Source organism: Duganella sp. Root336D2, from assembly GCF_001425005.1.
In the GTDB taxonomy this organism is placed as follows: domain Bacteria; phylum Pseudomonadota; class Gammaproteobacteria; order Burkholderiales; family Burkholderiaceae_D; genus Rugamonas.
The window spans coordinates 226944-340380 of the sequence record NZ_LMDB01000002.1; the positions used below are offsets into that span (position 1 = coordinate 226944).

Here is a 113437-nt window from a genome sequence, read left to right on the forward strand (position 1 = left end):
GGCAACGGCAAGTCCGTGACTGCCAGCGGGCTGGCATTGTCCGGCGCCGATGCCGGCAATTATGTCCTGGCTTCGAACAGCGTTGGCACCACGGCCGATATCACGCCGCGCGTGCTGAATGTCAGTGTGCAAGGCAATAAGGTGTATGACGGAGGTACTGCGGTTTCGGCAAGCTTCAACGATGACCGCGTGGCGGGCGACGTGCTGTCCGTCAGCGGCACCGGCAGCTTCAACAACAGGAATGCCGGCAATGGCAAGGTGCTGACGGCAACCGGCCTGGCCCTGTCCGGCGGCGACGCGGGTAATTACCAGCTGTCGTCGACGACGGTGGCGGGTTCCGGCGCCATTGCGGCGCGCGCCCTGACTGCCACCGTCGCCGCCGTCGACAGGGTTTATGACGGCACGAACAGCACTTCGGTCGTGCTGCTTGGCGACGACCGTGTGGCGGGCGACCAGCTCTTGCTTACCGGCGGCACCGGCAGCTTCGCCGACAAGAATGCCGGCAACAACAAGGCAGTCTCCCTGTCCGGCCTCACTGTAGGCGGCGCGGATGCCGGCAATTACGACGTTTCCTTCGTTGCCAACTCGACGGCCAGCATCACCCAGCGCGCATTGCAGGTAAGCGCAGGCGGCGTGGACAAGGTGTATGACGGATTGCTGGCTGCCGGCGTGGCGTACGGCGACAACCGCCTTGCCGGCGACCAGCTGGAGGTGGGCGGCAATGCCAGTTTCGCCGACAAGAACGTCGGCAATGGCAAGGCCGTTTCCGTTTCCGGCATTTTCCTGAGCGGCGCCGATGCAGGCAATTACGCCGTGAGCAACGGCACTGCAAGCACCACGGCATCCATCACACCGAAGGCGCTGGCGGCTGGCGCGAACGGGGTGGTGGGCAAAGTGTATGACGGGGGCACGTCGGCGCAGGTGGCGGCGGGCCAGGTCGCCTTGACCGGTTTCGTCGCTGGCGAAGGTGCATCCGTCGGTGCGTTGCAAGGCCGGTACAACAGCGCCGAAGTCGTGGGTGCTGGCAGTGTCAAGGCGACGCTGGACGTCGCTGCAGTGAATGCCGATGCCGGCACCGCGCTGTCGAACTATGTACTGCCGGCCGATGTTGCGCTGGCCGGCAGCATCAGTGCGCGCCAGCTGGCGATCGACGGCGTCAGCGTCGCGAGCAAGACCTACGACGGCAATACCAAGGCCAGCCTGTCGAATACCGGCAGCCTGTCCGGCCTGGTCTTTGGCGAAAGCCTGGTGCTGCAAGGCCCTGCCAGCGTGCAGTTCGATAACCGCAACGCGGGCAGCGGCAAGCAGGTCGTGGCCAGCGGCTACAGCCTGGCCGACGGCAGCGGCCTGGCGTCGAACTATGTACTGGCCGGCAACAGCGTCACCGCCAGCGGTACCATCAACCAGGCGAAGCTGGTCGTGAAGGCTGGCGACCAGTCGCGTGCCTATGGTGCCAGCAACCCGCCACTGAGCTGGAATGCCAGCGGCTTTGTCGGCGGCGATACTTCGGCGCTGCTGAACGATGTGCATACGTTCACCACTGCTGCCCGCGACGCGGCTCCCGGCAGCTATGCCATCGTCATCGACGGCAGCCAATTGGCCAACTACGCGATCGATTACGTCAACGGCGTGATGACCGTGGCGCGCGCGCCGCGGCAGTTCGAAAACGTCATCGGCAACGCTGTGAATCCGGCGTTGCCGGGACAGCAGGACGCGATTGGGCGGGGTACGAACGTGTGGCTGCAACTGGCCAGCGACGGCGGTCGCCTGGTCGGCGTGCCTGCGGATGTTGCCGCGGTCAACGGCGGTGCCGGTCCGGCCACCTTGAACGGGTGGGGATGGCTGATCGACCTGGTGCAGCGCGCCAAGTCGCCGAGCACAGGCAACGCGGCTGACACCACGCCGCAGCAACGCATCGGTGAAACGCGCGAATACACCATTGGCGGCGGCAGCCGCGTGAAAGTACGCGACGGCGGCGTGAACGGCGCCGTCGCACCTAACTGATAAGAAGCAGGGAAAAAGAAGTGCAGAAACATACCAAAAACAGCCTGGCGCTTGCCATCCTGGGCGGACCGGCGTTCGCGCTGGCGCAGGCCTTGCCGGACGCCGGCCGCATCCTCGAACAGAACCGCCCGCCGGCTCTTGTGCGCCAGCCGGCAGCGACCGGGAAAGTGCTGCCTGACGCGGGCCCCGTGCCCGGCCTGGCGCTGGAAGGCGCCCAGAAGGTGATGGTGCGCCGCTTCACGCTGCAAGGCGTGGGCGTATTCGATACATCCGAATTGCAGGTCGTCCTGGCGCCATTTTCCGGCCGTGAGCTGACGTTTGCGGAACTGCAGCAGGCCTGCAATGCGGTGACGAACTACTACCGTGCCCGCGGCTATTTCGTGGCAAGCGCAGTATTGCCGGCGCAGGAAATCGGCGACGGCGAGGTGACGATCCAGGTGCTGGAAGGACGCATCTCCCAGTTGCGGATGGTACCGGATGGCGAGGTGCGCCTGCGTCCCGAGATCGCGCGGCGCTACCTCGATGCACTGGTGCGGCAGGGGCAACCGGTGCAGGAGGACCGCCTGGAGCGCGCGCTGTTGTTGACGCAGGATTTGCCTGGGATGGGTGCGCGCGCAGAATTGAGCCAGGGGCAGGGCATCGGCGAGTCCGAACTGGCGGTGCAAGTAAGCGAGAGCCGCATGGCCAGCGGTTCGCTGAGCCTGGACAATTCCAGCAACCGCTATACAGGCGCCACCCGCTTGTCGGGCAATCTTGTACTGAACGACCTGGGCGGCTACGGCGGCCAGTTGTCGCTGCTCGCATCCAGCGCCGGCGACGGCTTCACTTATGGCCGTGCGGGCTATGTTGCGCCGATGGGATTCAAGGGCCTGAAGGCCGGCGCCGCGTTCTCGCGCCTGCGCTACAAGCTGGGCGAGGAATTCAAGTCGCTGGACGCGCACGGCACGGCGTCGGTGTCGCAAATGATCGTCACGTATCCGCTGCTGCGCACGCGCAGCACCAACATCCAGCTGCGCACCGGCTACGACGATAAGCGCTACGAAAACTTTGCCAACGGCGCCCAGACCAGCGACAAGCATGTCAAGGTATTGCCAATGGCGGTGAGTTTCAGCCGCCAGGAACAGGACGCGATGACCCAGGCCAGCCTGGAGTTGAGCCTCGGCCACCTGGACCTCGGCGGCAACCCGGCGTCGGCGGCTGCGGATGCTGCCGGCGCGCGCAGCGACGGCCGCTTCTCCCACCTGGCCTACACGCTGGGGCGTTTCCAGCGCCTGGCCGGTAACCTTGGATTGCTGCTCAATGCCAGCGGCCAGTTCGCGTCGCGCAACCTGGAGTCCGGCGAAAAATTCTCGCTTGGCGGCGCGGGGCGCGTGCGCGCCTATCCGGCCGGCGAGGCCAGCGGCGACGAGGGGCATGTACTGAGTACCGAACTGCACTACGAATTGCAGGACCTGCGCACCGACTTGTCGGCGTTCGTGGACGTGGGCCGCGTGCGCCTGAATAAGGGCTTGTACGCGGGCGCCCTGGCCGAAAACGGCCCAGGCAACAGCTATACCCTGAAAGGTGCGGGCCTGGGCGCGGCGTGGCGCGGCGCAAGCGGCGCCATGCTGCAGGTGCAGGTGGCGCGCAAGCTCGGCGACAATCCGGCACCGGGGGCCAGGGGTGAAGATGGGGATGGCAAGACCTCCAAAGTACGCGCCTGGTTCACGGCAAGCGTGCCGTTCTGAGGCTGCCACCTAGCCAATTGATAGCTCGCCGCCCCTGCCGTTAAGGGCTTTCCTGCCTATGTTGCTGAATTTTCGGGCAACCGGGATACTGGAATGCTCCATTAACGGGCAGGGATGGCCATGAGCAAATTTCATCATATTACGCACTACGGCGAACTCGTCATGCCGGGCACGACGGCACGCGGCGAACTGCCTGACGACTTCACCATGAACTCCCCGGTCGGCATTGCGCGCGACCATTACGATCATGTCTGGGTGTGCGACACCGGCAACAGCCGCCTGCTGGTATTCACGGCCGACCTGAACACGCTGCTGCACGTGATCGATACGCCGGGCGAGGGAACCGAACAGGCGCGCCGCCTGCTGATGCCATTCCACCTCTGCCCGCATCCGGAACAGGACCTGATGTACTGCACCGACATGGGCAATGGCCGCATCGTGGTGTTCGAGTACGACGAGCACTCGGTCGACTTCCAGTTCGCTTTTGGCGACGCGGCCGATGGCATCAACGGTAAAGGGTTCGTGCCACTGAGCGACCCGAATGGCATCACCATCGTGAAGGAAGCCAGCGGCGAGCACTTTGTCTACGTGTGCGATGAATTCTTCCATACCGAAGGCGATGACCGCAGCCGCTGCGTGAAGTTCACGCCCGACGGCAAGTTCGTGCTGCAGTTCCGTACCATCGACGATGCCAACAGCGTACATGACCTGCTGTGGCCGCAGGGCCTGGCGTCGGACTCGCACGGCAACCTGTACCTGGCCAATACCGGCCGCTACGAAGTGCTGAAGATCGATACCGCCTGGCCGATCAAGAACGAACGCGTGCAGTGCCCGGGCGAGACTTCGCTGCTGCACAGCTTCGGCAATCCGGCCGGCATCGGCAAGTTCAATGTCATGCGCTCCGTGTGCGTGATCAATGACCGCATCTTCGTGCCAGGACAGGTGGAGGATTCGATCACGGTCTACGATACCGACGGCAAGCTGTTGACGGTGGTGGAGGGCATGCTGCCGCTGTGGAACCACAAGCCGCAAGCCATACATTCGATTTCCGACCTGGTGTACGGGTCGCTGGAAGATGCCGTCTTCGTCGGCCCTTACCAGATCTGTGCCGCAGCCGACGCCAACGTCTATTACGTGACCGAGCCGTTCGCATCCACGGTGCTGAAGATGCGCATTGCACCGGACCGCGACGGTGGCGACCAGGATGCGATCCTGCTCGATGCCGTCGGCCACCGGCGCGACAACCAGGCGGCAAAGGCTGTTACCTCGCAGTTCAACTGCATGACGTCGGTGATCGGCGTCGACCCCAAGCGCGAAGGCAGCGGAACCTTGCCGCAGTCGAACTGGATCGATAGCTGGGCCAGCGCCACGGCCAATATCTACAAGTACTGGTACGACCAGCTGAAGCACCACGCGCGCCTGGATCCTTTGGCGGGGGCTGCCACTTCGTCCTATAACATCGATTCCGGCAACTGGTGCATGAAGACCTTTAACACCTCGGCCGATCCGATCGCGCAGTTGCAGGACATGATGCGCGGTTTCTTCATGCCCGGCGGGCTGGCGATGGCGGTGTACTATCCGTCGCAGCCGCTGCTTGGCCAAATCTGTCCCGGCACACCGCTGGTGTTTGTCACCAACTTCAACGCCTGCACGGTGTCGATGTTCCAGTTCGGGCCGAACGGACACCTGTTGAACTATGGCCTGCCATTCGCGCGCGAAGGCCTGGGCGGCAACGGCACGCTGAAGGCGCCGCAAGGGCTGGAAGTGAACAGCCACGGCGAAATCTACATCGCCGACTCGCTGAACAACCGTATCTCGATGTGGCAGTTGCAGCCTACCGGCCTGGTGTCCTTCGTCAGGAATTTCCAATGGATGGAGAACGGTCAACCGTTGGCCAGCTTTGCACCTTGCGACGTGACGATCGATGCCCAGGACCGCGTCTTCGTGTGCGACCAGTTCAACAACTGCATCCGGGTCTTCGACCGCGAGGGCAACAGCCTGTGGAGCTACGGCCGTGCGGGCTATTGCGACGACCTGGAAAAGGATGCCGACAAGTTCTACCTGCCGGCCAGCCTGTGCGTAGACCAGGAGGGTCACCTGATTGTCAACGATTTGGTAAACCGAGCGCTGAAGATCTTCCGCATCGGCGAGGACACGCTAGAATACGTAACGGGAGAGCTTGTATTTAAAAAGTATCCCGAAGTTGGCGGCGTCTGGATGCCGTTCTTCATCTACGCGCGCGACCGGCGCGTGTACGTGCCCGACACCACTTTCAACGTCGTCAACATTTACGCCTACCAGCTTGAATGACAGGGGTGCGTCATGTGGAGAGGTTTGTTGGCCGGATTGCTGGTGACAGGCGCCGTGCAGGCGGCCGACAAAAAAACCTTCTCCGTAGGCGTTGAGGATTACAGGAACTGGCTGCCGTACTCCGAAGTGAGGAACGGGGTGTACGCTGGCCTGGGCAGGGACATCCTTGATGCTTTTGCCCGCCAGATGGGCTACACCTTCACGTACGAATCCTATCCCCTGAAGCGGCGCGATCGCCTGTTTGTCGACGGGCAGGTCGACCTGTCATTTCCGGACAACCCGAACTGGGTGGTGGAGATGAAGAAGGAACTGAAAATCAGCTACGCCCCGGTACTGGAATTTACCGACGGTGTGCTGGTCCGGCCGGAGAACATGGGCAAAGGCGTGGGGCGCCTGAAAACCCTCGGCATCCCGCTTGGCTTCACGCCTTACCCGTACCAGCAACTGATGTCGGCCGGTTCCCTGCGCATCGAGGAGACGGCCGACTACGATGCCCTGTACGAAAAGCTGATCATGCGGCGCGTCGACGGCGCCTACATGAACACGCGTATCGCCCGCCATTACTGGACCCAGATCCGCAAGCTGCCGCAGGTGCCGGTAACGTACGACCCGGACCTGCCGCATGCATCCGGCCAGTGGTACCTGTCCTCGCACAAATACCCGAAGTTGGTGGAGGAGTTCCGCCGTTTCATGCAGAGCAATAAGGCGGAAGTGGAGGAGTTGAAGAAGAAGTACAATTTCGTCTCCTCCGACGACCAGTGATTACGCGGCTTTCAGGCCCAGCACCTCGATCGGCTCGATGCTTGGCGGCGCGGCGAACAGTTCAGGCGCCTGGGCCATCAAGGCTTGCGCAATCGGGCCGTTCAAGTGGCCCTGGCGCGCCTCCTCGGTTTCGAAAGCGTCGAACACGCCGAACACACGTTCCGACAGGCGCAGGGCGAACCAGTATTTGGTGCCCGGTTCCTGCTTGGCCAGCGCCAGGCCGGTGTGGAGGAAGTCGGCAACGGCGGCTTCCTTGCCCGGTTTGGCTTCGAAACGGGCGAACAGTGCGTACTTGATCATGGCTATCTCCTTGTTGGATTGATCGCGAAACTGCGATGGAGGTACTTTACCGGCGGCGGGCCTGCGGTTAAATTGGCGAGATTGACATCTTTGGTATCGATCGCGCCATGAACATTACCGTGCTTGCCCTCGACAGCGTGTTCGACACCGGCCTGTCGGCCGTGCTGGACGCCTTCACTACAGCCAATGAACTGGCGCCCATGCTGGCGGCGCCGCAGCCGGTCTTCAACGTCACGCTGGCCGGGCTGCGCCCCACAGTGCGCAGTGCGCAGGGAATGCAGGTGCCGGTCGCGCCTTTGGCTTCGGCGCCCGCTGCCGACCTTCTTATCCTGCCAGCCATTGGCCACAAGATGCCGGTGCCTCTGGAGGCAGCGCTGGCCTCGGCCGAAGTGGCGGATGCTGGCGATGCGCTGCGCGAACTGGCCGGACAGGGCGTGCGCATTGCGGCCGCCTGTATCGGCACCTTCGTGCTGGCCGAAAGCGGTTTGCTGGATGGCGAGGAGGCGACGACGACCTGGTGGCTGACGCCCATGTTCCGCCAGCGCTATCCCTTGGTGCGGCTGGATGCGCAGCGCATGGTGTTGGCCTCGGGCCAGTTCATCACGGCGGGTGCGGCGCTCAGTCACCTCGATATGTCGCTGTCGCTGATCCGGCAAGCCAGCCCTGAACTGGCGGCGATGGTGGCGCGCTACCTGGTGGTGGATGCGCTGCCGGCGCAATCGGCGTATGTGATTTCAGACCACCTGGCCCATGCCGATCCACTGGTGGCGGCTTTCGACCGCTGGGTGAGGCAGCACCTGGCCGAAGGCTTCAACCTGGAGGCCGCTGCTGCGGCACTGGCCACCAGCAAGCGTACGCTGGCGCGGCGCCTGCAGGAGGTGCTGGGCAAGACGCCGGTGAATTATGTGCAGGATTTGCGCATTGAACGCGCGGTCCACCTGCTCAAGACCAGCGACCAGAACGTCGACCGCATCGCCGAGCAGGTGGGTTATCGCGACGGCGTGACATTGCGCACGCTGTTGCGGCGCAAGCTTGGCAAGGGCTTGCGCGAGATACGCAACTGAGCAAAATTACTGCACGTTCAGCGTAACGTCATCCAGGATGAAGGAGGTGGCGACGGCGGAGCCTTCCACGCCTTCGAAGTAGACGCGCACGGTCTGGCCTTTGTATGCGCTCATATCGAAGGTGCGCTGCACATAGCTGGAACCCTTGTTCAGGTTCGAGTAGGTGGCCAGCGTTGCCAGCACGGCGCCGCTGCTGCTGCGCACCTGGACTTTCAGCGTGTCGTAAGCCTGGGTCGTGGTGGTTTCGTCCGAAGTAATCTTCAGCCAGAAGCCCAGGGTCGCGCTGGTGGCGGTCGACGGGATGCTCACCTGCTGGTAGATGGTGTCGGTATGCGCGCTGCCGTAGCCGTTCATCCATGCCTTCCAGGTGCCGCCGTGGGCCAATACGGACGAGTCGCTGGTGATCACGCCGCTGGATGCGCTCCAGCTGGTGCTGCCGGATTCAAAGCCGCTGTTCAACATCAGCTGCTGCGAGGTGGTCGTGTTATTCACGCTGAAGTTGACGCCGGAGGACAGCGCGCTGTTGCCGGCGGCGTCGAAGGCCTTTGCAGTCAGCACGTGGCTGCCGTTGCTCACGCCGGTGGAGTTGAAGGCATAGGACCATAGCGCGGCGGTGTCGCTGCCTTTCAGTGCGCCGTCCACGTAGAACTCGACCTTGGTCACGCCCACATTGTCGGTAGCGTTGGCGTTGAGGGTGATGGTGCCGCTGCTGCCGGTGCTCGAAGCGCTTACGGTCGGCGCCACGGTGTCGCCACCGGCGGAGCCCTGCTGCGTCACCCAGACCGGGGCCGACCACAGGATATTGCCGTCGTCCTGGGTGACCTTGGCATAGTAGAAGTGCGCACCGTCGGCCGGTGTGATGGTGGTGTTGGCGCTGGCGGCGAGCAGGGTCACGGTACCGTTGCGGCCCGGGACGCCTTCATAGAATTCCGAGGTCGACACGGTTTTGCCGGAGCTGCTGGTGAAGTTGGCCACCAGGTTCAGCGTGCCGCTGTTGGTGAAGCGCTCGCCCATGATATGGCCGTTGGCGGTCAGCACCAGTTGCGAAGTCTTGTCCATGGTCGCGAAGACGCGGCGGGCGCGGATCGCGTCCATGAAGCTGGCCGTGGACAGCGCGGTGCCGTTCGGGATCAGTACGCCGGTACGGTTGGTGTAGGAGGCCCCCCAGTTGGCGCAGTGGTTGTCCTGGTCGGTGGTGAAGGCGACGTGGAAGCCGGCTTCCAGCGCCTTCTTGCAAGCGCCTTCGTAATTGCTGCGGCCCGTTTCGGTTTCGGTGGTGTTGACGGAGAAGGCGGAGGTGTTCATCACTTCGCACAGCGCCATGGCTTCGTCACCGTCTGCCGTATAGCCCAGGGCCACGCCGTTGACCAGGAACTGGCCGCTGGTCGACGGGTGGTTGAACTGGCCCAGCCAGCCGCGCTGGCGCATCAGGGTGTACAGGTTGGCGTAGTCGTTCTTCGCGGTATAGGTGTCGGCAAGCAACTGGCCCGAACTGTTGCTCTCCCAACCAAGCAACTCGTTGGAGTTGAGGATGTTCATGTGGCCGCCGTTGTTGATGACGCCCCATTCCATGCCGTAGATTGCCAGGAAGTTCGGGTTGGCGGCATTGAAGCTGGCCGCTTCCGACAAGCCGGACTGATACAGCGCCTTGGCGGTGGCCGGGTTGGCGGAGGTGTTGGTGGAGTCCGAACCGTCATACATGTGGTTATGTTCGGACGCCATCAGGAAGTCCAGCCCCCTGTTCTTGGCGTAGTTGAACGCGTCGGTCGGGCCGTAAGCAGCCGACTGCGGGTTTTGCGCGCCGGTGCATGCCCCCAGGTCGCCGCCGCCGTCGCTGTGGTTGGTCTGGCTGTGCATATTGCCGAAGTAGACCGTGTAGGGCAGCGAGGATGGTGCTGGTGCGACGGCCATCAGCGATGGCGCCGCAGCGGCTTTGGCCTGCGCCTGCTGGCCGATGGCAATCTCCCATTCCTGGTCGTGGATTTCGCCGTCGTGGCTGGCGATGCGGCGCTGTACCGCGTCGGCGCCCGAAGCCAGGCCGCGCTGTGCGTCGTCGGAAATGGCGCGCAGGCGTGCCTTGTAGATGCCGTTCGGCAGGGCGTTACGGCGATTGCGGCCGGCCCATTCAACGTTGACGGTGACAGGCTTGTCTTGCAGGCGCTCGACGCCGGTCCAGCGTTCCACCACGCTGCCGTTCGGCGCAACAACTTCCAGCACCCAGCTCACGGACTGGGCGTTTTTGGCGTAAGGGTAGCTGAATTCGAGCTTGAAGCTGCGCGCCTCATTGGTGCCGGCGACAGCGCGGTAAGGCGCATGCAGCGTGGCTTCGAATTCGTGGTGGTCGGCGGTGGAGGCCTGGGCGGTGCCGATGGCTGCCAGTGCGGCGGCCATCGCTAGCTTGCGAAATGCGAAAGTCATGGTTTTCCCCGTGCTGTGATAATGCGCGAGAATGCGGCAGCACGGGAGCGGCGACAAATACGGAAAAGCTTTGCGATTAAGACGCAGGCCTTATATACCGGTTTGAATTGTCTTGGATTGAACAGATTTGTTGTTTTGTCCAATTTTGAAAGAGTTATGTGACGAGGGCGTCATAAATCTCTTGGCAACTTGTGGTGTATTTGCGTCATGTTTACTGGGGCCGGAACACCAATACCGGCACCGGAGTGTTGAGCAGCACGCGATGCGTCTCGCTCCCAAGCAGCATTCCCTTCACACCTTTGTAGCCATGTGTCGCCATCGCGATCATGTCGCAGCCGTAATCGATAGCGGTGGCAACAATGGTTTCGTAAGGCTGGTCGGAACGGCGCTGCACCACGTCGCAAGGCACGTTGTAATCGCTGGCCACCTTGGCCACTTCATCGAGCACCGACGCCGAATGGACTTCGCTGTCCTTCAGGTAGACGCCGCGCGTGTCCTCCAGCATGTCCGGGTGGTAGGTGAAGATGTGGAATTCCGGGATCACGTGCAGCGCCGTGACGCGCGCCCCGGCTTCCTGCGCGAACTTGATGGCCGAATGTAGGGCCGCGCCGGATGCTGGCGAACCGTCGGTAGGGAAGAGGATGTGCTTGAACATGGCTTGCTCCAGGGGGGATTGATGCTTCCAGTCTGGTCGCCGCAGCGATTAGCAGCCATGACCTGCGTCAATTTTTGGCCGATGCTAGAATCGTCGACATGCTGAAACTACTCGGAAAACCCACCTCCATCAATGTCCGCAAAGTATTGTGGACGCTGTCCGAAACCGGTCTGTCTTATGAGCGCGAAGACTGGGGCGACGGCTACCGCCCAACCAATGTGCCGGAGTTCCTGGCATTGAACCCAAACGCGATGGTGCCCGTGCTGGTCGACGGCGACTTCGTGTTGTGGGAGTCGAACAGTATTTGCCGCTACCTGTGCGGCAAAGCAGGGCGCCAGGACTTGCTGCCTGCCGACCCGCAAACCCGCGCCCGTGTAGAGCAATGGATGGATTGGCAGGCGACTGAATTGAATCCGTCCTGGCGCTACGCCTTCATGGCACTGGTGCGCAAAAGCCCAGCCTTTACCGATCCCGCACAAATCGCCGCCAGCGCCGCGGCCTGGAACCGCAACGTCGGCATCCTTGACCGTCACTTGGCAACTGGCGGCCCGTTCGCGGCCGGCGGTCAGTTCACGTTAGCTGATATTGTCCTCGGCTTGTCGTTGAACCGCTGGCTGATGACACCAATTGAGCGTCCAGAATTCCCCGCTATCGCAGCCTACATCGAGCGTCTTGTCGAACGCCCGGCATACCGCGAGTTCGGCTGCAACGGCACTCCGTAATGGGCTTTGAAATCTCGTTCGTAGATCGCGCACAAAACGAGTTCCTCGAACGGGTCTTGCTGGCTGGCGATTACAGGGCGGCGGTGGTCGGTCGGATGGGAATCACGGATGGCATCCGGAATCATATTCGCTTGACGGCTTTGCCCTGCTGGTCGGTTCCGCCTCTGAACTCCTTGCTCTTGATCTTAACGGCGAGTGGGATCCCCCAGGTGGATGGCGACCATTTGAGTTGTCATCGCGCACGGGCGAACTAATACGGACATATATGTCGAAAAGATTTCCCCATCACTGAACCCAATATATGCACATTCGCAGAAAATTTGCCGCATTTTGCGCTGGTTTGTTCGGCTTGCAATCGGCATACGCCGCCACCATTACTAGTCACCATCTTGATCGCTCGGAAGGGATTCGCCATTTCTACGTCATGCAACCGGAAGGCTTGTCTTCGACGTTGAGGCCTGTTGTTATCCTCCTGCATGGCCACGGCGCCAGCGCGGCGTGGATGCTTGGTCAAGACTCCTTTGGCGGCTATCGTTCGCTAGACTGGGCAAAGCTGGCCGCCAGCAAGAAGGTAATGCTGATCGCCCCCGACGGCATTAAAGCGAGTGACGGCAAGCGAGCCTGGAATGACTGCCGCAGCGACGCCACCACGAACGCGTCAGCGGATGACGTTGGTTTTCTGTCTGCCCTAATCGACCGCGCCATTTCCGAATTTGGCGCGGATCCGAGCCGCATCTATATTTTTGGCACGTCCAATGGCGGAGGAATGGCCTACAGAGCAGGGATTGAACTGGGCCCTCGATTGGCGGCCATCGGCGTGCAAAGCAGCCTTATGGCAGCACGCAGCCATTGCAAACCACCGACACATCCGCTGCCGGTGTTTTTTACCCACGGAACTGCCGACAAAATTGCACCGTATGATGGCGGTGCAGTAACTGCCTTCGGACTCACGGGCCGCGGCAGCGGTCTCTCGGTTGATGAATCTGTGGCCATTTGGCGGGCGCTCGGTGGTCTGGCCGACACTCCGGTGACCTACCGCTTTCCGCATCTGCAGGCTAACGATCCAACAAGCGCTACCCGTTTGACTTGGGGTGACGATCCCGCACAGCTGCAAGTCGAACTTCTGCGCATTGATGGTGGTGGACATACCGGCTCGTCACGTACGGAAAACCTTACCTGGATTCTGCGCAAACTAATGGGAGAAATGAATCACGACGAAGACACGCCCGAGGCCGTATGGCGCTTCTTCGACCAAAAGCGTGCTCGGGCCGTGAAATCTTTGTAATTGAGTCGTTGCCAAGGCATCCCTTCGCAAACTGACGGGGAAAAAATGGGATACTGCTCAGCACTAACTGATGCCGGCAGGGTTGATAGACCGGCAATTTCGTAATGGTAATATATAAGTCTAAACATCTATTACGCTTTGCGCGGCACTTGCCAATTTAATGATTACAGACCAAACCCACGCCCATCCCGTCGACAACGCCTTTGACGCTTTTGTTACGCGAATCAATGATCACTTCAGTGCGCTGACCGGGCCGATCTTCGAGACCAATGCCGCTGGAATGTTCGACGCATACCTCGATGCCTGCGAAGATCCGGCCGAGCGCCAGAAGCGAACCTGCAGCTGCTGCAGGCAGTTTATCGAGCGCTTCGGAGGTTTGGTGACGGTGGGCGACGACGGCCAACTGGTGCCTGCATTGTGGGATATTGAGGACGCGCCTGATCCATACCGTGGAGCGCTCGGCGCGCTGCAGCGCAAGGTGCGGCGGGCGAGCATCACCAAGCCGTTCCTGTCGAGTGAAGCGGTGTTCGGCAAGCCGGAAAAAGGCGGTTGGCACCATTTCGCTGTGAAGTCGGGAAAAATCTTTGCGGGCAATGGGCTCGATAATGCATTCCAGGCTGCCTGTGCCAGGCGGGAAGCGTTCGATTCGGTGCTTCGTGCGTTGGACGAATACACGCCTTCCACCTGCGCCACGGCATTGCGCCTGCTGAAAGACGATTCGCTGGCCAATTCAGAAGCCGCTTTGGGCCAGGCGCAATTCCTGGTCGACCTGCACGCAGCGCGTGACGCGGTCGACGGCCAGCAGGCTAAGGACAATATCGTCTACCGCATGGTGGCTACCGCGCCGACAGGTTTTTGCCATCCACGTTCGAGCATGATCGCGACGCTGTTGGACGATATTGCGGCCGGCAAGTCGTTCGAGGAAGCGGCCGCCAGCTGGGCCGCCAAGATGCATCCGCTGCGCTATCTGCGGCCCCAGGCGGCTCCGACCGAAGGTGCCATCAAGGCCGCCGAAGCGGCTTTCGAAAAGCTGGGTGCTGGAACGGCGCTCCAACGTCGTTATGGGACGATGGCGGATATCCTGGAAACGATCTGGCAGCCTGGTATCCAAGAGAAGCAGGAAGCGAAAGGCGGCCTGTTCTCCAGCATTATTCCCAAGGGAGTAGGCGCGCATGCAGCATCCATGATGGCGCCGGCGACGGTCATGACACTCGAAAAATTCCGTCGTACCGTGTTGCCGACCGCGGACAAGATCGAGATGGCGGCGCCGGCTGGGCGTACCTCATTCGTTGCTCTGACATCGGCGGTGCATGCCGATGCCCGCCCAATCCTGCAGTGGGACCATGATCAGAAGCGTAACCCGGTTGCCTGGTACATCTACCACGGCGGATCATCGGCCAGCGATTTCAATTTGTCCGGCAGCTTTTACGACGTAACGGCGATCACGGCGCCGCCGCACGCATGGTTGGGGCAGGTTCATCCCCAACATGGCGACGGCATTGTGTTATTGCTCAAGAACGCGCGCGACTTGAACAAGTGCGGAGGACATTCGGCAATATTCCCGTCTTGCCTGAAAGGCGAGTTCCACGGCTTCAGGTCGACCATCGAGGCATACAGTAAGACGAATAGCCTGGGTGGTTTTGGCGAAGACAATGTGGCTGGCTTGCTATTGTCGAAGGGCGATCAGTACCAGGTAACGCTGCGGGTCACGTCAGGCGACCAGGTCAGCGAATACCGGTTAGACCGCTGGGATTAAGCTTCACGGCATCGGTAACGAAAACAGTCTGAAGATTGGATCTCGGAACGGTGAATGAGTTCACTTTAGACGTTCGGGCCAAAAACGTGGAGAGTTGGACTTCTCCCCCTAGCCTTCGCGGAGCAGCAAGCGGTACTCGCTTGGTGTCACACCGACGGTGGCGCGGAACTGGCGGGTGAATGCGCTGTGGTCGGCGTAGCCGCAGGCTTGGGCGATTTCTGACACGCTGGACTCGCCGGCCAGCATGCGCGAGGCGGCCTCCAGGCGCGTCTTGATGATCATCTGGCGCGGTGTGAGGTGGAAGATGCGTTCGAAGTAGCGTTCGATCTGCGCTACCGACATATTGGCCGTGCGAGCCAACTGCGGCAGCGTCAGCGTTTCACCATATTTGTCATGGATTAACCTGACCGCATCGGCGACCTTATGGTAGGCGGGGTTTTTATGATCGGCCATCGCCAGGTCGCGCGATACGCCGGCCAGGCCGACGATAGAGCCGTGCGCGTCGCGCAAGGGCCGCTTTTGCGTCAGGCACCAGCCGGGATCGCGGTTGGGATAGAGGTGTAGCTCCAGCTGGTCTTCGATCTGCACGCCTTCGTCCAGCACTGACTGGTCTTGCGCCTGGAAGCGCTGGCCCAGCGGCGCTGCGAACACCTCGTTGGCGGTCTTGCCCAGCAGCCCTGTCTTGTCTTTCATCCCGCAGCGTCGGGCCAGTGTCTGGTTCACCACCACATAACGCCCGGCGCGGTCCTTGACGAAGAACACCACGTCCGGCAGGGCGTCGAACAACGGCTCGGAAAAGAAGACATCGCCGATCCTGGCGCCCAGGTCGCTGCGCGCCGAACTGTGCAAAATATTCACTGACATGGTGTTCTCCCGCTGATTTTGTTCATTTTTACACGATTGTGCGGATTTCGTCATCTTCGGCGGTCGGGCGATGCAAGACGGCGGCCCCGGGAAGGCATAAGATGGCAAGCATGAAAACCATAGCCATTATCGATTCCCACACCGGCGGCGAACCGACCCGCCTGGTGATTGACGGCGGCCCTGACCTGGGCACCGGTCCCCTCAGCGAACGCCTGGTGCGCTTCCGTAATGAACATGACGGCTTCCGTTCCGGCGTAGTGTGCGAACCACGCGGTTCGGACGTGCTGGTGGGTGCGCTGCTGTGCGAACCGCATGCGCCGGATTGTGCAGCAGGCGTCATCTTCTTCAATAACGTCGGCTACCTTGGCATGTGCGGTCACGGCACCATCGGGCTGGTGGCATCGCTGGCTTTCATGGGCCGCTTGAGCGCGGGCGTGCACCGCATCGATACGCCGGTGGGCGTAGTCGAAGCCCAGTTGCATGAAGATGGCAGCGTGACCGTGAATAATGTGCCATCGTGGCGCAAGGCGAGCGATGTGCCGGTCGACGTGCCTGGATATGGCGTAGTGCGCGGTGATATCGCCTGGGGCGGCAACTGGTTTTTCCTGGTGGCCGATCATGGACAGCAGCTCGAACTCGGCAATGTGCGCGAGCTGTCGACTTACACCACCGCGATCAAGGATGCGCTGGAAGCGCAAGGCATCACCGGCGACAAAGGCGCACTGATCGACCATATCGAACTGTTTGCCGATTCCAGCAGCGGCTTGGGCGACAGCCAGAACTTCGTGCTGTGCCCGGGCAACGCTTACGACCGTTCGCCTTGCGGCACCGGCACCAGCGCGAAACTGGCCTGCCTGGCTGCGGACGGCAAGCTTGCCGAAGGCGAAGTCTGGCGCCAGGAGAGCATCGTCGGCAGCGTGTTCGAAGGTTCGTATCGCCGCGATGGCGACCGCGTGCTGCCTAGCATTCGCGGCAAGGCCTGGGTGAATGCGAAGTCGACCCTGGTGCTGGACCCGAGCGATCCATTTGTCTGGGGTATTCGTTGAGCATGAAACCGGACGTCCTGATTGTCGGCGCTGGGATTATCGGCGCGGCTTGCGCTGATGCCCTGTCGGCGCAGGGCTTGCGTGTGACGCTGGTCGAGCGCGATGTGGTGGGTAGCGGCGCTACTGCCGCCGGAATGGGCCACCTGGTGGCCATGGACGATAACGCGGCCGAACTGGCCCTGAGCTCCCATTCGCTCGAGCTGTGGAGCGAGCTGGTGGAAGGCCAGGCGCAGCGTCACGAATACAGCCGTTGCGGCACCATCTGGGTCGCCGCGGACGACGAAGAACTGGAAGCAGCGCGTGCCAAGGCTGCCACCATGAAGGCCCATGGACTGGAGTGCGATGTGGTTGGCGCGCAGGAGCTGTACCGGCTCGAACCGAATTTGCGGCCGCACCTGGCCGGTGGCTTGCTGGTGCAGGACGACGGGCTGGTGTATCCCCCCAAGAGCGCGCGCATCCTGCTGTCGCGCGCGGTGGCGCGCGGCGCATCGCTAGTGACGGGTGAAGTCGTAGCGCTTGAAGATGGTGGCGTCGTGCTGGCCGATGGCTCGCGCCTGTCGGCAGGGCAGGTAGTACTTGCGGCGGGCACGCGCTGCCTGGCGCTGGCGCCGGAGCTGCCGCTGCGCCCCAAGAAGGGGCACGTCATGATTACCGACCGCTATCCAGGATTTATCCACCATCAGCTGGTGGAACTCGGGTACATCAAGAGTGCCCACGCATCGGAGGGGGAATCGGTGGCGTTCAACCTGCAGCCACGGCCTACCGGGCAGGTATTGATTGGCTCCTCGCGGCAGTTCGATACCGTCGACCTGGCAGCGGAGCCGTCGATGATGGCGCGCATGCTGGCCAGGGCCGTTGAGTACACGCCAGCGCTGGCTGGCCTGAACGTACTGCGTTGCTGGACGGGCTTGCGCGCGGCAACGCCGGATGGTTTGCCGCTGATCGGCCCTGACCCGACGCGCCGCAACCTTTGGCTGGCGACGGGGCACGAAGGACTTGGCATTACAACTTCGCTCGCTACTGCGGAATTGCTGGCGGCGCAGATGTCCGGCAGGCAGGCCGGGATTGATACGCGCCCGTACTTGCCGAGCCGCTTTAATGCGCAGGGGAGGGCGTATGGCTGATTCGATCACTCTGGCTATTGACGGCCATGGCATGACGGTTGCCGCCGGCACCACCGTCGCTGCGGCCATTGCAGGCGTGACGCGCCGCTCGGTCAGCGGTCAGTTGCGTGCACCCTTGTGCGGCATGGGCGTGTGCCAGGAATGCCGGGTGACGATCGACGGCCGGGCGCATGTGCTGTCCTGCCAAACGCTTTGCCGCCCGGGTATGGACGTGCAGACGGGAGCTGCTGCATGACGCAATTCTTTGACATCCTGATCGTCGGCGCCGGTCCGGCCGGCCTGGCTGCGGCGCACGCTGCGGCCAGTAACGGCAACGCCCGCCGCATCGCCATCGTCGACGACAACCCGCTGGCCGGCGGCCAGATCTGGCGCGGCGGGCCGGCGAAGCAGCAGGACCAGCGGGCACGCCAGCTCTGGCAGGCGCTGGAAGCGGCCAGCAATGTGACCATATTTCCCGGTACCCGCGTGCTGATGCAAACCCAGCCCGGCGAATTGCTGGTGCAGGACGCCGAACAGGCCCGCGGCATCCGCTACAACCAATTAATCCTGGCCACCGGTGCACGCGAATTGCTGCTGCCGTTCCCCGGCTGGACGTTGCCGGGCGTGACTGGCGCAGGCGGCTTGCAGGCGCTGGCAAAAGGCGGCTATCCCGTGCAAGGCAAACGCGTGGTCGTTGCCGGCAGCGGCCCGCTGCTGCTGGCCGTCGCGGCAACCCTGAAAGACAGTGGTGCGATCGTCAGCGCCATCGTCGAGCAGGCGGGCATGCCCGTGTTGGCACGCTTTGCCGCCGGCCTGGCGCTGACGCCATCGAAGGCAGTGCAAGCGGCCAAGCTTGGCGTCGCCCTGCGCGGAATTCCCTACCTCGCCAACAGTTATGTAACGACCGCCCGTGGCGACGTGCAACTCACATCCGTGCAGGTACAGCGCAAGGGCGGGAAGGTCGATATCGATTGCGACTACCTCGCCTGTGGCTACGGCCTGCTGCCAAACACCGAACTGGCGCGTGCGCTTGGCTGCGACATCGAGCAGGGTGCGGTGAAGACCGACCTTTGGCAGCGCACCTCCGTGCCGAATGTCCTTTGCGCAGGCGAGGGCACCGGCGTCGGCGGCGTCGACCTGGCCCTGGTTGAAGGCAGGATCGCCGGCCTGGCGGCTTGCGGCGAAGGTATGTCGCAGGAGCTGTTCACCGAGCGCGCCAAATGGCAAGGCTTTGGCGCCCGGCTCGCCCGCGCCTTCTCCCTGCGCCAGGATCTGCGCAAGCTGGCGCAAGCCGACACCATCGTTTGCCGCTGCGAAGACGTCTGCCACGACGAACTGCGCGAGCACGCGAGCTGGCGCAGTGCCAAGCTGCACACCCGCTGCGGCATGGGGCCCTGCCAGGGCCGCATCTGCGGCAACGCAACTGATTTCCTGTACGGATGGCGTCCGGACGCCGTGCGTACACCGATCTCGCCGGCACGTGCCGGCAGCATTATCACCCTCGAACCTCACAAGGAGACTTGAAATGGCAGCAATCAAATGGGAAGGCGTATTCCCTGCAGTAACCACCAAATTCCACGCGAATGAGGAGCTGGACCACGCAGAAATGGAGAAGCACTTCTCCTTCATGATCGACAGCGGCTGCCACGGCCTGGTGACCTGCGGTTCCCTGGGCGAAGCAAGCACCCTGTCCTTTGAAGAGAAGCTGGCCGTCGCCAAGACCGCCGTCAAGGTAGCGAACGGCCGCGTGCCGGTGCTGGCCAACGTCAGCGAAACCCGCACCGCCAATGCCGAGCGCTATGTGCAGGAAGCGCGCGACCTGGGCGTGGACGGCTTCATGGTAATGCCTTCCGTGCTGTACGCAGCCGACGCTTTCGAAGCCAAGGCCAACCTGCGCGTGATCGCCAAGGCCGCCAAGCTGCCGATCATGGTGTACAACAACCCTGTGACCTACAAGGTCGACCTGACCCCGGCCGACTTCAAGGAATTGTCGGATTGCGAAGAACTGGAATCGATCAAGGAATCGACCGACAATATCCGTCGCGTGACCGACCTGCGTAACGTCGTGGGCGACCGCTACGCCATCTTCATGGGGGTGGACGACCTGGCCTTCGAAGGCCTGGCACTCGGCGCCGACGGCCTGCTGGCCGGCCTGGTGGTCGCATTCCCGAAAGAGACCGTGGCCCTGTACAACCTGGTGAAAGCCGGCCGCCTGGCCGAAGCCCTGAAACTGTACCAGTGGTTCATGCCGCTGCTGCACCTCGACGTTTCGACCAAGCTGGTGCAGAATCTGAAACTGGTGGAAGCACTGGTCGGTGTCGGCAATGAAAACGTTCGCCGCCCACGCCAGCCACTGCGCGGCGCTGACCGCGAGTTCGTGGTGCAGGTGGTGCAGCAGGCACTGGCAACCCGTCCCGACGTCAGCGCTTACCTCTGAGGTCAAGCCATGCCGGGGACGAATGCCGATCAATTATGTAAGAAGCCTGACAGGGCGGCAGCGCGCCGCCCAGGCTAATCGCCACCTCGGCATCGCCCTGGCCTTCGTGGCCGGGGCAGCCAACGCCGGCGGCTTCCTCGCCGTCAAGCAGTACACCTCGCACATGACAGGCATCCTGTCATCGGCTGCCGACGACATGGCACTGGGCGCCATTGATGCTGCCCTGGACTGTGCCGGCGCCTTGCTGGCATTTGTCGCCGGCGCAGCCTGTTGCGCCATCCTGGTCAATTTTGCCCGCCGCCGCCAGCTTCACAGCGAGTTCGCCCTGCCGCTGCTGGTGGAAGCAATCCTGCTACTGGCGTTTGGGGTGATGGGGGCGCGCTTGCAGGCGATCGACGTGATCGTTTTGCCGGCCACTGTGATGCTGCTGTGCTTCATGATGGGCTTGCAGAATGCCGTGATCACCAAACTGTCCAACTCCGAAATTCGGACCACCCATATGACCGGCATTGTGACCGATCTGGGCATCGAGGCCGGGAAGGCGCTTTACTGGAATCGCGACGACCAGGCTGTGCCGCGCGTGGGCGCCGACTGGCGGCGGGTGAAGATCCTCGCTTCGCTGGTGTCTTCCTTTTTCATTGGCGCGCTGGCCGGGGCGTTCGGCTTCAAGGCCGTGGGCTTCGGCGCGGTGCTGCCGCTGGCCTTCGTGCTGCTGGCCATGGCGGCAGTGCCGATCTACGACGACCTGGTTGCGGTCCGACGCTAGCCTTCGCGGAACACCAGTACCGGGATCTTGCTGTGCGTGAGCACTTTTTGCGTCTGGCTGCCCAGCATCAGGCTGGCCAGGCCGCTGCGCCCGCGCGATGCCATGGCAATCAGGTCGCAGTTGCGCTGCAGGGCGGTGGAAACGATGGCCGAATGCGGCTGCTCGGCGTGCACTTCGAGCGTGGTGCAATCCACGTTCAAAGTATGGGCCTGGCGCGCGATATCGGCCAGGATCGTGTTCTCGGTCGGCGCGGCGGCTACGCTGGCCAGTGCCGGTTCTTCCGGAAGCACGTGAACCGCCGTGACGCGCGCGCCGCTTTCGCGGGCCATGCGCAGGGCGGCATTCACTGCCAGTTGCGAAGCGGCGGAGCCGTCGCTTGGAATCAGTATGTGGCGAAACATCTCTTGAACTCTCCTTCAGGTGCCGCAGTCTAAAGTGTTCCGCCACATCCCTGCAACTTCTCAAGCGGTGCGCAGTGTACCTGGGGTGCGGCGGGCATCGATGCTCAGGCTACCGGCGCCGAAGGCAGCAATCTGCAGCAGGCCTCCAGCCATCGCCAGGTTCTTCATCAGGTGGATCATCTGGTTCTGGTCAGCGATTGCGCTGTGGAAGATCAGGCCAGTCACGATCGAGAATGCGGCCAGCGCCAGTGCCACAGGGCGGGTGTACAAGCCGGCAATCAGCAACAGGCCGCCGACTAGTTCGATGCCGATGGCGCCAGCCAGCGCGAGTTCAGGGAACGGCAGGCCCATGGCATTGATGTAGCCGAGGGTGGCGCCCGGATTGGCGATCTTTCCTATGCCGCTCATGACGAAGATGGCAGCCATCAGGATACGGCCGGCGAGTGGCAGGATGGAGGTGTTGGTCTGGTTGTTCATGGTGTGGCTCCTTCAGGGAATGTGTTGTTGATGGAGTCATCTTATGTCGCGCAGACATATTCCGGAAGCCAATATATTTAGATGAGATGTATCGTTAATTCAGATTGATTGTTCTTGCAGCAATTGCGCCAACTGTTGCCTTAGTTTGGCATTGGAGGGCTGGCTATGCGGATGGCCGGCGTTTTCCACGGCGACCGCCAGTGGCAGGTCCATGGCGCCCAGGTGGCCGAGGAACCAGCGCGGCAGGCGTTCGAGCAGGGTGCGGGCACCGGTCGGGTCGGCTTGTGCAACGGGCAGCGCGTGCTGCAAGGCAGCCAGCGCCCGGCGGTGGGCGGCGCGGTGTTCGTGCTCGGCGGGGTAGTAAAGCTGGTCCATCAAGGCTTCCTCTTCGGCGAAGTCGAGGGACAGGGCGCTCAGCAGCTCGGCGATGCGGCTGGGCAGCGAACTATTTTCAGAGTCGATGGTTGCGTGAATCGCTTGCAGCAGGGCGCGGTGGGAAGCATCCATCTCGGCCACGCCAGTTTCCAGCAGCGGGCTCCATTCGAGGCGTTGCATGGCGGTCTCCTTGTCTATTTCGCCAGTTTCGCCCGGCGGAGACAGGGATTCCATGACACAGATCAATCGGCACCTCGTTCACTTTCCCCACCAGGAAGTCGTTCTCCCTGTTTTCTTGTTGATGGAAACGTACAGTTCCGAGCCGGGCCTGGGTGGTTCAATGGCGTCTTCGACGACGAAGATCCACTCTTGCTTGTTTTGGCGTATGAGATCAACAGAAACCCTTGTCGCTGTGCTCCGAGCGCTTCCGGTATTCGCTGATCGCGACATTCTCAGCTTCGGGCACAGTCAGTTTGGCTTCCTGCACCCGTGGAGGACTTGCTGCCGACGATGCAATACATGAACTCGCAAGCAGAAGCCCGGCCAGCTGCCGCATGAATATAGTTCCAGTTTCGATCATGTCCCCCGTGCTTTTAGCAGTGATTGATAGCGCGCAATGAGTTCGGCGCTAACTTCTCCGAGCGGAACTTTGGAAAGGAAGTCGCTTTCCAACGCAACATCGAAGGCCCCTGGTGGCAGCTGATAACCGACAAGCATCTCCAGCGCCTGCTCAACGGCTTGATAGTTCGCCATTTTGAGGCAGATGCGGATTTTCACGCCCAGTACCTGGCGGACCAGGTCACTTGAATCCATTGCCACTACCAGCGCCTTCTCGATATGGTTAAAAGCCTTCTCGAGATTTTCATCGTAGTAATGGAAGTGTTCGGCCAGACCGAGCCATCCCTCAACACGTGACTCGTCTATGGCGATTTGCGCGCGCCGCGCCGCCTCGGCCTTGACCAGATCATTTTGGAATGCATACAGTGAGGCGAAGTCGCCCTGAACCCCGAAAATCTCGTCTCGAGTGGTAGCGAGAAGGCGAAGCTCCTGTAAGTCCCGTTCGACTTCCTGGAATCGCTCCCCAATAAGGGCAGTCATCCATTTCTGCCGTAATGCGCAAGCTTTTTCTTCAAAGTCGGATGTCATTGTTCTAGTGCGCTAATTACAATACGGCAGAATATTAGCTCTCTCCCTAAGAACATGGAAAAAATACTGATCGTAACAGGCGCCAGCCGCGGCATTGGCGCTGCCATTGCGCGCCGGGCGGCGGTGGATGGCTGGGTGGTGGCCGTCAATTACCAGCGCGATGCTGCTGCGGCGGCGCGGGTAGTGGCGGCCATTGAGGCGGCCGGTGGCCGCGCGCTGGCGGTGCAGGCGGATGTGGCGCGCGATGAGGATATCGAGCGGCTTTTTGCCACCGTTGAACGTGAACTGGGACCGGTCTCGGGGCTGGTGAATAATGCCGGCATCACCGGCGGGCTGGGCACGTTTGCGGATGCCAATCCGGCGACTGTGGAGCAGGTGTTCCGCACCAATGTACTGGGCCTGATGCAGGCCAGTCGCCGTGCGCTGGCCACTTTCCGCCAGCATGGGCAGGGCGGGGTGATCGTCAATATCAGTTCGACCGCGGCCACCGCAGGCAGTCCGAACGAGTACGTAACCTACGCAGCCAGCAAAGCGGCAGTCGATACCTTCACCATGGGCCTCGGCAAAGAGCTTGCGCCCGAGGGCATCCGCGTGTGCGGCGTGGCGCCGGGGACCACGCACACTGATATCCACGCTACCTCCGGCGACGCGGGACGTCCGGCGCGGGTGGCAAGCCGCATCCCGATGGGGCGCGTGGGCGAGCCGGAGGAAATCGCGGAAGTGGCGGTGTGGCTGTTGTCGCCTGCGGCGCGCTACGTCACGGGCACGACCATCCGCGTTTCGGGTGGCGCCTGAGTTTTGCTAGTACCAGTCGGCAGGCAATAGCTGGCCAGTGGTGACATCCAGGTGTTTGTACGGCGGTACGCCGGTCCAGTCGGTCAGGTTAAAGACGGTATTCGAGTCGTTCAGTTTTCTTACTTCGACGGTGGAGACGGTCAGCGGTGTCTTTGGCTTGCACACGCTTGGCGGCACTGAGGGACGGACGAAATAGACTGCGCTTTCAGTCGTTGTCGAAGCGTTGCTGACTCGCGTCGCAGTGACAGGATTGCCGTCGCCATTTCCCTGGACTAATAATGCGGTCTCGACGCTGATGCCGATGCCACGGGCGGTCTTCATCCCGCTGGCGGAAGCTGGCAGTACGCCACCGCTGCATCCCAAGGTTCCGCCAGGGATGCTTGTTGGCGCGACGATTCTGGAAATGAAGGAGATGAAGCGACCCATGCGATCGCGGCTGTCGAAGTGAGAGTCAAAAATCAAACTCTCCAATGCCGGCGGTGCGAGAAACCCGCCTTGCAGGCTCAAAGGAGACGGGTCGAACGTGATGTCCTTATAGTAAGGATCAAGCATCGCTTCTTCCGACGTCGCAGATTTATACAGCGCGGAATAGTCGAATTGACCAAGTACCGCCAAGCCGGCGCTTGTACCACCGATGGGAACGTTCTTCTTCATCAGTGCTATTAAAGTCTGCTCGAGCGCAGTACCTTTCCAGAAGCGGATGTAGTGGCTCTGGTCGCCGCCTGCGATAAAGACGACGTTGGCCTTGGCGACAATGGCATTGACAGCTTCGTTATTGGCGGCCTTGACACTCGGAATCACCAGCGTTTCCACTGATGTCAGGCCCAAAGCGGCACCGCCCACCCACATCTCAGCGATGTTGCCGGAAGTCGACAGGGCTTCATCACTGTAATAGACGTATGGGTTGTAGCCATCTGAGCCGGTTGCCCGGATGACGACGAATCGTCCTCCGCTGCCGGGTTCAATCCCGGCCCGCTTGATCAGCCAACGAAAGGCCGGGTCTACGTCGGGCCCGCCCCCCATCAATACGAAGGACGGCGTTGGGCGGGACGACGGCGCAGTTACCGGGGCATTGACGTTTCCTGTAGCGAAATAGGAATAGAGCGGGATCGGTTTCGCCGGTTCAAATACGGGCTCCGCAAAAGCCGAACTGGATGAAAGGAGCGACATTAAAGCCAGCACGATTCCGCTTGTCGCTTTTGGGCTGACTGCGCGCCGCCGCGTGGCACCGATAGAGAGTATGAGCAAACCGCCGAGCATCAAGGCGCTGGTTGGCGGCTCAGGCACCGCCGTAACGCCGAAGGTCAGCGTGCCGAAATTCCAGATACCTTCAGGCTCGTCAAATCCAAGATCCTTGAAGCCATCGTGAAACTCAAGGCGCAGGATGCCATCGAGAGCAAGTTGAAAAATCAAGCCCAGGTTGCCCAGGCCCTGGAATCCAGCGTAGTCCATCGTGCCGTCAAAATCGTCGCCGCTGCCAGGGGTAAAAGTAACCCCGTTGCCGGCTGAGTCGCTGAACGTGAGCTGCATTTCGGAGAGGTAGCTTCCAGCAAAACTTGTGAGGTTAATGTCCCACTTGACGCTCGTAATTGACGCACCGGGCCCAACATAAAGATCCCGAACGATATTGCTGGCTGCACCTCTCTCATCATTATCCAGGACACCTGCAACGTTCACTGGCAGGCTCAACGGCTTTGCGTGTGCCAAGCCAAGACCCATTGTTGTAGAAACCACAATCAAAACCAGCAAGCGTTGCAAGCACTTTACGTTCATCATGATTTCTTCCCTGGATGGATAGACCTCGATGAGGCAACGTTACCATATATTAAATTTTTGATGTCAAATTAATAAAAATCTATCGGGGCGGGGCGGATCTATCGGGATGTTTTACCAGTCAATCGATAGCAACCGCGACGCCATGCGCGGCCAGCACAAGGAGCTCAGTTCATCGCGCGAAGCCCAGCGGAAGCCGTCGGCTTCCGGTGTTGGTTCGCCGGTACGCTGGTGGGGGAAGAAGCTGGTGCAGCGCAGGTGATCGAGGCTGCATAACTGGTCGCCGACCTCCACCTTAAACAGGTGCAGGCGCTTGTCTGGGCGGTAATCGAATTCTCCCAGGTCTTCAAACAGGCCGGCATCGAAGTCCAGTCCCGCCTCTTCGAACAGTTCGCGCCGCGCCGATTGTAATGGCGTTTCGCCGCGGTCTTGCAGTCCTTTGGGAATGTCCCAGCTGGCGGTGCCGGTGACATGGCAAAGCAATACTTGGCGGGCTGAATTGAGCACCAGGGTGCCACATGAAATTTGCTGCATGTCCTTGTTTCCTTTGCTTTTTCACCACATTTTACTATTCCGTAACCGCTAGTAAAGGTACTCTAGGGAAACTTCTCGACAGTCACAAAGCACTGTTATAAAGTGTGAGAATTCAGAAGGCGTGCCCCCAACGCCCGGTCTCATTACCCAACCCCAAAACAATCGCGCACGCATGCCGACAAGGCAGGCGGCGCTGTTTTATTGCCGACGTTTCTTGCCAAGAGGGCCATTATGCCAAAGCTGCACCAGTCGCCTGTCCTGATCGCTGTCGCCGGAGTACTGCTCGCGCAGTCCGCCGCGCATGCCGGCCATACGGAGGGACAGGACGGCAGCTGGACTTTTGGCGGCTTCGGCACCCTGAGCGCGGTCCATTCGAGCGAAAAGCAGGCCGACTATGCGGCCAATCCGTTGAATCCCGGCGAGGCCGGCGCGACGCGCGACTGGAGCTATGCGGTGGATAGCCGCCTTGGCACGCAGCTTACGTACAACGGCGGCCACTGGTCGGCTGTACTGCAGGTAGTGGCCGAGCGTAACCTCACGCATTCGTGGACGCCAAAGGTCGAGTGGGCGAATGTGCAATACCAGGTATCGCCGGAACTGAGCCTGCGCGTCGGCCGTATTGCGCTGCCGCTGTTCCTGTCGGGCGATTACCGCAAGGCCAGCTACGCGCTGACTTCCGTACGCACGCCGGTCGAACTGTACGCCGCGCTCCCGATCAGCAATAGCGATGGCATCGACGCCAGCTACCGTTGGACGTTCGGCAATGTGAAGAACACGACACAAGTGCTGTTCGGCGGTACCAGCGTGCCCTTGTCGGACGACACCCGCGTCAAGGCGCACAGGCTGGCCGGTATTTCCAACACCAGCACCGCCGGTGCGCTGACGGTGCGCGCCACCGCCATCCAGGGCGAACTGGAAACGCCGCTGCTGCAGGAACTGTTCTCCGCCATCCGCCAGTTTGGACCGCAAGGCGAAGTGCTGGCACGCCGCTACGAACCGGACCGCAAACGTACCACGGTACTGAGCATTGGCGCCTCCTATGATCCCGGCAACTGGTTTGTGATGGGCGAAATAGGGCGCATCAACGCCCGCTCCATGCTGGGCGATAAAACCGCAGGCTATGCCAGCGGAGGTTACCGCCTGGGCAGCTTCACGCCTTTCGCCACTGTCAGCAAGGTGGTTGCGAACACGCCGAACCGCGTCGCGGGCCTGGACCTGTCGATGCTGCCCCCGCCATATGCTGCGCCTGGCCAGCGCCTGAATATGGAACTGAATGGCTTGCTTAGCATGATTGCGGAACAGGACAGCACCAGCCTTGGCCTGCGCTGGGACGCCACCGGCAACACTGCCCTCAAGCTGCAATTTGACCATGTGCGCCCGCGCAGCGGCACCAGCGGCACGCTGTCGAACATCCAGCCGGGCTACCGTTATGGCCGCAGCTTCGGCGTGGTCAGCGCCTCGCTGGACTTCGTGTTCTGACAGGGAGTTCGCCATGATCAGGAAACTCCTTTGCTGCGTGCTACTGGTGCTGCTTGCCGGCGCCGCCGCCGCCGCCGAACTGGTGGTGGTGGTGTCGGCGCGCAGCCCGATTACGACCCTGCGCGTGGAGCAGGTGGCCGATATCTTCCTTTCCGAGGCAACGCGCTTTCCCGATGGCGGCGAAGTGGTAGCACTCGACCAGCCGATCGGCTCCCCGCTGCGCGACGACTTTTACCTGAAGGTTGCCAACCGCAGCCCGGCGCTGATGAAGGCTTACTGGACCAAGAAGATCTTCACCGGCCGCGGCCAGCCGCCACGCGAATTGCCCAACAGCCAGGCGGTGCGCAAACTGGTGGCGGATAATCCAACCCTGATCGGCTACATCGACCGCAACTCGCTCGATGCCAGCGTTCGTCCTGTCCTGGTGTTGCATTGAATATGAAACGCTGGTTGCGCATGTGCCTTGAGACGCAAGTCTCGCTGCCCCTGTTCACTATCGTCCTGTTGGCCGTGGTATGGGGCACCACGCTGCACTTCATCGACAGCGAAGCCGCGGCTTCGCGCGAACTGGCCGCCGAATCGGCCAGTGAACTGATCGCTACTTACGAAGCGCAGGTGGCGCGCAGCATCAACGGCATCGAACAGACCTTGCAGCTTTTGAAATACAGTGCCGAGAGCCAGGGCGCGAACGGTGCCTTGCCGGAACTGCAGGCGCACGGCCTGCTGCCGTCCGGCCTGGTATTCGTTGTAAGCATTGTCGATGCCGAGGGGAATACCGTTGCCAGCAACCCGGCCGCGCGGCCAATCAATGTCGCCCGGCAGGAGTACTTCAGCTTCCACCAGCAGCACCGCAGTAACTACACCTTTATTTCGCACGCGATGCGCGATGAGGCGAACCAGGATTGGCACCTGCATTTCACGCGCCGCCTTGACGACAAGCTCGGCGAATTTGCCGGCGTAGTGATCGTGGGGGTCGATCCGGCCTATTTCACCAGCGGCTATGAACGAAGCCGCCTGGGCGAGCAAGGCATGCTCGGCCTGGTTGGCGACGACGGCGTGGTGCGTGCACGGCGCGTCGGCGACAAACAGTCTTTCGGACAGCAACTGGACTTGTCGGCGCTGCAGTCACACCGCGGCGTGCCGGTCGCCAGCAAGATCGATGGCATCAAGCGCTATACCGCGGTGCGCCAACTGGCCGGCCTGCGCCTTAGCGCCATGGTGGGCTTGGCGGAACAGGAGCAAATGGCCGGCTTCGTGGCCCAGCGCCGTCAGCTGCTGTGGGAGGCGGGCGTTGCCAGCGCGGTGCTGATCATCCTGGCGGCACTGGTCTGGGCCTGCGTATGGCAGGGTGCCAAGGCGCGCCGCCGCATCCGCCGCGCGCAGGAAACCTATGCCGCTGCTTCCGAATCGAATATGGACGCTTTCTTCGTGCTGCGAGCCATCCGCAACAAGGACGGCGTGGTGGTCGACTTCAAGTTCGCCGCAGTCAATTCGCGCGCCGAGCAACTGACCGGCCGCAGCCGCAGCGAACTGCGCGCGCAAACGCTGTGCGGCTGGATGCCCGCAGCGCGCCACAACGGCATGTTCGAGCGGCTGGCGCAGGTGACGCGCGATGGCGGCGTGCACCAGGAAGAGGGGCCGAACATGGTGCCGCAGTTGCAGGCCGAGTGGCTGCACTGGCAGGTGGTGGGCGTGGAAGGCGGCGTGGTCGCGATCGTGCGCGATATCACGGAGCGCAAGCGCGCCGAAGAGCGCATCTACCACATGGCCCACCACGACACCCTGACCGGCCTGCCGAACCGCAGCCTTGTGTGCGACCGCCTGCAACAAGCGATCGCACACGCCGAGCGCAACAACGAGTCGGTGCTGGTGGCCTTTATCGACCTCGATAGCTTCAAACTGGTCAACGACACCCTTGGCCACAATGCCGGCGATGAGCTGCTGAAGGAAGTGGCTGGCCGCATGGTAGGCTGCGTGCGGCGTGAAGACACCGTGGGCCGTTTCGGCGGCGACGAGTTCGTGCTGGTGCTGCCGCACGTGAACGACAACCCCCAGGTGCTGGTGCCGCTGCTGAACAAGATCCTGGAATCGGTGGTGCAGCCGATCATGCTGGAAGGGCAGAAGATGCAGGTCAGCTGCTCGATCGGCGTGGCCGTTTACCCGCGCGACGGCCAGGCTGCCGACACCCTGATGATGCATGCCGACGCCGCCATGTACCGCGCCAAGGACAGCGGCAAGAATAACTGCCAGTTCTACACCCATGAGATGAACGCCGGCCTGGAAGAAAAGCTGGTGCTGACGGAAGGCTTGCGCAAGGCGCTTGAAGAGCAGCAGCTGTCGCTGGCCTACCAGCCCAAGGTGAACCTGGAATCGGGACGCATGTTCGGCGTCGAAGCCTTGCTGCGCTGGCAGCACCCGCAGCGCGGCGCCGTGTCGCCCGCCCAGTTCATCCCCTTGGCGGAAGAGCACGGCCTGATCATCCCGATCGGCGAATGGGCCCTGCGCGAGGCTTGCCGCCAGGCCCGCGCCTGGCAAGACGCCGGCTTGCCGCCGCTGGTGGTTTCGGTCAATGTGTCGGCGCGCCAGTTCGACGACCCGCGCCTGGTCGAGCGTGTGGCGGCGGCCCTGGAATGGAGTGGCCTGGACTCGCGCTGGCTGGAGCTGGAAGTCACCGAGAGCATGATCATGCGCGACACCGCGCAGTCGGTAGCCAAGATGCGCCAGCTGGAAGCGATGGGCATCGCGCTCGCGATCGACGATTTCGGCACCGGCTATTCCAGCCTGGCTGCTTTGAAGTCGTTCCCGATCAGCCGCCTGAAGATCGACCAGAGCTTCGTGCGCGACCTGGTGGCCAACCCGGACGACCAGGCCATCACCTGCGCCATCATCTCGCTGTCGCACCAGCTCGACATGCGCGTGATCGCGGAGGGCGTGGAGACGGAGCAGCAGCGCAGCTTCCTGAAACAGCATGGCTGCGACGAGATGCAGGGCTACCTGTTCAGCCGTCCGGTGCCGCCGCAGGAAATCGCTGCGATGATGCTCGGCGAAGAAAGCGGTGCCGAGGTTACAATGCTTGCTCCCTGATTAATGAGCAAGCATTCAATGAGCGAATACAGCAACGACATCTATACCGAACCTTCCAACGTCGACATGGACACGCTGGCCAACCTTGGCCCGCTGAGCGCCATGGCCGGCATCTGGGAAGGGCAGCGCGGCCTCGATATCAAGCCGAAGGCGGATGGCCCGCGCAAGCAGGCTTACGTCGAACGCATCGAACTGCAGCCGATCGACCCTGTCACCAACGGCCCGCAACTGTTCTACGGCCTGCGCTACGTCCTGATCATCAACAAGCCTGACAACGTCAAGACCTACCACGAGCAGGTCGGCTACTGGCTGTGGGAACCAGCCACCAATACCGTGATCCAGACCCTGGCGATCCCGCGCGGCCAGATCGCCATGGCATCCGGTACCGCAGCGCCGGATGCCAGGACGTTCGAGCTGGTGGCGCAGCGCGAGCAGAATTCCTACGGCATCTGCTCCAATCCTTTCCTGGAGTTCGGTTTCAAGACCACCGAGTACCGCATCAAGGTCACCATCAACGACGATGGCACCTGGGGCTACGAGGAAGATACCGTGATGCTCCTGCGCGGCAAGGAGTCGGAGCCATTCCACCACGTCGACCGCAACCTGCTGCACAAGGTGGCGGAACCGACCCCGAATCCGCTGGCACGCAAATAATCAGGTGCGTTCCGCGGCCTGGTTTGACAAGGCAGGCAGCTGCCACACGCACCAGGCGGCGGCGATGCCGATCGAGGCCACTACCAGGCCGACGCCGGTGACCACCTGGTCGTTCAGGCTGTAGGCGTTGCACAGGCGCTGTGCCATGTCCTGGTACAGCATGCCGGCGATAGCCATCATGGCGCAGAAGTTTCCGAGGAAGAAAAGCTGGATGACCGGCGCCGCCCGCGACAGTGCGCCCGGCAGCAGGAAACCGAGCATGAACAGGCTGGCGAACTTGCCGGCTTCGGCCAGCGGCATCGTCAGCGGCTGCTCAAGCGCGCGCGGCACCATCCAGTAGGCGCTGGCCAGCAGCAGCCACACCAGGCCGGCCAGCCCGTATGCATCCCATTGCGCCGCGGCGCGCGCGAATCGCTCCGACCTGCCCGCAAGCGCGCGCCCGGCCAATGCGCCGCCGACGGCGATCATTGGCAGCTGGACCACCATATGCAGGGCCATCGAAGCTTCGAGCGGCGCGCGCAGCAGCAGCGCCGCCGCCGCCAGCGCCATCCCTGCCAGGGTATGCCTGCCCGTGCTGTGCGCAGCCGCGTTCATCGTGCCAACTCCAGCGCCGCAGCCAACGCGATTTCGGGCTGCTCGTAGTCGATCACCTGCGCCAGCCGTCCATCGGGCCTGACGATGTGGAAGGCTGCGTTGTGCTGGAATTCTCCCAGCTCCGCTGGAAGGACGATGATCCCGACTTGCTCCAGCAGGTCCAGCCGCTGGCCGGCATCCGGCACCGATGCGAACTGCCAAACCGCCGCCTCGGCCCGCATGCGCGATGCATAATGTGCCAGGTCGTCCAATGAGTCGCGCGGGTCGAAGGAGATCGTCAACAATCGCAGCTTGTGCTGCAGTCCGCGCGCCAGGATTTCGCGCTGCATCTGCTGCAGCTCGGTGCCCTGGACTGAACAAACTGCGCTGCAGCGGGCGTAGAAGAATGTCACGATCGCCGGCCGCCGGTCGTTGGCCAGCAAGGCCGGCAGCGGCACCGCTGCGCCGCCCGGCAGGGCAAGATCGACGCGGGGCAGGGCCAGCGGCGCCTCAGCGATGGCCAGGCGCCGCCCTTCTTCGGTGGATATCACCCGGAAGCCCATGGTGGCCTGCCACAGCGCCGCGCCCGCGATAGCGGCCATGCAGGCGACCAGCGCCAAGGTGCGCGCCAGATCTCCTTTAATTGGCAGGTGTGGCGAGTTTGGCGAGATCGTCGTCTCCATTGAAAGGGTCCTTGCGCGCGGCAGTCGCATCACGCGCCGCCTTGACCGAATCGGGCGCCACCTTGGCCGCGCTATTGCCGAAGCTGCCGCGGATATGGCTCAACACCGCCGCAATCTCCGTATCGCTCAACTTATCCTTAAACGCCGGCATCTGTCCGTTATATGCCGAACCTTTCACGGTCAGCTTGCCGCTCACCCCATGCAGCAGGATGGATGCGGCAACGTTCTCCGCGCCCGTCACCCATTCCGAACCGGCCAGCGGTGGAAAGACGCCCGGCAGTCCGGCGCCCGTCGCTTGGTGGCAAGCCACGCACTGCGCCGCATACACCTGGGCGCCATCGACGGCGCCGCCGGCGCCGGCCGCGCCGCCAGCCCTGGCCTGCAGCGTCGAAATGGTGCGCCGGTCGCCAAGCGCAGGGTCGTCGTCGCGCACGGTGAGGATATAACTGATTGCCCAGGCCAGCGCCACGCCGACGCCAAGCAGGACATACCAGGGAATCGGCCGGTCTTTCTCGGTCGGATCCGGATTTTCGCGCTGCTGCGCACCAAAATCATTTTGCGGCATTGGGCGCTCCTTCCTTCTTCGCTTGCGGCGCGGGCAGCACGGGATAGGTATGGTCCAGCGACTGCAGGTAAGCCACCAGGTCCAGCACTTCCGGCTTGGCCACCACTACCTTGCCCAAGGGCTTGAACCCAGGCGGCAGGTTCACCACGCGGTCGCCCGGTTCGGCCGCCTCCTTGTAGTCGAACAGGTAAGGGTAGGAGGGCATGATCGAGCCCGGCACGTAGGCGCGCGGCTGGAACATGTGCCCGAGGTGCCAGTCCGCGCTCGGCTGGCGCGCGCCGATATTGAACAGGTCCGGCCCGGTGCGCATGGTGCCCAGCAAGTGCGGCGTATCGTAGTGATAATCCGCGGCCACCGAGGCACGTCCCCAGCCGCGCTGGTCATCCGGCGCCTGCGCCTTGTCGCGCGGCTGCTGCGAGTGGCAGTACACGCAGCCATTCCTGATATACACCTCGCGCCCGCGCAATTGCTGCGCAGTGTAGGGTTTCAAGCCGGCCGGCGCTTCACTGGCGCTCAACTGCACATGCGGCACGATCACCAGTGCGGAGGTGGCAAGGGCCAGCGTGACCATGGCGCCGCCCAGGAGTTTGAGTTCGTCCTGCATGTCAGGCTCCCGCGAGGTTGCTGGCTGGTGCGGATGAATCGCCGCGCGTGTGCAGCAGCGCCGCCCCGACGCGGCGCGGACCATAGCGCAGGGCCATGGCGGCGAAATGCCAGGCGAAGACCAGGTGGCCGATGGCCATGACCGCGCCGCCCACCGTACGGCTCTTCAGCCAGGGAATCGTCACGTTGACCGAGTCCATGAACGGCCGCCCGGCATCGAGCATTGCCAGACCTTGCAGCCAGCCCCCAATCGACAGGCCGACGAAATAGATGCCGAAGCCGACTACCACCAGCCAGAAATGCGCAGCAATCAGCTTGGGGTAGGGCCACTCCCACGCCATCACGCGCGGCATGACGAAGTAGATCGCCCCGAACATGACCATCGAGAAGAAGCCATACAGCCCGAGGTGGGCGTGCGCCACCGTGAAGTGCGTGAAGTGCGCCACCGTGTTCACGCTGCGCAGGGCTTCGATCGAACCCTGGATCGAGCTGAGGGTGTACATCATGCCGCCGAGGACGATGAAGCGCAGCGTCGGCGAATACACCAGCTTCGAGAAATGCCCGCGCATGGTCATGTGCTGGTTGATCGAGAAGGAAATCACCGGAATCACCATCATCACGCTCTGCACGATGGACAGCGTGATCAGCCAGCCCGGCACAGGACCGCCGATCAGGTGATGGCCGCCAACCTGGCCGTAGAAGAAGGCCAGCGTCCAGAAGCCCAGCAGCGACAGGTTATACGATTGCACCGGCCGCCCGATGATCTTGGGCAGGAAGTAATACACCGATGCCACCGCCATCGGCGTGTAGAACAGTCCCAGCACGTTATGGCCGAACCACCAGTTCATCGCCGCCTGCTGCACGCCAAAGTGCACCGCCGGCAGGTTCCCGACCAGGAACAGGATGGGGAACCAGAACAGGGCAGCGCCCATGTACCAGATCGACACGTACAGGTGGTGCACCTTGCGGCTTTGCAGGGTGTACACCAGCGGCAGCCCCACCAGGGCGCCGCCGGCCACCAGCAGCAGGTCGACCTGCCAAGGAATCTCCAGCCATTCCAGGCCGTCGCTGAGGCCCGCCGCAATGCAGCCCAGGCCTGCGATCAGACCCGCATTCCACAGCATGGCCCCGAAAATGGCAAAACGCCCGCCGACCAGGTGGGTCTTCAGCAGGCGTGGAAGGAGCCAGATCGCGATCCCCAGGGCCGCCATCGGCGCCCAGCCATAAGCGACTGCATTGAGGTGGATGGTGCGGATGCGGCCGAACGTCAGCCAGGGATACTGCACCAGCCAGTCCGGCTCATGCAGCTTGATGGAGCTGGTAAGTCCTGCCGCCGTGGCCACCAGCAGCCACACCACGGAGCAGGCGAGAAAAACAAAAGTGACAAAGGCACTGGACCGATCCGCCTCCACACGTTCCGCCAGCTCCTGTTCCATCGCAGCCTGCTCGGCGGCGCTGGGCGTTCGCCGGTCCTGCCCCTGCACCGGCAGCGCCAGTCCGGCGCGTTGCTGCGGGCTGGCCGCCGGCTCTTCGCCCTGGCCGATCTCGCCCGGCGAGAAGATCACATTGGCTGCTGCCGACGTGGCATTGAACAAGCGGTGGCGCAGCGACCAGATGAACACCAGCAGGCCGGTGACCGAGAGAATGAAGGAAGACAGGAGTATGGTGACGGTGTCCAATTTAACCTTCCCGCCCGTCAATGCGGGCCCGGATTAAGTAAGGCGCATACACGATCAGGTAGATAAGGAAGGCGACCGACCAGGCCAGTGCCGAGCCCAGTAGCAGGAAGTCACGAATTCCAGCGGGAACTATATTGGCACACAAACGGGCCACAGCGCCAGCTTGCAGCAAGAGATACATTGCGCTTTCAGCCCGGCCGGCGCGCAGCATGCGGCCGGTGTGGCCAAGCGCAGTGCGGGTGATCATGCCGAGGATCAGGCCGGACATGCCGCCCACAGCCAGCGCGTGGAAGGCGCTGCTGGAAGAGCCGATGCCCAGCGCCGCAAAACCCAGCAGCAGCAGGCCGGCTACGATCCAGGCGTAGGCCAGGTGCAGGATCCACAGCAAAGGCACACGAAGGGCGGCAAGCGGCGCCCAGCCAACCAGGCGGATGGCATTGACCGCCGCTGCTGCAAAGGCCACGGCGGCCAGCACGAAACCCGGCCAGCCGGTCACCCATGCCAGCGCCGTTGCCAGCAGCAGGGCAATGCTGGCTTTTTCACGCCAGGACACGGTAAGCGGCTGGCTGCCCGGCGCGCCGTTACGGGTGAACATCGGGATCACGCGGCCGCCGATCACCGCTTCCAGCACGGTGATCACCAGGATCGCACCATGCACGGGAGTCAGCGGCGACAAGGCGATCCAGCCGTTGGCCGCCGCGTGGAACAGCAGGTTGGCTACCGACAGCAAAGCCAGGATGCCGCAGACGGGGTAGTTGCGCTTGCTCTGCGCCTGGTAAAGCACGCGGCCGAATGCCACGGCGCACAGCGGCAGGAACAGCCCATCGATCACCAGGGCCGGAACGCCCGGCGCCAGCAGCATGGCGACGCGGCCGGCAATCCACAGCAGGGCCAGCGCAGCAAGCTGCCCGCCGGCCGGCGTTTGCAGGTTGGTCCAGTTGCGGCCCGCCGTAAACAGGAAACCGACGATCACCGCGCCGCCAAAGCCGAACACCATTTCATGCATATGCCACAGCATATTGGCCGTCGGCAGGGCGGGCAGCATGCCCTTGTAGGCAGCCAGCCACAGCGGCACCGACAGCACCGCCAGCGCCGCCGCCAGCAGGTAGAAAGGGCGGAAACCCAGCCGCAGCAAGGGATGCGGTTGCCCGGCTGGCGTGGGTTCAGTGGGAATATGGATGCTGCGCATGGCGGGCCTCATGTTCTTAAGATGTATAATGAATGCTACATTACGGCTACGGCCAAAGCAATATTTCGAATGCATCTTTATATGACGTAGATCATGAGACTGACATCCTTCACCGACTACACCCTGCGTTCGCTGATGCACCTGGGCATGAACCGCGACAAGCTGGTCACGATCCAGGAGATCGCCGACCTGCATGACATCTCGAAGAACCACCTGACCAAAGTGATCCACCAGTTGGGCGCCAGCGGCCTGGTGGAAACCGTGCGGGGGCGGCATGGCGGCCTGCGCCTGAACCGTGAGCCGGAAGACATCAATATTGGCGAAGTGGTACGCGACAGCGAGTCCGATTTCCATATCGCCGAATGCTTCGAAGCCGAACCTGGCCACTGTGCGTTCCTGCGCGATTGCGCCCTCAAACGCAAGCTGGGCGAAGCGACGGAAGCCTTCCTGCATGTACTCGACGGCATGACCCTGGCCGATATCCTGCCGGGTCCGCATGGCAGCAAAAACGGCAAAGGCGGGGTGCAAACGGTGATTCTGCAGAAAATGCGCATTTGATCTGCATCTTTATTGACGCAGTTTAAGGTAAACATGTATTATGGGTGCATGTTTATCCGAGAAGGAGCCATACCCATGCTGTCCGCAGAACACCGTGCCATTGTCACCGCCACCGTCCCGATCCTGGAACAAGGCGGCGAAGCCCTGACCCGCCACTTCTACCAGACCCTGTTCACCGACTTCCCCCAGGTGAAACCGTTCTTCAACCAGGCCCACCAGCACAGCGGCGAGCAGCAGCGCGCCCTGGCCAACGGTATCCTGATGTATGCCAAGCATATCGAGCGCCTGGAAGCGCTGGGCCCGCTGGTCAACACCATCGTCACCAAGCACGTCGCGCTGCAGATCCTGCCGGAACACTATCCGATGGTCGGCGCCAGCCTGCTGAAAGCGATTCGCGAAGTGCTCGGCGCGGAAACCGCCACCGACGCGGTGCTGGAAGCGTGGGGCGCAGCCTATGGCCAGCTGGCCGAGATCCTGATCGGCGCCGAAGGCAAGACCTATCAAGCCGCAGCGGCCGCGCCGGGCGGCTGGATGGGGGCGCGCCAGTTCGTCGTGGCCGCCAAGCGTGTCGAGAGCGACGAGATCACCAGCTTTGTCTTCCGTCCGGTCGACGGCCAGCCGGTGCTCGGCTTCACGCCGGGCCAATATATCGGCATCCGCGTGGTAGTGGACGGCCAGGAGCAGCGCCGCCAGTACTCGCTGTCGGCAGCCCCCAACGGCCAGACCTACCAGATCAGCGTCAAGCGCGAAGAGGGCGGCAAGGTATCGGGCTTCCTGCACGCGAACCTGGACGAAGGCGATACGGTCGACCTGTTCCCGCCGACCGGCGCCTTCACGCTGGCGCAAGGCAGCCGCCCGATCGTACTGATCTCCGGCGGGGTCGGCATCACGCCGACCCTGGCCATGCTGGACCAGGCGCTGGAAACCGGCCGCGAGATCCGCTTCATCCACGCCGCCCGCCATGGCGGTGTGCACGCCTTCCGCGACCATGTCGACGGCCTGGCCGAACGCCACCCGCAACTGAAGCGCCATTACATCTACGCTGAAGACCGTGCGGGCGATGTGCAAGCCGACGCGGTCGGCCTGCTGGGCAACAAGGAACTGGGAGAATGGCTGCCGCAGTCGCGCGACGTCGACGCCTACTTCCTGGGGCCGGTGCCGTTCATGCAGGCCGTGAAACGCAGCCTGCGCGAACTGGGCGTGCCGGAAGCGCAGACCTACTTCGAGTTCTTCGGCCCGGCCAAAGCCCTCGATTAAACCAGCAGTGCAGCAGCCATGGCGGAAGCATCGGCTTCCGCTTCTTCCAGCATCTGCTCGCGCTTCTCGGCGTCGATGAACAGGTCCATCACGGAATCTTCGTGCGGCGGTTCTTGCTCGTCCGGCGCCAGCGGCGAGGCGACCGGCGCGAAATGGTTCGCCAGCAGCAGGGTGTCGAGCAGGGTTTCAGGCGGGATTTGCAGCATGCCGCTACGCAGGCTTTCAATCGCTTCCGCCACTTCGGCAGGAATGCCCAGCTTCTTCAGCACCTCACGCGTGATGATTTCCTCGCTCGCGGTTTGCCAGTTTTCAGGGTCGGGTTCCAGCAAGCCTGGGAATTCATCGGCGCGCGACAGCAAGTAAAAGCTGCCCACTTCATGCACGATGGCTGCGAACAGGGCGGTATCCGGATTCACGCCGGTGACTTCCCGCGCGATGATGCGCGCCAGGCAGGCGACGTGGATGGTGTGCTGCCACAGTTGCTCGGCTTTCGCGCGCAGCCCGGGGTCGGTGATCTTGCTGCCGAAGGCGCGTACCACCATGGCCGCGGCCAGCGCGTACAGGTTGTGGTAGCCGACGCGCATGATGGCGTTGCGCACGTTGGTGATGTCCGGCCCGCCAGTGCGGTTGAACATGGCGGAGTTGGACAGCGAGACGGTGCGCGCAGCCAGTTGCGGCTCGGCCAGCACCAGCTTGATGGCATCGTCCATCGGGCAGTCCGGATCGTCCAGTGCCAGCTGGACTCGCAGGGCGGCATTAACGCTGGTAGGAAACACGAGGTCTCCGCGGATCGCCAGCGCGGCGACGTGTCCGAATGCTTCCAGTTTATTCATGCCGAAAATTATAAGGCCCCGGACGCAATACTGCCAAATGAGCAGCAATGATGAAAGTCGGGGTCAGGTCTGGCAATCGGACAAATTGCGGAGCAATTTGTCCGATTGCCAGACCTGACCCCGACTTTTAACTTAGGCGCCGGCCAGTTGCGGTTGGCGGGCTGGGCGCTCTGGGCTGTAACGTGCTACCGACAAGTCATCGGCGAAGATGGCCGGGCGCTTGGCGGACATGATGTCGGCCAGCAGTTGCGCCGAACCGCAGCTCATGGTCCAGCCCAGCGTGCCGTGGCCGGTGTTGGTGAACAGGTTGCGGATGCCGGTGCGGCCTACGACTGGCGTGCCATCCGGGGTCATCGGGCGCAGGCCGGTCCAGAAGGTGGCTTCGGCGGTGTTGCCGGCGCCTGGGAACAGGTCGTTCACCACCATTTCCAGCGTTTCGCGGCGACGCGGGTTGAGCCTGGTGTTGTAGCCGGCGATTTCTGCCATGCCGCCGACGCGGATGCGGTCGTCGAAGCGGGTCACTGCGATCTTGTAAGTCTCGTCCAGGATGGTCGAGGTCGGGGCCTTGCCGCCGTCCATGATCGGCACAGTGATCGAATAGCCTTTCAGCGGGTAGACCGGGATTTCGAACAGCTCTTTCAGGAACGGGGTCGAATAGGCGCCCAGCGCCACCACGAAAGAGTCGCCTTCCACCAGCTCGGCGCCGCATTGCACGCCTTTGACCTTGTCGCCTTCGGTCACCAGCTTGTCGATCGAGACGCCGTAACGGAACTTGACGCCCAGTTCTTTCGCCATTGCTTCCAGGCGCGTGGTGAACATCTGGCAGTCGCCGGTTTCATCGTTCGGCAGGCGCAGGCCGCCCACCAGCTTGTGCTGCGATGCGGCCAAGCCTGGCTCGGCCTTCATCAGGTCGGCGCCAGTCAGCAGCTCGTAGGGCACGCCGGTTTCTTTGAGGACTTCGATATCCTTGGCCGCCCCATCCAGCTGGGCCTGGGTGCGGAACAACTGGGTGGTGCCTTGCTGGCGGCCTTCGTATTCGATGCCGGTGGCGGCGCGCAGCACTTTAAAGCAGTCGCGGCTGTATTCGGCCAGGCGTACCATGCGTTCCTTGTTGGTCGCATAGGACTCGGCATTGCAGTTGCGCAGCATCTGCCACATCCACTTCAGCTGGAAGGTGGTGCCGTCGGGCGTGATGGAGAGCGGCGCGTGGCGCTGCAGCATCCATTTCATGGCTTTCAGCGGAATGCCCGGGGCTGCCCATGGCGAAGCGTAGCCCGGCGAAATCTGGCCGGCGTTGGCGAAGCTGGTTTCCAGGGCAGGGCCCGGCTGGCGGTCCAGTACGGTGACATCGTGGCCGGCCTGGGCCAGGTAATAGGCACTGGTGACGCCAATAACGCCGCTGCCAAGGATAACTACGCGCATGAATTGCCTCCGGAATATTTGTGACGGATTATTTTGCTATGATAAGTAAGATTTCCTAGTATTTGTTACTATATGGAGAGCCTAAAACAGCAAAAAATCATGCGAATCCAAAAAGAATCAGCCCGGGGACTGGACAAGATTGACCGGAAAATACTGCGCATCCTGCAGGAGGACGCGCGTATCGCGATGAAGGACTTGAGCGAGCAGGTCGGGCTGTCGATTACGCCGACCATCGAGCGCGTCAAGCGCATGGAGCGCGATGGGGTGATTGCCGGCTATCACGCGCGGCTCAATCCGCGCGCCCTGGGCGCCAGCTTGCTGGTGTTCGTGGAGATCACGTTGAACCAGAAATCGGCCAGCCATTTCGAACAGTTCCGCCGCGAAGTGCTGCGCATTCCGGAGGTGCAGGAGTGCCACCTGGTATCGGGAGATTTCGACTACCTGATCAAGGCCCGCATCCATGAGATGGCGGAGTACCGCAAGCTGCTGGGCGATATGCTGTTGAACCTTCCGGGGGCTGCGCAATCGAAGTCATATGTCGTCATGGAGGAAATCAAGGAAACCTTGATTTTGCCCACGGAGCCTGCACCATAGCCGCGCGACAATGACGCCTTGCGGCCAAGGAGCGTACCATGTCTTCGAACAAACCCGATCCGGTGGTCATATGTCCGGCCTCATCGAACTGAAGCAGAAACTCTTGCTCGAGACTGCAAAGGTTCGCGCGCAGATCCAGTGCTGGATGCTGGCGCAGACACTGACTCTTATCGGCGCCATGGCTGCACTCAAACTGTTTGGGTGATGAGCTCGCATGGTCTAGAATGCCATTAACCTGGACCGAGCGAACGGAGAATTTGTGCAAAGCACTTATGGAGCCGCGAGCGTCACCACACCAGCCGCCTCCGCGCCGGCTGCACCCGAGCATGCTGTCTTTTTGCGTGGCCTCGACGAACATCTTTCTTCCGACCAAAGTTTTACCTCCAACCTGGCCCGCACGGTCGGCGCCATCGCCAGTACCGACGGCGCGCTGACCCTGGCCCAGTTTGCCGCCGTGACGGACCTGGCCGGCGATGGCCGCGCCTCCGCCGTCTTCACCGCCATCGTGCTGAACGCCATCGAATGCAGCATCAACGTCGATTGGGCGCTGCAAGCCCTGGCCCGTTCCAGCCCCACCGTCGCCGAGCCGGCGCGGCATAAGGCCTTTAACCTGATGAAGCCGCTGCTGGCGCTGCAAGGCACTGCCGCCCGGCCCCTGGCGCACAAGATTGCCAAAGCGCTGCACATCAAGCTGACCCCGGAACAGCTGTTTGGCCTGCCGCCGGAAGAAGAGCGCCGCCTGCTCAGCAACCTGGGCAACCAGGCGCGCAAATTGGTCAAGGGCAGGGGGCTGGCCGACGCCGTCGCCGATTTCGGCCGCGCGATGGGCCACTCCGAGCTGTTGAACCATGCGCGCGGCTACAACGGCGGCCTGATGAGCCAAGACGAATTGCATACCGGCGTCGAGCGCGCCGTGGCCACCATCTGCCATGGTATTGACAGTTACCGCGAACACGAGAGTTCTCCGCTGGCCTGCGAGGCCAGCGCGGCAGGGCTGCTGGCGACGGCCCAGCAGCTGCGCCAGCAAGTGCAGCAGCGCCTGGCACTGGTCGATGCCCGCATCGCCTATGAACGCCGGATGCTGAACCAGGATATCGACGATGCCGTGCATGATGCCGGCAACGCCATCGAACTGGCCTTGGCCTGCCATCCGGAAGCCAATGAACGCGCCAGCGGCGAGCAATTCGGCAAGGAAATGGAATCCCGCCTGGACCGCGTGGTGCGGCGCAAGGAAGAAGCGCTGGACTTGCTGCAGCACGACCTGTCCCTGTTCCAGTCCGATATCCGGCTGACCCAGAGCACCGTCTTTGAACGCCAGCACCACGCCGCGCTGGCGCACCTGATGCCGCGCATGCGCGTCGGCACCCGCCTGGCGCAGACGGTCGACACTGCGGCCAATTTCACCCTGATGGGCAGTGCCGTTGCCGCTGCCGGCACCGGCACTGCCGCCTATCTGTTTGGGGTTGCCGTGGTGCTGCCGGTGGTGGCGCCTGCTGCCCCCTTCGTGGGCGGCGCCGTGTTGCTGGCCGGCGCCTTCAAGTGGTTTGCCGATGCCGGCCGCCGCAAGCGTTCGGAAATCCAGGACCGGCGCCGCGCTTTCGAGGAGGAATTGCGCAAACGCCTGCAAGACGTACAGGCCGCCTTCGGCCGCCAGTTGGATCGCATCGCCTCCAGTTTCCACGAATCGGCAACCCAATTACTGACGCCGCTGATGCTCGAGGCGGAAGCTGCCGGCCGCGTGCAGGCGGTGCGCAAACGTATTGCCGACAAAGTTATCGGGCAGGCCCAGCACGCCATCTCCCAGCTGCGCAGGGCAATGACAGTGCATGCCTGATTTGTTGCTGTATAGCAACCAACTACGTTACCGTACGAAAGTTACTCCCTTGCTTTGGTACAATAACTGGCAAGCAACGCACTTTTTCAACAACTTATATAATCACGACCATGAAGACCCAGCTCTTAGCCGCCGCCATGCTGGCACTCAGCACTTCAGCCATCGCCCAGGACGTGGGCGTTTCCGTCACCGTCGGCCAGCCAGGCTTTTTCGGCCGCATTGACATTGGCAATATGGCACCGCCGCCTGTGCTGTACCCGCAGCCGGTGATCATCCAGCGCCCGGCACGCATCATCGCCGAACCGCTGTACCTGCGCGTTCCGCCGGGCCATGCGAAAGACTGGGGCAAACATTGCGGCAAATACAATGCTTGCGGCCGCAATGTCTACTTCGTGCGCGATGAGTGGTACACCAACGAATACGCACCACGCTATCGCGACGACCACCGTGGCGGTCAGCGTGACCGTGACTACGACCGCGATGAGCGCGGCGATCGCGATGAAGACCACGGCCATGGCCACGGCAAGGGCCATGGCAAAGGCCACGGCAAGCATTAATCCGGTAGCGTAAACGGGCCCGGCCCGCTCGCTGCCGACATTTAGGAGAACTGTTTGCAGAGCAAATATGTGATCGTAGGTGGAGGGGCGGGCGGCCTTGAGCTGGCCTGCAAGCTGGGCCGCAAACTCGGCCCGCAACAGGTAATGCTGGTCGATAGCCGGCTTTACCACATCTGGAAGCCTTCGCTGCACGAGGTGGCGGCCGGCACCCTGGACATCCACCAGGAAGGCCTGTCCTACCAGATGCTGGCGCACGACAATGGCTTCACCTATGTCTACGGCGCCATGACGGCGCTGGACAGCTCCAGTCAGCAAATCACCGTGGCGGCAATTACCAGCGAAGGCGGCGAAGCTGTCCTGCCCGAGCGCAGCATCGGCTACGAATCGCTGGTGATGGCTGTCGGCAGCACTTCCAATTATTTCGGCGTGCCAGGCGCAGCCGAGAACACGATTTCCCTCAACGCGACCGAAGATGCGGAACGCTTCCGCCTGACTTTGCTCAAGCTGCTGACGCGCGCCGCGCTGCAAAAAGGCGCGCAGCAGGGCGCTTCCGGCGTCGATGTCGTGATCATCGGCGGCGGCGCTACCGGCGTCGAACTGGCGGCCGAATTGCGCGAAGCCAGCGGGGTCTACACGTCTTACGGCTTCGGCCACCTCGACCCGGTGCGCGACGTGCGCATTACACTGCTGGAAGGCGCGCCGCGCATCCTGGCGCCGCTGCCTGAGCGCGTATCGAATGCGGCACTGAAGCTGCTCAATGAGCGCGGTATCAAGGTCGTGACCGATTGCCGCGTGACTGCGATTGCGCAAGACCATGTGTCCGTCGGCGAGCAGGATTATCCGTCGGATATCGTGGTATGGGCGGCCGGCATCAAGGCGCCGGCTTTCCTGGCCTCGCTTGGCTTGCCGACTGCCAAAGGCGGCCAGATCGAAGTGACCGGCGAGCTGCAGGTCAGGGGCGTGCCGGGCGTCTATGCCTTGGGCGATTGCGCGCAGTGCATGGGCGCCGATGGCAAGCCGGTTCCGCCGCGCGCTCAGGCCGCGCACCAGCAGGCGGATTACCTGCTGCAGGCTTTCATGCGCCGGGCGAAGGGTCAGGCGCCGCAAGGCAGGCCTTATGAGTACCGCGATTACGGCTCGCTGGTGTCGTTCGGCCAGTCGACCTCGGTCGGCAGCCTGATGGGTTCGCTGCGTGGCTTCAGCTGGTTCGTCGAAGGCTTCTTTGCGCGCATGATGTATGTCAGCCTGCACCTGCTGCACCACCAGGCCGTGCTGGGCACCATCCGCACCGGTGTGCTGGCGGTGGCGCGCTTCCTCGTCAAACGCGCCACGCCGCTGGTCAAGCTGCATTGAGGGCGCTGCTGGCCGCTGCGGCCGCCGCTGCCTTGCTTGGCGGCTGCTATAACCGCGCCACCGAGCTGGCCGAGCTGTCGCGCCACCATGCTACTGCGGCCGGCCACGTCGCCGTGCTCGAATGCCATAACGACGGCCAGTGGTGGTACGAGTTCGAACTGGAAGGCAAGCGCCGCCGCGGCCCGGTGCGTGAGCCTGCCGGCTGCGCCCAGCGCAAACTCGGCGATAGCGTCACGGTGTACTACAACCCCTCAGCGCCCGAGGTGCATCGCGCCGTCGCGCCTGCAGCGGCGTATCAGCAGGAACATGGCTTCCACGTGCCGCTGTGGCTCTGGTTCGGAATTGGTGCGCTGGCGCTGCCGCTGTCGGCCTGGGTGGCCTTGAAGCGTAGCAGCAAGCGCTAAGGATTCAGCTTATCGGCGGCTTGGGCAGGGTGACGCTCAGGACAGCGCCTTGCTTGCCATTGGCGGCCAGCGACAACCAGCCGCCGAGGAAAATGGCGCGCTCGCGTATCATGCGCAAGCCGTGGTGCTGGTGCCAGTCGCCATCCGCAACGGCGGTCTGGCCCAGGCCGACGCCGTCATCCTTTACTGTCAGGACGATGCTGTCGTCCATATCGTCGACGATCACGTCGACCTTGCTGGCGCGTGCATGCGTGGCCACGTTGCGCAAGCCTTCTTCCGCGGCGCGCAGCAGCACCACGCGGTGCGCGCGCGGGCAGGCCGGTTCGTCTTCCGGCAGGCTGCACTGGGCTTTCATCAGCTGTTCCGCGCCGAACTGGGCCACCAGTTCACCCAGCGCCACACGCAAGCCGAGGAATTCCAGCTTGTCGTTCCACAGCTTGTGCTGCATGCCGCGGTTGGTTTCGATGATGTTGTGCAGCAGGTTTTTCATCTGCGCGGCGCGGTCGAGCAAGGCGGGCTCCGGCGGCAGCTTGGAGGTGAGCAGGCCGAGATGCATGGTCAGGGCCGTCAGCGAGGAACCGAGGCTGTCGTGCATCTGGCGCGACAGGGCGCGCCGTTCATCGTCCCAGCAATTGTTGACGTAACCCAGCAGCTCCCGCAGTTCGGCGGCGTCCGTGTTAGCAGACATATGTTTGGCAGTCCATGTTTATTGCCTTGATCATACATGAGGATGGTCGTGGGGTGGCGCACATACAGCCAGCAGTGCGCCTGTCAATCTGGCAGCTCACCAGAGGAGACGCAAAATGAAAGACGCTATTGCTTTGTTGAAACAAGACCATGCCAACGTCAAAGCCATGTTCAAGGAGTTCGAGGGCCTGGGCGACCGCGCCTTTACCAGCAAAAAGAAGCTGGCCGACAGGATTTGCCTCGAACTGACCAAGCACGCCACGGCGGAAGAAGAAATCTTTTATCCGGCGGTGCGGGCGGCATCGAAAGAAGCTGACGACCTGGTCGATGAGGCGACGGTCGAACACTCCAGCGCCAAGGACCTGATCGCCCAGATCGGCGAAATGGACCCGCACGACGAGCTGTTCGACGCCAAGGTCAAGGTGCTGGGCGAATACATCAATCACCACGTCAAGGAAGAAGAGGGTGAGATGTTCCCGCTGGCGAAGAAGGCCGGACTCGACCTGCAAACCATGGCGCGCGAGATCGAAGCGCGCAAGGACGAAATCGAGTTCGTGCCGCCGCGCATGCCGCAGGCGAGCGCCGGCCAGGCCGGACGCATGCGGGTCTGATCAGGAGCGCATGGTGGCCGGCGTGCGCGCCAGGCATTGGTCGATGGCGCGCAGCAGCTGGTCGACGTCGACCGGCTTCACCAGGTGCATGTCGAAGCCGGCATCCATCACGCGCCGCTGGTCGTCTGCCAGGCCGTAGCCGGTCAGGGCGATCAGCTTGATGTGGTGGGTCTCCGGGTTGGCCCGCATGCGGCGTGCCACTTCATAGCCGTCGATGCCCGGCAGGCCGATGTCGACCAGGGCAATGTCGGGCCGGTCGGCAGCAGCCTTGGCCAGGCCCTGGAAGCCGTCGGCCGAATGCTGCACCGGGTAGCCGTAGCAGCCCAGCATCATGGCCATCATTTCGCGGCCGTCGTCGTTATCCTCCACCAGCAGCACGGCTGGCTTCGGCTGTTCGCTTGTTTCCATGGGTATCGCCTTCGGTTCAATCACATGCTCGATGCAGGGCAAGTGCAGGGTGAAGGTGCTGCCTTCGCCTGGGCCATCGCTTTCAGCATACACATTGCCGCCATGGAGTTCCACCAAGCGGCGCACCAGCGACAGCCCGATGCCGAGGCCGCCTTGCGCGCGGTCCAGCGTGCTGGCGCCTTGTACGAAAACGTCGAACACTTGCGGCAGCAGGTCGGCCGAAATGCCGACGCCGCTGTCGTGCACGCTGATCGTTACTTCGCCATCGTCCACATCGCTCAGCAGCTCGATGCGTCCGCCGGCCGCTGTGTATTTCAATGCGTTGTCCAGCAGGTTGCTGATGACCTGTTCCAGGCGGGTGGCGTCGCCATTGACCCAGCACGGGGCGATCTCGACTGACAGGTGGTAGTCTTCCAGCCGGCCGGTGGCGCGGAACGTTTCCAGCGTGGTCTTGAGCAGGGCCGACATATCGAGCGGCAGCCGGTTGAGCAAGATCTTTCCTGACATGGCGCGGCTCAGGTCAAGCAAGTCGTCCACGATACGGCCCAGGTGCCGGCTCTGGCGCTGGATGATTTTTTTTGCATGGCTCACGCTGTCGGCGTTCACGCCCGGCAAACCGATCAGCGAGGCGGCACTGCTGATGGCCGACAAGGGGTTGCGCAACTCGTGGCCCAGCATGGCCAGGAATTCATCCTTGGCGTGGCTGGCGCGCTCGGCGGTCTTGCGTTCTTCGATCTCGCGCAACAGGCGCTGGTTGCTGGCGATCAGGTCGGTGGTGCGCTGGCTCAGCTGGCGCGCCTGGCGCCGTAACTCTTCGTTTTTGGTGGCGAGTGACACGAAGACGCTGATCTTCGCGTGCAGCACTTGCGGAATCACCGGCGTGAACAGGAAATCGACCGCGCCTTTCTGGTAAGCCTTGAGGCGGTCCAGTTCATCCGCCACGAAGGCGGTGATGAAGATGATGGGAATGTCCGATGAGCGCGGGCGCTGGTGGATAGCTTCCGCCGTTTCAAAGCCGTCCATGCCCGGCATATTGACATCGAGCAGGAGCACGGCGAAGTCGTGCGTGAGCACTTCGCGCAAGGCTTCCTCGCCAGAGCGCGCGGCGACGACTTCATAATTCTCCTGCGCTGCCCACTGCTCGAGCAGGTTCGTCAGTGCGAAGAGGCTGTTGGCGTCGTCATTGACGACGAGGATCTTAGGCTTGTCCACCAGTCTGATCATAGCTGCGCCTATTTACTGTGTCAAAGAACCCATGCCAATCGAACACGCGTTGTGTACGCACGCGCACAGTCAGCCGGCAGCCCTGCTGCCATAGTGAAAACTCGTCCAATGGAGGAGTGACCATGAATATCGACACCATCGTTGACAAAGAGTATGTGGGCAAGAGTTTCCGCGAATTGGCCGATGCACCAGTAAGCGCCTTGCGCGGCTTGAGCCAGAAGGATGCCAAGGCCCTGCAAGCTGCGTTCGGCGTGAGCACGGTGCGCGAATTCGCGCAGCTCAATTTCGTGCGCTGGGCTTGCGCCATTTCAATCCTGGCCGACGAAGAGCAGCTTGCGCCAGCTGAAAAAGCCAAGGAAGAATTGCTGGATGATGCGGTTGAAATGACGTTCCCCGCCAGCGATCCGATCTCGGTTGACGCCGGTATTACGCGCATCGAAGTGGCTCCGGAAAAAGTCGACGCACAGCAAGACCACCAGCATGCCGGCAAGGTCGAGGAGTCGACGGAAATCGGGCGCGAGGCTGAAACCACTTCATGACCTGCATGGCGGCCTGTCGTATCAGGCTGCCGGCTCAGGCTGCAGTAACGTGGACTTGCGGCGACGGCACCGCGTCCGTATGCGCTGCAGCGCAATAACGGTTCTTGCCGGTACGCTTGGCTTCGTAGAGCGCGGCGTCGGCAACATGCATCAGGTTGTCGACCGTGCCGGCATCGTCAGGGTAGAGCGCGATGCCAAGGCTGGTCGACAGCTGCAGCGTCAGGCCATTGACCTGGTAGGGCTGGGCCACCACTTCCACCAGCTTGCTGGCAGGTTCCTGCGCATCGGCCAGGGTGCCGACTTCGCCCAGCACAATCACGAATTCATCGCCGCCGATGCGCGCCACGGTATCTTCCTTGCGCGCTGAATTGACCAGGCGCTGTGCGACCTGCTTGAGGATTTCGTCGCCGTAGGCATGGCCGTGGGTATCGTTGATGGCCTTGAAGCCATCGAGGTCGAGGTACATGACGGCTGCGCGGCGCTGCTGGCGCGCGGCGTGCTGCAAGGCGTTGGCAATACGGTCTTCCAGCAGGCGCCGATTGGGCAGGCCGGTCAACGGGTCGTGCAGTGCCAGTTCCTGCTGCTGCTTGCTGTAGGAGGCCAGTTCCTTGTACAGCAGGCGCACCTCCAGCATATTATGGATGCGCTTGTGTACTTCGAGCAGGTCGAACGGCTTGCTGATAAAGTCGCGCGCGCCGGCTTCCAGCGCGGCGATCTTGAAGCTGGGCTGGGCCGTCAGGGCCAGCACCGGCAGGTAGCCTTCCTGCTCGATCTCCTTCAGGCCTTTCATGACCTGGAAACCATTCAGTTCCGGCATTTGCAGGTCGAGCAGGATCAGATCATAGCGATGCTGGCGGTGCAGGGGGCAAACCTGCTCCGGTAGCATAGTGGCCGTCACATTGGTGTAACCGGCATCGCGCAGAATCTCCAACATCAGGTCGATATTGTCTGCACAATCGTCAACTACCAAGATCTTGGCATTCAGGATCTCATCAGGGCTTGGCATGGCGGTCTCGGGAACTGGACTCTCAGTGTATCTTGCGACAGTTTGCCGTGGCGCACGTGTCATTAACCAGTCTAGCAAAGATTTCGCAAGTTTCTTGTAGGACATTTTCCCGTGCTTGGGTAGGCCTCAGCCACTCTTGCTGGCGTGGCAAACCCGTTCAATCGTGGCTACCAATTCAGAAGGCTCTATGGGTTTTGGCACGTGATCGAGGAAGCCTGATTCGAGCGCATGCAGGCGGTCTTCGGGGCGGGCAAAGGCGGTCAGCGCGATGGCAGGCAAGGCGCCGCCGCGCGCCGGCCCGAGGGCCCGGATCCTTGACAATAATTCAAATCCGTCAACATCGGGCATGCCGATATCGCTCACCAGCAAGTCATAGTGGCTGCCGCGCGCCAGGGCAATCGCTTCGGCGGCATTGGCGGCGCACTGCACTTCGCAGTTGCAATCACGCAAGATTCGCCCGACCAGCTCGCGCGCATCGGCCTCGTCGTCCACCAGCAACACTTTGAGGCCAGCCAGGTCGCGCAAGCCCAGCTCGGGCAAGGGCGCGCGCTCGCTGCGTGCCGGGCTGTGCATGCGCGCGGCGCGGATTTCCCCGCTTGCCAGCGGCAGCCGTACGCTGAAACTGGAGCCCATGCCTTCGCCTTCGCTGCTTGCCGCTACCGTGCCGCCGTGCTGTTCCACCAGGTGCTTGACGATGGACAGGCCGAGCCCAAGGCCGCCATGCCGGCGCGTGGTGGAAGCGTCGGCCTGGCGGAAGCGCTCGAACACATGGGGCAGGAATTCGTGGCGGATGCCAAGGCCGTTGTCGCTGACGGTGATGTCGACGTGCCCCTCGTGGGCCCAGATCGAAGCGCGCACGGTCCCGCCGCGCGGCGTGAACTTGAGCGCGTTGGTGAGCAGGTTCCACACCACTTGCTGCAAGCGGTTGGCGTCGCCTGCCACGTGGCCGGTGGCCGAGAAGTCGCGTTCCAGCCGGATGCCCTTGGCCTCGGCGGCCGGGCGCACTGCTTCCAGGGCGGCATCGACTACCACGGCCGGCATCAGCAGCTTCATATCAAGCAACACCTTGCCGGAGGTGATGCGGCCCATGTCCAGCAAGTCTTCGATCAGCTGCGCCTGGGCGCGGGCGTTGCGCTCGATGGTTTCCAGGCCGCGCAGCTGCTCTTCCTGCGTGCGGTTGCCGCGCCGCAGTACCTGCGCCCAGCCGAGGATGGCGGTCAGCGGCGTGCGCAGTTCGTGCGACAGCGTGGCCAGGAATTCGTCCTTCATCTGGCTGCTGCGCTCGGCTTCGGCGCGCGCACTGCGTTCGCGGTCCAGCAGTACCTTGCGCTCTTCCGCGGCGCGCTGGGCGGCGTCGACCATGCGCGCATTGTCGATGGCGATGCCGGCCTGGGCCGCCACGCCGCTGACGATCCGTTCGGTGCGCTCGTTGAACATATCCGGTTCGGGGTGGCCGAAGAACAGCGTACCCACCACTTCGCCGGCCCGCGCCAGTACCGGCACGGCCAGGCCGCTGCGTACATGGGGATGCGGCAGGCCCTGGAAATCGTCCGGCGGTGCGCCCGACAAGGTATGCATGGCCTGCTTGCCGCCGTCGCCGTCGGCGCCGTGATAGAAGAAGGCGCCAAAGCGCGCGCCGGATATGCTGGTGGCGGCATCGGTGACGTCCTGCAGCAGCGAATGCAGGTCGCGGTTCTGCACCAGCGCCGTGCCGGTGCTGTTCAGCAGTTCGAGGATATTGGTTTCATCGCGCAGCTGTTCCTGCACGCGCTTGACCTGGTCGACGTCGGTGCTGGTGCCGAACCAGCGCAGGATGCGGCCACTGGCATCGCGCATGGCGTTGGCGCGCGTCAGGAACCAGCGGTACTGGCCGTCGCGCGCGCGGATCGGGAACTCCATTTCGAAAGGTCGCCCGGTTTCCACCGAAATGCGCCAGTGCGCCAGCATGGCGGGAATGGCTTCCGGCGCATACACCTGGCGCCAGCCTTCGCCCAGCATGTTCCAGTCGTCCATGCCGGTGTATTCCTGCCAGCGCTCGTTGTACCACATCATGGCGCCATCGCTGCTGGCGATCCAGGCCAGTTGCGGCATGCTGTTGGCCAGTGCCCGCAGTTCTTCTTCGCTGTTGCGCAAGGCGTCTTCGGTGGATTTGCGCGCGGTGATGTCCTGCATCATGCCTATCACGCCGCGCAATTCGCCGGCGTCGCTGAAGTCGCCGTGTCCGATGACGGACAGCCAGCAGATAGCGCCGTCGCGGTGCCGGATGCGGCATTCGACATTGAAATCGCGCCGCAATTGCACCGCGTCGGAGAAGGCCTGCTCGACCACCTCGAAGTCTTCCGCCGCGATGCGGTCGCGCAGCACCGGCCAGGTGATCGGGATTTCTGCCGGCAGCTCGAAGATCTCCGCAGCGCGGCGCCCCAGGCGCACCTGGTTGGTGGCGGCACTCCATTCCCAATCGCCGAGCCGCCCGGCGGCCAGCGCCACTTGCAGGCGGTTGGTGCTTTCGCGCAGGCCGCGCTCATGCAGCTTGCGCTGGTGGATGTCGAGCAGCAGGCAGGTCATGCCCAACGGCGAAGGCCAGGCGCGCACTTCCATCCAGCGCTGGCTGGGCTGGTAAAACAGTTCGCAGGCGGCCGGCAGGCCTTGCTCGAGCGTGCGGCGCAGCGGCGCTTCCAGCGCGCCGCCGGCCAGGGCGGGAAAGGCGTGCCATAAGTTCTGGCCGCGCGGATCGTGCAAGGAGGTCACCGGCGGCAACAGCATGTCCGCCGCCCTGGGGTTCAGGTATTGGACGGTCCAGTCCCGGGCAATGACGGCGAAGCCGTCACCCATGCTATCCAGTACATTGTGCGTGCGGGGATCGGGACTCATAACGTTCGATTGTAGCCTTGACAAGCAACTTGCCGCCGCACCATTGCCTAATGCAAACCTTGCAACACCTGCTGTAGTTGTTCGATGTCGTAGGGTTTTTGCATGGAAACGGCGGGAAAGTCGAGGTGGCTGGTCAAAGACTGGCTGTAGCCGGAGGCAAAGACGATGCGCAGGCGCGGCTGGCGCTGGAGGGCGGTGCGGCCCAGTTCGACGCCGCTCATGCCAGGCAGGCTGACGTCGCTGAACAGCACGTCAAATTCCGCTTCGGCCAGCTGTGCGAGCGCCGCTTCGCCGTTGGCTGCGGCGCTGACCTCGTGGCCGAAGGCGCGCAGCATTTCGCAGACCAGGTACCGGGCGTCCTGGTTGTCTTCCACCACCAGGATGCGCAAGTGGCCATCGTTGGCCGCGGCGGAGGGTAGGGCGGCGGCGCTGGCCGGGGCCAGGGTGCACAGGATGCCGGCGACTTCGCCGTCGGTGCCGCGTACCGGGGTGTAATGCAGGTCGAAGCTGGTTTCCGTCATGTGGCCGTCGCGCCACAGCTTCAGAGGCTGGCGCAGGAAGACCAGGCTTTGCCCGCTCCAGGCTTGTTCGATGGCTTGCGGGTTCCAACTCCACGCCGAAGGTGGCACGGCCGGCACAGTGCCGCCGGGCGGAACTGTGCTGGCAGTGCCGACATTGCTGGCATAGGCCTGGTTGTAGAGCATGATTTGCCGGCGGCTCCACAGCAGCAGCATCGGCAGCGGGGTGTTGAGCATGATGTCCAGCGCCAGGCGCAAGGCCTGGGGCCAGGCCTCCTGCGGGCCGAGGTCGGCGCGCGACCAGTCCTGGGTTGCCATGCTTTCACCTGCGATTTGCGCCATGTTTATATCAGTGCCGGGATGTCAATATGGGCAATGCTACACCAAGGGCGACAAAAAAAAAGGCCCGCTAGCTGCGGGCCCGAATTCTATTTTCTTGGAGGAGAATAGAGGAGACAGGTGAATGATGCTGCATCGCGGAATAAAGATCCAATTTCGATTCATGATGAGAGAAATGCGTTTCATGAATGAAGTAATAATGTCCATAAGGCAATAAAAGAAATTGTTTCGCAGTGCTGGACAATCGGAAAACCCCCACATATAATGCTGCCTCCTTGCACAGGATACTGCGCAGGAAAGAGCCGGAAACGCCGGTTTCGCCTTGGAAAGTTGAGTAGAACGTAAGCTTTCCAAAACGAAATTCATGCGATATAATCCTGCTTCTTAAGCGGCTGTAGCTCAGCTGGATAGAGTACTTGGCTACGAACCAAGGGGTCGTGGGTTCGATTCCTGCCAGCCGCACCAGAATTTGCAGCAAATGTTTGAGCCCTTCGCTGTCGAGCGAGGGGAGTAGCAGGAAGTTGGTAGTATGCATAACTGACTGTTATAATTTAGTTTTTGCGGCTGTAGCTCAGCTGGATAGAGTACTTGGCTACGAACCAAGGGGTCGTGGGTTCGATTCCTGCCAGCCGCACCAGTTTTTGTAAGTGTTGTAGCCGTCGCTGTCGAGCGGCGAGGAAAAAGCAAGTTTTGCGGCTGTAGCTCAGCTGGATAGAGTACTTGGCTACGAACCAAGGGGTCGTGGGTTCGATTCCTGCCAGCCGCACCAAATTGAAAGGGTCCATACCGGGAGGTGTGGACCCTTTTTCCTTTTTGCCGTTTGCGGCCTATACTTCAGGCATGAACAAGCTCATTCATGCTGCCTTGCTGGTGGCCGTGTCCAGCAGCGCCTTTGCCGGCGCGACCGTCACGTTTGTCGATATCGGCAAGATGACCGACGTGCCGCGCGATTACCAGAAGCGGGATGACATGCAGTTCCTGTTGCGCGAACATCTCAGTCTTCTGTCGGAAAAACTGCCGGCAGGGCAGGCGCTGAAAGTCGAATTCCTGGATATAGACCTGGCCGGCGATGAATTTCCCCGCGTCGCGCTGCGCGATATCCGCGTGCTCAGGGGGCAGGCCGACTGGCCGCGCATCCATTTGCGCTACCTTATCGAGCAAGATGGCAAGGTAATCAGCAGCGGCGACAGCAAATTGTCCGATCCCGGCTATATGATGGGCGTGAACCGCTACGATCGCGACCTGTACGGCCACGAAAAGCAAATGCTCGACGACTGGTTCCGCAAAGACGTCCTCCATCAGCACTAAAAGATTTCATACACCCGGTAGTCAGCAATGCTGATGATTGAGCGGCAATTCCTGCGCTAATATGCGGGAATGACACTCATCACTTGCATCGAAGACCTGCGCCGCCTGGCCAAGCGCCGCGTGCCGCGCATGTTCTATGACTATGCCGATTCCGGCGCCTGGACCGAATCCACCTATCGCGCCAATGAAGAGGACTTCCAGCGGCTGAAGTTCCGCCAGCGCGTGGCGGTAGACCTGAACAACCGCAGCCTGCGCAGCACCATGGCTGGGCAGGAAGTGGCGATGCCGGTAGCGATCGCGCCGACCGGGCTGACCGGCATGCAGCGCGCCGACGGCGAAATCCTGGCAGCCCGCGCGGCGGAAAAATTCGGCATCCCGTTCACGCTGTCGACCATGAGCATCTGCTCGATCGAGGATGTGGCGGCGCATACGACAAAGCCGTTCTGGTTCCAGCTATATGTGATGAAGGACCGCGATTTCATCAATCGCCTGATCGACCGCGCCAAGGCGGCGAACTGCTCGGCGCTGGTGCTGACGCTGGATTTGCAGGTGCTGGGCCAGCGCCACAAGGACTTGCGCAACGGCTTGTCGGCGCCGCCGCGCCTGACTATCGCCAATATGCTGAACATGGCCAGCAAGCCGCGCTGGTGCGCCGGCATGCTGGGCACCACGCGGCGCCAGTTCGGCAACATCGTCGGCCACGCGCAATCGGTGTCGGACATGTCTTCGCTGTCCTCGTGGACCAGCCAGCAGTTCGATCCCAGCCTGTCCTGGAACGACGTCGAATGGATCAAGAATCGCTGGGGCGGCAAGCTGATTATCAAGGGCATCATGGATGCCGAGGATGCGCGCCTGGCGGCCGATAGCGGCGCCGATGCGCTGATTGTTTCCAACCATGGCGGGCGCCAGCTCGATGGCGCGCCATCCTCGATCGCGGCGCTGCCGGGCATTGTGGAAGCGGTCGGCAAACAGATCGAAGTCCATATGGATGGCGGCGTGCGTTCCGGCCAGGACGTGCTGCGCGCCGTAGCGCTGGGTGCGCGCGGCGTCTATATCGGGCGCCCCTTCCTGTACGGGCTGGGGGCGATGGGCGAGGCCGGCGTCACACGCTGCCTCGAAATCATCCGCAACGAACTGGATATCTCGATGGCCTTCTGCGGCAAACGCGATATCCAGCAGGTCAGCAGGGAGATCCTCCTGCCCTGAAAACCAGGCCGGCCAGGAGCTTGCATAATTCATCAAACAGGGTGGGTTCAGTGTTGTTCATTTGCGTTTCCTTTCTGCTAAAGGTCGAAGTAAGCGCATTGTGAACTGTTTCATTGTTGGGATAAATGCTTATAATCGAATTGAATATCCCAAAAATGGAGCAATGAATGGACCGGCTGCACCATATGCGCCTGTTCGTCGAAGTGGCCAAGCGCAAGAGCTTCCGCGCCGCCGCCGACGCACTGGACATGTCGAATTCCACCCTGTCGCGCAATATCGCCGAACTGGAGAAATCCATCGGCCTGCGCCTGTTGCACCGCTCCACCCGCAAGGTGGAATTGACCGGGGCCGGCGAAGCCTATTTCAAGCGCTGCCAGGGCATCGTGGAAGAAGCGATGAGCGCCCACGAAGCGCTGCTGGACTGGTCGGAAAAACCTGCCGGCATCCTGCGCGTGACCATGACTTCCAGTTTCGGCGTCGGCTACCTGGCGCCGGTGCTGACCGAGTTCGCCGACATGTACCCGGACATCAAGATGGAATTCGATATTTCATCGCGCGCCGTGGATTTGCAGTCGGAGCCTTTCGATGTGGCGGTCCGCATGGGCCAGCCGCCCACCGCGCCGTCCACGCTGGTTGTGCGGCGCATTGCCATGATGCCGCGCTACCTGTACGCCTCGCCGGTCTACCTGGCCAAGATGCCGCCGCTGGAACATGCCTGCGACCTGGTGCAGCACACCATGTGCGGTCGCTCGTTTTCCAGCCGTCTGCCCGATATCTGGCGCAAACTGTATCGCGGCGAGGAAGTGGTGGAGGTGATGGCGCACTCGCGCTACGCCACCAACAGCGCGGCGCTCAGCATGTCGTTTGCGGCCAATGGCCTGTGTATTTCGGCGCTGGACCCGCTGCTGGCCAAGCAGGAAGTGCAGGCCGGGCGCCTGCGGCGCGTGCTGCCGGACTGGCACATGGAGCCGATCATGGTGCATGCGCTGACCGAAACGCGCCATCTGCCGGCGCGCACGCGGCTGTTCATCGACTTCCTGCGCCAGCGCCTGGGCGCGGGCTAGCGTTAGCCGCCGCCGATGCCCTCGATGACGCGGCCGGAGCCGCCGCAGTTGGGGCAACTTTGGCCGTCCGGCGTTTTGCCGCAACCGCTGCAGAGCGGGCAGATGCCTTCGCCGCTGCCTGGCGTGCCGGGCGCCGCCTGGTCGCCGGGATTGAGCGGTTGCTGGGTGGCTGATGCGTTCATGGTGCGGTCCTCCTCGATGAAGCTTGCCACGCGCAACGCTTTTCAACCGTTAGTTGGTTAACGGAGAACAATCGGCATTACAATGCACCATCACCCGATAGGAGAACGCGCCATGGCCACGCTGATCCGACACCGAAAGACCCGCATCATCACACTCGATGTGGGAGATGACTTGCACGAGCATTGCAAGCCCAAAGACATCGCCCTGGTTCCCGACCCGGCAGGTTGGTGGACCTATTTCATCGGCGAAGACGGTTCTGTCGAACGCTACGATATTCCCTTTGCTACCTATAATGAGGCGCTGTGGTCGGCCAAGGCCGCCGCCGAATTCGATGCGCAATAGAACCTGAGAACTTATGCCCGACACCTCCATCCTGGTAATTGAAGACGACGAACATATTGGCCAAATCCTGACTTTCATCCTGCAGCGGCAAGGTTACCAGACCACTCTCGCTGCCGATGGCCTGGCGGCTCGCAAGGCCATTGTCTCCGCCGCCACGCCGCCATCGCTGGTGCTGCTGGACGTAATGCTCCCCTATATAGATGGTTTCGAACTGGTGCACATCATCCGCCAGCGCGAGGGCTGGCAGGAGGTGCCGATCGTGATGCTGACCGCCAAGCACACGGAAAAAGACATCGTGCGCGCGCTCGACGAAGGCGCCAACGATTATGTGGTCAAGCCATTCCAGCCCAATGAACTGCTGGCGCGCGTGCGGCGCCACCTGAAGGAGCCGGTATGAAGGCCGCCACCCTGGCCGCACTTGCCTGCAGTGCCTTGCCGGCGGCCGCGCAAACGACGATTGGCATCAACCACGGCATCGATCACCTGAGCGGACCGGCCGCGAACTGGCATGAAACGTCGCTCAGCGTACGCCACCAGGCGGCGCCGCGGCTGGGATTTGGCGCCGGCGTCACGCGCATCGAGCGTTTCGGTATCGGGGAAACCCAGTTCAGCGCCGGCGCCGACATGCCGTTGTCCGGGCGGCTGACCGCTTCCGTCGATGGCAAATTCAGCAGCGAGCACCAGATCCTGGCGCGCCACGCGCTGGGCGCGACCTTGCAGTATGAATTCGCCAAAGGCTGGCTGGTGCATGGAGGAGGGCGCAGCAGCAGCTACAACGACGTCCACGTCAACCAAAGCCTGCTGATGCTGGAGCGCTATGTCGGCAGCTACAGTTTTTCCGGCGCCTGGCGCGCGGCGCGCGCTTTCGGCACGACCGCGCATAGCGCAGAGCTGCGCGGCAGTTATTACTATAACGACCGCAGCGCGGTCGGTTTGTCCGTCGCCGTGGGCAAGGAAGCAGCAAATATCGCCGGCACCACGCGCCTGACCAGCGTGCAGTCGGCCGCCCTGGTTGGGCGGCACTGGTTTGACCAGCGTTGGGCCGTCACTTATGCCCTGGCGTCTACCCGCCAGGGCGATTTTTACGTGCGCAACGGGGTCAATCTTGGACTACAAGCTGCCTTCTGACGTCTACCTCCAGATCGCATTCTGGACCGGTGCTGGTGCGCTGGCGCTGACCGCGCTGGTCGGACTGCAGATCATCTGGCTGCGCCTGTCGATGCGCCGCATGCAGCGCCGCGAACAGGAACTGACCCTGAAATGGCGACCGCTGCTGAATGCCGCCATTGCAGGAGAGCCGGTGGGCAACCTGCCGGAACTGGCGCGGCGCGACGGCCTGCTGTTCATCAAGCTGTGGCTGCACCTGCAGCAGGCGGTGCGCGGCGAGGCAAGCGAAGGCCTGAACGGCATCGCGCGCCGCCTCGGCTGCGACGAGCAGGTCAGGGGGCTGCTGGCGGGCGGCAACCGCGCCGAAAGGCTGCTGGCGATCCTGGCGCTTGGCCATATGCGCGACAAGGATTCCTGGGCCGCCCTGGCCCGTACCGCCCACAGTGCCGACAGTGCATCGTCCGTGCACGCCTTGTGGGCGCTGGTGCAAACCGACGCAGCGCGTGCGGCGCATGAAATGGCGCCTTTGCTGCTGCGGCGCGGCGATTGGCCGCTGTCGCAGCTGGCCAATATCCTGCAGAACGCGCGCGCGGAATGGCAGCCGGTGCTGGCGGATGCACTGGCGCGCGTAACGCCGGCCGAACTGCCGCAAGCGCTGCGGCTGGTGGCGGCCTTGCGCATGGATTTGCCGCTGGCCCAGCTGCGCGGCTACCTTGCCAGCAGGGAGCAGGAAGTGCTGCTGGCCGCCTTGCGCATGTCGCATGTCCCCGGGGTAGTGGATGAAGTGCGCCGCCACCTTGCCAGCGAGGACTGGCGCGTGCGCCTGCAGGCCGTGCGGGCGCTGGGCGAGATGGGGGACCGCAGCGACGTGGCCCGCCTGCGCGCCTTGCTGTCGGATCCGCAATGGTGGGTACGCTATCGCGCGGCGCAAGCCTTGCTGGCATTGCCCTTCCTGACCAATGAAGAACTGGCCCAATTGCGCAACGCCGGCGATCGCTACGCGGCCGACATGATTGCGCAGGTGACGGCGGAACAGGAGGCCGCATGACGCCCAATCCGCATCTGATCCAGATCATCTCGATCAGCGTGCTGGTGTATTTTGTGCTGCTCAATGGCGGCTACCTGATGTTGAACTTCCTGGCCATGTATGCGCTGCGCCGGCGCTCGCAGGAGGCGATCCTGGACGACCTGCCGCAAGTGTATTCGGCGCTGGAGCCGCCGATCAGCGTGGTCGTGCCGGCTTATAACGAGGAAGCGACCATCGTCACCTCGATCCGCTCGATGCTGCAGCTTTCCTATTCGGAGATGGAAGTCATCGTCATCAATGACGGCTCCACCGACCGCACGCTGCAGGTAATGATCGATGAGTTTGCGCTGGTGCCTTTCCCCGAGGCTTACCGCATCCAGCTCGAGACCAGGCCGGTGCATGCCATCTACCGCTCGACGCGTTTTCCGAACCTGCGCATTGTGGACAAGGTCAACGGCGGCAAGGCCGATTCGACCAATGCCGGCATCAATGCGGCGCGCTATCCGCTGTTCTGCTGTGTCGATGCCGACTCGATCCTGCAGCGCGACAGCCTGCAGCGGCTGGTGCGGCCATTCCTGGGCGATCCGCTGATGGTGGCCACCGGCGGCACGGTGCGTATTGCCAACGGCTGCGAAGTGCGCGGCGGCTTCCTGACCCGGGTCGGCATGCCGACCAATCCCTGGGCCCTGTTCCAGGTGGTTGAATACCTGCGCGCCTTCATGTTCGGCCGCATGGGCTGGTCGGTGATCAACGGCATGCTGATCATCTCCGGGGCGTTTGGCCTGTTCCGCAAAGACACCGTGGTGGCCGTCGGCGGCTACAACCCGAAGGCAATCGGCGAAGACATGGAGCTGGTGGTGCGCATGCACCGCAAGCTGCGCGCCCGCGGCGTGCCATACAGGATCGAATTCGTACCGGACCCGGTGTGCTGGACGGAGGCGCCGGAAGACCGCAAGCAGTTGCGCAACCAGCGCATCCGCTGGTCGCGCGGCCTGTCCGAGAGCATTACCACCAACTGGGGCCTGATGTTCAGCCGCCATGGCGGCGTTGCGGGCTGGATGGCTTTCCCGTTCTTCGTGCTGTTCGAGTGGCTGGGGCCCTTCATCGAGCTGTTCGGCTATATTTTCATGGCGCTGGCCTGGTGGCAGGGCTGGGTGTCATGGGAGTCGTTTGGGGTCTTCCTGTTCCTGGCGATCGGGCTGGGCATCCTGCTGTCGGCCTTCGGTTTGCTGCTGGAGGAAATTTCCTTCCACCTGTATCCGCGGCCAAGCCAATTGCTGATCCTGGCGGCGGTTGTCGTCCTTGAGAACTTCGGCTATCGGCAGATCAACAGCTGGTGGCGCCTGATCGGCCTGTACAAGTGGGCCATCCGCGAAGAGGCCAAGTGGGGCGTGATGACCCGCAAGGCCGACTGGCAGCAGGACATGAATTAAAGCGCGGGCAAGGTCACGTGGAAGGTCGTGCCGCGGCCTTCTTCCGTATCGAAACCGATGATGCCGCCGTGCTGTTCGGCGATGGCGCGGCAAATTGCCAGCCCCAGGCCGGTGCCGCCTTTCAGGCGCGTATCCGAACTGTCGGCCTGGGCGAATTTGGCAAAGACGCGCGCCTGGAACGCCTCCGGAATTCCCGGGCCATTGTCGCTGACCGATAGCCGGATGCCTGCCGCTACCACGCGGCAGTCGAGCGTCACCGAATTGTATTGCGGCGAGTGTTTGATGGCGTTCGACAACAGGTTCACCAGCAATTGCACCAGGCGATCGTGGTCGCCGCGCACGCGCAAGCCGCGCCCGCTGCCGCTGCGCTCCAGCGCCACCGGGCGCTGCGCCGCGCTGCCGCGCACCGCGTCGACGGCTTCGTCGAGCAGCGGTGCAATCTCCAGCTCGTCGGTGCGGAATTCCATCTTGCCCGCTTCGATCTTCTCGATATCCAGGATATCGTTCACCAGGCGCACCAGCCGTTCGCTGCTCTGGTAGGCGATGTTGACCAGGTGCTGCACATCCGGCGGCAGTTCGCCGGCGCCGCCGTCGACCAGCATCGATAGCGAGGCGCGGATCGACGTCATCGGCGTGCGCAGTTCGTGCGAAACGGTGGCGATGAATTCGTTCTTCATTTCCTCGACCTGGCGGCGCTCGGAGATATCGTGCAGGAAGACGCAGAACAGGCCATTGGCCGGACGGCTGATGCTGGCTTCCACCGTCAGTTCCTCGCCGTCGCGCCGGATCAGGGTGCGCTGCACGCGGCGGCCGAAGTCCGGGGCTTCGCTGCCGCGGGCGGCGGCCAATGCGGCCTCCTGCTGCGTGCGGAAGCGTTGCGGCACCAGCATCTCGATATAGCTTTTGCCTACGGCTTCCTGGCGCGGCCAGCCGAACATATGCTCGGCGGCAGGGTTCCAGTCGGTGATGAAGCCGTCCGGGCCCACCGCAATGAAGGCATCCTGCGCGGTTTCGATAATGGCGGCAATGCGCTGCATGGCGTCGCGCAACTGGCCGGTCCGGGCGCTGACGCGGCCTTCCAGGTTGGCAACCAGGGAATTCAGGGTGCGCGATAGCGCCTGCACCTCGGCGTAGGGCGCCAGTTGCGGCAATTCAGCGGCTGAACCGCGCCGGATACGGTCGGCGGCGTCGGCCAGCTCGCTCAGCGGCCGGGCAATGCGGCGCGCCAGCGGGAATGCCAGCAAGGGCAGCAGGGCCGCCATCGCCACGCCCAGCCACCAGGCGCGCTTCTGCAAGGAGCGCACCGGCGCCCAGGCGGTATCAACCCTCTGGCGCACCAGCACCGTCCAGCCAAGGCCAGGGTAGGCGGCGTGACCGCGTGTGCGTGCATAGCCGACCACGTAGTCGACGCCATCGGGCCAGCGTTGCACCCGGTAGCCGTTGCCCTCGTCCGGCAGGGGCAAGGTCCTGGCCAGCAGCCCGTCGGGCCCGAGCAGCACTTTGCCGTCGCGGTCGACGATGATCGCCTGCACCTGGCGGTGCGTGCTGGCCGGTTCGATCACCGAGCGTTCCAGCTCGCGCGCCCATTGCCATGACAGGTGGGCGCCGAGCACGCCGCTGCCGTCGGCCAGCGGGAAGGCCAGGTCGACAAAGCGCTGCGCCTGCATGTCCGGCGCAGGCAGCAGCTTGGCCAGCATGACCGCATCATGCACGTCGCCGACGAAAGTCCCGGCCTGGGCATTGCGGTACCAGGGACGCTCACTGACGTCGAAGTCTTCCAGCAGCGAGCCGGTGGCGGCCAGCACGCGGCCGTTGCGGCCTGTGACACCGATCCAGGCATAGTGAGGATAGCTGCGCTGGTGCAGCTCCAGCGTGGTGCGGCGTGCTGCCGTCGAAGCGGCACCGCCCATGTCGGGACGCTGCGCCAGCAACTGTACCTCGCGGTAGCGTTCGAACATATTGCGATCGAGCTTGTCGGCCGCCTGCTGCGCCAGGTCGGATAGTGCGCTGCCGATATCGGCCTTGACCTGGTTGCCGGCAGTGCGCGCGATGACGGCAGCCAGAATCGCGCCCATGGCGATCGCCAATGCGCAAAACGCGATGGCAAGATAGGTGCCGATTCCCGCCTTCGGGCGTGCGCGTTTCATGCGACGCGGTTGGCCGGCTGGCCGGCGACGAAGGCTTCGATATTGTCGATCAGCTGGTCGGCCAGGCCCTGCATCGCCTGCCCGCTGGCCCAGGCCGAATGGGGCGTGAGCAGGAAGTTCGGCAGGCGCAGGCGCAGCAGGGGATTGTCGGGCAGCGGCGGTTCCTTCGACAACACGTCGAAGCCGGCGCCGGCGATCAGGCCGCGCTGCAAGGCGCCAGCCAGCGCTGCTTCGTCGACCAGGCCGCCGCGCGCGGTATTTACCAGGATGGCGCTTGGCTTCATGCGTGCCAGTTCGGCGGCGCCGATGATGTTGCGCGTGGCGTCGGTCAGCGGTGCGTGCAGGCTCAATACGTCAGAAGTTTCGAGCAGTTCGTCCCAGCTTACGTCGCGCACGTCGGGGTCGTTGGCCGGCGTGCGGGTATGCACTAGCACTTCCATGCCGAAGGCGCGGCCGAGGTGCGCCACCTGTTTTCCCAGGTCGCCGTAGCCCAGCAAACCAAGGCGGCTGCCATGCAGGTCGCGGATCGGGTGGTGGAACAGGCAGAAACGCGGCGACTTCTCCCACATTCCCGCTTCGACGTCGGCACGGTAGGCCAGCAGCTGGCGGCGCAGCGCAAGCATCAGCGCAAAAGTGTGCTCCGGCACGGCGGCACGGGCGTAGCCCTGGATGTTCGACACCACGATGCCGCGCCCGCGCGCCGCCGCCAGGTCGACGATATCGGTGCCGGTGGCGGCCACCGCGATCATTTTCAGGCCGGGCAGGGCAGCCAGCGCCTCGGCCCGCAACGGCACCTTGTTGCTAATTGCAATGGTGGCGCCCTTCAGGCGTCCAATCGCTTCGGCGGCGCTGGAGGCCGGATATTCGGCCCATTCGTGGGCGAATGAAGGACGCCGGATATCGGCGATGATGCTGTCGCGGTCCAGGAAAACGATGCGTTCGGTCATACTGTCGGCTCCACAGGCAGGGAAGCGGCGAGGGGACGCAGCCGCATTTGGGGATGGCTGGCCATCAGGTCCGCCACCCATTCAACGAACACCCGCACCTTGGCCGACAGGTGGCGGTTTTGCGGGTACACCACGTGGATCGGCAGCGGGTCGGTGATCCAGTCTTCCAGGACCTGCACCAGGCGGCCATCCTTGCCGTGGCTGCCCAGTTGCACATCCGTCATCATGATGATGCCCAGGCCCGCCAGCCCGGCCTGCAGGTAAGCGTTGGAGTCGTTCAGTGCCACCACGCCCGGCAGCATCATCTCGATCCGCTCGCCGTCGCGCGTGTAGTCCCAGTTGTATATTTTGCCAGTCTTGGACGAGAAATAGTTTACGCAGCGGTGCCGTTCCAGGTCCCGCGGGTGGTTGGGGGTTCCGAAGCGCTCGAGGTAGGAGGGCGCCGCGCAGGTGACAAAATTGAGCAGGCCGACGCGCCGCGCAATCAGGGTGGAATCGGCCAACTGGCCACCCCGCACTGCACAATCGACGCCTTCCTCGATCAAATCGACCGGGCGGTCGCTGCAACCGAGTTCGAGCTGGATATCCGGGTATTGTTCAAAGAAGGAAGGCAGGGCCGGCACCAGGATTTCGTTGGCCAGCCCGGTCGGCGCGTCGACCCGCAGCCGGCCGCGCGGGCTCAGGCGGGTGCGCGAAAGCGACTCCTCGGCGTCCTTCACGTCGGCCAGGATGCGCAGGCATCTTTCATAGTAGGCGGCGCCGTCGGCGGTGACGGAAACGTGGCGCGTGGTCCGGTGCAGCAGCTTGACCGATAGCGCCGCTTCCAGGCCGGCCACCAGGGTCGATACGGTGGCCTTGGGCAGCTGCAGGGATTCCGAGGCGCGCGTGAAGCCGCCGGCGTCGACCACCTGTACGAAGACTTCCATTGCTTGGAGCTTATTCATGAGTCCACCTTCATTGTTCGAGATTCTGAACAATCAATTCAACATTAATGTATTTTTCTTATTCTAGTGGAAGTTTATTATTACCGTATTGCAGCATAAAAAAGCCCTTGACCCTCCCGTGATGGGAAAGTTTAAAGTGGCTTCGGTTTCAGAGAAAAGGAGCAGTCATGAGTAACCGGGATGGATTCTTTGCAATGGTATCGCTGGCGCTGGGCGCGATCGCCCTGGCTGGCGTCCTGTACACCGACGAATACTCTTACGGCGCGCAAGTCGGTTTTGGCGCGGCGCCGGCGCACACCCTGCTGGCTTCGGCCAGCTCGGAGGCTAAAGAATGACGGCGCAGGTGCCGGCGGAGCTGAAGATCCGCGAACTCGAAGTGCGCGGGGCCCAGGGTCCGCTGGCCGCACGCCTGTACCTGGCCGGGAATTCGTCCGCCAAGCGCGATGCGCTGATTGTCTTCTTCCACGGTGGCGGCTTTGTAGCCGGCGACCTGGAGGAGGCGGACGAATTCCTGCGCCACCTCGTCACGTGCAACCCTGACCACGTGATCCTGGCCACCAATTACACCCTGGCGACCGTCAGCCCGTTTCCGGCGGCGGTTGAAGATGCCCACGCCGTGCTGGCCTGGGCCAAGAAGAACAAGGCCAGGCTGGCCTGGAGCGGCAAGCAGCTGCTGACGGCGGGCATTGAAGCGGGCGCCAACCTGGCAGCCGTGTCGGCGCTGATGGCGCGCGACCGCGGCGGCCCGGCATTGGCCGGCCAGATCCTGATCATGCCGATGCTCGATCCGGGACTGTCGACCTGCTCGATGCGCGAACTGCCGAATTGTCCGGACCAGATGAAGGTGGCCAATACCTGCGCCGCCGCCTACCGCGGCTACCTGCCGAATGCCGCCGACCGCGCCCACCCTTACGCGTCGCCGCTGCAATCGAGCCGGCTGAAAAATTTACCGCCGGCCCTGATCCTGTCGGCCGAAGACGACCCGCTGAGGGATGAAGCAGAACAATACGGGGCGAAATTGATCGCCTGCGGAGTAAAGACAACAGTCAGACGCATGCCACCGGCGCCACTGCAGGAGCCGGGAGCCAGGAATGAATGCGCGTGCAGGGGCTTTGCACTGAAAGAAATGGCCAGTTTTATCAGCGCCATCGACGGGGCGGAAACGCCCGCAGTGTAAGGCTGAATTAAATAAAACAGAAGTTTAGAAAAAAGTGCCCGCGAGGCACATGGGCCCCTTTTTGCCTGGATTTCCTAACTAATTTTCACCCCCAAGAGGTCAATAATGAAAAAGATGAATCAAATGTCCACTCTTGTGCGGCCGCTGGTTGCCGCATTGGCGATGGGCGGGCTGGCGGCGGCCATCCTGTCCGGTTGCAGCGCCAATAGCAAGCCGGCCGAAAGCCAGGGACCTGCAGCGGGCGGGCCGCCAGTTTCGGCAGCCGTCGTGGTGCAGAAGTCCGTCGCCGAAACCCAGGAATTCTCCGGCCGCATCGAAGCCATCGACCGCGTGGAGATCCGTCCGCGCGTCAGCGGCTTCATTACCGCAGTGAATTTCAAGCCTGGCAGCGAGGTGAAAAAAGGTGATGTACTGTTCGTGATCGACCCGCGTCCATTCCAGGCGGAAGCCAGCCGCGCCGATGCCGCCGCCAATTCTGCGCGCGCCAAAGCCGACCTGGCCAAGCTGGAACTGGCCCGCGCCGAAAAACTGCTGGCCGACAAAGCCATCGCCCAGCGCGAATTCGACGAACGTGCATCGGCACTGAAGGAGCTGGATGCAACGGCCCGCGCCGCCTCTTCGGCAGCGGAAGCCGCGCGCCTGAACCTGTCCTACACCCAGGTAACGTCGCCGATCAACGGCCGCGTGTCGAAGGCGGAAATCACCCTCGGCAACCTGGTCGACCAGAGCGCCGTGCTGACCAGCGTGGTTTCGCTGGACAAGATCTACGCCAGCTTCGACGGCGACGAAGACACCTTCCTGCGCGTCGGCGGCCAAGCCTACAAAGGCCAGCCGGTGACGGTGAAAGTCGGCCTGGCCAACGAAACCGGCTTCCCGCATGAGGGCAAGCTGGAATTCGTCGACAACCAGCTCGACACCCGCACCGGTTCCGTGCGCATGCGTGCCACCTTCGACAACAAGGAACGCGCCCTGGTGCCCGGCCTGTTCGCCCGCGTCCAGCTGGACGGCGGCACCGCCACCCAGCAAGCGGTGCTGATCAACGATCGCGCCGTCAGCACCGACCAGGACCGCAAGTTCGTGTACGTGGTCGGCGCCGGCAACAAGGCGGAATACCGTCCTGTCGTGCTGGGCCCGAACGTCGATGGCCTGCGCGTGGTACGCAACGGCCTGAAAGCAGGCGAGAAGATCGTCGTCAACGGCCTGCAGCGTGTGCGCCCCGGCGCGCCGATCACGCCGGAAATGGTCGACATGACCTTTGACCCGATGGCAGCCCAGAAAGTGGCAGCCGCCGATGCCAAAAAAACCAAGGAATAATCCATGAATTTTTCTCGCTTCTTTGTCGATAAACCGATCTTCGCGGCGGTTTTATCGATCATTGTCTTCGTAGCGGGCTTGATCTCGATCTTCAAGCTGCCCGTCTCCGAATACCCGGAAGTGGTGCCGCCATCCGTTGTGGTGCGTGCCGTCTACCCGGGCGCGAATCCGAAAGTGATTGCGGAAACCGTCGCCGCGCCGCTCGAAGAGCAGATCAACGGTGTCGAGAACATGCTGTACATGTCCTCGCAAAACACCTCCGATGGCGCGCTGATGCTGACCGTGACCTTCAAGATCGGCACCGACGTCGACAAGGCTGAAACCGCGGTGCAGAACCGCGTGCAGCGCGCCTTGCCACGCCTGCCGGAAGAGGTGCGTCAGATCGGCGTGACCACGGTGAAATCTTCGCCGAACCTGACGATGGTGGTCCACCTGCTGTCGCCGAACGGCCGCTACGACGACCTGTACCTGCGCAACTACGGCGTGCTGAACGTGAAAGACCAGCTGGCACGTATTCCAGGCATGGGCGACGTGCAGATCTTCGGCGCCGGCGACTACGCCATGCGCGTCTGGCTCGATCCGCAGAAGGTTGCCGGCCGCAATATGACCGCGTCCGACGTGGTCGAAGCGATCCGCGAACAGAACGTGCAGGTCGCTGCCGGTGTGGTGGGCGCTGCGCCTTCCAAGTCGGCCGACTTCCAGCTGACCGTCAACACCCAGGGCCGTTTGAGCTCGGTCGAGGAATTTGGCGATATCATCGTCAAGACCAATGAAGACGGCGCGCTGACCCGCCTGAAGGATGTCGCCCGCATTGAAATGGGTTCCAACAGCTACTCGCTGCGCTCCCTGCTGAACAACAAGTCGGCAGTGGGCCTGGGTATCTTCGAAGCCCCGAACAGCAATGCGCTGGAACTGTCCGCCAATGTGCGCGCCAAGATGGAAGAGCTGAAAAAGGACTTCCCTGAAGGCGTCGCCTACGACATCGTGTACGACCCGACCCAGTTCGTGCGCGAGTCGATCAAGTCCGTGATCCACACCCTGCTGGAAGCAGTGGCCCTGGTGGTGATCGTGGTGATCATCTTCCTGCAAACCTGGCGCGCATCGATCATCCCGCTGCTGGCGGTGCCTGTATCGATCGTCGGTACCTTCGCGGTGATGATCGGCTTCGGCTTCTCGATCAATACGCTGTCGCTGTTCGGCCTTGTGCTGGCCATCGGTATCGTGGTCGACGATGCGATCGTGGTGGTGGAGAACGTCGAGCGTAATATCGCCAACGGCTTGTCGGCCCGCGATGCGACCATCCAGGCCATGAAGGAAGTGTCCGGCCCGATTATTGCCATCGCCCTGGTGCTGTGCGCCGTGTTCGTGCCGATCGCCTTCGTGTCCGGCCTGACCGGCCAGTTCTACCGCCAGTTCGCGCTGACCATCGCCATTTCGACCGTGATTTCGGCACTGTGCTCGCTGACCCTGGCCCCGGCCCTGTCGGCATCGCTGCTGCGCCCGCATGACGCACCGAAAGATGCGCTGACCCGCGTGATGGACAAGATCTTCGGCCGCTTCTTCGCCTGGTTCAACCGCTTCTTCAACCGCGCTTCGCACCGTTATGAAACCGGCGTGCAGGGCGTGCTGAAACGCAAATCCGCCTCCGTCGTGGTGTACCTGGTGCTGGCTGCCGCCGCGGGCATCATGTTCAAGGTTGTTCCAAGCGGCTTCGTGCCTGGCCAGGACAAGCAATACCTGGTGGGCTTCGCCCAGCTGCCTGACGCAGCATCGCTGGAACGCACCGAACAGGTGATCCGCAAGATGTCCGACATCGCCAAGGAAATCCCTGGCGTGGATGCATCGGTGGCCTTCCCGGGCCTGTCGATCAACGGTTTCACCAATGCGCCGAACGCCGGTATCGTGTTCACCACGCTGAAGCCATTCCACGAGCGTACCGACAAGTCCCAATCGGGCGAAGCGATTGCCGCGGAAATCAACAAGCGCATGGGCGCCGTGCAGGACGCGTTCGTGATGGTGTTCCCGCCGCCGCCAGTCAATGGCCTGGGCACCACCGGCGGCTTCAAGATGATGATCGAAGACCGCAACAACGCCGGCTATGATGACCTGTACAAGACCATCCAGGCGATCCAGATGAAGGCGTGGCAGGACAAGCGCCTGGCCGGTGTGTTCTCCAGCTTCCAGATCAATGTGCCGCAGCTGTTCGCGGACATCGACCGTGCCAAGGCCAAGCAACTGGGCGTGCCGCTGCAGACCATCTACCAGACCTTGCAGATCAACCTTGGTTCGCTGTACGTGAACGACTTCAACCAGTTCGGCCGTACCTACCAGGTGCGCGTCCAGGCTGACGCTCCGTTCCGTTCGCAAGCCGAGCAGATCTCGCAACTGAAGGTCCGCAACAGCAAAGGCGAGATGATTCCGCTGTCCTCGCTGATGCGCGTGAAAGACAGCTATGGTCCTGACCGCGTGGAGCGCTACAACGCCTACGTATCGGCCGAGATCAACGGCGGTCCGGCTCCGGGCTTCTCCTCCGGCCAGGCCCAGGCTGCACTGGAAGAAATCGTCAAGGCCAACCTGCCGAAGGGCATGGGATACGAATGGACCGAGCTGACCTACCAGGAAATCCTGGCAGGTAACACCATGATCTACGTGTTCCCGCTGTGCGTGCTGCTGGTGTTCCTGGTGCTGGCTGCCCAATACGAAAGCTGGACCCTGCCGCTGGCGGTGATCCTGATCGTGCCGATGTCGATCCTGTGCGCCCTGATCGGCGTCAAGCTGACCGGCGGCGACAACAACGTGTTCACGCAGATTGCCTTGTTCGTGCTTGTAGGCCTGGCGTCGAAGAACGCGATCCTGATCGTGGAGTTTGCACGGGAACTGGAAGACCACGGCCGCACCATCCTGGAAGCGGCGCTGGAAGCTTGCCGCCTGCGTCTGCGCCCGATCCTGATGACGTCGATCGCCTTCATCATGGGTGTGGTGCCGCTGGTGTTCTCAGTTGGTGCAGGTGCTGAAATGCGTCATGCAATGGGTGTGGCGGTGTTCGCCGGCATGCTGGGCGTGACCTTCTTCGGCCTGTTCCTGACGCCAGTGTTCTACGTCCTGCTGCGCACCCTGGCCAAGCGCCTTGAGAAGAAATCCCCGGCAGCCGACGCTGCCCCGCAACTGGAAGGGACCCACTAATGAAAAATATGATTGCAAAGGGCGTCGCCCCGCTGCTGGCAGCGCTGCTGCTGACCGCATGCGCAGCGCCTGAATTCAAGCAACCGCAAGTCGACACCCCGACCGCCTTCAAGGAGTCGCAGGTGATGACGGCCGAAGACGGCACCAGCTGGAAGCCAGCCCAGAACGCCGAGCGCCAGCCGCGCGGCGAATGGTGGCTGGCCTTCAGCGACCCGGCCCTGAATGAGCTGATCGCCGAAGCGACCCGCAACAACGCCAACCTGGCCGTGGCGGCCGCCCGCGTCAAGCAGGCGCGCGCCATCGCCGGCATCGCCGAAGCGGACCGCATTCCGCAAATCGGCGTGGGCGTTGGCGCCCAGCGTGCCCGCAATTCGGCACTGTCGATGGGCGTACCGGCCGGCACCGACATTGCGCCGCAGACCACCTACAACGCGAACCTGACGGCGAGCTATGAAGTGGACCTGTTCGGCCGTGTATCGAGCAATGTGGCCGCGGCCCGTGGCGACGCTGCGCAGGTGGAGGCGAACTACCGCTCCGTCCTGCTGTCGCTGCAAGCCGACGTTGCCCAGACCTATTTCCGGCTGCGCGCCACGGACGCCGAATTGGCGACTGTGGAGCAGACGGTCCGTTTGCGCGAAGAGAGTGTGAAGGTCAACCAGCGCCGCTTCGACCTGGGCGACATCGGTGAATTCGACCTCTCCCGCGCCAAGACCGAACTGGCAACGACCCGTTCGGAAGCGATCGGCCTGCAGCGCCGCCGCGCCACGACCGAGCACGCACTGGCTGTCCTCCTGGGCAAGCCGGCAGCGGCCTACACGGCGGGCAACAGCCCGCTGCTGGATTCGACGCTGCTGCCTGCGATCCCGACCGGCCTGCCATCGTCGCTGCTGGAGCGCCGTCCCGACATCGCGGCTGCACAGAAAGCGATGGAAGCGTCCAACGCCCGTATCGGTGAGGCGCGTTCGGCCATGTTCCCGGCACTGAACATCACCGCGAATGGTGGCGGCGCTGCCGGCCACTTCAGCGATGTGTTCAAGTGGAGCAGCCGCTCGTGGGTGCTGGGCGCCTTGCTGTCGATGCCCTTGATCGATGGCGGCCGTAACAGCAACAACGTCAAGCGCAGCGAAGCAGTCCTGGAAGAATCGGTTGCCGGCTATCGCCAGACCGTGCTGGGCGCCTTCGCCGAGGTGGAAGACAACCTGGCAGGCCTGCGCATCCTGGGCGGCCAGACCGCACAGATCGACGAGGCCCTGGTGTCGGCGCGCCGCTCCGCCGACCTGGCGCAGAAGCTGTATGACGCCGGCCGTTCCAGCTACCTGGACCTGCTGGACTCCCAGCGCAACCTGGCAGCCGTTGAACGCAACGCAGTGCAACTGCGCGGCGACCGCGCGGTGACCACAGTCGCCCTGATCCGTTCCCTGGGCGGCGACTGGAACTGACTCAAGTCTTGATCAGCCCTTAACGGCGCCCCGCATCCGCGGGCGCCGTTTTTTTTCGTCGGTCGCCGACCACGTATAATCGCGCGTTTTGGCTTGCCTTTCCGTTCAAATGCCCTTACTGCACAAGGTCACGCTCTCCCTGCTCACCGTTTTTGTCGTCGTCTGGTCCTATCTGGCCTTCTACCCGGAACCTGCATTGAATACGCCAGCGCTCGGCCCTGAAGCCAAGGCATTCGTCAGCCAGTCGCTGAAAGACTTCTGCACCGGGCTTTATACCGATGGCATCTGCCCCAAGGTCTCGATCGCCGGAAAGCAAAGGTGGATGGCCAGCACCTATCTCGGCGGCTCGGACATCCCCACGCAGCAAACGGACGCCATTCTGCTCGCGCAGGGCTGGCAGCAGGTACGATCCCATTACGAACGGACCGCCGTATTCTGCAAACAGGGCTACTCCGCACGCTATGACTACACTGCGGGCTTTGTTGGCACTTTGTCGTTCGCCGGCGGCAGTCATAATTGCGAAAAACTCGCCCGCGAAAGCTGACACCGTAGAGCAGCGCTTGCAAATCCGCCCAGACCAGCCTATGATTGCGACAAATGTCACACAAAGGCTAATATGGTCACAAGCAGTCTGTTAAGCAGCATCCCGGGCATCCAGCATGGCTTTGGCAGCGCGTCGTCGCTGGTTCCAGCCGAACTTGCCCCAGTGTGGGAGTTGAGGCCAGCAAAGCGGCAGGTCCATGGCACCCGCATCGCCGCGATTTCGATGCCAAAGCAGGAAGCGGGCGACGCCGACGGCTTCCACACCAAGACGCCGGGCCTCCCGGTCAGTATCATCACCGCCGATTGCGTGCCGCTGCTGCTGGCGCGCCGCGACGGCTCGCACGTGGCCGCGATCCATGCAGGCTGGCGCGGGCTATATGACGGCATCATCCCCGCAGCGCTGGCCGCGATGGGCGAGGGCGCGCCCATCGCCGCTGCAGTCGGACCAACCATCTGCGCCACCTGCTATGAAGTGAGCGAAGAAATGGCAGAAGATTTCGCACAGCGCTTCAACCAGCTGCCGCGCGAAGCCGTGCTGCCGACGCGCCGCCACCTCGACCTGCGCGCCGTAGCCGAACACCAATTGCGCGCTGCCGGCGTTGAAGAAATTGAACATGTCGGCGGCTGCACGTGCTGTGCACGCGACGCCGCCGGCAAACCCATTTACCGCAGTTACCGGCGTGGCGACCGAGGGTCGCAAATGCACGCCGGCCTGTACCTCACCACCAAAGGAGAAAAATGAAGGTCATCGCATCCCTTATCCTGGCCGCTTTCGCGACCGTCGCCAACGCACAAGAACGCGACTGGAGCGCGCCGCAGAAGCCGTTCACCATCTACGGCAATACGCATTACGTCGGCACTGCCGGCATCAGCGCAATTCTGGTGACGTCGCCGCAAGGACATATCCTGGTCGACGGCACGACCGCCAAAGGTTCCGAAGTTGTGGCGGCGAACATCCGCACGCTGGGCTACAAGCTGGCAGACGTGAAATACATCCTCAGCTCCCACTCGCATGAAGACCACGCCGGCGGCGTCTCGGCGCTGCAAAAGCTGACCGGCGCCACCGTGCTGGCAGGCAGCGACAACGTTGAAACCATGCGCACCGGCGTATCGCCGAAAATCGACCCGCAGTTCGGCAGCCTGTCGAACTACCCCGGCTCCGCAAAAGTGCGCGGCGTGAAGGACGGCGAAGCGATCAAGCTTGGCCCGATTGCAGTCACTGCCCACAGCACGCCAGGCCACACCGCAGGTGGCACCACCTGGAGCTGGCAGTCCTGCGAAGCAGGGAAATGCATGAACGTGGTGTTCGTCGACAGCGTGACTGCCGTCTCGGCCGATAGCTACCGTTTCACCGACCATCCCGAAGTGGTCGCCCAATTGCGCAGCAGCTTTGCCACTGTTGACGGCCTGACCTGCGACATCGCCATTGCCGCGCATCCTGAAGTGAACGACCTGTGGGGCCGCCAGCAGCGCGCAGCGAAAGAGGGCAGCGCAGCCTATATCGACAGCAACGGCTGCAAGACCATCGTCGAAGCCGGCCGCAAGCGACTCGAGACCCGCCTGGCCAGCGAAAAGCGCTGATTGGTAAAAGTCGGTGCCAGGTCTGTCATTTGGACAGCTGGCACGCACGATTGATATTTCTCAAGGCCTCTTTAGAAATTCTCTGAAGTCGTTAATCGCCCTGCTGACGGTCTTGACAGAAACTCCTGCGTGCCGAGCGATTTCAGGCATTGAGTATCCGAGAGAAAAGTAGGCGCGAGCCATTGCCTCTTTTGCGTTGCAGTATTCCAAGAAATAGTCGTGAAGTGGTCGGGCGACAGCTCGACGCTGGGCCCGTTTAATTTCGAAGGGATTTCCATTGATTGGTAGACCGACGACGCTGGCCTGGAAATCATCGTCGCCCAGTATGAGGTGGTTGGATACCGCCGCAAGCGGGCTTGCACCGCCCAATCCTGCCATCACAAACTCTTCATAAGCGAGTCTCGCGTCTACCTTGTGGTCACCAAAATGAGCAAGTGCCACATCGGGCTGTAACCATTTGGGGCAATCAACAATTCCCATTATTGCGCTGTAACTTGACCATGGCCACTTAAGTGGATGTGCGACCATTTCCGCCCTGACTGGATTGAGCTCGATATAGCGGCAGAGTTCGTGCAGGTACAGCTCGCTTTGACAGAGGATGGCCTTGTACCTTCCCTGAAAGACATGTCCGACTAAGCCATGTGCGCGGTTGAAGTAGCGTGAGTACTTTCCGTTGAGGTGACACATGCCTCGGCCGAGTTCACCGTCGATCGCTTCCAACAGTATATGGAAGTGATTGGTCATCTGGCAGTAAGCCCGAACTTCAAAGTTGAATCGCTCGCACGTCTCGCCGACGATCGATAGCCACGTCAAGCGATCGCTATCTGATAGATAGATCGCGCCCCGGCGATCACCCCGAGAGGTGATGTGATACAGCGAGTGGTCGAGTTCAATTCGCAGAGGCCGGTTCATGGATCGAGTGTAATTCGACCATAAACAGGCGTAATTGCGCAGGCGCAATTTGAAAAGCGATAAATGAAATTTATCTCGTCGCTTTGACTAAACTCAAAGGTGCGGTCCTTCTGTCCAAATGACAGACCTGGCACCGAATTTTCGATCCGCATCAAAAACACGATCGATTATCTGAAAGCCATCTAGTGAACGCCGTTCATTGCCGCAGAAGCTTTGCTTGAGTCGTTCAGCTTTGCGCAATTTGCTGAGAGAACTGATCGCGCCAAAGCATCCGTGACTTGCTTGATCGCTTCTGGCGTACAGTCCGCTGCGGTCGGCTTCGATGTGAGTTGGGGAGGGTGGTGCGTGAAGCTCTTCAACGCGACGGCTGCAAGGATTGCTGCCGCAATGACTGCGATCACCAGGTTCGTGCGAGGTTTCAAAAGATTGTCCGTATCGATTGCGGGAAAATGCCAATGATACGGTGCTCGCAACCGTAAACGCAAAAAAGCCCGCCTGGTCAGCGGAGAACCCTGCCAGGCCGGGAGAAAGATGCCGCGTTCGGTCCCCGCCAGGCCAGCGCGCGATTCCGGTTTGGAGGCGGATTCGGGAGGCGCGCTGGCGGCTGGGGAAGCGGCGCTCTGGATTACTTGGCCGGTGCGGCTTCCTTGGCAGCGGCTACTTCTTTGGATGCAGCGGTTTTCTTGGAGTGCTTGGTCTTTTTCACTTCCTTGGTGGCGCTGGAGTGTTCATGCGAAGCGGCTGGGGCGGCGGCGCTGGCCGAGGAGGCTGGAGTTGCGGCTACCGCTGGGGTGGCCGGGGTCGCTGGAGTCGCCTTGCTACCCTTTTCGGCTGGCACTGCTGGCGTAGCAGGAACGGCAGGAGTCGCTGGGGTGGCCGGTGCGGCTGCGGTGGCTGCAGGCATCGGGGCAGCAGCTGGTTTAGCTGCGTGGCCGCCGGCAGCCGGGGCTTGGGCGAAGGCAGCGGTTGCGAACAGGCCGGCGATCAGGGTGGCGATGGTCTTCTTCATGGTCAAGCTCCTCGGAGAGAATGGGGTAAATCGTTCAGTGTGTCGTGCACTATTGCCGTGTCACTGAGCTGAAAACGGCGGCCATATCGATATAGTTGACGGGTATTACAGATGGTTACATCTGCCAAAACTGCTTACAAAGTGCGGTAAATAACCGTCCCGCACCGCCACCGCCCGTACAGTGGCTCTATGAAGGATGCACTCAAGACTTATAAGGCGAAGCGGGACTTCCGCGTCACGCCGGAGCCCGCAGAGGGAGGCCAGCCAGGACGGGGGCGGCTGGCCTTCGTGATCCAGAAACATTGGGCGTCGCGCCTGCATTACGATTTCCGCCTGGAGCTCGACGGCACCATGAAAAGCTGGGCTGTACCGAAAGGGCCGAGCTACGATACGCACGACAAACGGATGGCGGTGCATGTCGAGGACCATCCGATCTCCTATAACGAATTCGAAGGTACGATCCCCGAGAAGCAATATGGCGCGGGGAAGGTAATCATCTGGGATCGCGGCACCTGGGAGCCAGTCGAGGATCCGCACAAGGGCTACCGCGCTGGCAAGCTGGTGTTCCAGTTGCATGGCCACAAGATGCATGGGCGCTGGGCGCTGGTGCGCATGCGTGGAAAGGGCGAGAACAAGGAGCCTTGGCTGCTGATCAAGGAGAAGGACGAGTACGTTCGCCCCGCCGCTGAATTCAGCGTGGTGGACGAAATGCCGGACAGCGTCAAGTCGCTCGGCGTGGCTACTGCGCCCCCGGTGCCTGAGCCCCCGGCGGCGCCGCGCATCAAGCGCCTACCCGCCGAATTGGAGCCCGAACTGGCCACGCTGGTGGACGGCCCACCATCAACGCCGGAAGACTGGCTGTTCGAAGTGAAATACGACGGTTACCGCCTGCTGGCCCGGATCGAAGATGGCGATATCACGCTGCATACCCGCAACCGCAACGACTGGACGCACAAGCTGGAACCGCTGCGTGCCGCGCTGGCCAGGGTCAAGCTTCCCGACGGCTGGTATGACGGCGAGATTGTCGTCCACAACGAAGAAGGACGCCCGGACTTCGGCCTGTTGCAGCAGGCCTTCGACGGCGAGCGCACGAAAGACATCGTCTATTTCCTGTTTGACGCGCCTTACCTGGGCGGCGAAGACTTGCGTGGCCTTGCGCTCGAGGAGCGCCGCTCCAGGCTGGAGGCCGCAATGGCCAAGGTCAAAGGCGACACCATTCGCTTGAGTGCCGTGCTGCAGGCTTCTCCAGACGAAATGCTGGCTGCAGCCTGCAAAATGGGCCTCGAAGGCGTGATTGGCAAGCGCCGCGACTCCGTCTACACGGAGCGCCGTTCGCGCGACTGGATCAAACTCAAATGCGCCCAGCGCCAGGAGTTCGTGATCGGTGGGTACACCGACCCGCAAGGCAGCCGCACCGGCATCGGTTCGCTGCTGCTTGGCGTCTACGGCAAGGATGGGGAGCTGCATTACGCGGGCAACGTGGGCACAGGTTTCAACGACAAGACCTTGCGGGAACTGGCGGAAAAGCTGAAGCGCTTGAAGTCCGGTGAGCGCCCCTTTGCCGCCAGCAAAGCCATTGCCCGCAAGGCGCACTGGGTCAAGCCGCAATTGGTGGCGGAAGTCAGCTTCGGCGAGTGGACGCGCGGCGGCTCGGTGCGGCATGCTGTTTTCCAGGGCCTTCGCAAGGATAAGAAAGCCGGTGAAATCAGCCGGGAGGTAGCTGCCCATGTGGAGGAGGAAACCGTGCAAAGCAAACTGCCCGCATCACTCAAGGTGACCAATCCGGACCGGCTGGTCGACCCGGCCAGCGGTATCAAAAAGATTGACGTGGTGCGCTACTATGCCCTGGTTGCGGACCTGATGCTGGAGCACACCAAAGGCCGTCCAATTGCGCTGTTGCGTGCACCGGACGGCGTCGGTTCCGAATTGTTTTTCCAGAAGCACGCCGATGTGAGCAAGCTGCGCGGCCTGAAGGAGTTCCCGCGCGAGCTGGATCCTGATCACCCGCCGATGCTGGAAGTGGGAACGACGCAAGCCTTGCTGTCGGCCGCGCAGTTCAACGTGATTGAATTCCACACGCAGAATGCTTTTGGCCGCACTTACGAAAAGCCGAACCGCATCCTGTTCGACCTCGACCCGGGCAGTGGCGTCGAGTGGGCGCAGATCCAGGAGGCGGCGCAACTGGTGCATGCCTTCCTTGAGGAACTGGGCCTGCCGTGCTTCCTCAAGACCAGCGGCGGCAAGGGGCTGCACGTAGTGGTGCCGATCAAGCCTTACTACGACTGGGATACGGTGAAAGCGTTCAGCAAGCAAGTTGTCGAACACATGGCGGCCACGCTGCCGGACAGGTTCGCCGTCAAGAGTGGGCCGAAGAACCGGGTCGGCAAGATTTTCATCGATTACCTGCGCAATGGGCGCGGCGCTACCACGGTTGCCGCATGGTCGGCCCGTGCGCGGCCCGGCCTTGGAATTTCGGTGCCGGTCGGCTGGGACGAGCTGGCCAGCCTGCGCGGTGGCGATCATTGGACGGTGGCGACGGCGCATACCCGGCTCGATGTCGGCAATACGCCATGGACGGATTATGCGAAGGCGGCGGTCGGCCTGACACCGGCCATGAAGGCCATCGCCGCGGCAGGCTAGGTAGCAGGGGAACTGTTATGTCATGGGACGGATCGAGATCGGGTCTGACCCTTGGGTCAGACCCAGATTTACCGGTTTTTTCTTCCTTACTCGAAGTTAAGGCGTAATCCACCGGCGGCATCTATCTTTGGAAAACCGGTAAACCAGGGTCAGACCCGATATTCATTGGGCGGTGGCGTTAGGCACCATCCACAATGAACCTGGTTCAGGCGGCTTTGCGGCGCGTAGTGGTAGATTTGGCGGTGGACTTGGCCGCACCGGCACGTTTGGCAGCGGGCTTGGTGGAATTTTTGCCGGAGGATGCGGTCGCGCGTGTTGAACTTGTGCGGGTCTTGCTCGCGCTGGCGCCGGCGCTACTGCGTGCACGCGGCTTACGCGGGGCGGCTTCTTCCTCGTCTTCTTCCGGCTCGTCGGCAGCGGCTGCCTTGCCCTTGGAACCCAGGCTCTGTTTGAGCAGCGCCACCAGGTCCACCACGTTGCTGGCCTTCGGCACTGGCGATTCGTCGGACGGCGCAGTAATCGTGTGCGTCTGTCCGGCTTTCACTTTCTTCTCGACCAGCTTGAGCACGTCCTCGCGATAAGTGTCGTGGTATTCCTTGGGATTCCACTTTTCGCTCATTTCTTCCACCAGCGACAGGGCCATCTTCAATTCCTTGTCGGTGAGGCCGGAATGGCCTGGCAATTTCAGGTCTTCGGGATTGCGGATCTCGGTCGCATAGCGCAGCGTATTCATGATGATGCCGTCGCCGACGGAAACCAGTGCGCATAAGTGCTGCCTGGTGCGGATCACCACCGTGGCAATCGCGATCCGGCCCGCCTTGTGCAGCGTTTCGCGCAGCAGGGCGTAGACCTTGTCGCCGCCTCGGCCCGGCGCGAGGTAGTAGGGCGTTTCGTAGAAAGTGAGCGGTACCGAATCCGCGTCGACGAAGGCCATGATGTCGATGGTCTGAGTTGCTTTGGGGTTCGCCAGACGCAAATCCTCATCGCTCAGCACCACGTATTCGCCATCGGAATAGGCATAGCCCTTGACGATATTGTCCCAGGTGACTTCTTTGCCACTGCCTTTGTTATAGCGCTTGAAGCCGATCGGCGAGAAGTCCCGCTTGTCCAGCATGGTCAGGTCCAGGTCGTGCGATTCCACTGCCTTGTGCAGTTCCACCGGGATGTGCACCAGGCCAAAGCTGATCGCGCCTTTCCAGAGTGCTCGTGCCATGATTACTCTCCGATGCTTCCGGTAATCGGCAAGACGATACCGGTGATATAGCTGGCACACGAGGGCGCGGCCAGGAAGACGAAAGCCGGCGAAATCTCTTCCGGCTGCGCTGGACGGTGCATATCGGCCTGCGAGCCGAATTGCCTGATCTTGTCGGGGGACTGGTCGGCCGGGTTCAGGGGTGTCCACACCGGGCCCGGCGCGACTGCGTTGACACGAATGCCCTTCTCCAGCAGGTTGGATGCCAGCGACATCGTAAATGCATGGATTGCACCCTTGGTGGTCGAGTAATCCAGCAGTATTTTCGAGCCGCGCAAACCCACCACGGAGCCGGTGTTGAGGATCGAGCTGCCGCGCTTCATATGGGGCAGGGCCGCCTTGGCCATGTGGAAGTAGCCGTAAATATTGGTCTTCATGGTCAGGTCGAAGCGTTCCTCCGACAGGTCCTCCAGCGAACCGGCGTGTTCCTGGAAGGCCGCGTTGTTGACCAGGATGTCGATCTTGCCGAAAGCATGCAGTACCTCATTGATCGCCTGGCGGCAGAATGCAGGGTCGCGCACATCGCCGGGAATCAGCAGGCAGCGCTGGCCTTCGGCCTCGATGTGCTGTTTGGTCTCGACCGCGTCTTCCTGTTCTTCGGCAAGGTAGACCAGCGCCACGTCGGCGCCTTCACGGGCATACAGCACAGCTACTGCGCGGCCGATGCCGGAGTCGCCGCCGGTGATAATCGCCGCCATGCCGGCCAGCTTGCCGCTGCCGCAATAATCGGGCGCCATGAACTGGGGTTTCAGTTGCATCTGGTGCTCAAGGCCGGGCTTGTCCAGGTGTTGTCCAGGCAAGGGCGGCGCCGGGAAATCGTGTGTCCCGGTCTGGGCGGCCTGCTTTTTTTCCTCAGCTTTTGGCTTGGCCGCGTCACGCTGGTCCTGTTCCTGCTGGACGGTGCGCTGTTCGCTGCCCGCGCCTGTCTTTTGCTGCGAGTTCGACATGGCTTCCTCCTGTGCTCGGAAGTCCAGTATTCGCCCCAGCAACGTTGCTAACCGTGCGCTCCCACACATAATTGGGATGTTGTCTGGGGTGAACTTGTGGCAAACTAAACTACATGGCTAATGCTGCGGGCCGCCGTCACCGTACCGGCCTTTTCCTCAATCCCGATCCCGCGCGACGCCAGGAATTTTTAGCGGCTTGCGGGGAATCATTCGATCGTTTGCTGACTGCGGACAGCATTGCCAGCGCACGCTATGCGATGGCGCACAATAAGATTTCCTTGCTCGTTATCGACCTCAATGGTCCGGAGATGGCTGCTGGCAATGAACTGGCCGCTCTGGTGCGCAGCCGCGCCGGTGCGCCGGTCCTTGTCCTGTGCCCATTTACGCGCTCCTCAACCATGGCTGAGCTCATGGCGCAGGGGCCGCTGACTTACCGCATCATGCCCGTCGCGCCGGAAGCCTTGCTCGATGCCGTCACGGCGCTGCTGGCGCCCGCTGCCAATACCAAAGCCTCCGCCCAGCAGCATTTGCTGGACCTGGAAGCGGACCTGAACGACCTGCTGTCGATCCAACGCAGCTTGCAGCGTGCTCTCTACGGTTCGGAAGAAATCGAACGAATGGGGGCCCGCATCTGCAATGCACTGTGCAGCTATCCCGGCATTTGCCACGCCGCCCTGTTGCAGGCTGTCGATGACGGCGCCCTGCGCCTGGTGGCGCAAGATGGGCGCATAGACCTCGACATCAGGGAAGTGCTGGGCGGGCGCGAGGAATTGCTGGAGGCAGCTGTGCGGCGAGGTGAACTGGTGCTGCTTGATGCGCCATCGAAGGCCGGTGATGCGGAGCTGGCGGCAATGCTGGAAGAGCAGGGCGTGCACATGATGCTTGCTTTCCCGCTGCGCGGTGAACCCGGTGGGCCGCTGCTGGGTGCCATCAGCATGCTGTTTGACCGGCCGCTGGTCATGAGCCGGGAACATTTCAGTTGCTTCGGCTCGGCGGCACAGCTGATCAGTTTTGGCATGGTGATGAGCGACCTGCGCCACCAGAACAATGCACTGGGGCTGGAAATCACGCAGATCACGCCATTTGACGGGCTGACGGGCGTGTCCAACCGGCGCCAGGGCGAGCAAGTGCTGGATAGCGAAATCCGGCGCGCACGCCGTTATGGTTTGCCGCTGGCGGTGATCGCCTTCGACCTCGACAGCTTCCGCACCATCAATGAGCTGTACGGCTATACGACAGGCGACCGCGCCCTGTCCGTCCTGGCCGCCATGATCCAGACCCGGCTGCGCAATTCGGACACGATGGCGCGCATGCGCGGCGAACAATTCATGGTCATCGCTACGCATACCGTCGCGATCGACGCCTTCAAACTGGCCGAAGAGCTGCGCGAGACGATTGCCGCCACTGAACTGCCAGGCGGGGATAGCGTCACGGCCAGCTTCAGCGTGGCCCAGCTCGCCCCTGATGAAGGCGCCAGCGAACTGGTCACGCGCCTGGAAGCCGCGCTGCACCGCGCCAAGCGGGCAGGGCGCAACTGTGTCGAACTGGCCATGGCCCGCTAAAAAGACGGCGGCCCACCCTCGCGAGCCGCCGCAAAGCACGATTAATTAGATGATGAGCGTCATCCGCGTGTGATATATTACATCCATAATAAAAATAATCAAGGAGAAGATCATGCGTGTCAGCAGGGAACAAGCGGCCCAGAACCGCGAACGCATTGTTGAAACGGCATCCCGGCTATTCCGGGAAAAGGGCTACGACGGCATCGGGGTGGCCGACCTGATGAAAAGCGCCGGCCTGACGCACGGCGGCTTTTACGGCCATTTCGCCTCCAAGGAAGACTTGCTGGCCGAAGCGTTCGGCAAGGCGATGGAGAACTCCGCCAAGCGCTGGCGCGAGCTGCTGGCCGGGGAACCGGCCAACCCGCGCTCCGCACTGGCCCATATGTACCTGACCGCCAAGCATCGCGACAACCCCGGCAAGGGTTGCGCGCTGGCCTCGCTCGGCCCGGATGTTTCGCGGGTCGGGCCGGAAGTGCGGCAAGCGATGGACGACAGCTTCAAGGCGCAGCTCGATGCGCTGGCGCAGGCCTTGCCCGGCGAGCCGGGGCAGGCGAGGCGCGATGCCATTGCCACTTATGCCGCCATGGTTGGCGGCCTGGTACTGGCGCGTTCGGTGGCCGATAAAAAGCAGTCTGACGAAATCCTGGCAGCGGTGCTGTCCTCCCTGGAACAGGATCGCTGATGCTGGCCTGGCTTCGGAACTACCGGCGCGCGATGCTGCCGGGCGATATCAGTGCGGGCATCGTGGTGGCGATGATGATGATCCCGCAAGGCATGGCATACGCGCTCGTGGCCGGCCTGCCGCCGGTGACCGGCATTTACGCCAGCATCCTGCCGCCTATTGTTTACGCGGTGTTCGGCACCAGCATGACGCAATCGGTGGGCCCGATGGCCATCGTGTCGCTGATGACCGCTGCCATGATTGGCCCGCTGGCAAGCGCCGGCAACGGCCTGTATTCGGTGCTGGCGGCGCAACTGGCGCTGGTGGCGGGGGCGGTACTGCTGCTGTGCGGCCTGTTGCGCTTAGGCTTCCTCGCCAATTTCTTCTCGCGTCCCGTCATGAGCGGCTTTACAGTCGGTTCGGCGCTGCTGATTGCATGGGGCCAGCTCAAGCCATTGCTGGGGGCCGACTTGCCGCACTGGCACGGCCCGAGCGCCGCATTGGGCATCGGCTCCGTGCTGCTGCTGGTGCTGTCGCGCAGCCACCTGGCACCCCTGATGCGTTCCCTCGGCATGAAACCGGCCGGGGCCGACATGGCAACCCGCCTGGCGCCGATGCTGGTCGTGGTGCTTGGCCTGCTCCTGGTGCAGGTGCTGGGGCTGGATGCAATGGGCGTGAAAACGACCGGCAACGTGCCGAGCGGCCTGCCGCAACTGAACCTGGCCCTGTCGCAAGGGCATTGGCAGCAGCTGGTGCAGCCGGGCCTGCTGGTTGGCTTCGTGATTTTCATCATGAGCATGTCGGCGGCGCAGTCGCTGGCCCTGAAACGCAACGAGAAGCTGGTCAGCAACCGTGAACTGATCGGTTTGGGCGCAGCCAATGTTGCGAGCATGGTGTCGGGCGCTTTCCCGGTCACCGGCAGCATGTCGCGCTCCGCCGTGAATTTTGCGGCAGGTGCGCAAACGCCTTTGGCCAGCATTATCACAGCCGCCTTGCTGGCGGTGGCGCTGGTGGCGCCCACCGGCTGGCTGGCACTGCTGCCGATGCCGGTGCTGGCAGCGACCATTATCGTCGCAGTGCTGGGCATGCTGGAACTGGGCACTTTGCGCACCGCCTGGCGCTATGACCGCGGCGATGCATTGGCGTGGTTTGCCAGTGCCGCCGGCGTGGTTCTACTGGGCGTGGAAGCGGGCGTTCTGGTGGGCGTGGCCTTGTCGATGGGCACCCTGATCTGGCGCGCCAGCCGTCCGCATATTGCGGTGCTGGGCCGCATTGCCGGCAGCGAGCATTTCCGCAATATCGAACGCTATCCGGCCGAAACCCGGCCCGAACTGCTGGCGCTGCGCATCGATGCCAACCTGTTCTTCGGGAACGTGGAAGCGGTGCAGGAGCGCATCGAGGACGAATTGCGCAGCCATCCGGCGGCGCGCGACCTGGTGCTGGTGATGACGGCGGTCAGCTCGATCGATACGTCGGCGCTGTTCGCGCTGTCCGAACTGAACGCGAGCCTGGCGCGGCGCAGGATCGGCTTCCACCTGGCCGAAGTCAAAGGGCCGGTGATGGACCGCCTGCGCCAGTCCGACTTGCTGCAAACGCTGAACGGCGAAGTTTTCCTTAGCATCGACATCGCCGACAAAAAGTTGCAGTAGTTGCTGGATTGGGTATGATCGTTGCAACATGGGCGGCAAATCCTTCAAACAACTGTTGGCAGGCTTGCTACTTGCCGTGCGGGCGCTGGCCGCGCACGGGGCAGGCCCGCATGTCCTGCTACTCAATTCATACAGCCCGGGCCGGCCGGGCATTGAGCGTGTCACGGATGCTTTCGTCCAGCGCCTGCGCGAGAGCGGCATTGCGCTTGACCATATCCACGTCGAATTCCTGAACCAGGAGCAGCCCAACGCGGAAATGGTGGCACCGGCACGGCGTGCCTTGCTGATGGCGCAGTATGGCGGCGGCCGCATCGACATTCTCGTGGCGCTGCAGCAGCCGGCCTTGAACTTCGCCATGCGCGAGCTGGCCGATATCGCGCCGCAAGCGCCCCTGCTGACCGACAGCGAACCGTCGACGCTGCAGCTGGCCGCCAGCCGGCGTCCGGTCTTCCTGTATGCGATCGTGCCTGACCTCGGCGCCACGGTCAAAGAGGCCATGCAGCTTTTGCCGCGCACGCGGCGCGTCGTCATACCGGGCGGCGTCAGCGATGCCGACCGTGCCTTCCGGCGCCAGGCGGAAGTCGACCTGGCACCTTGGCTGCGCCGCTTGCAAATCGAGTTCCTGCAGAACATGAGCTGGGCCGAGCAGATGCGCTATATCGGCAACCTGACGCAGGATACCGTGGTGGTGACGGGCATGTTCAACCGCGATCGCGACGGTTATTCGTTGCCCACCATCGATGCCGCGCGCGACACGCTGCGCGCAGCGAACGTGCCGGTGTTTTCGCTGTTCGACAGCATCGTGGGCGAGGGCGCGGTAGGAGGCGCGGTGCGCAACCTGGGGCAATCCGGCCGCGAGCTGGCGGAGAACGTGCTGTCCATCATGGGGGGAAGGCAGGCTGCCAACGGCGCCCTGACCCAGGTGCCGGTGGGGCCGGTGCAAAGCCTGTACGACTGGCGCCAGCTCGAACGCTGGAGCATCGATCCGTCGCCGCTGGAGGGGGCGACGTTCCTGTTCAAGCCGCCGTCACTGTGGCAAGCCTATCGCGGTGCAGTGCTCGGCGTGGGTGGCGTGATCCTGCTGCTGGCCGGGCTGCTGGCGATCATGCTGGTGCGGCGGCGCCGCTTCGGTTGAATCCACGCACGGCTTGATACGTTTCTGCACAATCGCGCCATTGACGCCGCCGGGCCTTTGGCCGTAAGGTACACTCCCGGAACCGTTACCAACCTGAGCTTCGGGAGCACCATGAAACAGATTGTCGCAGCACTCGCCATTGCAGCAGCCTTCAGTTCCCCATCCTTTGCAGCAGCCAAACCCGGTAGTGCCGACGCCCGTTTCACCGCCATCCACAAGGCGGAGTGGAAGTGGCGCCTGCAGCAAAGGCTGGAAGACGATGAGGACGATGTGCGCGGCGTGGAGAGCCGCCTGCCGAACGTCAGCCTGGCGGTGCAAATGGAGCGCCAGAAGAAATGGGAAGAGACGCTGCGCCAACTCGAAAGCATCAAGCCGGAACAGCTTTCGAACCGTGAACGCATCAACTACCAGGTGTATCGCGCGCAGGTCGCTGCGTTGCTGGATAACCAGCGCTTCCGCGAATACGAAAAGCCGCTGAACGCCGATTCATCGTTCTGGGGCAATCTGGCCGGCGAAGCGCGCAAATCGTTCCGCACCGCCGAGGACTACCGCAACTACGTGGCGCAGCTGAACGACGTGCCGCGCTACTTCGGCGAAGAGATCACCAATATGCGCGCTGGCCTGGCGCGCGGCTTCACGCCGCCGAAGATCACGCTGGAAGGGCGCGACAAGTCGATCACCTCGGTCACCGAAGCCAGGCCGGAAGACGTGGTGTTCTTCAAGCCGTTCAAGGACATGCCGAACGTGATTCCGGCCGCCGAGCAGGAAGCCCTGAAAGCCGAAGGCTTGAAGGCGATCCGCGAAAAAGTGATTCCGGCCCACGCCGTGCTGCTGAAATTCATGCGCGAGGAATACGTCCCGAAAGCCAAGGAAGCTCTGGACGCAGAGAGCTACCCGGACGGCAAGGCGTATTACCAGTCGAAGATTGTTGAATTCACGACCACCAACCTGAGCGCCGAGCAGATCCACCAGATCGGCCTGGACGAAATGGCGAAGATCCGTGCCGAAATGCAGGAAGTGATGAAGCAGGTTGGCTTCAAGGGCGACCTGCCGGCCTTCCTGCAATTCCTGCGCACCGACCCGCGGTTCTACGCCAAGACGCCGGAAGAATTGCTGATGCGCGCCGCATGGGTCGCCAAGAAGTTCGATGGCAAGGTTGCCGATTACTTTGGCCGCCTGCCGCGCAGCCGCTTCGCCATCATCCCGGTGGCGCCGGAGGTTGCGCCGTTCTATACCTCGGGCCGCGGCGGTCCTGGCGGGTACTGGGTCAACACCTACAACCTGCCGGCCCGCCCGCTGTATTCGCTGCCGGCGCTGACTTTGCACGAATCGGCGCCAGGCCACGCTTTCCAGATGCCGATCGCGCTGGAGCAGAAGGGCCGTCCGCCATTCCGCAACGCCTATATCTCCGCATATGGCGAGGGTTGGGCGCTGTACTCCGAGCGCCTGGGAACGGAGATGGGCATCTACGAAACGCCGTATGAAGTGTTCGGCATGCTGAGCTACCAGGCCTGGCGCGCCTCGCGCCTGGTGGTGGACACCGGCGTGCACGCCAAGGGCTGGACCCGCGAGCAGGCGCAGAAGTACCTGATGGAGAATACGGCGCTGTCTTCGCATGAAGTGATGACCGAAGTCGATCGCTATATTTCGTGGCCGGGCCAGGCGCTGTCCTACTACCTGGGCGAGATGGCGATCTTCGAAGCGCGCAAGAAGGCGGAGCAGGCCCTGGGCGCCAGGTTCGATATCCGCGCCTTCCACGACACTATCCTGGAACTGGGTTCGGTGCCGCTGCCGGTACTGCAGGCGCGCATCGACGATTTTATCGCCGGCGGCGGCAAAAGCCCTTATCCGAAGGAATAAGCGCACCGGTGTGGTGCATTGCCTTCTGCTGGTGCAAAAAAAGTGAGAGAATCACTTGAAATTACTGGCATGAGTCTTGCAGATATAGGTCACATGACTGATCGCACTACACTGACCGTAACAAACCAGGGGAACCGTCCTATCCAGGTCGGCTCCCATTTCCACTTTTTCGAAGTCGATTCGGCGCTGCAGTTCGAACGCTGGAAGGCGTATGGCATGCGGCTCGATATCGCGCCGGGGACGGCGCTGCGCTTCGAGCCGGGCAAGGCGCAGACCATTACGCTGGTGCGTCTTGAGGGGGATGCTGAGGTGGCTGGATTCAGCGCTGGCGCAAGACGATAGGGGCCATCAGCTCGGGATGTTTGCCGAGGTGGCCGTCGAAACCGGCGCGAATGGCCGCCATGTCTTTTTCTTCATCGCCGGTCAGCCACACATGCTCGGTCAGCCCCAGGGTCTTGTTCGGGAAATCGATATACACCAGTACCAGCGGCACTTTGGCGGCCAGCGCCAGTTGATAGAAACCGCTTTTCCAATAAGGCTTGTAGCCGCGCGTGCCTTCCGGCGTGATGCCGACCCAATACCAGTCTTCCTTCATCATGGCATCGGCCTGGGCCTGGATCAGGCCTTGCGGCGCGCTGCGGTCGACCGGTGCGCCGCCGAGGTAGTAGAACCAGCGGCCCAGCAGCGGGATCTTGAACAGGCTGTCTTTGGCCAGCCAGCGGAACGGCAGGTCCAGCGCCCATTTGCCGAGCAATCCGATGATGAAATCCCAGTTCGACGTATGCGGGTAGACCACGGCAATGCCGCGCGGCTCCGGCAGCGGCTTGAACTTCACTTGCCAGCCGAATGCCTGCAACAGGCGCATGGCGACACGCTGCTTTAGTGTTGGCAGTTTGTCCGCCTCTAGCTTATATTGATCCATGCCTTCCCCATTGTGTTATTGCTACCATTGAGAGTTTGTAACTCTTGGTGCTGAAATTTTGTGCGGCGGTATTCTATCGCGCCGCTCCACGGGGCAGCAAGGTGAAATTATGACAAGGCAAGTCTTGTGCGTCGCTGCGACAACAGCAGCGCTGCCGGCGGCTCTGCTTGCCGCCGGCCAAACGTTCGACGTCTGCCATGTGGCCGGCTTGGCCGAGGCAGCGGCGGCCTTGCGCGAACAGCATTTCCCGGTCGGTTTGCTGCTGCTCGATAACTGGGCCGGCGCGCTTACTGAATTGGACCATTTCCTGCGCCGCCATAGCCGGCCGCGCTGGGTCGCGGTCTTCCTGCCGCAGGCATTGGAGGAAGCAGCTCTACGCCAGCTGGTGCACGACCACTGCGTTGACTTCCATACCTGGCCGGTGGATGCCGCGCGACTCAGCAATACGCTGGGGCATGCGCTGGGCCTGGCCGCGCTGGCCGGGCTCGGCCATCTGCCGGAAGCCTGCCAGACAATGCGCCTGACCGGGCACAGCTCGGCCATTACACTGCTGCGCCAGCAGGTACTGAAAGTGGCCGGCGCCGATGCGCCCGTGCTGATCTGGGGCGAGAGCGGCACCGGCAAGGAACTTGTGGCGCGCGCGATACATGAACACTCGGGGCGCAGCGATGGACCATTCGTGCCCATCAATTGCGGTGCGATCCCTGCCTCATTGGTGCAATCGGAATTGTTCGGTTACGAGAAAGGCGCGTTTACCGGCGCCGGCCCGGGCAAATGCGGCCTGATCGAGTCTGCCAGCGGCGGCTCGATTTTCCTTGATGAGATCGGCGATTTGCCGCTTGAGCTGCAGGCCAACCTGCTGCGCTTCCTGCAAGAGAAAACCATTTACCGCGTGGGCGGGACGCGCAGCGTGCCGGTCGATGCGCGCGTGATCGCGGCCTCGCACGTCAAGCTTGGCGATGCGGTGGAACGCGGCCTGTTCCGGGAAGATTTGTTCTACCGGCTCAATGTCCTGACCTTGCAGGTGCCGGCCTTGCGCGAACGGCGCGACGATGTGGTGCCGCTGGCGGAAGAAGTCTTCCACAGTTACGCCACCGAGCGTGCGCGCCGGGTACGCGGCTTCAGCAATAGCGCGCTGCGCGCCCTGCGCGCCCATGACTGGCCCGGCAATGTGCGCGAGCTGCTGAATCGTGTGCGGCGTGCGGCCGTGATGGCCGATGGCGTCTTGATCCAGCCGCACGACCTGGAGCTGGATGGCGTCGACCTCGCGTTCGCCGCCGAAGACCTTGACAGCGCCCGCGCCAGTGCCGAACGGTCGGCGCTGCAAGGACGGATCGATGCCGGCCACAGCGTCACCGCCGTGGCGCGTGAGCTGGGTGTATCGCGCATGACCTTGTATCGCCTGATGGCGAAACACGGGATCCAGCGCCCGTCGCGCCGCGGCGAAGACTGAGCATCCGAACTGCCGCGTCACAAAGATGTGACATTGTTGCGTGGCCCTTATCTCCTATGGTGGAAGGCACGAGGTGCCGACCGACGTGTCACGAGGAAGTGACAAACTTTCCTCCTGCATGCACGCCACTTGCTGCGTCGCCGCACCAAAGTCGAGCAATTTCAACAGCTTAGTGAAGGTGGCATCAAGCTTGCGATATCGGTTCAAGCCCCAGCTTTGAGGGTACTTGAAGAACACGACATCAGCGAGGACGAGATGAAGAAAACTTTGCTTGCAGCAGCCATCGCACTGGCGGTGGGTAGTGCATTCGCGCAGGAGACACCGCCTCCCAACGTGAGCCAGGCCGGACCGGGCGCACAGGCCAACGATAATTCCACGGCCACCCAGGACAGCAGCCAGGCGAATGCCAACAACAACAGCAGTGGCGCTGCCGACGCGGCCGCCGCCGGTGCCGCAGCAGCCAACAACGGTGCCAGTGCGACATCGTCAATGGCCAACGCCTTCAACACATCGACAGCGACCGCGGTCAGCACCCTGACAGGTACCGTGACCAATAACGTCATCAACAATATCGGCAATGTAGCCAGCAATGGCGGCAACGCCAATGGCGGTGCCGGTGCCGGTGCGATTGGCGGCGGCGCAGCCGGGGGCACCGCCAGCGGTACCGGTGGCGCAGGCGGCATGTCGAACGGCGGTGCCGGCGCGGCAGGTTCCGCCGGTGGTGTCGCCTTTAACGGCAGCGCACTTGGCGGGAATGGCAGCGGCGGCAGCGGTTCCGGCGGCGCCGCAACGGCCGGAGCGGGAACGGGCGGTACCACGGGCGCCGGCGGACTGGCTGCCGGTGCTGCGAGCGGCCGCGGCGGCGATGGCGCACGCGGTGGTGAAGGCGGCGCAGGGGGCGCCGGCGGTAGCGTCGTGGCTGGCTCCGGCGGCGCTGGTGGCGCCGGCGGTGCGGCGGCCGGTGGCGCGGGCGGCCTGGTCGGCACTGCAGGCAGCGGCGCAGGCGGAGCGACCGGCGCTGCCACTGGCGCACGTGGCGGCGACGGTGGCGCAACGGGTGCTGCCAGCGGCGGTGCCGGCGGCATGGGTGGTTCGGGCGGTGCGGCAGGCGCGGGCGGCATGGCAGGCGCGACCGGCAGCGTCGCCTCCGGCGCGGCGACATCCTCGCAAACCTCAATGGGTGGTGCCGCCTCGAGCGGCAGCGCCGGATCGAGCAATACCGCTTCGAATGGTACCAGCGGCACTGAGCCATTGACCATCCCCGGCATGGGCGACCAGAACAGCGCCGGCGGCACCACAGGCTCGGCTGACGGACGCTCGGCCAATACCGGCAACGCATCGACTTCCGGCGCCGGCACCAGTGGCGCTGGCGGTACCGGCGGTGCGGGTGGCGGCGGCGGTGCAGGTGCGGCAGGGGGCAGCGGCGCGGCGGCAAGCAATACCGCGGGCAATGGCGCTGCTGGCGGCGCCAATAGTTCGGGCGCAGGCGGCGGCAGCGGCGCTGTTGCGGCCACTGGCGGTGCTGGAGCCTCTGGAACTGGCGGTGCGGGCGGCGGCGGTGCGGCTGGCGGCAATGGCACCAGTACCGGTGGCGCGGGCGCGGCAGGCGGCAATGGCGGCAATGGCGGCTCCAGCGGCCTGGCCAGCAATACTGCCGGATCGAGCGGCGCTGCAGGCGGTGGCACGGGCGGCGCAGCGACAGGTGGCAGCGGCAGCGGTGCGGCGGGCACCGGCGGTGCAGCGACCAACGGCAGCGCCACGGCGGGTGACGGCGGCGCCGGCGGTGCCGGTGGCGGCGGCAATGTCGCTGGCGCGGGCGGCGATGGCGGCACCAATACCGCGGGCGCAGCGAGCGGCGGCAATGCCACCGGCGGCAATGGCGGCGCGGGCGGCACCAATAGCGTCAATGCCGGCACCTTCGACATGTCGAACACCATGAGCGGCGTTGGCCAGTCGGCGGCGGGCATCATGGTGATCAGCCAGAACAACGGCATGTCGTCGCTGGTGCAGCAAAGCGTGAACGTGCAGGCCAACCTGGCCGTGGGCAAATAGCCCGCGCGGCATCATGCGAAGCTTAGGCAGGCCAGTGCTAGTCCTGGCCCTGTGCGCCGCAATGGTGCCGGGCCTGGCGGCGGCGTCCCCGTGGCTGGGTGCGCTGCCGCTTGGCCCGCTGGCTGCAGCGGCGGGCACGTCCCCGCATGACGCCCAGCCTGCACCGGAAGCGGCCCCAACGGTGCCCGCCATGGCGCGCCCCGCGCAGGATGAGCGCCTGGAACAGATGCGCGGCGGCAGTGACGCGCCGTGGAGCGATATGAAACTGGCCGGTACGGTGGCGAACAACAGCGCAGTGAACGTCGTTACCGGCGCCAATATCGTGACTGACGGTGCGTTCAGCAACGCCTCGGGCATGCCGATGGTGATCCAGAACTCGGGCGCCAACGTGCTGATCCAGAATGCAACCATCGTCAACGTGCAGATCAAATGAGAGGCCTCATCAGCGTTCTGGCATTGCTGCCGGCACTTGCCGCGCAGGCCGCCGACTTTGCAGCCGGCGGCGCCAGTTTTGTGCTGCCGGTGACCAGCCTTAAAGAGGCGCGCTTCCGCACGACAGTGCGGCAGCAATACGATTTCAGTTGTGGTTCAGCAGCGTTGGCAACCCTGCTTAGCCACCACTACGATTTTCCGGTCACGGAGCAGGAAATCTTCCGTGACATGTTTGGGCGCGGCGACCAGCCGCGCATCCGGCGCGAGGGATTTTCCTTGCTGGACATGAAACGTTACCTGGCCACGCGCGGCTTTACGGCGGACGGCTTCGAGCAGCCGCTGGACAAACTGGCGCAGGCCGGATTGCCGGCGATCGTGCTGGTGGCCGACAACGGCTATCGCCACTTCGTCGTGATCAAGGGCGTGCAGGGCGACCGGGTGCTGCTTGGCGACCCGGCCGGCGGCACGCGCGCCTTGCCGCGCCAGGGCTTCGAGGCGATCTGGCAGAACCGCTTGCTGTTCGTGATCCATGGCCGGCCAGGCAAGCCGCACTTCAACGAAACGGCGGACTGGCGCGTGGCGCCGCAAGCCCTGCTGTCGGAGGGCATCATGCGCGACAGCTTGCGTGACGTGACGGTGCCGAAGTTGGGCACAAGTGATTTTTGAGGGGAGGGCGGCATGAAGCAGGAAATACGTGCTGCTGCAGGATTGCTGCTGGTTCTGGCAATGCCTGCCATGGCGCAGGGGCCGCCCGACGGCTGGGCCCCGGCGCCGGACGCGCGGCTGGAGCAGGCCCGCGGTGGTTTTGAAAACGGCAACGGCTTGCTGGTGGCGCTGGGTGTTGAGCGCATGGTCGAAGTAAATGGTGTGGTGGTGGCACGTAACCGCGTCGAATTGGCCGATGTGGCGCGACTGGCGAACTCCCCGGAGGCCAGTGCAGCGCTGGCGCCGATGCTGGTACAGAACAATACGAACGGGCAGCTGATTCGCAGCCTGACCACCATCGACCTTACGGTCAATGCGCTGTCGACACTGAAAAGCCTCAACCTGGAGGGCAACTTGCGCCAGGCATTATCGAACGTCATTGTGCCCCGCTAGGGAGGGAGCGATGCTTTCAAAGAAAATCGCGGCCGGGATGCTGATTCTTGCGAGCGAGGCGGCGCTGGCCCAGTTGCCAGCGGAGCAGCGCAGCAATGCAGAATTGGCAGCCGAGCTGACTGAGTTGAAGAAGGCGCTGGCCGAGCAGCGGGCTTTGCTGGAAGACTTGCGGCGGCAGGTGGCCGAGGGGCGCCTGGCGTCAGCGCGCGGCACCGGCGCCGCCGGTGCCGGCGCGGGCGCAGGCACTGAGCAAAGCCAGCCGCAGCCCAACGTGCCGCCGCCCGGTGCGGCGCCGCAGCCGGCACTGGCCGTCGGCCAGCCGCCGAAGCGCGACAGCAAGCCACCGGAAGTGGCGCCCATCTTTGAAAGCCCCGGTGTGCTGACCGGGCGCGGCAAGCTGGTGCTCGAACCGGCCTTCCAGTTCGGCTATTCTTCCAGCAACCGCGTCGCGTTGGTGGGCTACACCATCATCCCCGCCTTGCTGATTGGACTGATCGACGTGCGTGAAGTGAAGCGCAACACCAGTACCGCCACCCTGAGCGGACGCTATGGCTTGAGCAACCGCACAGAACTGGAATTGCGCCTGCCGTACATCTACCGCTCCGATTCCACCGTGAGCAGGGAGGTGTTCACCGGCTCCGCGGTGGAAAAAGTGTTCGACGTCAGCGGCCGGGCCATGGGTGACATCGAACTTTCGCTGCGTCACCAGCTCAACGACGGCGGTGCCGAGAAACCGTATTACGTGGCCGGCCTGCGCTTCAAGACCCGCACCGGACGCGATCCGTTTGACGTCGTGACCGATTGCGTGCGGCGCTGCATTGGCGAGAATGCCACCGGCACCGGATTGCCGCTCGATTTGCCGACCGGTTCCGGCTTCTACGCCTTGCAACCGAGCCTGACGTGGCTGTACCCGACCGATCCCGCCGTGCTGTTTGGCAGCGTCAGCTACTTGTATAACTTCCAGCGCAAGAATCTGAGCCGGCTGGTGCTTGACGGTGAGCGTGAGCCACTGGGCACGGTCAAGCCCGGCGCTGTGATCGGCTTCAATTTCGGGGTGGGACTGGCGCTGAACGAAAAGGCCTCCCTCAGCTTTGGCTATGACCACAGTTCGATTGCGCGCACCCGGCAGAACGGCATCCCGGCACCCGGTTCGGTGCGCACGCAGCTGGGAACCCTGCTGGTCGGTTTTTCCTACCGCCTGAATGCGAAACGGACGGTCAATGTTTCAGTGGGAGCAGGGCTGACGCGCGATACCCCGGATGTCTCCGTGATGCTGCGGATACCGACGAGCATGTAGTTGCTGTTTACGCTAATCTAGCGTTTTGGAAACTAGAAAGAGGGAGATCGAATGATCCTGAAAAAGCTCGCCGTACCGTTCGCAATCGCCGCCATCGCCGGTGCCGCCCATGCAGCAGCGCCAATGGCCAAAACCCAGGCGCCTGGCTTCTACCGCATGAATGTGGGTGACTTTGAGGTGAGCGTGCTGAACGACGGCACGATTGACCTGCCGATGGATCAACTGCTGCACCAGAAGCCGGAAAAAACCACCAAAACGCTGGAGCACAGCTTCCTGAAATCGCCGGTTGAAACTTCGGTCAACGCATTCCTGGTCAATACCGGCACGAAGCTGGTGCTGATCGATACCGGCGCCGGCGGCTTGTTCGGCCCGACCCTGGGCAATATCCTGAGCAGCCTGAAAGCGGCCGGGTACCAGCCGGAGCAGGTTGACGAGATCTACATCACCCACCTGCATGGCGACCACGTCGGCGGCCTCGGTGCGCAGGACAAGCCTGCCTTCCCGAATGCCGTGGTACGCATGGATAAACGCGATGCGGATTATTTCCTGAGCAAAGCCAACCTGGATAAGGCCAGCGCTGAGGCGAAGGACAATTTCCAGGGACCGATCAAGGCGGTGTCGGGCTATGCCGGCAAGGTGAAGCCGTTCGAGGGCAATACCGAACTGGTGCCTGGCGTGCGTTCGTCTTCGAGCTATGGGCATACACCGGGCCATACCACGTATGTGGTGGAGAGCAAAGGGCAGAAGCTGGTGCTGATTGGCGACTTGATGCACAACGCGGCGGTGCAGTTGCCGGATCCCGGCGTGACGATCCAGTTCGACAGCGACTCCAAGGCCGCGCTGGCGCAGCGCAAGGCAGCATTCGCCGAGGCGGCGAAGCAGGGCTACTGGATGGGCGCGGCGCATTTGCCGTTCCCGGGTGTGGGGCATTTGCGCGCTGAAGGGAAGGGGTATAAGTTCTTCCCGGTGAACTATTCGGCGAACCGCTAAACCGGTAGACCTGGGTCTGACCCACAGGGTCAGACCCGACCGGCGGCCGTTGCGTACCGGGTTACCGGTTTCAGGCCAGCGCCGGGTAGTCGGTATACCCCTCAGCCGCCGGCCCATAGAACAACTCCGGCCTCTGCGCATTCAACTCCGCGCCAGTCTGCAGTCGACGCGGCAGGTCTGGATTCGCAATGAAGTCCTTGCCCCACGCAATCGCATCCGCGCGGCCTTCAGCCAGCGCAGCCTGCGCACCCGCCACATCAAACTTCTCATTGGCGATGTAAACCCCGCCAAACTCACGCTTCAGCAACGGGCCCAATGAGTCATCGCCAACCGCCTCGCGTGCTGCGATGAACGCAATGCCACGCTTGCCCAGTTCACGCGCCACATAGCCGAAGGTCTCGGCCGGGTTCGAATCGGCCATGTCATGCGCGTCACGGCGTGGAGCCAGGTGCATGCCAACGCGATCCGCGCCCCAGACACCGATCACCGCATCGGTCACTTCCAGCATCAGGCGCGCACGGTTTTCGATGTTGCCGCCGTATTGGTCGTTACGCTGGTTGGTCGAGTCCTGCAGGAACTGGTCGAGCAGGTAGCCGTTGGCGCCGTGAATCTCGACGCCGTCGAAGCCCGCTTTCTTTGCGTTCTCGGCACCCTTGCGGTAAGCCTCTACGATGCCGGCGATTTCGGCGGTATCCAGTGCGCGCGGCACGGAATATGGGCGAGGAGGGCGCAGCAGGCTGACATTGCCTTTCGCAGCAATTGCGCTCGGCGCCACCGGGGCCTGGCCATCGAGCAGGCTTGGATCGGAGATCCGGCCCACGTGCCACAGCTGCAGCACAATTTTGCCGCCTTTGGCATGCACCGCTTCGGTAATCAGCTTCCAGCCTTCGACCTGCTCGTCGGACCAGATGCCCGGGGTGTTTTCATAGCCCACACCCTGCGGGGTGACTGAAGTGGCCTCGCTGATGATCAGGCCCGCGGAGGAACGCTGGGCGTAGTACTCGGCCATCAGGGCATTCGGCACGCGCTTGCCGCCGACGGCGCGCGAGCGGGTGAGGGGCGCCATGACGACACGGTTTTTCAGGGTCAGGGCGCCGATGGTGATGGGGTCGAACAAGGTGCTCATAAGGTATTCCTCTCATGCTCAATAAATTGCAGGATGACCTCCTCATTGCGCTTGAAGAAATTCCACTGGCCGACGCGCTGCACCGTCACCAGGCCTGCTTTCTGCAGGATGGTGAGGTGGCCGGAGACGGTCGATTGCGACAGGCCGGTCTGCTTGTCGATCATGCCCGCGCAGACGCCCAGCGACAGCGGTGCGAGCTGCTCGCTGAACCAGGCGTCCGGCTCTTTCAGCCAGGACAGGATCTGGCGCCGGACCGGATTGGCCAGGGCCTTGTGGATTGCATCAATGTCAATAGAGTCAGTCATATTTCGGTATTTCACGATAAGTATATCGGAAAAGTCCGATGCGCATATCGGAGCGTAACGATGGAATTCAAGACTTGTTTTTATGCCAAGCGGTAGAGCACCAGTGCCAGCACGGCCGGCACGGTTTGCACGAAGATGATGCGTTTGCTGACGGTCAGGCCGCCCCAGATGCCTGCCACGGCCACGCACAGCTGGCCATAGGTGATGAAGGCGGAACGTACCGCCGGTTCGCCATGCAGCAGACCCACTGCCAGCGCCGCCACCAGGAAAGCGTTATAGCAGCCCTGGTTCGACATGGCCGGCTTGACGATGGCGGCCTTCTCCGCCGACAGGCCGAACACGCGGCGGCCGCGGGTATCGAAGAAGACGGTTTCCAGCAGCACGATATAGACGTGGATCAGCAGGACGATGACGACGGTGATCTGCGCGAACAGCAGCATTGTGTGGCTCCCTGAAAGTTTGGACCCCAATGATATACTGTCGGCCTTCTCCCGCGGGGACGACCTCGCCGCAAGTCCAGGGAGCCAGGCGGGGACGACCCCGTCATGACTTGGGAGAGCATCATGCATTGGATCGTCCTTTTACTCGCCGGCCTGCTGGAAGTCGTCTGGGCTGTCGGACTCAAATACACCGAAGGATTCACCAGGCTGGTGCCAAGCGCCGTGACGCTGGCCGCCATGGCCGGCAGCGTGGTCCTGCTTGGACTGGCGTTGCGCTCACTTCCGCTGGGGACTGCCTACGCCATCTGGACCGGCATCGGTACCGTGGGCACCGTCATCTGGGGCATCACGATGCTGAATGAGCCGGCCAGCGTTGCGCGCCTGGTGTGCATCGCGATGATCGTGCTCGGCATCGCGGGCCTGAAAGTCCTGTCGCCGCATTAATCGGTGCGGGCGCCAACGCCCGATTCATCCGACCAGCGCGCGTAGATGCGCGTCAGTTCGCCGCTGTCGCTCAGCTTCTTGACTGCAACGGCCAGCATTTGCGCTGCCTGCGGTGGCGCTTTTTTGCTCACCCACAGGAACATGGAATCCTCTTTCAGGACCGCAGGCATGAGCTTGACCTTGTCTCGCAGTTTCTGCTCGCGAATCAGCCAGTGCAGGGTCAATTCGTTCATATAGAAATAGCGCACGTGGCCGGCAACGATTTTGCGCAGATTGGTCACGTTGCTGCCGGTGCTGTCGTCGACGGTGATGCCGCGCGAGCGCAACTGGTCAATGTAGGCTGCGCCGCGCGAGGTTGTGACCAGCGGCTTGAGGCGCGCCAGGTCGTCCAGCGAATTGATCTCTGCCGTATCGTCGGCGGCTGCCGCCAGGCGTTGGCGCGAGATGTACAAAGGCTGCGGAACGGCGATAGCGATATGCCGGCGCAAGGGAGTGGAAACCAGGGCGCAGGCTATATCGGCATTGCCGAGGCGGAGATTCTGCTCGATCACCAGCACCGAGCGAATGTCGTCCAGGCCCGTGAAACGGATGCGCGGTTCAACGCGGGTGATGGCGGCAAGGATGTCGGGACAAACGCCGGTGGTGGGCCGGCCTTCCTGCTGGATCCATTTGGGCGGCAGGCTTTCCTGGCCGGTGACACGCAATACAAGGTCCCCGGGAGCTGCCGCCAAAGGCAGGGCCGCAAGCAGGAACGCACCCAACGCGGTAAGCGGGAATATTTTCATATTGTTGACCCCTTACCGCGATTCTAGAACTAATGGCTATCAGGCGAAAGAGTCACTTACTTTGGCGAGGTAGAACCATTCGGCGTTTGGCTTTGCATTGACGTCCGGGAACAACATATAGGCGTCGAATGGCGCCAGCACTGCGCTGCCATCGGCGCGCCGGCCGATTTCGTCGCCGACTGACAGTCGGTCAAAGCTGGACCAGGTGCGGCTGAAAGCATCGGCAGGATCCAGCTTGTCGTGCACTTCGACCATCGACAGGTATTCCATGTCTTCCAGCGCGATTGGCTGCGGCTTTGGCGCGTCGATCAGGCCGAAGTGGGCCAGGACGTTCATGATGGCGCGGTAGGCCACGTCCGGCGCGTGCGGATCGAAGTGCTGGCCGCATTCCAGGGTCAGGGCCATGCCGCCGGTGCTGCGCATGAATTCGGTGGTGCCGACGCCGTATTTCAGAACTGTCTGCACTTCGCTGTCGTCGCGCAGGCGGCGCTCTACGCCGGCGCCGTAGGTAGCCATCCAGCCGTCGACGAAGCGTTTGACGCCGAGGATGCGCGCCATGGCGCGTTCTTCGGCTTCGTGCCGGAATGGTTGCAGGGTGCCGTCGTTATTGCGCGGGCCGACCATCACGAAAGGCTGGCTCTGGGCGTTGAACGAGTGCAGGTCCAACAGGATTTCGTGCTGGCCGAGCAGGGGACACAGCCAGTTGGCGATGTGGTCTTCAAAGTCTTGCGGGTTTTCGGTCGGGAACAGGTTGCGGTTCAGGTTACGGTCGCCGGAGCGCTGGTTTTTCTGGTATGCCAACGGATTGGTGATCGGCACGAAGGTCACGCTGCCGTTCAGGATGTGCAGTTCGCCTTTGTCCAGTTGCTCCATGACGCGCAGGATACCTTTGGTGCCGCAGGTTTCGTTGCCGTGCACGGCGCCGGTGATGATCAGGCGGCGGCCCTTGCCCTGGCCGGTGTAATTGACAGATTTGAAATGCATTTTGCTGGCGTCGGTCATGCTGTTCCCTGGTGGCGAATGAGTGGCCGATATTCTAGCGCAGGTACAATGCGCGCATGAATCGATCTTCCCGCGTCCATGGCCTGGATACTTTGCGCGCGCTGGCCATCATGCTGGTGTTTGCCAACCATTACATGTCCTTCGTCAGCCACGAGCCGACCTTCGGCTGGTTCAGCGAAATCGGCTGGGCCGGCGTGGACTTGTTCTTTGCGCTTTCCGGTTACCTGATTGGTAACCAGGTGTTTTCGGCCATGCGCGGGCCGGGCCTGTCGCTGCCGCATTTTTACGCGCGGCGTTTGCTGCGCACCTTGCCGGCTTACCTGGCGGTGCTGGCGCTGTACGCTTATTGGCCGTATTGGGCGGGCAATTCGCCGCATGCGCCGTGGTGGAAGTACCTGACCTTCACGCTGAATATCAACCTCAAGCCGGGGACGTTGTTTTCGCATGCATGGTCGCTGTGCGTGGAGGAGCAGTTCTACCTGCTGTTGCCGCCTATTGTGCTTGCCATCGCGGCGGTCACGCGGGCGGGCGCCTCCCGCAGGATCGCCCTGGTCCTTGGCTGGGCGGCGCTGTTGTCGGCCATTGCGGCGGGCATGTGGCTGCGGAACGGCTGGTGGCAGCCGGCCATGGACCTCGGCGAGCATGGTAGCCGCAGTTACTACACCCTGATCTACTACTCCACGCTGTCGCGCTTCGACGAACTGCTGGCCGGCGTTGCCTTGGCGATGCTGCGCAACTTCCACCCGGACCTGTGGCAGCGCCTGACCAGGCACGGAAACTGGATGCTGGCCGTCGGCGCAGCGCTGACGGCGCTGGTTTTCTGGTTGTTCCTCGAACACCACTTCAGCTGGGGCATGTCGGTCTTTGGCTATCCCTTCCTGGGCCTGGCCTTTGCGACCTTGCTGCTGGCCGCCCTGAGCGAAGGCTCGCTGCTGCACAGCACCCGTATTCCAGGCATGGGTGCGATTGCCGTCTGGTCTTATTCGATCTACCTGACCCACAAGCAGCTGTGCATCCTGCTGGCCGACCCCTGGGAGCCGGTCGACCTGGATTCGATCGCGCTCATGATCGCGGCCAGCGTCTTTGCCGGATGGCTGCTATATTTTGCGGTCGAAGCGCCGTTCATGCGTCTCCGCGAGCGCTTCATCCCGAATAACTTCAAACGGAGTTCGAATGAAGCGACTGTTGGCAGCGTCCCTGTTACTCCTTAGCGCGCAAGCATTCGCGCAGCCCGCAGCCGGGCCTTTCGCGCGCATGGTGGTGATCCAGCCGAAGCCGGGCCAAAGTACGGCCTTCGAGCAGGGCTACCAGCGCCACCTCGAATGGCACAAAGGCGCCAACGACCGCTGGACCTGGTATGGCTGGTCCTTCGTACTTGGCGAGCGGCTTGGCATGTTCATGGATGGCACGTTCGGTCACGCTGCGGCGAATTTCGACGCGGCCGTGCAGCCTGCAGGCGATGCAGCCGACAATGCTGCCAACGTCGTGCCGCATGCCGATTTCCTGAGCCATGGCGTATTCCGCCGGCTGGATACGGCCAGCGTCGGCCAGCCGCTGCCGGATGCTGCTCCCTTCCTGGCGATGGCTACCTACACAGTTGCTCCGGGGGAGGAGACGGCATTCGAGCGCCAGTTGGTGGCCGGCGCCACGGCGCCCGCGAACAGCGGACGGGCGGCGCCGAGGTTCACCTGGTACCGCTTGCAGATCGGGGGCGGCGGCGGCCAGTATGTGCTGATGCGCGCTGCGCCAAGCTTTGCCGCAGCGGCGGATTTGCCTGAAGTACTTCCGGCAGGGGCGAAAGCGCTGGTGCGCGCTGTCCGGACGGAATTGCTGCGCTACCGCGCCGACATGAGCTACATCCCTAAGGACTAGCTGCGCATCTCGATGATGTTGTCGTTCCGGGCGTCCGTCAGGAAGGCAAACAGCGCGCGCACGCGGGCCGGGGCCTCATAGCCGTCCGTTGCCTCGATGGCGCGGCGCAGGCCGGGTGCGGCTTCGATGATGTGCGGACTGCCGTACGCGCGAATCAGCAAGGCAGCCAATTGCGCCGCTTCGCGCTCGTGGTTCTGGCGCAGGCGGCGTTCGATCACGTCGATCAGCCCGCGCTGCATGCGCGGAGTGGGATTCTCGATATGGGCAAACACCAGCGGCGTATTGGCGATCGCTTCGCACATGCGGCGCTCGATATCGTCGGCCTTGGTATCGGAGGGGATGTCGAAATACGCGCCAGCCCACCGGGTACGCGCGTACTGGTGGCCGGGCGGGAAGGAGTCGGCGGTGTCGAAGCCGAGCGCGTGGCTCAGCCTCTTCAGCCAATCAAGGATGATGGAGCTCATGGCGCACATTGTACCGCCACTGCCCAGGCGACGTGCGACCCTGCTGGTATACTGCCTGACCGTCCCTGAGTGCCAGCAAGTGATTGCATTGGCAATATGAAGAGAAAATGAAGAACAGCCAGCTTGACCCGCTTGGTCCTATATGGACAGGCACCGCCACCGCCATCGCTGCGCTCTACGGCCTCTGGCCCGCCATGGACTGGCTTCGCGGGCCGGGGCAGCAAGGCGAGAAATGGTTTGTGCTCATGTTCCTGGGACCGATCATGTTCTTTGTCGTGACGCTTCCCGCCACTGCGATTCTTTGCATCATCTACAAGCGGATAGAAGAGGCGGGCAGGTACGTCGCCTCTCTGGTGCTGGTCAGCTTGTTCCTTGTCTTTGCGGGAGTGCCGGGGCTGCTAGGGCTGTCGGTGATCGCCGTCACCTTCCTTCTTGCATGGTCAACTGCGCGCAAAGATCAAAGGATTGCGCAAGAGCGTGATGACTTCGAGAGCGAAGGGGAACCACGCGAAGTTGAGATCAGCCCCGATTTTCTGGCGTCCTTCCCGGACCCATTGTGGAGCAGGTTTGACCTGGATGGTTGCAAAGCATTGTGGGCGATCGAAGGCGAACAGGATGGTGCACCCTACATGATCGTTGAAATAAGCCATGACCAGTTTGGCCTGATGGCTAGCGAGCACTCCACATCGACGACCACATTCTTCCTTGCCACCATACCCGCGTGGATTAGCGGTCGGCAGGTGACGTGGCGCCCCCCTGGCTACCACGCCTGGGCCGACAAAAAGTATGTCTACCTGGCCATGCCGTGCAAACAAGCCATGCCATCCAGCTGGAAGGCAACGCTGGCCAGTGCATTCCGCACGGCGGGCTCCCTCCAGCAAGCCAGTGCTGAAGCAGGGCGGCCACGTGCTGGATCCCGTCCCTATCGCGCCGTTGGCGGGGGCTTTGCAGTCCAGGCCTTGCGCTGCGCGATGTTGCTGGTATTTGCTTCATTCTTACTGTGGGGCGGGCTTGCTCCAATACTGGGACTGGTGGAGTTTTCGGCGGAATCTGTCAAGGTGGTGCCGGTGGCCTTCCTGGGGAGCCTGTTCTGCTTTGGTGGCGCCGGCTACTTTGGCTTACGGGCCCGCACCTGCTGGCTGCACGCATCCGGCTGACGATACTGCTGGCGGCCCTGGTGCCGCCAGCCCTTACACAGTGTGCGCTTCCTCGCCGAGGCGTCCGCCCCGGAAGTCCTCGACGGCCTGGAAGATCTCGGCCTGCGAGTTCATCACGAATGGGCCGTACTGCACGATCGGCTCATTCAGCGGCTTGCCCGACAACAGGATGAAACGGCTGTCAGGGCCAGCCTTGATGGTCACGCCATCGGCGCCTGCGTTGTTGGCCAGGATCGCCATGCTCTGCGCAGGAACCGCCTTGCCATCCACCGTGACCTCGCCGCGATAGGTGTAGATGAAGGCGTTATGGCCTGCGCGGATCGCCTGGTTGAATGCTTCGCCGGCAGGCAGTTCCACGTCGATGTACAGCGGTTCCGTCACTTCGCGCTGCACAGCGCCCGCCACGCCCTGGCTTTCACCGGCGATGACACGTACCGTGGCACCGTTTTCGGTCTTCACGACCGGGATTTCATCGGCCTGGAAGTCCTTGTACCAAGGCTGCTGCATCTTGTCCTTGGCGGGCAGGTTAAGCCACAGCTGGAAGCCTTCCATCAACCCTTCCGCCTGTTCCGGCATTTCTGAGTGGATCACGCCGCGGCCGGCCGTCATCCACTGCACGCCGCCGCTGGCCAGCAAACCTTCATTGCCGGCGCTGTCGCGGTGCCGCATGCGGCCAGTCAGCATATAGGTGACCGTTTCAAAGCCGCGGTGTGGGTGGTCGGGGAAGCCGGCGATGTAATCGTTGGCTTGCTCCGAGCCGAAATTGTCCAGCATCAGGAACGGGTCGAGGCGACGCTGCAGCGGCTGGGTCAACACGCGGTTGATTTTCACGCCAGCGCCATCCATCACGGCCTGGCCGCGGATAATCCGTTCCACTGTGCGGGTTTGGGCGATGTTGTCCATTTTTTTTCCTTTGTCAGTTATGCCAGCAGTTCTTCAACGCGTGCATCGGCAGCAGCTTTCTGCTGTGCGGCCACTTCCGGGCCGTAGCCCTGGCCTTCGATGAATACGTACTCCACGTCGGTCAGGCCGATGAATGCCAGGAACATCTTCAGGTGCGGGAACTGGGTATCAGTTGGCGCATCTTTGTGCATGCCGCCGCGCGAGGTGGCGACATAGACTTTTTTACCTTGCAGCAGGCCGAGCGGACCGTTTTCGGTGTACTTGAAGGTGACACCGGCGCGGGCAATCGCGTCGAACCAGGATTTCAGTTGCACCGTGATGCCGAAGTTGTACATCGGTGCGCCGAGCACGATCACGTCAGCAGCCTGCACCTGGGCGATCAGCGCATCATCCAGGGCCACGCGTGCAGCTTGTTCCGCGCTGCGTTGGCCGGCTGGGGTGAACAGGGCCTGCAGGGTGGATTCGTCCAGCACTGGATGCGGGTTGGCAGCCAGGTCGCGCACTTCGACGCTGGCGCCCGGATTGGCAGCCAGCAGCTTGTTCACGATATTGCTTGCTACGCGGGACGATTCGGAACCGGAGCTTTTTGCGCTGGAGTTGATTTGCAGGATGTTCATAGTGTACTTCCTTTCGGTATTCGGTTTAGTGCTGCGATGGAGTAACTATAGCGGTTCCATATTTGATCCAGAAGCCGTTAAAATGGATAACATTGTTCCATCAGTGGAACGGGGAGCCGTGAAATGACCGAAATTGACCCCAGCGACTTGCTGTTATTCGCCCGAATCGTGGAATTTGGCAGCTTGAGCCAGGTTTCCGAGCGCCTGCAATTGCCAAAATCGACAGTTTCCCGCCGCCTGACCCAGCTCGAGGCCCGGTTGGGCGAACGGTTGCTGACCCGTACCACCCGCAAGCTGGTGCTGACCGAATTTGGCGCCAGCCTGCTGGAACACGCGCGCCGGGTGGCAGAGGAAACCGAAGCTGCCGGCGCACTGGCGCAGCATCGCCAACAGGCGCCCAGCGGCCTGCTGCGAGTTTCGATGCCGGCCGATTTCGCCAACGTCTACCTGGCGACGATTCTGCCGGCCTTCATGGCCAAGTACCCGGGCATCAAGCTTGAGCTGGATTTGTCGCCGCGCCGGGTCGACCTGGTGGCGGAGAATTTCGACATCGCGATTCGTATGGGGGCATTGCCGGACGACGCCACGCTGGCAGCGCGCAAGGTGCTGATCTCATCCTGGGGCCTGTACGCCGCGCCGTCCTACACCGGGCTGCATGGCCTGCCGGAACACCCGGACGACCTGTTCAAGCATGAGTTGCTCAGCTTGCGGCCCATGGCCAATGGCCTGGTGCGTTGGTCGCTCACGCGCGGCAAGAACACCTGGGAGCGTGACTTGCCCGTACGCCTGATGGCCAATTCGCCGGAGCTGCTGACGCGCATGGCCGCCACCGGCTTGGGTATCGCGACCTGCACCACGCAGTTCGCGGCGCCGCTGGTAGCACGCGGCGAACTGGTACGCGTGCTGCCTGACTGGTGCTTCCCGGCGGTGACCGGCTGGGCTGTTTTCCCAGGCAGGCGCCTGATGCCGGCCAAGACGCGGGTCTTCCTGGATACGTTGGAAGCCAATTTCGCCAACCAGGCGCCTGCCAATTTCGCAGCAACTACTCTATGAGTGGTAAATTTATCTACATAGGCGACATCGAAGTGCAGGATTGCCAGTGTCACCAGCGCTGAAAGGACCGAGTAATGGCCAGTGAATACGCAACGCAGTTGTTTGCCGCAAGAGATGAGGGACGCTTCGCAGGGCTTGTGCGTTGATTTCTGCGCGGCTCGATCTTGGTGGGCGCATTCTGATTCAAGAATATAGCGCGCAGCGAGACGGCAAGCCTTGGCTCAAGGCTCATGCGGTCATTACGGTTGACGAGCAAACCTCAGGGCTTGGTCTTTTCTGGTTCGACAGCCTGGGATTCGTTCCCGCTGTGCCGGCGCCGGGCGAGTGGGATGAGCGCGCACTGCGGTTTGTGCGTACATCGTCGCGCGGGCAGACGCGTCACACCTATATGCCAACCGTCCAGCATCGTATGAGCTGGCATTGGAGAGTTCCGTTAACTCCGGCGATAGCTGGGTGCCTGTGATGGTGGGGCGCTATTCGCGCGTGGGTAGGCAAACCTCGATTTCGCCAACATGTGGCTTCATGGCCCGCTCATAAGCACTGGCCTGCCGCCCGTCCAGACCCGCCATAAATGCCCATATCAGAGACCGTAACTAATGCTAGTTAGGTCGTATTGACGGCAGTTCCTGTCACTTTCGGTATCGTTCGCAGAAGGTTGTTGCGCAAAATTATTGCAGAAGTGCAGCATTGGTATATATTTTTGTAATTGAATATATGCTAAAATTCTGCCCTTTTCGATAATTTATTAGGGTCAGAATTTTGCGCCGCCTTATCTGTCTGCTGCTTTCCATGTTTGCAATTCAAGCGCAAGCGAGCAACTGCGCGCTTGACGGCATCAAGCTGTTGGCGCTGGGCGCGGAAGATGGCCGCATCGTTCTGCAGATGCCTGACCGGGCGTTGCAGGAGGTGGCGGTGGGCGATGTGGTGCCTGGCACCGAGGCGCGGCTGACCAAGTTATTACAGTCGGCGGCGGTGTTCGAACTGCCGGGCGCGCAGGGTGGGGAAGGGCAGACCGTTCGGTTGCTTAAGAGCGGTGCGGTGCAGTGCTTCAAGGTAAGCGACGAGAAAAAAACCTTGCGCCGGGCACCGATGAAAATGGACGTCTTCCAGGTAGGTGAGCCAGCAAAAGGCGCATCCCAATCCGGCAAGAAACAAGACTGATCGGATTAGGGCATGCGTATGTTTACTTCGGTAAAGAAGATTTGTCGCGCCTGGCTGCTGCTGGCGCTTGCGTTCACGGTGTGCGGTACAGCGTGGGCTGACTTCCCCGCTGTGAAAGCATTCCCCCATACGGGAGTCTTCAGGCCGCAACTGGTGCGCATCAAGCACGACGTGGCAGTCATCTCGATGGATGGCAATTACAACCGGGACCTGGCTGACGGTGGCGTCAATATCGAGCCGCGTACCGAAATCGCCAAGGAATTCCTGCGTACGCATGCCGACAAATACGACTTTATCGTCGTCTTCAGTAATTTCGAATACAACACCAAAGATGCGCTGGCATTCCACATCGGGGTCCAGAACAAGGTTGGCGGCCTGGGCCTTGAAGCCTTCGATAACACGGCGGAGTTCGGCAGCCGTGGCAAGCTGCTTGGCTACATCGATATGGCCGCGCTGTCGCGCTATAACCTGAATCCCTACAGCACCGGCTTTGACCGCGTGCTGCAAGTGTTTGCCCACGAATTCCTGCACCAGTGGGGCAGCCACGTCAAAGTGCGCGGTCCCGATGGAAAGCCAAGCGATGTGCTGCTTGGCCGTGACGGTGCGCACTGGAGCTTCCTGCTGGATAGTGGTGCTTCCGTCGAATTCGGCAACCAGTGGCAGGACAATGGCAATGGCACGTTTACTTCGGTCGCCGGCCAGCAGTTCTTCAGTCCGCTGGACCTGTACTTGATGGGCATGCTGAAAAAGGAGGAGGTGCCTCCCTTCTTCCTGATCGATAGCCCCGCTGTCGACAAGAAGCGGCTGCCGGAAAACGGCGTCACTATCAGCGGCAGTCGCCGCAACCTCTCCATCGATGATGTCATCGCGGTCGAAGGGCCGCGTACCCCAGACGCCGAGCACGCCCAGAAGGAATTCCGTCTGGGCTTTGTGCTGTTAACGCGTCCGGGTGAGAAGGTCAGCGATGAAGTGCTGGCAAACCTCGGCGCCGTGCGCACTGCGATTACTACCCGCTTGTCGGTGTTGACCGGTGGCCGTGCACTGGTGCAGAGCTATCTTGAGCCGAAGGTCGAAGTTGCTGGCCCGGGGACGCCGCCGGATACCGGTCCAGTGCGCATTAGCGCCAGTACGCACGACGGCCTGCTGTGGCTGCGAAAGCAGAGCAGTGGCGGCCCATGGCGGGACAATCCGATGACTGCCGTGCGCGACACGACTGTCGTGCTCGATACGATCATTGACGCCGACGGCGTCGAGTTCAATAAGACATCGGGCTTGCAGTGGCTGCGCACACAGGCGAACAGCAACACCGACTACCAGGCCCGGACTATTCGGGCTTTGATGCGTTATAAAATCAACGCCGATGATGCGGCAGCCAAGTTGGCCACTGCCCAAAATGCGGACGGCGGTTGGGGTGTCGCGCCGGGCTACCAGAGTAATGCACTTGATACGGCGCTGGCCTTGCTGGCGCTGCAGCCATTTGATACCAGCCTGGCAGCAGGCAGGCTGGCGCCGGCGGCCTCCTATCTTGCGGCCCGCCAGAATCCGGACGGCGGCTGGGGCAACCTGAACGGAGGCGTTTCGCGTACCTACGCATCTGCCATTGTGGTCCAGGCAATGGCCGGGAGAGTGCAGGGCGGCGACTTGCTGAACAAGGCGAAGGCATTTCTCGCCAGCCGGCAAAATCCCGATGGTGGTTTTGGCGACAGTCCAAGCACCGTGCATGACACTGTAAACGTGATGCAGGCGCTGCTGGCGCAAAATGGACTCAGTGCGGTGCGCAGTGGGGATGCGATTGCCTACGTGTCGTCGTCGCAGCGGACCGATGGCAGTTGGGACGGCAGTGCCTATTCCACTGCACTGGCCGTGCGCTTGCTGAAAAGCTCCGGCCTGTTCAACTGGACTACGGCCGGCATGCAGGCCGCGCCTGCGGCGCCGACTGATGGCCAGTCGGTCATCCTGTCATTCAAAGTCAGTAATACCGGAACGACGTCCGCGCCTGCGGGCGTTGCGCGTTTGTACGATGGCGACCCCGCCACTGGCGGCGTGTCGGTTGGTAACGATATCGCAATCCCGCCGCTGGCAATTGGCGGCAGCGTTGAACTGCAGCAGGTCTGGAGCACGTTTAATAAAGAGGGTACCCATCAGCTGGTGCTGGTGGTCGATCCATCCGGCAAAGTCACGGAATCGAGCAAGTCCGACAATGAAGCCAGGATTGCTGTCACCGTCAAGACGGCACCGGCTGGCACCGAACTGCTGCTGAATGCCAGCGATATCACCGTCACCCCGGCCAAGCCAGCCAAGCTGCCGACAGTGCTGGGCGTGTCTGCGCTGATCAGTAACATCGGCAAAACCGATGCCAAGGACGTACGCGTGGTGTTGATGCAAGGGCAGGGTACTGCCGCGCGCATCGTGGCTGAGAAACAGCTCAACATGCTGGGGCGTACCCAGCAGGTAGTCAATTTCAGTACGACGATCAGCCAGTCCGGCGCTTACGATTACACGGTTGTGATCGACCCGGATAACCGGATTTCAGAGCAGGACAAGGCCAACAACAGCGCAGGAGCCCATGTGGAAACCGCCGCTGCGCTGGACCTCGAAGTTACGCAGCAAGACGTGTCAATCTTGAGCAGCCCGGTCTACCTTGGTTCGGACGCCAACTTCAAGATCAAGCTGCGCAATGCGGGTACGCAGGATAGCCCGCCATTCAAGGTGCGCTATACGGTCTCGGATGGCACGAATTCGGTTGAAGCTGCCGTCAGGACGCTGCAGCTTGCCAGCGGCATGAGCACCGAAGAAGACCTGGTGTGGCGCACCACCATGGGGGGTGACCTGACCATGACGGTCGAAATCGATCCCGATAGCGTTCTTGCCGAAAGTGATCGCAGCAATAATGCTGCGGGGTTCTCATTCCGTGCGCTTGTAGCCAACGGCTCCAACCTGGCGATCAGCTTCAAGGAATTGACGGTTAAGCCGGCACCGGTACTGGAAGGCAGCCCGGTTCAACTGAGCCAGGTTGTGCGCAACACCGGCAACGCCAGCGCGAATAATATCGAAGTCGCCTTCTATGATGGCGACCCGGCGGGCGGCCATATGATCGGCAGCCTGCAAACCATTCCGGCCCTGGCCGCTGGTGCAAGCGCCACGGTCAGCGTGCAATGGCCGCGATTCCCCGATGCCGCCGAACATATCGTCTTCGTTGTCGTCGATCCGTCCAACAAGCAAACCGAACTTTCGCGCGACGACAACAGCGCCTTCCTGTCAGTGTCGGGCTCGAGCCTGCCTGACCTTGCGGTTTCCGATGGTGATCTTGTCCTGACGCCGGCAGCTCCGCGCCCCGGCGATCCGATCGACGTGGCCGTGAAAGTGGCCAACCTGGGCAAACAAGTTGCCCAGGGTGTCGTGGTACGTCTGTATAGCGGCGAACCAGCGCAGGGCGGAAGCCAGATCGGCGCAGAGCAGCAGATTGCCGCGCTGGCCGGCGGCGACAGCCGCGTGCTGCATTTCGCGGTACCGGCCCATGCGGCGGGCGGCCTGAACTTCGTTGTGGTGGCTGATCCGGATCAGCGCATCGAAGAGAAAACACGTGCCAATAACACGGCCCGCCTCGTCACCACGGTGCAGGACGGTGACCTGTTCATTACCGAGCGCTACTTCTCGCCGAATGGCGACGGCGTCAAGGACAGCACCATGCTTTCCTTCCGCCTGAAGCAGCTGGGCGACGTCAGCGTGCAGGTATTGGATAAAGATGACAAGGTGGTGCGCCAGTTCAGCGGCGCCGGAATGACCCAGGTAAATGGCGGGAGCGTAAGCTGGGATGGCGTTGACGAACGCGGCGCGCTGATGGCTGACGGCAGTTACCGCCTGCGCCTGTTGGGCAAGGATGGCAGTGTCCTGGGCGAAAAAACGACCAATGTCGACACCAACCGCTCGCCCGTATTGGCCGCGCTTGGCACGGAATTCGAATACCGCAGGAACCTGTCCTGCGAAGCGCCTTACATTGATTACGACCATCAGGAAGTCGACACGGTTTATTCGAATCCCGTCCCCTCTGCGTACTTTACGGCAGACGAAAACCAGGTGTTCATGCAGTCCGTGGAGGACCAAGAACGAAAAATGCGCCCTAATTTCTGGCGTGCGTTTAGCGACGGCTCGAACCTGAATCCGCTGCTTTCCGGCGCTTTGCTCGAGAAATCGAATTGGACGAACTTCAGCATTGCAGCCAATGGCAAGCTGGTTGCGGCAACGCGCAAGCCTTGGGATACCGGCCATTATGAGCTTTGGATCATGCAAGGCGACGGCGGCAATCCGAGAAAGCTGCGTGATTTCGGCAGCGATAATTTCGCCGGAAAACTGAGTAGCGATGGACGCCATTTCCTGGCCACCGTCGGCGGTAAACGCCTGCGCATTCCAGTTGATGGTTCAGGCGAAGTGATCCTGGGCGATGCGCTTGCACCACGTAAGGACAATCAATTCGACGGCTGGTCGCCGGATGGACGCCTGCGTGCAGTGTTGACCAAAGTGCTGATTCCTGATGGACGCCGTCAGGGGCAGAACTATATTCATGTCGAAGTGCAGGACGAAGATGGTAAAACCGTCTTCAGTGCCGACACGCGGCGTGGGCGCGGCGACTCCAGTTGGCAGCTTGCCACGACCGGTGTGACCTGGGCCGATGACAGCAGGCATTTCGGTTTCGGGCACTCGTTCGCACCAGTTGACTGTGGCAATGCCGGCGCCGGCGGCACTTCCTCCACGGAGCCGTGCGGCTTTGGACATGTCTTCACGCTGGTGGACCTGGACAAGCGAAACTTGACGCCTGTTGCGGCAACACGTCTCCCAGCGGCAGGATCTGAAGGCACCGCCGCAAGTGTTGCGCGCTACCAGTTCGCGCCGGAGGGTAAATCCGTCATCCGTACAGTATACGATCGTGAGTTCTGCGGGACGAAGTCTGACTTGAGCGATCCTTGCCTTGCAGTGATCGATCTAGAGAACGGCAAAATCCGTTCGCTATTTGCTGAGCAGGCTAGCGGAACACTTGGTGATCACGGTGT

At 62.5% G+C, this 113437-nt stretch carries 107 protein-coding genes and 3 tRNA genes (2 of these 110 only partly in view); 69 read left to right on the forward strand and 41 right to left on the reverse strand.

Translation table 11 applies throughout. The annotated features are described in order from the left end of the window. The 4 genes from ASD07_RS04490 to ASD07_RS04505 form a co-directional block, all read left to right on the forward strand. Positions 1-2004 carry the final stretch of a YDG domain-containing protein gene (locus tag ASD07_RS04490; RefSeq protein WP_055925924.1) on the forward strand. 5754 nt of this gene lie to the left of the window's left edge, so only the last 2004 of its 7758 coding nucleotides appear in the window; its start codon lies off the left edge, out of view; it ends in the stop codon at positions 2002-2004. A 20-nt stretch (positions 2005-2024) separates the two neighbouring features. Beyond that, entirely contained in the window at positions 2025-3731 is a 1707-nt protein-coding gene (locus tag ASD07_RS04495) for a ShlB/FhaC/HecB family hemolysin secretion/activation protein (RefSeq protein ID WP_055925927.1), read from the forward strand. 120 nt (positions 3732-3851) lie between these two features. Continuing rightward, positions 3852-6041: an NHL repeat-containing protein gene (locus tag ASD07_RS04500; RefSeq protein ID WP_156397866.1), complete on the forward strand. Its 2190-nt coding sequence runs from the start codon at positions 3852-3854 to the stop codon at positions 6039-6041. A 27-nt stretch (positions 6042-6068) separates the two neighbouring features. Beyond that, positions 6069-6803: an ABC transporter substrate-binding protein gene (locus ASD07_RS04505; RefSeq protein WP_055925933.1), complete on the forward strand. Its 735-nt coding sequence runs from the start codon at positions 6069-6071 to the stop codon at positions 6801-6803. Here the strand turns inward: ASD07_RS04505 and ASD07_RS04510 are convergent, their stop codons facing one another. Then, positions 6804-7103 carry a putative quinol monooxygenase gene (locus ASD07_RS04510; protein ID WP_055925936.1) on the reverse strand — a complete coding sequence of 100 codons (300 nt, stop codon included), beginning with the start codon at positions 7101-7103 and terminating at the stop codon, positions 6804-6806. A 107-nt stretch (positions 7104-7210) separates the two neighbouring features. Between ASD07_RS04510 and ASD07_RS04515 the strand changes: the two genes are divergently transcribed. Next, positions 7211-8167, forward strand: coding sequence for a GlxA family transcriptional regulator (locus ASD07_RS04515; RefSeq protein WP_055925938.1), 957 nt, complete (start codon positions 7211-7213; stop codon positions 8165-8167). A gap of 6 nt (positions 8168-8173) precedes the next feature. Here ASD07_RS04515 and ASD07_RS04520 read toward each other — a convergent pair whose 3' ends face one another. Beyond that, a complete protein-coding gene (locus ASD07_RS04520) occupies positions 8174-10585 on the reverse strand; it encodes a CehA/McbA family metallohydrolase (RefSeq protein ID WP_055925941.1) in 2412 nt (803 codons plus the stop codon). Positions 10586-10796: 211 nt separating this feature from the next. Next, positions 10797-11240 (reverse strand): universal stress protein, encoded by a 444-nt coding sequence (locus ASD07_RS04525; RefSeq protein WP_055925944.1) that lies wholly within the window; start codon positions 11238-11240, stop codon positions 10797-10799. Between the two features lie 98 nt (positions 11241-11338). Between ASD07_RS04525 and ASD07_RS04530 the strand changes: the two genes are divergently transcribed. The 3 genes from ASD07_RS04530 (at position 11339) to ASD07_RS04545 (ending at position 15003) form a co-directional block, all read left to right on the forward strand. Continuing rightward, the gene (locus ASD07_RS04530; protein ID WP_055925947.1) at positions 11339-11962 is read left to right on the forward strand and encodes a glutathione S-transferase family protein; all 624 of its coding nucleotides are present in this window, start codon (positions 11339-11341) and stop codon (positions 11960-11962) included. Between the two features lie 301 nt (positions 11963-12263). Next, positions 12264-13247, forward strand: a complete 984-nt coding sequence (locus ASD07_RS04540) for a PHB depolymerase family esterase (protein WP_055925954.1) — start codon at positions 12264-12266, stop codon at positions 13245-13247. Between the two features lie 160 nt (positions 13248-13407). Continuing rightward, entirely contained in the window at positions 13408-15003 is a 1596-nt protein-coding gene (locus ASD07_RS04545) for a hypothetical protein (RefSeq protein ID WP_055925956.1), read from the forward strand. A 108-nt stretch (positions 15004-15111) separates the two neighbouring features. On the opposite strand, the gene ASD07_RS04550 is transcribed toward ASD07_RS04545, so the two are convergent. Continuing rightward, positions 15112-15867, reverse strand: coding sequence for an AraC family transcriptional regulator (locus ASD07_RS04550; RefSeq protein ID WP_156397867.1), 756 nt, complete (start codon positions 15865-15867; stop codon positions 15112-15114). 101 nt (positions 15868-15968) lie between these two features. On the opposite strand from ASD07_RS04550, the gene ASD07_RS04555 reads away from it, so the two are divergent. From ASD07_RS04555 to ASD07_RS04580, 6 genes are read left to right on the forward strand one after another with little or no spacing between them, the layout of a single operon-like run. Further along, entirely contained in the window at positions 15969-16913 is a 945-nt protein-coding gene (locus tag ASD07_RS04555; protein WP_304439084.1) for a 4-hydroxyproline epimerase, read from the forward strand. Between the two features lie 2 nt (positions 16914-16915). Then, positions 16916-18037 carry an FAD-binding oxidoreductase gene (locus ASD07_RS04560; protein WP_055925963.1) on the forward strand — a complete coding sequence of 374 codons (1122 nt, stop codon included), beginning with the start codon at positions 16916-16918 and terminating at the stop codon, positions 18035-18037. Beyond that, positions 18030-18272 (forward strand): 2Fe-2S iron-sulfur cluster-binding protein, encoded by a 243-nt coding sequence (locus ASD07_RS04565; protein ID WP_055925966.1) that lies wholly within the window; start codon positions 18030-18032, stop codon positions 18270-18272. The genes ASD07_RS04560 and ASD07_RS04565 overlap by 8 nt, the downstream gene beginning before the upstream one ends. Next, a complete protein-coding gene (locus tag ASD07_RS04570; RefSeq protein WP_055925969.1) occupies positions 18269-19540 on the forward strand; it encodes an FAD/NAD(P)-binding oxidoreductase in 1272 nt (423 codons plus the stop codon). The genes ASD07_RS04565 and ASD07_RS04570 overlap by 4 nt, the downstream gene beginning before the upstream one ends. Before the next feature lies 1 nt (position 19541). Then, the gene (locus ASD07_RS04575) at positions 19542-20453 is read left to right on the forward strand and encodes a dihydrodipicolinate synthase family protein (RefSeq protein ID WP_055925972.1); all 912 of its coding nucleotides are present in this window, start codon (positions 19542-19544) and stop codon (positions 20451-20453) included. 22 nt (positions 20454-20475) lie between these two features. Continuing rightward, positions 20476-21219, forward strand: coding sequence for a YoaK family protein (locus tag ASD07_RS04580; RefSeq protein ID WP_055925975.1), 744 nt, complete (start codon positions 20476-20478; stop codon positions 21217-21219). Here the strand turns inward: ASD07_RS04580 and ASD07_RS04585 are convergent. From ASD07_RS04585 to ASD07_RS04600, 4 genes are all read right to left on the reverse strand, one after another. Then, positions 21216-21620, reverse strand: coding sequence for a universal stress protein (locus ASD07_RS04585; RefSeq protein ID WP_055925977.1), 405 nt, complete (start codon positions 21618-21620; stop codon positions 21216-21218). The genes ASD07_RS04580 and ASD07_RS04585 overlap by 4 nt on opposite strands. A 60-nt stretch (positions 21621-21680) precedes the next feature. Beyond that, positions 21681-22097: a DoxX family protein gene (locus tag ASD07_RS04590; protein ID WP_055925980.1), complete on the reverse strand. Its 417-nt coding sequence runs from the start codon at positions 22095-22097 to the stop codon at positions 21681-21683. A 99-nt stretch (positions 22098-22196) separates the two neighbouring features. Continuing rightward, on the reverse strand, positions 22197-22652 hold the full coding sequence (locus ASD07_RS04595) for a hemerythrin domain-containing protein (RefSeq protein ID WP_162246532.1): 456 nt from the start codon (positions 22650-22652) through the stop codon (positions 22197-22199). Positions 22653-23048: 396 nt separating this feature from the next. Then, on the reverse strand, positions 23049-23618 hold the full coding sequence (locus ASD07_RS04600) for a hypothetical protein (protein WP_162246533.1): 570 nt from the start codon (positions 23616-23618) through the stop codon (positions 23049-23051). Positions 23619-23672: 54 nt separating this feature from the next. Between ASD07_RS04600 and ASD07_RS04605 the strand changes: the two genes are divergently transcribed. Further along, entirely contained in the window at positions 23673-24413 is a 741-nt protein-coding gene (locus tag ASD07_RS04605; protein WP_055925989.1) for an SDR family oxidoreductase, read from the forward strand. 6 nt (positions 24414-24419) lie between these two features. Here the strand turns inward: ASD07_RS04605 and ASD07_RS04610 are convergent, their stop codons facing one another. Both ASD07_RS04610 and ASD07_RS04615 read right to left on the reverse strand, forming a co-directional pair. Further along, positions 24420-26189, reverse strand: coding sequence for a Type 1 glutamine amidotransferase-like domain-containing protein (locus ASD07_RS04610; protein WP_057246897.1), 1770 nt, complete (start codon positions 26187-26189; stop codon positions 24420-24422). Positions 26190-26300: 111 nt separating this feature from the next. Beyond that, positions 26301-26720 (reverse strand): NUDIX hydrolase, encoded by a 420-nt coding sequence (locus ASD07_RS04615; RefSeq protein WP_055925995.1) that lies wholly within the window; start codon positions 26718-26720, stop codon positions 26301-26303. A 231-nt stretch (positions 26721-26951) separates the two neighbouring features. Here ASD07_RS04615 and ASD07_RS04620 point away from each other — a divergent pair, with 231 nt between their 5' ends. Genes ASD07_RS04620 through ASD07_RS04635 form a run of 4 tightly spaced genes read left to right on the forward strand, consistent with a single transcriptional unit; the run spans position 26952 to position 31937 of the window. Continuing rightward, positions 26952-28199 carry a hypothetical protein gene (locus ASD07_RS04620; protein ID WP_229207056.1) on the forward strand — a complete coding sequence of 416 codons (1248 nt, stop codon included), beginning with the start codon at positions 26952-26954 and terminating at the stop codon, positions 28197-28199. A 13-nt stretch (positions 28200-28212) separates the two neighbouring features. Next, a complete protein-coding gene (locus tag ASD07_RS04625) occupies positions 28213-28635 on the forward strand; it encodes a hypothetical protein (RefSeq protein WP_055925998.1) in 423 nt (140 codons plus the stop codon). A 2-nt stretch (positions 28636-28637) separates the two neighbouring features. Then, positions 28638-31283, forward strand: coding sequence for an EAL domain-containing protein (locus tag ASD07_RS04630; RefSeq protein ID WP_055926002.1), 2646 nt, complete (start codon positions 28638-28640; stop codon positions 31281-31283). An 18-nt stretch (positions 31284-31301) separates the two neighbouring features. Continuing rightward, positions 31302-31937 (forward strand): FABP family protein, encoded by a 636-nt coding sequence (locus tag ASD07_RS04635; protein ID WP_055926003.1) that lies wholly within the window; start codon positions 31302-31304, stop codon positions 31935-31937. On the opposite strand, the gene ASD07_RS04640 is transcribed toward ASD07_RS04635, so the two are convergent. From ASD07_RS04640 to ASD07_RS04665, 6 genes are read right to left on the reverse strand one after another with little or no spacing between them, the layout of a single operon-like run. After that, positions 31938-32531: a hypothetical protein gene (locus ASD07_RS04640; RefSeq protein ID WP_055926006.1), complete on the reverse strand. Its 594-nt coding sequence runs from the start codon at positions 32529-32531 to the stop codon at positions 31938-31940. Further along, positions 32528-33193 (reverse strand): SCO family protein, encoded by a 666-nt coding sequence (locus tag ASD07_RS04645; protein WP_156397868.1) that lies wholly within the window; start codon positions 33191-33193, stop codon positions 32528-32530. The genes ASD07_RS04640 and ASD07_RS04645 overlap by 4 nt, the downstream gene beginning before the upstream one ends. Continuing rightward, a complete protein-coding gene (locus tag ASD07_RS04650; protein WP_055926012.1) occupies positions 33150-33758 on the reverse strand; it encodes a cytochrome c in 609 nt (202 codons plus the stop codon). Before ASD07_RS04650 ends, ASD07_RS04645 begins: the two co-directional genes overlap by 44 nt. Beyond that, entirely contained in the window at positions 33745-34362 is a 618-nt protein-coding gene (locus ASD07_RS04655) for a cbb3-type cytochrome c oxidase subunit II (protein ID WP_055926015.1), read from the reverse strand. The genes ASD07_RS04650 and ASD07_RS04655 overlap by 14 nt, the downstream gene beginning before the upstream one ends. Position 34363: 1 nt before the next feature. Next, complete coding sequence (locus ASD07_RS04660; RefSeq protein WP_055926018.1) at positions 34364-36040, reverse strand: cbb3-type cytochrome c oxidase subunit I; 1677 nt, start codon at positions 36038-36040, stop codon at positions 34364-34366. Between the two features lies 1 nt (position 36041). Beyond that, the gene (locus ASD07_RS04665) at positions 36042-37229 is read right to left on the reverse strand and encodes an NnrS family protein (RefSeq protein WP_055926021.1); all 1188 of its coding nucleotides are present in this window, start codon (positions 37227-37229) and stop codon (positions 36042-36044) included. Between the two features lie 93 nt (positions 37230-37322). Here ASD07_RS04665 and ASD07_RS04670 point away from each other — a divergent pair, with 93 nt between their 5' ends. Both ASD07_RS04670 and hmpA read left to right on the forward strand, forming a co-directional pair. Continuing rightward, entirely contained in the window at positions 37323-37787 is a 465-nt protein-coding gene (locus ASD07_RS04670) for an Rrf2 family transcriptional regulator (RefSeq protein ID WP_055926024.1), read from the forward strand. A 75-nt stretch (positions 37788-37862) separates the two neighbouring features. Beyond that, positions 37863-39044: an NO-inducible flavohemoprotein gene (hmpA, locus tag ASD07_RS04675; RefSeq protein ID WP_055926026.1), complete on the forward strand. Its 1182-nt coding sequence runs from the start codon at positions 37863-37865 to the stop codon at positions 39042-39044. Here the strand turns inward: hmpA and ASD07_RS04680 are convergent. Both ASD07_RS04680 and ASD07_RS04685 read right to left on the reverse strand, forming a co-directional pair. Further along, positions 39041-39877: an HDOD domain-containing protein gene (locus ASD07_RS04680; RefSeq protein WP_055926029.1), complete on the reverse strand. Its 837-nt coding sequence runs from the start codon at positions 39875-39877 to the stop codon at positions 39041-39043. The genes hmpA and ASD07_RS04680 overlap by 4 nt on opposite strands. Positions 39878-40009: 132 nt before the next feature. Next, positions 40010-41299: a D-amino acid dehydrogenase gene (locus ASD07_RS04685; protein WP_055926032.1), complete on the reverse strand. Its 1290-nt coding sequence runs from the start codon at positions 41297-41299 to the stop codon at positions 40010-40012. Between the two features lie 99 nt (positions 41300-41398). Here ASD07_RS04685 and ASD07_RS04690 point away from each other — a divergent pair, with 99 nt between their 5' ends. The 6 genes from ASD07_RS04690 to ASD07_RS04710 all read left to right on the forward strand — a co-directional run bounded on the left by ASD07_RS04690 (position 41399) and on the right by ASD07_RS04710 (position 46041). After that, positions 41399-41893 carry an Lrp/AsnC ligand binding domain-containing protein gene (locus tag ASD07_RS04690; protein WP_055926035.1) on the forward strand — a complete coding sequence of 165 codons (495 nt, stop codon included), beginning with the start codon at positions 41399-41401 and terminating at the stop codon, positions 41891-41893. Positions 41894-41963: 70 nt separating this feature from the next. Then, a complete protein-coding gene (locus ASD07_RS32015) occupies positions 41964-42098 on the forward strand; it encodes a hypothetical protein (RefSeq protein ID WP_255356977.1) in 135 nt (44 codons plus the stop codon). 54 nt (positions 42099-42152) lie between these two features. Then, a complete protein-coding gene (locus ASD07_RS04695) occupies positions 42153-43727 on the forward strand; it encodes a hypothetical protein (protein WP_229207057.1) in 1575 nt (524 codons plus the stop codon). 110 nt (positions 43728-43837) lie between these two features. Next, complete coding sequence (locus ASD07_RS04700; RefSeq protein WP_055926041.1) at positions 43838-44284, forward strand: hypothetical protein; 447 nt, start codon at positions 43838-43840, stop codon at positions 44282-44284. 54 nt (positions 44285-44338) lie between these two features. After that, positions 44339-45637 (forward strand): NAD(P)/FAD-dependent oxidoreductase, encoded by a 1299-nt coding sequence (locus ASD07_RS04705; RefSeq protein ID WP_055926044.1) that lies wholly within the window; start codon positions 44339-44341, stop codon positions 45635-45637. Further along, positions 45634-46041, forward strand: coding sequence for a DUF3592 domain-containing protein (locus ASD07_RS04710; protein WP_055926047.1), 408 nt, complete (start codon positions 45634-45636; stop codon positions 46039-46041). The genes ASD07_RS04705 and ASD07_RS04710 overlap by 4 nt, the downstream gene beginning before the upstream one ends. Before the next feature lie 4 nt (positions 46042-46045). On the opposite strand, the gene ASD07_RS04715 is transcribed toward ASD07_RS04710, so the two are convergent. Beyond that, positions 46046-46729: a sensor histidine kinase gene (locus ASD07_RS04715; RefSeq protein WP_055926050.1), complete on the reverse strand. Its 684-nt coding sequence runs from the start codon at positions 46727-46729 to the stop codon at positions 46046-46048. 115 nt (positions 46730-46844) lie between these two features. Here ASD07_RS04715 and ASD07_RS04720 point away from each other — a divergent pair, with 115 nt between their 5' ends. Beyond that, entirely contained in the window at positions 46845-47339 is a 495-nt protein-coding gene (locus tag ASD07_RS04720; protein ID WP_055926053.1) for a hemerythrin domain-containing protein, read from the forward strand. Here the strand turns inward: ASD07_RS04720 and ASD07_RS04725 are convergent, their stop codons facing one another. Next, positions 47340-48971, reverse strand: a complete 1632-nt coding sequence (locus tag ASD07_RS04725; protein ID WP_055926056.1) for a response regulator — start codon at positions 48969-48971, stop codon at positions 47340-47342. It lies immediately after the preceding gene. Positions 48972-49093: 122 nt separating this feature from the next. On the opposite strand from ASD07_RS04725, the gene ASD07_RS04730 reads away from it, so the two are divergent. After that, positions 49094-49510, forward strand: a complete 417-nt coding sequence (locus ASD07_RS04730; protein ID WP_055926059.1) for a hypothetical protein — start codon at positions 49094-49096, stop codon at positions 49508-49510. A gap of 34 nt (positions 49511-49544) precedes the next feature. Here the strand turns inward: ASD07_RS04730 and ASD07_RS04735 are convergent, their stop codons facing one another. The 3 genes from ASD07_RS04735 to ASD07_RS04745 all read right to left on the reverse strand — a co-directional run bounded on the left by ASD07_RS04735 (position 49545) and on the right by ASD07_RS04745 (position 54247). Further along, positions 49545-50516 (reverse strand): diguanylate cyclase domain-containing protein, encoded by a 972-nt coding sequence (locus ASD07_RS04735; RefSeq protein ID WP_055926062.1) that lies wholly within the window; start codon positions 50514-50516, stop codon positions 49545-49547. A gap of 126 nt (positions 50517-50642) precedes the next feature. Continuing rightward, on the reverse strand, positions 50643-53387 hold the full coding sequence (locus tag ASD07_RS04740; RefSeq protein WP_082507128.1) for an ATP-binding protein: 2745 nt from the start codon (positions 53385-53387) through the stop codon (positions 50643-50645). A 47-nt stretch (positions 53388-53434) separates the two neighbouring features. Then, the gene (locus ASD07_RS04745) at positions 53435-54247 is read right to left on the reverse strand and encodes a response regulator (protein ID WP_055926065.1); all 813 of its coding nucleotides are present in this window, start codon (positions 54245-54247) and stop codon (positions 53435-53437) included. Between the two features lie 385 nt (positions 54248-54632). On the opposite strand from ASD07_RS04745, the gene ASD07_RS04750 reads away from it, so the two are divergent. The 6 genes from ASD07_RS04750 (at position 54633) to ASD07_RS04775 (ending at position 57822) form a co-directional block, all read left to right on the forward strand. Beyond that, positions 54633-54709: transfer RNA gene (locus ASD07_RS04750), tRNA-Arg, on the forward strand. Positions 54710-54804: 95 nt separating this feature from the next. Further along, positions 54805-54881: transfer RNA gene (locus ASD07_RS04755), tRNA-Arg, on the forward strand. A 55-nt stretch (positions 54882-54936) separates the two neighbouring features. After that, positions 54937-55013, forward strand: a tRNA-Arg gene (locus ASD07_RS04760). A 71-nt stretch (positions 55014-55084) separates the two neighbouring features. Beyond that, positions 55085-55552 carry a DUF3016 domain-containing protein gene (locus ASD07_RS04765; protein ID WP_156397869.1) on the forward strand — a complete coding sequence of 156 codons (468 nt, stop codon included), beginning with the start codon at positions 55085-55087 and terminating at the stop codon, positions 55550-55552. Positions 55553-55621: 69 nt separating this feature from the next. Further along, positions 55622-56758, forward strand: a complete 1137-nt coding sequence (locus ASD07_RS04770) for an alpha-hydroxy acid oxidase (protein ID WP_055926071.1) — start codon at positions 55622-55624, stop codon at positions 56756-56758. A gap of 167 nt (positions 56759-56925) precedes the next feature. After that, positions 56926-57822 carry a LysR family transcriptional regulator gene (locus ASD07_RS04775; protein ID WP_055926075.1) on the forward strand — a complete coding sequence of 299 codons (897 nt, stop codon included), beginning with the start codon at positions 56926-56928 and terminating at the stop codon, positions 57820-57822. A gap of 2 nt (positions 57823-57824) precedes the next feature. On the opposite strand, the gene ASD07_RS04780 is transcribed toward ASD07_RS04775, so the two are convergent. After that, complete coding sequence (locus tag ASD07_RS04780; protein WP_055926267.1) at positions 57825-58004, reverse strand: hypothetical protein; 180 nt, start codon at positions 58002-58004, stop codon at positions 57825-57827. A gap of 112 nt (positions 58005-58116) precedes the next feature. Between ASD07_RS04780 and ASD07_RS04785 the strand changes: the two genes are divergently transcribed. From ASD07_RS04785 to ASD07_RS04805, 5 genes are read left to right on the forward strand one after another with little or no spacing between them, the layout of a single operon-like run. Beyond that, positions 58117-58347 carry a hypothetical protein gene (locus tag ASD07_RS04785; protein WP_055926079.1) on the forward strand — a complete coding sequence of 77 codons (231 nt, stop codon included), beginning with the start codon at positions 58117-58119 and terminating at the stop codon, positions 58345-58347. A 13-nt stretch (positions 58348-58360) separates the two neighbouring features. Then, on the forward strand, positions 58361-58744 hold the full coding sequence (locus tag ASD07_RS04790) for a response regulator transcription factor (protein ID WP_055926082.1): 384 nt from the start codon (positions 58361-58363) through the stop codon (positions 58742-58744). Next, positions 58741-59475, forward strand: coding sequence for a YaiO family outer membrane beta-barrel protein (locus ASD07_RS04795; protein WP_055926085.1), 735 nt, complete (start codon positions 58741-58743; stop codon positions 59473-59475). Before ASD07_RS04790 ends, ASD07_RS04795 begins: the two co-directional genes overlap by 4 nt. Next, positions 59453-60502, forward strand: a complete 1050-nt coding sequence (locus ASD07_RS04800) for a HEAT repeat domain-containing protein (RefSeq protein WP_162246534.1) — start codon at positions 59453-59455, stop codon at positions 60500-60502. Before ASD07_RS04795 ends, ASD07_RS04800 begins: the two co-directional genes overlap by 23 nt. Then, positions 60499-61914, forward strand: coding sequence for a glycosyltransferase family 2 protein (locus ASD07_RS04805; protein ID WP_055926088.1), 1416 nt, complete (start codon positions 60499-60501; stop codon positions 61912-61914). Before ASD07_RS04800 ends, ASD07_RS04805 begins: the two co-directional genes overlap by 4 nt. Here ASD07_RS04805 and ASD07_RS04810 read toward each other — a convergent pair. The 3 genes from ASD07_RS04810 to ASD07_RS04820 are packed head-to-tail and all read right to left on the reverse strand — an operon-like array spanning position 61911 to position 65952. Next, the gene (locus ASD07_RS04810; RefSeq protein WP_055926090.1) at positions 61911-64061 is read right to left on the reverse strand and encodes a sensor histidine kinase; all 2151 of its coding nucleotides are present in this window, start codon (positions 64059-64061) and stop codon (positions 61911-61913) included. The two genes, ASD07_RS04805 and ASD07_RS04810, sit on opposite strands and share 4 nt — an antisense overlap. After that, on the reverse strand, positions 64058-65008 hold the full coding sequence (locus ASD07_RS04815; protein ID WP_055926093.1) for a D-2-hydroxyacid dehydrogenase: 951 nt from the start codon (positions 65006-65008) through the stop codon (positions 64058-64060). The genes ASD07_RS04810 and ASD07_RS04815 overlap by 4 nt, the downstream gene beginning before the upstream one ends. Beyond that, complete coding sequence (locus ASD07_RS04820; protein WP_055926096.1) at positions 65005-65952, reverse strand: LysR family transcriptional regulator; 948 nt, start codon at positions 65950-65952, stop codon at positions 65005-65007. The genes ASD07_RS04815 and ASD07_RS04820 overlap by 4 nt, the downstream gene beginning before the upstream one ends. A 167-nt stretch (positions 65953-66119) precedes the next feature. Between ASD07_RS04820 and ASD07_RS30655 the strand changes: the two genes are divergently transcribed. From ASD07_RS30655 to blaSMB, 8 genes are all read left to right on the forward strand, one after another. Further along, the gene (locus ASD07_RS30655; protein ID WP_156397870.1) at positions 66120-66287 is read left to right on the forward strand and encodes a hypothetical protein; all 168 of its coding nucleotides are present in this window, start codon (positions 66120-66122) and stop codon (positions 66285-66287) included. Then, positions 66284-67129, forward strand: coding sequence for an alpha/beta hydrolase (locus ASD07_RS04825; protein ID WP_055926099.1), 846 nt, complete (start codon positions 66284-66286; stop codon positions 67127-67129). The genes ASD07_RS30655 and ASD07_RS04825 overlap by 4 nt, the downstream gene beginning before the upstream one ends. 105 nt (positions 67130-67234) lie before the next feature. Beyond that, the gene (locus tag ASD07_RS04830; protein ID WP_055926102.1) at positions 67235-68443 is read left to right on the forward strand and encodes an efflux RND transporter periplasmic adaptor subunit; all 1209 of its coding nucleotides are present in this window, start codon (positions 67235-67237) and stop codon (positions 68441-68443) included. A 3-nt stretch (positions 68444-68446) separates the two neighbouring features. Continuing rightward, a complete protein-coding gene (locus ASD07_RS04835) occupies positions 68447-71626 on the forward strand; it encodes an efflux RND transporter permease subunit (protein WP_055926105.1) in 3180 nt (1059 codons plus the stop codon). Beyond that, positions 71626-73065 carry an efflux transporter outer membrane subunit gene (locus ASD07_RS04840; protein WP_055926108.1) on the forward strand — a complete coding sequence of 480 codons (1440 nt, stop codon included), beginning with the start codon at positions 71626-71628 and terminating at the stop codon, positions 73063-73065. The genes ASD07_RS04835 and ASD07_RS04840 overlap by 1 nt, the downstream gene beginning before the upstream one ends. 109 nt (positions 73066-73174) lie before the next feature. Then, positions 73175-73609: a hypothetical protein gene (locus tag ASD07_RS04845; RefSeq protein WP_055926111.1), complete on the forward strand. Its 435-nt coding sequence runs from the start codon at positions 73175-73177 to the stop codon at positions 73607-73609. A gap of 72 nt (positions 73610-73681) precedes the next feature. Continuing rightward, entirely contained in the window at positions 73682-74350 is a 669-nt protein-coding gene (locus tag ASD07_RS04850; RefSeq protein ID WP_055926114.1) for a polyphenol oxidase family protein, read from the forward strand. Then, positions 74347-75189: an SMB-1 family subclass B3 metallo-beta-lactamase gene (blaSMB, locus tag ASD07_RS04855; RefSeq protein WP_055926117.1), complete on the forward strand. Its 843-nt coding sequence runs from the start codon at positions 74347-74349 to the stop codon at positions 75187-75189. Before ASD07_RS04850 ends, blaSMB begins: the two co-directional genes overlap by 4 nt. A gap of 60 nt (positions 75190-75249) precedes the next feature. Here the strand turns inward: blaSMB and ASD07_RS04860 are convergent, their stop codons facing one another. From ASD07_RS04860 to ASD07_RS32135, 3 genes are all read right to left on the reverse strand, one after another. Next, the gene (locus ASD07_RS04860) at positions 75250-76101 is read right to left on the reverse strand and encodes a transposase (RefSeq protein ID WP_055926120.1); all 852 of its coding nucleotides are present in this window, start codon (positions 76099-76101) and stop codon (positions 75250-75252) included. A 182-nt stretch (positions 76102-76283) separates the two neighbouring features. Further along, positions 76284-76502: an entry exclusion lipoprotein TrbK gene (gene trbK / locus ASD07_RS32270; RefSeq protein WP_373922070.1), complete on the reverse strand. Its 219-nt coding sequence runs from the start codon at positions 76500-76502 to the stop codon at positions 76284-76286. 224 nt (positions 76503-76726) lie between these two features. Continuing rightward, entirely contained in the window at positions 76727-77110 is a 384-nt protein-coding gene (locus ASD07_RS32135; RefSeq protein WP_055926123.1) for a hypothetical protein, read from the reverse strand. Positions 77111-77299: 189 nt separating this feature from the next. Between ASD07_RS32135 and ligD the strand changes: the two genes are divergently transcribed. Then, positions 77300-79750 carry a DNA ligase D gene (gene ligD / locus ASD07_RS04870; protein ID WP_055926126.1) on the forward strand — a complete coding sequence of 817 codons (2451 nt, stop codon included), beginning with the start codon at positions 77300-77302 and terminating at the stop codon, positions 79748-79750. 205 nt (positions 79751-79955) lie between these two features. Here ligD and ASD07_RS04875 read toward each other — a convergent pair whose 3' ends face one another. Together ASD07_RS04875 and ASD07_RS04880 are read right to left on the reverse strand one after the other, a co-directional pair. Next, the gene (locus tag ASD07_RS04875; RefSeq protein ID WP_055926129.1) at positions 79956-80963 is read right to left on the reverse strand and encodes a Ku protein; all 1008 of its coding nucleotides are present in this window, start codon (positions 80961-80963) and stop codon (positions 79956-79958) included. A gap of 2 nt (positions 80964-80965) precedes the next feature. Beyond that, positions 80966-81949 carry an SDR family oxidoreductase gene (locus ASD07_RS04880; RefSeq protein WP_055926132.1) on the reverse strand — a complete coding sequence of 328 codons (984 nt, stop codon included), beginning with the start codon at positions 81947-81949 and terminating at the stop codon, positions 80966-80968. A 113-nt stretch (positions 81950-82062) separates the two neighbouring features. On the opposite strand from ASD07_RS04880, the gene ASD07_RS04885 reads away from it, so the two are divergent. The 6 genes from ASD07_RS04885 (at position 82063) to ureB (ending at position 89158) form a co-directional block, all read left to right on the forward strand. Next, the gene (locus tag ASD07_RS04885; protein ID WP_082507130.1) at positions 82063-83511 is read left to right on the forward strand and encodes a diguanylate cyclase; all 1449 of its coding nucleotides are present in this window, start codon (positions 82063-82065) and stop codon (positions 83509-83511) included. 112 nt (positions 83512-83623) lie between these two features. Then, the gene (locus tag ASD07_RS04890; protein ID WP_055926134.1) at positions 83624-84193 is read left to right on the forward strand and encodes a TetR/AcrR family transcriptional regulator; all 570 of its coding nucleotides are present in this window, start codon (positions 83624-83626) and stop codon (positions 84191-84193) included. Next, positions 84193-85821 (forward strand): SulP family inorganic anion transporter, encoded by a 1629-nt coding sequence (locus tag ASD07_RS04895; protein ID WP_055926137.1) that lies wholly within the window; start codon positions 84193-84195, stop codon positions 85819-85821. The genes ASD07_RS04890 and ASD07_RS04895 overlap by 1 nt, the downstream gene beginning before the upstream one ends. A 28-nt stretch (positions 85822-85849) precedes the next feature. Then, positions 85850-86956 (forward strand): hypothetical protein, encoded by a 1107-nt coding sequence (locus ASD07_RS04900; protein ID WP_055926140.1) that lies wholly within the window; start codon positions 85850-85852, stop codon positions 86954-86956. Between the two features lie 111 nt (positions 86957-87067). Then, a complete protein-coding gene (locus ASD07_RS04905; RefSeq protein ID WP_055926143.1) occupies positions 87068-88816 on the forward strand; it encodes a DUF885 family protein in 1749 nt (582 codons plus the stop codon). A 69-nt stretch (positions 88817-88885) separates the two neighbouring features. Then, positions 88886-89158 (forward strand): urease subunit beta, encoded by a 273-nt coding sequence (ureB, locus tag ASD07_RS04910; protein ID WP_055926146.1) that lies wholly within the window; start codon positions 88886-88888, stop codon positions 89156-89158. On the opposite strand, the gene ASD07_RS04915 is transcribed toward ureB, so the two are convergent. Next, positions 89136-89738, reverse strand: coding sequence for a 1-acyl-sn-glycerol-3-phosphate acyltransferase (locus ASD07_RS04915; protein ID WP_055926149.1), 603 nt, complete (start codon positions 89736-89738; stop codon positions 89136-89138). The genes ureB and ASD07_RS04915 overlap by 23 nt on opposite strands. Positions 89739-89847: 109 nt before the next feature. On the opposite strand from ASD07_RS04915, the gene ASD07_RS04920 reads away from it, so the two are divergent. The 7 genes from ASD07_RS04920 to ASD07_RS04950 all read left to right on the forward strand — a co-directional run bounded on the left by ASD07_RS04920 (position 89848) and on the right by ASD07_RS04950 (position 97060). Beyond that, positions 89848-91191, forward strand: a complete 1344-nt coding sequence (locus tag ASD07_RS04920) for a sigma-54 dependent transcriptional regulator (protein WP_055926152.1) — start codon at positions 89848-89850, stop codon at positions 91189-91191. Between the two features lie 255 nt (positions 91192-91446). Beyond that, positions 91447-93243, forward strand: coding sequence for a hypothetical protein (locus tag ASD07_RS04925; RefSeq protein WP_055926154.1), 1797 nt, complete (start codon positions 91447-91449; stop codon positions 93241-93243). 34 nt (positions 93244-93277) lie between these two features. Beyond that, complete coding sequence (locus tag ASD07_RS31590) at positions 93278-93676, forward strand: hypothetical protein (RefSeq protein ID WP_229207058.1); 399 nt, start codon at positions 93278-93280, stop codon at positions 93674-93676. Next, the gene (locus ASD07_RS04935) at positions 93673-94341 is read left to right on the forward strand and encodes a C39 family peptidase (protein WP_055926160.1); all 669 of its coding nucleotides are present in this window, start codon (positions 93673-93675) and stop codon (positions 94339-94341) included. The genes ASD07_RS31590 and ASD07_RS04935 overlap by 4 nt, the downstream gene beginning before the upstream one ends. A 12-nt stretch (positions 94342-94353) precedes the next feature. Then, positions 94354-94773, forward strand: a complete 420-nt coding sequence (locus ASD07_RS31245; RefSeq protein ID WP_055926162.1) for a hypothetical protein — start codon at positions 94354-94356, stop codon at positions 94771-94773. Positions 94774-94783: 10 nt separating this feature from the next. Next, a complete protein-coding gene (locus ASD07_RS04945) occupies positions 94784-96070 on the forward strand; it encodes an acetate kinase (protein ID WP_055926165.1) in 1287 nt (428 codons plus the stop codon). A gap of 51 nt (positions 96071-96121) precedes the next feature. Continuing rightward, a complete protein-coding gene (locus ASD07_RS04950) occupies positions 96122-97060 on the forward strand; it encodes an MBL fold metallo-hydrolase (RefSeq protein ID WP_055926168.1) in 939 nt (312 codons plus the stop codon). Between the two features lie 70 nt (positions 97061-97130). Here the strand turns inward: ASD07_RS04950 and ASD07_RS04955 are convergent, their stop codons facing one another. From ASD07_RS04955 to ASD07_RS04965, 3 genes are all read right to left on the reverse strand, one after another. After that, a complete protein-coding gene (locus ASD07_RS04955; RefSeq protein ID WP_055926171.1) occupies positions 97131-98186 on the reverse strand; it encodes an alkene reductase in 1056 nt (351 codons plus the stop codon). Further along, positions 98183-98491, reverse strand: coding sequence for a helix-turn-helix transcriptional regulator (locus tag ASD07_RS04960; protein WP_055926174.1), 309 nt, complete (start codon positions 98489-98491; stop codon positions 98183-98185). Before ASD07_RS04960 ends, ASD07_RS04955 begins: the two co-directional genes overlap by 4 nt. Before the next feature lie 80 nt (positions 98492-98571). After that, entirely contained in the window at positions 98572-98931 is a 360-nt protein-coding gene (locus ASD07_RS04965) for a DUF1304 domain-containing protein (RefSeq protein ID WP_055926176.1), read from the reverse strand. A 123-nt stretch (positions 98932-99054) separates the two neighbouring features. Here ASD07_RS04965 and sugE point away from each other — a divergent pair, with 123 nt between their 5' ends. Continuing rightward, on the forward strand, positions 99055-99375 hold the full coding sequence (gene sugE / locus ASD07_RS04970; protein WP_055926277.1) for a quaternary ammonium compound efflux SMR transporter SugE: 321 nt from the start codon (positions 99055-99057) through the stop codon (positions 99373-99375). Here the strand turns inward: sugE and ASD07_RS04975 are convergent. Together ASD07_RS04975 and ASD07_RS04980 are read right to left on the reverse strand one after the other, a co-directional pair. After that, on the reverse strand, positions 99372-100160 hold the full coding sequence (locus ASD07_RS04975) for an ABC transporter substrate-binding protein (RefSeq protein WP_082507132.1): 789 nt from the start codon (positions 100158-100160) through the stop codon (positions 99372-99374). The two genes, sugE and ASD07_RS04975, sit on opposite strands and share 4 nt — an antisense overlap. Before the next feature lie 39 nt (positions 100161-100199). Then, positions 100200-101162 carry a succinylglutamate desuccinylase/aspartoacylase family protein gene (locus ASD07_RS04980; protein ID WP_055926182.1) on the reverse strand — a complete coding sequence of 321 codons (963 nt, stop codon included), beginning with the start codon at positions 101160-101162 and terminating at the stop codon, positions 100200-100202. 56 nt (positions 101163-101218) lie between these two features. Between ASD07_RS04980 and ASD07_RS04985 the strand changes: the two genes are divergently transcribed. Both ASD07_RS04985 and ASD07_RS04990 read left to right on the forward strand, forming a co-directional pair. Beyond that, entirely contained in the window at positions 101219-102373 is a 1155-nt protein-coding gene (locus ASD07_RS04985) for an acyltransferase (RefSeq protein WP_055926185.1), read from the forward strand. Next, positions 102336-103034, forward strand: a complete 699-nt coding sequence (locus tag ASD07_RS04990; RefSeq protein ID WP_156397873.1) for a hypothetical protein — start codon at positions 102336-102338, stop codon at positions 103032-103034. The genes ASD07_RS04985 and ASD07_RS04990 overlap by 38 nt, the downstream gene beginning before the upstream one ends. On the opposite strand, the gene ASD07_RS04995 is transcribed toward ASD07_RS04990, so the two are convergent. After that, on the reverse strand, positions 103031-103498 hold the full coding sequence (locus tag ASD07_RS04995; protein ID WP_055926280.1) for a hypothetical protein: 468 nt from the start codon (positions 103496-103498) through the stop codon (positions 103031-103033). The genes ASD07_RS04990 and ASD07_RS04995 overlap by 4 nt on opposite strands. Before the next feature lie 107 nt (positions 103499-103605). On the opposite strand from ASD07_RS04995, the gene ASD07_RS05000 reads away from it, so the two are divergent. Further along, positions 103606-104655, forward strand: coding sequence for a hypothetical protein (locus ASD07_RS05000; RefSeq protein WP_055926191.1), 1050 nt, complete (start codon positions 103606-103608; stop codon positions 104653-104655). A gap of 33 nt (positions 104656-104688) precedes the next feature. On the opposite strand, the gene ASD07_RS05005 is transcribed toward ASD07_RS05000, so the two are convergent. Then, on the reverse strand, positions 104689-105558 hold the full coding sequence (locus ASD07_RS05005; protein WP_055926195.1) for a pirin family protein: 870 nt from the start codon (positions 105556-105558) through the stop codon (positions 104689-104691). Between the two features lie 17 nt (positions 105559-105575). Then, complete coding sequence (locus ASD07_RS05010) at positions 105576-106175, reverse strand: FMN-dependent NADH-azoreductase (RefSeq protein ID WP_055926198.1); 600 nt, start codon at positions 106173-106175, stop codon at positions 105576-105578. Positions 106176-106298: 123 nt separating this feature from the next. On the opposite strand from ASD07_RS05010, the gene ASD07_RS05015 reads away from it, so the two are divergent. From ASD07_RS05015 to ASD07_RS05025, 3 genes are all read left to right on the forward strand, one after another. Continuing rightward, entirely contained in the window at positions 106299-107228 is a 930-nt protein-coding gene (locus tag ASD07_RS05015) for a LysR family transcriptional regulator (RefSeq protein WP_055926201.1), read from the forward strand. Between the two features lie 759 nt (positions 107229-107987). Then, positions 107988-108389: a hypothetical protein gene (locus ASD07_RS05020; RefSeq protein ID WP_156397874.1), complete on the forward strand. Its 402-nt coding sequence runs from the start codon at positions 107988-107990 to the stop codon at positions 108387-108389. A gap of 12 nt (positions 108390-108401) precedes the next feature. Then, positions 108402-113437: the beginning of a CARDB domain-containing protein gene (locus ASD07_RS05025; protein ID WP_082507133.1), read on the forward strand. The gene runs 13861 nt beyond the window's last position; only the first 5036 of its 18897 coding nucleotides appear in the window; the start codon lies at positions 108402-108404; the stop codon falls past the right edge of the window.

Excerpts from the sequence above, each read along its gene's own strand:
- ASD07_RS04500 (WP_156397866.1), top strand. The coding sequence starts at position 3,852 with ATGAGCAAATTTCATCATATTACGCACTACGGCGAACTCGTCATGCCG.
- ASD07_RS04510 (WP_055925936.1), bottom strand. The coding sequence starts at position 7,103 with ATGATCAAGTACGCACTGTTCGCCCGTTTCGAAGCCAAACCGGGCAAG.
- ASD07_RS04515 (WP_055925938.1), top strand. The coding sequence starts at position 7,211 with ATGAACATTACCGTGCTTGCCCTCGACAGCGTGTTCGACACCGGCCTG.
- ASD07_RS04520 (WP_055925941.1), bottom strand. The coding sequence starts at position 10,585 with ATGACTTTCGCATTTCGCAAGCTAGCGATGGCCGCCGCACTGGCAGCC.
- ASD07_RS04525 (WP_055925944.1), bottom strand. The coding sequence starts at position 11,240 with ATGTTCAAGCACATCCTCTTCCCTACCGACGGTTCGCCAGCATCCGGC.
- ASD07_RS04530 (WP_055925947.1), top strand. The coding sequence starts at position 11,339 with ATGCTGAAACTACTCGGAAAACCCACCTCCATCAATGTCCGCAAAGTA.
- ASD07_RS04540 (WP_055925954.1), top strand. The coding sequence starts at position 12,264 with ATGCACATTCGCAGAAAATTTGCCGCATTTTGCGCTGGTTTGTTCGGC.
- ASD07_RS04545 (WP_055925956.1), top strand. The coding sequence starts at position 13,408 with ATGATTACAGACCAAACCCACGCCCATCCCGTCGACAACGCCTTTGAC.
- ASD07_RS04550 (WP_156397867.1), bottom strand. The coding sequence starts at position 15,867 with ATGTCAGTGAATATTTTGCACAGTTCGGCGCGCAGCGACCTGGGCGCC.
- ASD07_RS04555 (WP_304439084.1), top strand. The coding sequence starts at position 15,969 with ATGGCAAGCATGAAAACCATAGCCATTATCGATTCCCACACCGGCGGC.
- ASD07_RS04560 (WP_055925963.1), top strand. The coding sequence starts at position 16,916 with ATGAAACCGGACGTCCTGATTGTCGGCGCTGGGATTATCGGCGCGGCT.
- ASD07_RS04565 (WP_055925966.1), top strand. The coding sequence starts at position 18,030 with ATGGCTGATTCGATCACTCTGGCTATTGACGGCCATGGCATGACGGTT.
- ASD07_RS04570 (WP_055925969.1), top strand. The coding sequence starts at position 18,269 with ATGACGCAATTCTTTGACATCCTGATCGTCGGCGCCGGTCCGGCCGGC.
- ASD07_RS04575 (WP_055925972.1), top strand. The coding sequence starts at position 19,542 with ATGGCAGCAATCAAATGGGAAGGCGTATTCCCTGCAGTAACCACCAAA.
- ASD07_RS04580 (WP_055925975.1), top strand. The coding sequence starts at position 20,476 with ATGCCGATCAATTATGTAAGAAGCCTGACAGGGCGGCAGCGCGCCGCC.
- ASD07_RS04585 (WP_055925977.1), bottom strand. The coding sequence starts at position 21,620 with ATGTTTCGCCACATACTGATTCCAAGCGACGGCTCCGCCGCTTCGCAA.
- ASD07_RS04590 (WP_055925980.1), bottom strand. The coding sequence starts at position 22,097 with ATGAACAACCAGACCAACACCTCCATCCTGCCACTCGCCGGCCGTATC.
- ASD07_RS04595 (WP_162246532.1), bottom strand. The coding sequence starts at position 22,652 with ATGCAACGCCTCGAATGGAGCCCGCTGCTGGAAACTGGCGTGGCCGAG.
- ASD07_RS04600 (WP_162246533.1), bottom strand. The coding sequence starts at position 23,618 with ATGACATCCGACTTTGAAGAAAAAGCTTGCGCATTACGGCAGAAATGG.
- ASD07_RS04605 (WP_055925989.1), top strand. The coding sequence starts at position 23,673 with ATGGAAAAAATACTGATCGTAACAGGCGCCAGCCGCGGCATTGGCGCT.
- ASD07_RS04610 (WP_057246897.1), bottom strand. The coding sequence starts at position 26,189 with ATGATGAACGTAAAGTGCTTGCAACGCTTGCTGGTTTTGATTGTGGTT.
- ASD07_RS04615 (WP_055925995.1), bottom strand. The coding sequence starts at position 26,720 with ATGCAGCAAATTTCATGTGGCACCCTGGTGCTCAATTCAGCCCGCCAA.
- ASD07_RS04620 (WP_229207056.1), top strand. The coding sequence starts at position 26,952 with ATGCCAAAGCTGCACCAGTCGCCTGTCCTGATCGCTGTCGCCGGAGTA.
- ASD07_RS04625 (WP_055925998.1), top strand. The coding sequence starts at position 28,213 with ATGATCAGGAAACTCCTTTGCTGCGTGCTACTGGTGCTGCTTGCCGGC.
- ASD07_RS04630 (WP_055926002.1), top strand. The coding sequence starts at position 28,638 with ATGAAACGCTGGTTGCGCATGTGCCTTGAGACGCAAGTCTCGCTGCCC.
- ASD07_RS04635 (WP_055926003.1), top strand. The coding sequence starts at position 31,302 with ATGAGCGAATACAGCAACGACATCTATACCGAACCTTCCAACGTCGAC.
- ASD07_RS04640 (WP_055926006.1), bottom strand. The coding sequence starts at position 32,531 with ATGAACGCGGCTGCGCACAGCACGGGCAGGCATACCCTGGCAGGGATG.
- ASD07_RS04645 (WP_156397868.1), bottom strand. The coding sequence starts at position 33,193 with ATGGAGACGACGATCTCGCCAAACTCGCCACACCTGCCAATTAAAGGA.
- ASD07_RS04650 (WP_055926012.1), bottom strand. The coding sequence starts at position 33,758 with ATGCCGCAAAATGATTTTGGTGCGCAGCAGCGCGAAAATCCGGATCCG.
- ASD07_RS04655 (WP_055926015.1), bottom strand. The coding sequence starts at position 34,362 with ATGCAGGACGAACTCAAACTCCTGGGCGGCGCCATGGTCACGCTGGCC.
- ASD07_RS04665 (WP_055926021.1), bottom strand. The coding sequence starts at position 37,229 with ATGCGCAGCATCCATATTCCCACTGAACCCACGCCAGCCGGGCAACCG.
- ASD07_RS04670 (WP_055926024.1), top strand. The coding sequence starts at position 37,323 with ATGAGACTGACATCCTTCACCGACTACACCCTGCGTTCGCTGATGCAC.
- hmpA (WP_055926026.1), top strand. The coding sequence starts at position 37,863 with ATGCTGTCCGCAGAACACCGTGCCATTGTCACCGCCACCGTCCCGATC.
- ASD07_RS04680 (WP_055926029.1), bottom strand. The coding sequence starts at position 39,877 with ATGAATAAACTGGAAGCATTCGGACACGTCGCCGCGCTGGCGATCCGC.
- ASD07_RS04685 (WP_055926032.1), bottom strand. The coding sequence starts at position 41,299 with ATGCGCGTAGTTATCCTTGGCAGCGGCGTTATTGGCGTCACCAGTGCC.
- ASD07_RS04690 (WP_055926035.1), top strand. The coding sequence starts at position 41,399 with ATGCGAATCCAAAAAGAATCAGCCCGGGGACTGGACAAGATTGACCGG.
- ASD07_RS32015 (WP_255356977.1), top strand. The coding sequence starts at position 41,964 with ATGTCCGGCCTCATCGAACTGAAGCAGAAACTCTTGCTCGAGACTGCA.
- ASD07_RS04700 (WP_055926041.1), top strand. The coding sequence starts at position 43,838 with ATGAAGACCCAGCTCTTAGCCGCCGCCATGCTGGCACTCAGCACTTCA.
- ASD07_RS04715 (WP_055926050.1), bottom strand. The coding sequence starts at position 46,729 with ATGTCTGCTAACACGGACGCCGCCGAACTGCGGGAGCTGCTGGGTTAC.
- ASD07_RS04720 (WP_055926053.1), top strand. The coding sequence starts at position 46,845 with ATGAAAGACGCTATTGCTTTGTTGAAACAAGACCATGCCAACGTCAAA.
- ASD07_RS04725 (WP_055926056.1), bottom strand. The coding sequence starts at position 48,971 with ATGATCAGACTGGTGGACAAGCCTAAGATCCTCGTCGTCAATGACGAC.
- ASD07_RS04730 (WP_055926059.1), top strand. The coding sequence starts at position 49,094 with ATGAATATCGACACCATCGTTGACAAAGAGTATGTGGGCAAGAGTTTC.
- ASD07_RS04735 (WP_055926062.1), bottom strand. The coding sequence starts at position 50,516 with ATGCCAAGCCCTGATGAGATCCTGAATGCCAAGATCTTGGTAGTTGAC.
- ASD07_RS04740 (WP_082507128.1), bottom strand. The coding sequence starts at position 53,387 with ATGAGTCCCGATCCCCGCACGCACAATGTACTGGATAGCATGGGTGAC.
- ASD07_RS04745 (WP_055926065.1), bottom strand. The coding sequence starts at position 54,247 with ATGGCGCAAATCGCAGGTGAAAGCATGGCAACCCAGGACTGGTCGCGC.
- ASD07_RS04765 (WP_156397869.1), top strand. The coding sequence starts at position 55,085 with ATGAACAAGCTCATTCATGCTGCCTTGCTGGTGGCCGTGTCCAGCAGC.
- ASD07_RS04770 (WP_055926071.1), top strand. The coding sequence starts at position 55,622 with ATGACACTCATCACTTGCATCGAAGACCTGCGCCGCCTGGCCAAGCGC.
- ASD07_RS04775 (WP_055926075.1), top strand. The coding sequence starts at position 56,926 with ATGGACCGGCTGCACCATATGCGCCTGTTCGTCGAAGTGGCCAAGCGC.
- ASD07_RS04780 (WP_055926267.1), bottom strand. The coding sequence starts at position 58,004 with ATGAACGCATCAGCCACCCAGCAACCGCTCAATCCCGGCGACCAGGCG.
- ASD07_RS04785 (WP_055926079.1), top strand. The coding sequence starts at position 58,117 with ATGGCCACGCTGATCCGACACCGAAAGACCCGCATCATCACACTCGAT.
- ASD07_RS04790 (WP_055926082.1), top strand. The coding sequence starts at position 58,361 with ATGCCCGACACCTCCATCCTGGTAATTGAAGACGACGAACATATTGGC.
- ASD07_RS04795 (WP_055926085.1), top strand. The coding sequence starts at position 58,741 with ATGAAGGCCGCCACCCTGGCCGCACTTGCCTGCAGTGCCTTGCCGGCG.
- ASD07_RS04805 (WP_055926088.1), top strand. The coding sequence starts at position 60,499 with ATGACGCCCAATCCGCATCTGATCCAGATCATCTCGATCAGCGTGCTG.
- ASD07_RS04810 (WP_055926090.1), bottom strand. The coding sequence starts at position 64,061 with ATGAAACGCGCACGCCCGAAGGCGGGAATCGGCACCTATCTTGCCATC.
- ASD07_RS04815 (WP_055926093.1), bottom strand. The coding sequence starts at position 65,008 with ATGACCGAACGCATCGTTTTCCTGGACCGCGACAGCATCATCGCCGAT.
- ASD07_RS04820 (WP_055926096.1), bottom strand. The coding sequence starts at position 65,952 with ATGAATAAGCTCCAAGCAATGGAAGTCTTCGTACAGGTGGTCGACGCC.
- ASD07_RS30655 (WP_156397870.1), top strand. The coding sequence starts at position 66,120 with ATGAGTAACCGGGATGGATTCTTTGCAATGGTATCGCTGGCGCTGGGC.
- ASD07_RS04825 (WP_055926099.1), top strand. The coding sequence starts at position 66,284 with ATGACGGCGCAGGTGCCGGCGGAGCTGAAGATCCGCGAACTCGAAGTG.
- ASD07_RS04830 (WP_055926102.1), top strand. The coding sequence starts at position 67,235 with ATGAAAAAGATGAATCAAATGTCCACTCTTGTGCGGCCGCTGGTTGCC.
- ASD07_RS04835 (WP_055926105.1), top strand. The coding sequence starts at position 68,447 with ATGAATTTTTCTCGCTTCTTTGTCGATAAACCGATCTTCGCGGCGGTT.
- ASD07_RS04840 (WP_055926108.1), top strand. The coding sequence starts at position 71,626 with ATGAAAAATATGATTGCAAAGGGCGTCGCCCCGCTGCTGGCAGCGCTG.
- ASD07_RS04845 (WP_055926111.1), top strand. The coding sequence starts at position 73,175 with ATGCCCTTACTGCACAAGGTCACGCTCTCCCTGCTCACCGTTTTTGTC.
- ASD07_RS04850 (WP_055926114.1), top strand. The coding sequence starts at position 73,682 with ATGGTCACAAGCAGTCTGTTAAGCAGCATCCCGGGCATCCAGCATGGC.
- blaSMB (WP_055926117.1), top strand. The coding sequence starts at position 74,347 with ATGAAGGTCATCGCATCCCTTATCCTGGCCGCTTTCGCGACCGTCGCC.
- ASD07_RS04860 (WP_055926120.1), bottom strand. The coding sequence starts at position 76,101 with ATGAACCGGCCTCTGCGAATTGAACTCGACCACTCGCTGTATCACATC.
- ASD07_RS32135 (WP_055926123.1), bottom strand. The coding sequence starts at position 77,110 with ATGAAGAAGACCATCGCCACCCTGATCGCCGGCCTGTTCGCAACCGCT.
- ligD (WP_055926126.1), top strand. The coding sequence starts at position 77,300 with ATGAAGGATGCACTCAAGACTTATAAGGCGAAGCGGGACTTCCGCGTC.
- ASD07_RS04875 (WP_055926129.1), bottom strand. The coding sequence starts at position 80,963 with ATGGCACGAGCACTCTGGAAAGGCGCGATCAGCTTTGGCCTGGTGCAC.
- ASD07_RS04880 (WP_055926132.1), bottom strand. The coding sequence starts at position 81,949 with ATGTCGAACTCGCAGCAAAAGACAGGCGCGGGCAGCGAACAGCGCACC.
- ASD07_RS04885 (WP_082507130.1), top strand. The coding sequence starts at position 82,063 with ATGGCTAATGCTGCGGGCCGCCGTCACCGTACCGGCCTTTTCCTCAAT.
- ASD07_RS04890 (WP_055926134.1), top strand. The coding sequence starts at position 83,624 with ATGCGTGTCAGCAGGGAACAAGCGGCCCAGAACCGCGAACGCATTGTT.
- ASD07_RS04895 (WP_055926137.1), top strand. The coding sequence starts at position 84,193 with ATGCTGGCCTGGCTTCGGAACTACCGGCGCGCGATGCTGCCGGGCGAT.
- ASD07_RS04900 (WP_055926140.1), top strand. The coding sequence starts at position 85,850 with ATGGGCGGCAAATCCTTCAAACAACTGTTGGCAGGCTTGCTACTTGCC.
- ASD07_RS04905 (WP_055926143.1), top strand. The coding sequence starts at position 87,068 with ATGAAACAGATTGTCGCAGCACTCGCCATTGCAGCAGCCTTCAGTTCC.
- ureB (WP_055926146.1), top strand. The coding sequence starts at position 88,886 with ATGAGTCTTGCAGATATAGGTCACATGACTGATCGCACTACACTGACC.
- ASD07_RS04915 (WP_055926149.1), bottom strand. The coding sequence starts at position 89,738 with ATGGATCAATATAAGCTAGAGGCGGACAAACTGCCAACACTAAAGCAG.
- ASD07_RS04920 (WP_055926152.1), top strand. The coding sequence starts at position 89,848 with ATGACAAGGCAAGTCTTGTGCGTCGCTGCGACAACAGCAGCGCTGCCG.
- ASD07_RS04925 (WP_055926154.1), top strand. The coding sequence starts at position 91,447 with ATGAAGAAAACTTTGCTTGCAGCAGCCATCGCACTGGCGGTGGGTAGT.
- ASD07_RS04935 (WP_055926160.1), top strand. The coding sequence starts at position 93,673 with ATGAGAGGCCTCATCAGCGTTCTGGCATTGCTGCCGGCACTTGCCGCG.
- ASD07_RS31245 (WP_055926162.1), top strand. The coding sequence starts at position 94,354 with ATGAAGCAGGAAATACGTGCTGCTGCAGGATTGCTGCTGGTTCTGGCA.
- ASD07_RS04945 (WP_055926165.1), top strand. The coding sequence starts at position 94,784 with ATGCTTTCAAAGAAAATCGCGGCCGGGATGCTGATTCTTGCGAGCGAG.
- ASD07_RS04950 (WP_055926168.1), top strand. The coding sequence starts at position 96,122 with ATGATCCTGAAAAAGCTCGCCGTACCGTTCGCAATCGCCGCCATCGCC.
- ASD07_RS04955 (WP_055926171.1), bottom strand. The coding sequence starts at position 98,186 with ATGAGCACCTTGTTCGACCCCATCACCATCGGCGCCCTGACCCTGAAA.
- ASD07_RS04960 (WP_055926174.1), bottom strand. The coding sequence starts at position 98,491 with ATGACTGACTCTATTGACATTGATGCAATCCACAAGGCCCTGGCCAAT.
- ASD07_RS04965 (WP_055926176.1), bottom strand. The coding sequence starts at position 98,931 with ATGCTGCTGTTCGCGCAGATCACCGTCGTCATCGTCCTGCTGATCCAC.
- sugE (WP_055926277.1), top strand. The coding sequence starts at position 99,055 with ATGCATTGGATCGTCCTTTTACTCGCCGGCCTGCTGGAAGTCGTCTGG.
- ASD07_RS04975 (WP_082507132.1), bottom strand. The coding sequence starts at position 100,160 with ATGAAAATATTCCCGCTTACCGCGTTGGGTGCGTTCCTGCTTGCGGCC.
- ASD07_RS04980 (WP_055926182.1), bottom strand. The coding sequence starts at position 101,162 with ATGACCGACGCCAGCAAAATGCATTTCAAATCTGTCAATTACACCGGC.
- ASD07_RS04985 (WP_055926185.1), top strand. The coding sequence starts at position 101,219 with ATGAATCGATCTTCCCGCGTCCATGGCCTGGATACTTTGCGCGCGCTG.
- ASD07_RS04990 (WP_156397873.1), top strand. The coding sequence starts at position 102,336 with ATGAAGCGACTGTTGGCAGCGTCCCTGTTACTCCTTAGCGCGCAAGCA.
- ASD07_RS04995 (WP_055926280.1), bottom strand. The coding sequence starts at position 103,498 with ATGAGCTCCATCATCCTTGATTGGCTGAAGAGGCTGAGCCACGCGCTC.
- ASD07_RS05000 (WP_055926191.1), top strand. The coding sequence starts at position 103,606 with ATGAAGAACAGCCAGCTTGACCCGCTTGGTCCTATATGGACAGGCACC.
- ASD07_RS05005 (WP_055926195.1), bottom strand. The coding sequence starts at position 105,558 with ATGGACAACATCGCCCAAACCCGCACAGTGGAACGGATTATCCGCGGC.
- ASD07_RS05010 (WP_055926198.1), bottom strand. The coding sequence starts at position 106,175 with ATGAACATCCTGCAAATCAACTCCAGCGCAAAAAGCTCCGGTTCCGAA.
- ASD07_RS05015 (WP_055926201.1), top strand. The coding sequence starts at position 106,299 with ATGACCGAAATTGACCCCAGCGACTTGCTGTTATTCGCCCGAATCGTG.